Source organism: Arthrobacter sp. GW460-12-1-14-TSB2, from assembly GCF_059423525.1.
In genome coordinates this window covers 1-95,544 of sequence record NZ_JBWKYC010000013.1, presented here as the reverse complement: position 1 = coordinate 95,544, position 95,544 = coordinate 1, and the positions used below count along the sequence as shown (strand labels likewise).

91 protein-coding genes and 1 pseudogene are annotated in these 95,544 nt (G+C 66.3%); 60 read left to right on the top strand and 32 right to left on the bottom strand.

Features of this window, described 5'->3' with window-relative positions; translation table 11 throughout:
• Positions 1-166: 166 nt before the first annotated feature.
• Positions 167-1,357, top strand: coding sequence for an acyl-CoA dehydrogenase family protein (locus AC07YR_RS15755; RefSeq protein WP_436057164.1), 1,191 nt, complete (start codon positions 167-169; stop codon positions 1,355-1,357).
• 53 nt (positions 1,358-1,410) lie between these two features.
• On the opposite strand, the gene AC07YR_RS15750 is transcribed toward AC07YR_RS15755, so the two are convergent.
• Positions 1,411-1,953 (bottom strand): M23 family metallopeptidase, encoded by a 543-nt coding sequence (locus AC07YR_RS15750; RefSeq protein WP_436057165.1) that lies wholly within the window; start codon positions 1,951-1,953, stop codon positions 1,411-1,413.
• Positions 1,954-2,402: 449 nt separating this feature from the next.
• Between AC07YR_RS15750 and rpsB the strand changes: the two genes are divergently transcribed.
• The 6 genes from rpsB (at position 2,403) to AC07YR_RS15720 (ending at position 7,395) form a co-directional block, all read left to right on the top strand.
• Entirely contained in the window at positions 2,403-3,296 is an 894-nt protein-coding gene (rpsB, locus tag AC07YR_RS15745; RefSeq protein ID WP_436057166.1) for a 30S ribosomal protein S2, read from the top strand.
• Between the two features lie 128 nt (positions 3,297-3,424).
• A complete protein-coding gene (gene tsf, locus AC07YR_RS15740) occupies positions 3,425-4,261 on the top strand; it encodes a translation elongation factor Ts (RefSeq protein ID WP_055798576.1) in 837 nt (278 codons plus the stop codon).
• Between the two features lie 148 nt (positions 4,262-4,409).
• Positions 4,410-5,147 (top strand): UMP kinase, encoded by a 738-nt coding sequence (gene pyrH / locus AC07YR_RS15735; RefSeq protein WP_028272131.1) that lies wholly within the window; start codon positions 4,410-4,412, stop codon positions 5,145-5,147.
• A gap of 108 nt (positions 5,148-5,255) precedes the next feature.
• Complete coding sequence (frr, locus tag AC07YR_RS15730) at positions 5,256-5,813, top strand: ribosome recycling factor (protein ID WP_028272132.1); 558 nt, start codon at positions 5,256-5,258, stop codon at positions 5,811-5,813.
• Positions 5,813-6,733, top strand: a complete 921-nt coding sequence (locus tag AC07YR_RS15725) for a phosphatidate cytidylyltransferase (protein ID WP_028272133.1) — start codon at positions 5,813-5,815, stop codon at positions 6,731-6,733. The genes frr and AC07YR_RS15725 overlap by 1 nt, the downstream gene beginning before the upstream one ends.
• Before the next feature lie 77 nt (positions 6,734-6,810).
• Complete coding sequence (locus tag AC07YR_RS15720; RefSeq protein WP_055798573.1) at positions 6,811-7,395, top strand: DivIVA domain-containing protein; 585 nt, start codon at positions 6,811-6,813, stop codon at positions 7,393-7,395.
• A 77-nt stretch (positions 7,396-7,472) separates the two neighbouring features.
• Here the strand turns inward: AC07YR_RS15720 and AC07YR_RS15715 are convergent, their stop codons facing one another.
• The 4 genes from AC07YR_RS15715 to AC07YR_RS15700 all read right to left on the bottom strand — a co-directional run bounded on the left by AC07YR_RS15715 (position 7,473) and on the right by AC07YR_RS15700 (position 11,327).
• Positions 7,473-8,969, bottom strand: a complete 1,497-nt coding sequence (locus AC07YR_RS15715) for a sodium/solute symporter (RefSeq protein WP_494734516.1) — start codon at positions 8,967-8,969, stop codon at positions 7,473-7,475.
• A 7-nt stretch (positions 8,970-8,976) separates the two neighbouring features.
• Positions 8,977-9,327, bottom strand: a complete 351-nt coding sequence (locus AC07YR_RS15710; protein WP_055798567.1) for a DUF485 domain-containing protein — start codon at positions 9,325-9,327, stop codon at positions 8,977-8,979.
• Positions 9,324-10,043: a LytR/AlgR family response regulator transcription factor gene (locus AC07YR_RS15705; RefSeq protein ID WP_055798566.1), complete on the bottom strand. Its 720-nt coding sequence runs from the start codon at positions 10,041-10,043 to the stop codon at positions 9,324-9,326. The genes AC07YR_RS15710 and AC07YR_RS15705 overlap by 4 nt, the downstream gene beginning before the upstream one ends.
• Positions 10,044-10,109: 66 nt before the next feature.
• On the bottom strand, positions 10,110-11,327 hold the full coding sequence (locus tag AC07YR_RS15700) for a sensor histidine kinase (RefSeq protein ID WP_494734515.1): 1,218 nt from the start codon (positions 11,325-11,327) through the stop codon (positions 10,110-10,112).
• Between the two features lie 226 nt (positions 11,328-11,553).
• Here AC07YR_RS15700 and AC07YR_RS15695 point away from each other — a divergent pair, with 226 nt between their 5' ends.
• Together AC07YR_RS15695 and AC07YR_RS15690 are read left to right on the top strand one after the other, a co-directional pair.
• Positions 11,554-11,934, top strand: a complete 381-nt coding sequence (locus tag AC07YR_RS15695) for a DUF485 domain-containing protein (protein ID WP_028272139.1) — start codon at positions 11,554-11,556, stop codon at positions 11,932-11,934.
• Positions 11,931-13,547, top strand: coding sequence for a monocarboxylic acid transporter (locus tag AC07YR_RS15690; protein WP_494734514.1), 1,617 nt, complete (start codon positions 11,931-11,933; stop codon positions 13,545-13,547). The genes AC07YR_RS15695 and AC07YR_RS15690 overlap by 4 nt, the downstream gene beginning before the upstream one ends.
• A gap of 77 nt (positions 13,548-13,624) precedes the next feature.
• Here the strand turns inward: AC07YR_RS15690 and AC07YR_RS15685 are convergent, their stop codons facing one another.
• The gene (locus tag AC07YR_RS15685) at positions 13,625-14,461 is read right to left on the bottom strand and encodes a hypothetical protein (RefSeq protein WP_494734513.1); all 837 of its coding nucleotides are present in this window, start codon (positions 14,459-14,461) and stop codon (positions 13,625-13,627) included.
• Between the two features lie 138 nt (positions 14,462-14,599).
• The gene (locus tag AC07YR_RS15680) at positions 14,600-15,073 is read right to left on the bottom strand and encodes an Lrp/AsnC family transcriptional regulator (RefSeq protein ID WP_055798555.1); all 474 of its coding nucleotides are present in this window, start codon (positions 15,071-15,073) and stop codon (positions 14,600-14,602) included.
• Positions 15,074-15,269: 196 nt separating this feature from the next.
• On the opposite strand from AC07YR_RS15680, the gene pdhA reads away from it, so the two are divergent.
• Genes pdhA through AC07YR_RS15665 form a run of 3 tightly spaced genes read left to right on the top strand, consistent with a single transcriptional unit; the run spans position 15,270 to position 18,846 of the window.
• A complete protein-coding gene (pdhA, locus tag AC07YR_RS15675; RefSeq protein ID WP_055798552.1) occupies positions 15,270-16,448 on the top strand; it encodes a pyruvate dehydrogenase (acetyl-transferring) E1 component subunit alpha in 1,179 nt (392 codons plus the stop codon).
• Positions 16,448-17,458, top strand: a complete 1,011-nt coding sequence (locus tag AC07YR_RS15670) for an alpha-ketoacid dehydrogenase subunit beta (protein WP_055798549.1) — start codon at positions 16,448-16,450, stop codon at positions 17,456-17,458. Before pdhA ends, AC07YR_RS15670 begins: the two co-directional genes overlap by 1 nt.
• Positions 17,455-18,846 (top strand): dihydrolipoamide acetyltransferase family protein, encoded by a 1,392-nt coding sequence (locus AC07YR_RS15665; protein ID WP_494734512.1) that lies wholly within the window; start codon positions 17,455-17,457, stop codon positions 18,844-18,846. The genes AC07YR_RS15670 and AC07YR_RS15665 overlap by 4 nt, the downstream gene beginning before the upstream one ends.
• 73 nt (positions 18,847-18,919) lie before the next feature.
• On the opposite strand, the gene AC07YR_RS15660 is transcribed toward AC07YR_RS15665, so the two are convergent.
• Complete coding sequence (locus AC07YR_RS15660) at positions 18,920-19,588, bottom strand: SACE_7040 family transcriptional regulator (RefSeq protein WP_494734544.1); 669 nt, start codon at positions 19,586-19,588, stop codon at positions 18,920-18,922.
• A gap of 155 nt (positions 19,589-19,743) precedes the next feature.
• Between AC07YR_RS15660 and AC07YR_RS15655 the strand changes: the two genes are divergently transcribed.
• The 7 genes from AC07YR_RS15655 (at position 19,744) to AC07YR_RS15625 (ending at position 27,833) form a co-directional block, all read left to right on the top strand.
• A complete protein-coding gene (locus AC07YR_RS15655; protein ID WP_494734511.1) occupies positions 19,744-21,351 on the top strand; it encodes a carboxyl transferase domain-containing protein in 1,608 nt (535 codons plus the stop codon).
• Positions 21,352-21,356: 5 nt separating this feature from the next.
• Positions 21,357-23,612, top strand: a complete 2,256-nt coding sequence (locus AC07YR_RS15650) for an ATP-binding protein (RefSeq protein ID WP_494734510.1) — start codon at positions 21,357-21,359, stop codon at positions 23,610-23,612.
• 67 nt (positions 23,613-23,679) lie between these two features.
• Positions 23,680-24,843 (top strand): acyl-CoA dehydrogenase family protein, encoded by a 1,164-nt coding sequence (locus tag AC07YR_RS15645; RefSeq protein WP_494734509.1) that lies wholly within the window; start codon positions 23,680-23,682, stop codon positions 24,841-24,843.
• Between the two features lie 47 nt (positions 24,844-24,890).
• Entirely contained in the window at positions 24,891-25,691 is an 801-nt protein-coding gene (locus AC07YR_RS15640; protein WP_494734508.1) for a CoA transferase subunit A, read from the top strand.
• Positions 25,692-25,693: 2 nt separating this feature from the next.
• On the top strand, positions 25,694-26,461 hold the full coding sequence (locus AC07YR_RS15635; RefSeq protein WP_494734507.1) for a CoA transferase subunit B: 768 nt from the start codon (positions 25,694-25,696) through the stop codon (positions 26,459-26,461).
• Positions 26,458-26,997, top strand: a complete 540-nt coding sequence (locus AC07YR_RS15630; RefSeq protein WP_494734506.1) for a MaoC family dehydratase — start codon at positions 26,458-26,460, stop codon at positions 26,995-26,997. The genes AC07YR_RS15635 and AC07YR_RS15630 overlap by 4 nt, the downstream gene beginning before the upstream one ends.
• Positions 26,998-26,999: 2 nt before the next feature.
• Positions 27,000-27,833 carry an HpcH/HpaI aldolase/citrate lyase family protein gene (locus tag AC07YR_RS15625; RefSeq protein ID WP_055798523.1) on the top strand — a complete coding sequence of 278 codons (834 nt, stop codon included), beginning with the start codon at positions 27,000-27,002 and terminating at the stop codon, positions 27,831-27,833.
• Between the two features lie 93 nt (positions 27,834-27,926).
• Here the strand turns inward: AC07YR_RS15625 and AC07YR_RS15620 are convergent, their stop codons facing one another.
• From AC07YR_RS15620 to AC07YR_RS15605, 4 genes are all read right to left on the bottom strand, one after another.
• Positions 27,927-28,319 carry a universal stress protein gene (locus tag AC07YR_RS15620; RefSeq protein ID WP_055798520.1) on the bottom strand — a complete coding sequence of 131 codons (393 nt, stop codon included), beginning with the start codon at positions 28,317-28,319 and terminating at the stop codon, positions 27,927-27,929.
• 72 nt (positions 28,320-28,391) lie between these two features.
• Positions 28,392-29,930: a tripartite tricarboxylate transporter permease gene (locus tag AC07YR_RS15615; RefSeq protein WP_055798517.1), complete on the bottom strand. Its 1,539-nt coding sequence runs from the start codon at positions 29,928-29,930 to the stop codon at positions 28,392-28,394.
• Positions 29,930-30,442, bottom strand: coding sequence for a tripartite tricarboxylate transporter TctB family protein (locus AC07YR_RS15610; RefSeq protein ID WP_055798515.1), 513 nt, complete (start codon positions 30,440-30,442; stop codon positions 29,930-29,932). The genes AC07YR_RS15615 and AC07YR_RS15610 overlap by 1 nt, the downstream gene beginning before the upstream one ends.
• Entirely contained in the window at positions 30,439-31,446 is a 1,008-nt protein-coding gene (locus AC07YR_RS15605; protein WP_494734505.1) for a Bug family tripartite tricarboxylate transporter substrate binding protein, read from the bottom strand. Before AC07YR_RS15605 ends, AC07YR_RS15610 begins: the two co-directional genes overlap by 4 nt.
• Positions 31,447-31,713: 267 nt before the next feature.
• On the opposite strand from AC07YR_RS15605, the gene AC07YR_RS15600 reads away from it, so the two are divergent.
• Positions 31,714-33,336, top strand: coding sequence for a sensor histidine kinase (locus AC07YR_RS15600; RefSeq protein ID WP_494734543.1), 1,623 nt, complete (start codon positions 31,714-31,716; stop codon positions 33,334-33,336).
• The gene (locus AC07YR_RS15595) at positions 33,333-34,019 is read left to right on the top strand and encodes a response regulator (RefSeq protein ID WP_494734504.1); all 687 of its coding nucleotides are present in this window, start codon (positions 33,333-33,335) and stop codon (positions 34,017-34,019) included. Before AC07YR_RS15600 ends, AC07YR_RS15595 begins: the two co-directional genes overlap by 4 nt.
• Here the strand turns inward: AC07YR_RS15595 and AC07YR_RS15590 are convergent.
• A complete protein-coding gene (locus AC07YR_RS15590; protein WP_494734542.1) occupies positions 34,011-35,477 on the bottom strand; it encodes a lipase maturation factor family protein in 1,467 nt (488 codons plus the stop codon). The two genes, AC07YR_RS15595 and AC07YR_RS15590, sit on opposite strands and share 9 nt — an antisense overlap.
• 114 nt (positions 35,478-35,591) lie before the next feature.
• Between AC07YR_RS15590 and dxr the strand changes: the two genes are divergently transcribed.
• The 11 genes from dxr (at position 35,592) to AC07YR_RS15535 (ending at position 47,110) form a co-directional block, all read left to right on the top strand.
• Positions 35,592-36,776 carry a 1-deoxy-D-xylulose-5-phosphate reductoisomerase gene (gene dxr, locus AC07YR_RS15585; protein WP_494734503.1) on the top strand — a complete coding sequence of 395 codons (1,185 nt, stop codon included), beginning with the start codon at positions 35,592-35,594 and terminating at the stop codon, positions 36,774-36,776.
• Positions 36,777-36,794: 18 nt separating this feature from the next.
• Positions 36,795-38,126, top strand: coding sequence for a M50 family metallopeptidase (locus AC07YR_RS15580; protein WP_494734502.1), 1,332 nt, complete (start codon positions 36,795-36,797; stop codon positions 38,124-38,126).
• A 105-nt stretch (positions 38,127-38,231) separates the two neighbouring features.
• A complete protein-coding gene (locus AC07YR_RS15575; protein ID WP_494734501.1) occupies positions 38,232-38,906 on the top strand; it encodes a MarR family transcriptional regulator in 675 nt (224 codons plus the stop codon).
• Positions 38,903-39,496: a hypothetical protein gene (locus tag AC07YR_RS15570; RefSeq protein WP_494734500.1), complete on the top strand. Its 594-nt coding sequence runs from the start codon at positions 38,903-38,905 to the stop codon at positions 39,494-39,496. Before AC07YR_RS15575 ends, AC07YR_RS15570 begins: the two co-directional genes overlap by 4 nt.
• Positions 39,497-39,538: 42 nt before the next feature.
• Positions 39,539-39,832, top strand: a complete 294-nt coding sequence (locus AC07YR_RS15565; RefSeq protein ID WP_028272163.1) for a YciI family protein — start codon at positions 39,539-39,541, stop codon at positions 39,830-39,832.
• Positions 39,833-39,881: 49 nt separating this feature from the next.
• A complete protein-coding gene (gene ispG, locus AC07YR_RS15560) occupies positions 39,882-41,048 on the top strand; it encodes a flavodoxin-dependent (E)-4-hydroxy-3-methylbut-2-enyl-diphosphate synthase (RefSeq protein ID WP_028272164.1) in 1,167 nt (388 codons plus the stop codon).
• On the top strand, positions 41,011-41,898 hold the full coding sequence (locus tag AC07YR_RS15555) for a GNAT family N-acetyltransferase (RefSeq protein WP_494734541.1): 888 nt from the start codon (positions 41,011-41,013) through the stop codon (positions 41,896-41,898). Before ispG ends, AC07YR_RS15555 begins: the two co-directional genes overlap by 38 nt.
• 41 nt (positions 41,899-41,939) lie before the next feature.
• Positions 41,940-42,689, top strand: a complete 750-nt coding sequence (locus AC07YR_RS15550; protein ID WP_494734499.1) for a hypothetical protein — start codon at positions 41,940-41,942, stop codon at positions 42,687-42,689.
• 406 nt (positions 42,690-43,095) lie between these two features.
• A complete protein-coding gene (locus AC07YR_RS15545) occupies positions 43,096-44,907 on the top strand; it encodes a proline--tRNA ligase (protein WP_055798476.1) in 1,812 nt (603 codons plus the stop codon).
• Positions 44,908-44,924: 17 nt separating this feature from the next.
• Positions 44,925-45,719: a sulfite exporter TauE/SafE family protein gene (locus AC07YR_RS15540; protein WP_055798474.1), complete on the top strand. Its 795-nt coding sequence runs from the start codon at positions 44,925-44,927 to the stop codon at positions 45,717-45,719.
• 65 nt (positions 45,720-45,784) lie between these two features.
• The gene (locus AC07YR_RS15535) at positions 45,785-47,110 is read left to right on the top strand and encodes a pyridoxal phosphate-dependent decarboxylase family protein (RefSeq protein WP_494734498.1); all 1,326 of its coding nucleotides are present in this window, start codon (positions 45,785-45,787) and stop codon (positions 47,108-47,110) included.
• 27 nt (positions 47,111-47,137) lie between these two features.
• Here the strand turns inward: AC07YR_RS15535 and AC07YR_RS15530 are convergent, their stop codons facing one another.
• From AC07YR_RS15530 to AC07YR_RS15520, 3 genes are all read right to left on the bottom strand, one after another.
• Positions 47,138-48,145, bottom strand: coding sequence for an aminoglycoside phosphotransferase family protein (locus AC07YR_RS15530; RefSeq protein WP_055798467.1), 1,008 nt, complete (start codon positions 48,143-48,145; stop codon positions 47,138-47,140).
• 43 nt (positions 48,146-48,188) lie between these two features.
• Entirely contained in the window at positions 48,189-48,920 is a 732-nt protein-coding gene (locus AC07YR_RS15525; protein WP_055798464.1) for a VIT1/CCC1 transporter family protein, read from the bottom strand.
• 83 nt (positions 48,921-49,003) lie between these two features.
• A complete protein-coding gene (locus AC07YR_RS15520; protein ID WP_494734497.1) occupies positions 49,004-50,239 on the bottom strand; it encodes a ferritin-like domain-containing protein in 1,236 nt (411 codons plus the stop codon).
• Positions 50,240-50,326: 87 nt separating this feature from the next.
• Between AC07YR_RS15520 and rimP the strand changes: the two genes are divergently transcribed.
• The 5 genes from rimP (at position 50,327) to rbfA (ending at position 56,299) form a co-directional block, all read left to right on the top strand.
• On the top strand, positions 50,327-50,944 hold the full coding sequence (gene rimP, locus AC07YR_RS15515; RefSeq protein WP_436057187.1) for a ribosome maturation factor RimP: 618 nt from the start codon (positions 50,327-50,329) through the stop codon (positions 50,942-50,944).
• Entirely contained in the window at positions 50,944-51,924 is a 981-nt protein-coding gene (gene nusA, locus AC07YR_RS15510; protein ID WP_028272174.1) for a transcription termination factor NusA, read from the top strand. The genes rimP and nusA overlap by 1 nt, the downstream gene beginning before the upstream one ends.
• Before the next feature lie 217 nt (positions 51,925-52,141).
• A complete protein-coding gene (locus AC07YR_RS15505; RefSeq protein WP_055798455.1) occupies positions 52,142-52,483 on the top strand; it encodes a YlxR family protein in 342 nt (113 codons plus the stop codon).
• Between the two features lie 152 nt (positions 52,484-52,635).
• Complete coding sequence (infB, locus tag AC07YR_RS15500; RefSeq protein ID WP_055798451.1) at positions 52,636-55,542, top strand: translation initiation factor IF-2; 2,907 nt, start codon at positions 52,636-52,638, stop codon at positions 55,540-55,542.
• A gap of 247 nt (positions 55,543-55,789) precedes the next feature.
• Positions 55,790-56,299: a 30S ribosome-binding factor RbfA gene (gene rbfA / locus AC07YR_RS15495; protein WP_055798448.1), complete on the top strand. Its 510-nt coding sequence runs from the start codon at positions 55,790-55,792 to the stop codon at positions 56,297-56,299.
• A gap of 67 nt (positions 56,300-56,366) precedes the next feature.
• On the opposite strand, the gene AC07YR_RS15490 is transcribed toward rbfA, so the two are convergent.
• Positions 56,367-57,482 carry a ScyD/ScyE family protein gene (locus AC07YR_RS15490; RefSeq protein ID WP_494734496.1) on the bottom strand — a complete coding sequence of 372 codons (1,116 nt, stop codon included), beginning with the start codon at positions 57,480-57,482 and terminating at the stop codon, positions 56,367-56,369.
• 179 nt (positions 57,483-57,661) lie between these two features.
• Between AC07YR_RS15490 and AC07YR_RS15485 the strand changes: the two genes are divergently transcribed.
• From AC07YR_RS15485 to AC07YR_RS15475, 3 genes are all read left to right on the top strand, one after another.
• Positions 57,662-58,147 (top strand): nucleoside deaminase, encoded by a 486-nt coding sequence (locus AC07YR_RS15485; RefSeq protein ID WP_055798442.1) that lies wholly within the window; start codon positions 57,662-57,664, stop codon positions 58,145-58,147.
• Between the two features lie 83 nt (positions 58,148-58,230).
• Complete coding sequence (gene trxA, locus AC07YR_RS15480) at positions 58,231-58,704, top strand: thioredoxin (protein WP_055798439.1); 474 nt, start codon at positions 58,231-58,233, stop codon at positions 58,702-58,704.
• A gap of 94 nt (positions 58,705-58,798) precedes the next feature.
• A complete protein-coding gene (locus AC07YR_RS15475; protein ID WP_055798436.1) occupies positions 58,799-59,137 on the top strand; it encodes a CU044_2847 family protein in 339 nt (112 codons plus the stop codon).
• Between the two features lie 74 nt (positions 59,138-59,211).
• Here AC07YR_RS15475 and AC07YR_RS15470 read toward each other — a convergent pair whose 3' ends face one another.
• Positions 59,212-59,421 carry a hypothetical protein gene (locus AC07YR_RS15470; RefSeq protein ID WP_028272182.1) on the bottom strand — a complete coding sequence of 70 codons (210 nt, stop codon included), beginning with the start codon at positions 59,419-59,421 and terminating at the stop codon, positions 59,212-59,214.
• Between the two features lie 166 nt (positions 59,422-59,587).
• The gene (locus tag AC07YR_RS15465) at positions 59,588-60,742 is read right to left on the bottom strand and encodes a pyridoxal phosphate-dependent aminotransferase (protein WP_494734495.1); all 1,155 of its coding nucleotides are present in this window, start codon (positions 60,740-60,742) and stop codon (positions 59,588-59,590) included.
• Between the two features lie 130 nt (positions 60,743-60,872).
• On the opposite strand from AC07YR_RS15465, the gene truB reads away from it, so the two are divergent.
• From truB to AC07YR_RS15445, 4 genes are read left to right on the top strand one after another with little or no spacing between them, the layout of a single operon-like run.
• Positions 60,873-61,793, top strand: a complete 921-nt coding sequence (gene truB / locus AC07YR_RS15460; protein ID WP_494734494.1) for a tRNA pseudouridine(55) synthase TruB — start codon at positions 60,873-60,875, stop codon at positions 61,791-61,793.
• 1 nt (position 61,794) lies between these two features.
• On the top strand, positions 61,795-62,148 hold the full coding sequence (locus tag AC07YR_RS15455) for a hypothetical protein (protein WP_055798430.1): 354 nt from the start codon (positions 61,795-61,797) through the stop codon (positions 62,146-62,148).
• Between the two features lie 18 nt (positions 62,149-62,166).
• Complete coding sequence (locus tag AC07YR_RS15450; protein WP_494734493.1) at positions 62,167-62,643, top strand: hypothetical protein; 477 nt, start codon at positions 62,167-62,169, stop codon at positions 62,641-62,643.
• Between the two features lie 44 nt (positions 62,644-62,687).
• Complete coding sequence (locus AC07YR_RS15445; RefSeq protein WP_494734492.1) at positions 62,688-64,316, top strand: HNH endonuclease signature motif containing protein; 1,629 nt, start codon at positions 62,688-62,690, stop codon at positions 64,314-64,316.
• A 12-nt stretch (positions 64,317-64,328) separates the two neighbouring features.
• Here AC07YR_RS15445 and AC07YR_RS15440 read toward each other — a convergent pair whose 3' ends face one another.
• Positions 64,329-65,663 carry an FAD-binding oxidoreductase gene (locus AC07YR_RS15440; RefSeq protein WP_494734491.1) on the bottom strand — a complete coding sequence of 445 codons (1,335 nt, stop codon included), beginning with the start codon at positions 65,661-65,663 and terminating at the stop codon, positions 64,329-64,331.
• 190 nt (positions 65,664-65,853) lie between these two features.
• On the opposite strand from AC07YR_RS15440, the gene AC07YR_RS15435 reads away from it, so the two are divergent.
• The 5 genes and pseudogenes from AC07YR_RS15435 (at position 65,854) to AC07YR_RS15415 (ending at position 69,008) form a co-directional block, all read left to right on the top strand.
• Entirely contained in the window at positions 65,854-66,264 is a 411-nt protein-coding gene (locus tag AC07YR_RS15435; protein WP_494734490.1) for a TOBE domain-containing protein, read from the top strand.
• On the top strand, positions 66,261-67,073 hold the full coding sequence (gene modA / locus AC07YR_RS15430) for a molybdate ABC transporter substrate-binding protein (RefSeq protein ID WP_494734489.1): 813 nt from the start codon (positions 66,261-66,263) through the stop codon (positions 67,071-67,073). Before AC07YR_RS15435 ends, modA begins: the two co-directional genes overlap by 4 nt.
• A 7-nt stretch (positions 67,074-67,080) precedes the next feature.
• Entirely contained in the window at positions 67,081-67,935 is an 855-nt protein-coding gene (locus AC07YR_RS15425; RefSeq protein ID WP_494734488.1) for an ABC transporter permease, read from the top strand.
• A 47-nt stretch (positions 67,936-67,982) separates the two neighbouring features.
• Positions 67,983-68,363, top strand: a pseudogene (locus tag AC07YR_RS15420) (ATP-binding cassette domain-containing protein); the annotation flags it as partial.
• Between the two features lie 54 nt (positions 68,364-68,417).
• Positions 68,418-69,008, top strand: coding sequence for a TOBE domain-containing protein (locus tag AC07YR_RS15415; RefSeq protein WP_494734540.1), 591 nt, complete (start codon positions 68,418-68,420; stop codon positions 69,006-69,008).
• 29 nt (positions 69,009-69,037) lie between these two features.
• Here AC07YR_RS15415 and AC07YR_RS15410 read toward each other — a convergent pair whose 3' ends face one another.
• Complete coding sequence (locus AC07YR_RS15410; RefSeq protein ID WP_494734487.1) at positions 69,038-69,550, bottom strand: carboxymuconolactone decarboxylase family protein; 513 nt, start codon at positions 69,548-69,550, stop codon at positions 69,038-69,040.
• A gap of 260 nt (positions 69,551-69,810) precedes the next feature.
• On the opposite strand from AC07YR_RS15410, the gene AC07YR_RS15405 reads away from it, so the two are divergent.
• Positions 69,811-70,662, top strand: coding sequence for a S1 family peptidase (locus tag AC07YR_RS15405; protein WP_494734486.1), 852 nt, complete (start codon positions 69,811-69,813; stop codon positions 70,660-70,662).
• Positions 70,663-70,881: 219 nt separating this feature from the next.
• Complete coding sequence (gene clpB / locus AC07YR_RS15400; protein WP_494734485.1) at positions 70,882-73,548, top strand: ATP-dependent chaperone ClpB; 2,667 nt, start codon at positions 70,882-70,884, stop codon at positions 73,546-73,548.
• Positions 73,549-73,595: 47 nt separating this feature from the next.
• Here the strand turns inward: clpB and AC07YR_RS15395 are convergent, their stop codons facing one another.
• Positions 73,596-74,321: a septum formation family protein gene (locus tag AC07YR_RS15395; RefSeq protein ID WP_494734484.1), complete on the bottom strand. Its 726-nt coding sequence runs from the start codon at positions 74,319-74,321 to the stop codon at positions 73,596-73,598.
• Positions 74,322-74,614: 293 nt separating this feature from the next.
• Here AC07YR_RS15395 and AC07YR_RS15390 point away from each other — a divergent pair, with 293 nt between their 5' ends.
• Positions 74,615-74,848, top strand: coding sequence for a DUF3073 domain-containing protein (locus tag AC07YR_RS15390; protein WP_055802618.1), 234 nt, complete (start codon positions 74,615-74,617; stop codon positions 74,846-74,848).
• Between the two features lie 178 nt (positions 74,849-75,026).
• Here the strand turns inward: AC07YR_RS15390 and AC07YR_RS15385 are convergent, their stop codons facing one another.
• Complete coding sequence (locus AC07YR_RS15385) at positions 75,027-75,821, bottom strand: alpha/beta fold hydrolase (RefSeq protein ID WP_494734483.1); 795 nt, start codon at positions 75,819-75,821, stop codon at positions 75,027-75,029.
• 171 nt (positions 75,822-75,992) lie between these two features.
• Between AC07YR_RS15385 and AC07YR_RS15380 the strand changes: the two genes are divergently transcribed.
• Positions 75,993-76,835 carry a VOC family protein gene (locus AC07YR_RS15380; RefSeq protein ID WP_494734482.1) on the top strand — a complete coding sequence of 281 codons (843 nt, stop codon included), beginning with the start codon at positions 75,993-75,995 and terminating at the stop codon, positions 76,833-76,835.
• Between the two features lie 80 nt (positions 76,836-76,915).
• Here AC07YR_RS15380 and purM read toward each other — a convergent pair whose 3' ends face one another.
• The 5 genes from purM to uraD are packed head-to-tail and all read right to left on the bottom strand — an operon-like array spanning position 76,916 to position 81,004.
• A complete protein-coding gene (gene purM / locus AC07YR_RS15375) occupies positions 76,916-78,070 on the bottom strand; it encodes a phosphoribosylformylglycinamidine cyclo-ligase (protein WP_055802615.1) in 1,155 nt (384 codons plus the stop codon).
• On the bottom strand, positions 78,067-79,719 hold the full coding sequence (gene purF / locus AC07YR_RS15370; protein ID WP_055802612.1) for an amidophosphoribosyltransferase: 1,653 nt from the start codon (positions 79,717-79,719) through the stop codon (positions 78,067-78,069). The genes purM and purF overlap by 4 nt, the downstream gene beginning before the upstream one ends.
• 47 nt (positions 79,720-79,766) lie before the next feature.
• On the bottom strand, positions 79,767-80,117 hold the full coding sequence (locus AC07YR_RS15365) for a hypothetical protein (RefSeq protein WP_055802611.1): 351 nt from the start codon (positions 80,115-80,117) through the stop codon (positions 79,767-79,769).
• Positions 80,118-80,168: 51 nt separating this feature from the next.
• Entirely contained in the window at positions 80,169-80,510 is a 342-nt protein-coding gene (uraH, locus tag AC07YR_RS15360) for a hydroxyisourate hydrolase (RefSeq protein ID WP_494734481.1), read from the bottom strand.
• Positions 80,507-81,004, bottom strand: coding sequence for a 2-oxo-4-hydroxy-4-carboxy-5-ureidoimidazoline decarboxylase (gene uraD, locus AC07YR_RS15355; protein ID WP_436058869.1), 498 nt, complete (start codon positions 81,002-81,004; stop codon positions 80,507-80,509). Before uraD ends, uraH begins: the two co-directional genes overlap by 4 nt.
• A 283-nt stretch (positions 81,005-81,287) precedes the next feature.
• Here uraD and AC07YR_RS15350 point away from each other — a divergent pair, with 283 nt between their 5' ends.
• Positions 81,288-82,553 (top strand): GAF domain-containing sensor histidine kinase, encoded by a 1,266-nt coding sequence (locus AC07YR_RS15350; RefSeq protein WP_436058868.1) that lies wholly within the window; start codon positions 81,288-81,290, stop codon positions 82,551-82,553.
• Between the two features lie 73 nt (positions 82,554-82,626).
• Positions 82,627-85,083, top strand: coding sequence for an OpgC domain-containing protein (gene opgC / locus AC07YR_RS15345; RefSeq protein ID WP_494734480.1), 2,457 nt, complete (start codon positions 82,627-82,629; stop codon positions 85,081-85,083).
• A 95-nt stretch (positions 85,084-85,178) separates the two neighbouring features.
• On the opposite strand, the gene AC07YR_RS15340 is transcribed toward opgC, so the two are convergent.
• The 3 genes from AC07YR_RS15340 to AC07YR_RS15330 form a co-directional block, all read right to left on the bottom strand.
• Positions 85,179-85,997 (bottom strand): IclR family transcriptional regulator, encoded by an 819-nt coding sequence (locus tag AC07YR_RS15340; RefSeq protein ID WP_494734539.1) that lies wholly within the window; start codon positions 85,995-85,997, stop codon positions 85,179-85,181.
• Between the two features lie 77 nt (positions 85,998-86,074).
• Positions 86,075-87,331: an aminopeptidase P family protein gene (locus tag AC07YR_RS15335; RefSeq protein ID WP_494734479.1), complete on the bottom strand. Its 1,257-nt coding sequence runs from the start codon at positions 87,329-87,331 to the stop codon at positions 86,075-86,077.
• Between the two features lie 50 nt (positions 87,332-87,381).
• The gene (locus tag AC07YR_RS15330; RefSeq protein ID WP_494734478.1) at positions 87,382-88,785 is read right to left on the bottom strand and encodes an MFS transporter; all 1,404 of its coding nucleotides are present in this window, start codon (positions 88,783-88,785) and stop codon (positions 87,382-87,384) included.
• Positions 88,786-89,200: 415 nt separating this feature from the next.
• Between AC07YR_RS15330 and AC07YR_RS15325 the strand changes: the two genes are divergently transcribed.
• From AC07YR_RS15325 to AC07YR_RS15310, 4 genes are all read left to right on the top strand, one after another.
• On the top strand, positions 89,201-89,398 hold the full coding sequence (locus AC07YR_RS15325; protein WP_436059386.1) for a hypothetical protein: 198 nt from the start codon (positions 89,201-89,203) through the stop codon (positions 89,396-89,398).
• Positions 89,399-89,506: 108 nt separating this feature from the next.
• Positions 89,507-90,649, top strand: a complete 1,143-nt coding sequence (locus AC07YR_RS15320) for an S-(hydroxymethyl)mycothiol dehydrogenase (protein WP_494734477.1) — start codon at positions 89,507-89,509, stop codon at positions 90,647-90,649.
• Entirely contained in the window at positions 90,646-91,266 is a 621-nt protein-coding gene (locus tag AC07YR_RS15315; protein WP_494734476.1) for an MBL fold metallo-hydrolase, read from the top strand. Before AC07YR_RS15320 ends, AC07YR_RS15315 begins: the two co-directional genes overlap by 4 nt.
• Positions 91,263-93,644, top strand: coding sequence for an FdhF/YdeP family oxidoreductase (locus AC07YR_RS15310; protein WP_494734475.1), 2,382 nt, complete (start codon positions 91,263-91,265; stop codon positions 93,642-93,644). Before AC07YR_RS15315 ends, AC07YR_RS15310 begins: the two co-directional genes overlap by 4 nt.
• 5 nt (positions 93,645-93,649) lie before the next feature.
• On the opposite strand, the gene AC07YR_RS15305 is transcribed toward AC07YR_RS15310, so the two are convergent.
• A complete protein-coding gene (locus AC07YR_RS15305) occupies positions 93,650-95,041 on the bottom strand; it encodes an alpha-amylase family protein (protein ID WP_494734474.1) in 1,392 nt (463 codons plus the stop codon).
• 176 nt (positions 95,042-95,217) lie between these two features.
• On the opposite strand from AC07YR_RS15305, the gene AC07YR_RS15300 reads away from it, so the two are divergent.
• Complete coding sequence (locus AC07YR_RS15300) at positions 95,218-95,505, top strand: hypothetical protein (RefSeq protein WP_494734473.1); 288 nt, start codon at positions 95,218-95,220, stop codon at positions 95,503-95,505.
• The last annotated feature ends 39 nt before the right edge of the window (positions 95,506-95,544 follow it).

Genomic DNA, 95,544 nt, shown 5'->3' with positions numbered 1-95,544 from the left:
GCCGTGGGCGATGTTCAGACATCGTCCACGGCTCTTTTTGTTTGGCGTCCTGACCCGGCAGCGCTTGCCCGGCACCTCGGCCTGCGGTATGTTACTCGTGAGTAACTTAATCGCCGGCGCGACGTCCGCGCCTGTGGTCGCTGCTGATCACCCGTGAAGGAACAACATGTCCAAAGCTGCAATCGACATCAACAACCTGCCGTACGCCGACGGCGACTTCTTCGCGTTCGAGCAGTTGCTCAGCGGCAAGGAGCAGGACCGGCTGGCCGAAGTCCGGGAGTTCCTGGCCCGCGAGGTCAAGCCGATCGCCGTCGACTGCTGGAACCGGGCCGAGTTCCCGATGGACCTGATCCCCAAGCTGGCCGAGATCGACCTCGTCAGCCCCGTCCGGCGCCAGGGCTACTCCAACCTCTTCGCGGGTATCCTTCACGCAGAGGCCACGCGCGCGGACACCTCCATCGCCACCTTCCTGGGTGTGCACGACGGTCTCTTCACCGGCTCCATCGAGACCCTCGCTTCGCAGGAACAGCAGGAAGCCTGGCTGCCGGACATCTACTCGCTGAAGAAGATCGGAGCCTTCGGCCTGACCGAACCGCTGGGCGGTTCCGATGTTGCCGGCGGCACGCGCACCACCGCGCGCCGCGAGGGCGACAGCTGGATCCTCAACGGCGCCAAGCGCTGGATCGGCAATGCCACGTTCTCTGACTGGGTGGTCATCTACGCCCGCGACCTCGCGGACAACCAGGTCAAGGGCTTCCTCGTCGACACCAAGACCGAGGGCTACAGCGCCACCAAGATTGAAAACAAGATCTCGCTGCGCACCGTCCAGAACGCCGACATCACGCTCGAAAACGTCGTCGTGCCGGACTTCTTCAAGCTTGCCAACGCCAACAGCTTCCGCGACACCAACAAGGTCCTGAAGGTGACCCGCCTCGCCGTAGCCTGGCAGGCGGTCGGCCAGCAGCTCGCGGCCTTCGACGTCGCCCGGCGATACGCCGTTGAGCGCAGCCAGTTCGGCCGCCCGATCGCATCGTTCCAGCTGGTCCAGAACCAGCTCGTGCAGATCCTTGGCAACGCCGTCAGTTCCATGGGCATGATGGTCCGCCTCTCCCAGCTTGAAGACGCCGGCGAGGCGAGGGATGAGCAGTCGGCCTTGGCCAAGGCCTTCACTACGGCGCGAATGCGCGAAAGCGTGGCCATCGGCCGCAGCCTCCTCGGCGGCAACGGCATTGTCACGGACTTCGAGATGGCCAAGATCTTCTCCGACGCCGAAGCGATCTACTCCTACGAGGGCACGCATGAGATCAACACGCTGGTGACGGGGCGCGCGATCACGGGGATTTCGGCAATCGTGTAGCCGGCGCTGGTGGCCGATCGCGCGGCCGCCCGCCGCTGGTCCGTCGCGGCCCTTCATCCTGAGCCCCGTCCACCAACGGGAAGCAGGATGGAGGGCCGCAGGTCTGTCACCAGGGAGAGTGGATTGATGTACTCCTCGCCCCGCCGCACGCCCCAGTGAAGGCACGGCAGCGACGCACAGTGTCCCTGCACCACCCTCCCGACGACGTCCCCTTTCGACACGGCGGCGCCGGTCGCCAGGCTGCTTTCGACGGGCTCGAAACTGCTGCGCAGGCCGTTGCCGTGATCGATGGTGATCACGGGCCTGTCCACTACGATGCCCGCGAAGCTGACGGTTCCGGACTCCGGAGCGGTGACCGGGCCGCCGTCGGCCGCTGCCTGCAGGTCCACCCCGCGGTGCCCGCTCATCCACGGCTTGTCCGGGGGGTCGAACGCGCGGAGTACCGCCGGCCTGGGCGCCAGGGGCCAGTCCCAGCTGCCGGGGGCGGCGGCTGCGGCAGATGAGGCGGCTGCGCCGGGTGTGCCCGCCGCGCCGGCGGAGGGCGCGATGGCGGAAACGGCGAGCAGGACGGCGGCCGGGATGGCTCGGAATTTCATGACTCCAGCCTGTTATCCCGACACTGCGGCAGGAAGGGGTTTCCGTCGCTATGTGGACAACGCGGCGCCCCCGGAAATGGTCTGATTCAGTGGGGCCGCTGTAGTACACTTGACGGAGCAGTTTGCTGTGCCCTCAACGATGCCCGGCCGGCGGTTCATGCCACCTATTGGTCGCTTGGTCCTTCCGGCAGTTCTAGTCAGCACGTCTCATTCAGAGGTGTGGGGGAGCAGTGGCTGACTACGCGTATCCAGCCCTCCTCACAAGAAGCCGAAAACTTCCCGTGCGAAGGACTGTGCCTCCTGCGGTCCGTGCCATATGGAACGGATGGGAAGCGCAGTGGATGCCAGGAGCAGCGCCCGCCTGGGCGAAGCTATTCAACCGTCAACTATTGGCAGGGTAAGAGAGCCATGGGCTCTCTCATGAATGACCTGCCGGAAGGAGCGTCGGCATGCCCGTCGTAACTATGCGCCAGCTGCTTGACAGCGGCGTCCACTTTGGACACCAGACCCGTCGTTGGAACCCGAAGATGAAGCGATTCATCTTCACGGAGCGCAACGGCATCTACATCATTGACCTGCAGCAGTCACTGTCCTACATCGACCGTGCCTACGAGTTCGTGAAGGCCACCGTTGCACACGGCGGCACCGTTCTCTTCGTCGGCACCAAGAAGCAGGCTCAGGAATCCATCGCCGAGCAGGCTACCCGCGTTGGCCAGCCGTACGTCAACCAGCGTTGGCTTGGCGGTATGCTGACCAACTTCCAGACGGTCTCCAAGCGTATCCAGCGCATGAAGGAACTCGAAGAGATCGACTTCGACGACGTCGCCGGTTCCGCTTACACCAAGAAGGAACTGCTGCTCCTTCGCCGTGAACTCACCAAGCTGGAAACCAACCTTGGCGGTATCCGCAACCTGACCAAGGCACCGTCCGTGCTCTGGATCGTGGACACCAAGAAGGAACACCTCGCCGTTGACGAGGCCAAGAAGCTGAACATCCCGGTTGTTGCCATCCTGGACACCAACTGCGATCCGGACGAAGTCGACTTCCCGATCCCGGGCAACGATGACGCCATCCGCTCCGTCAACCTGCTGACCCGCGTTGTTGCCGACGCCGTTGCTGAGGGCCTGATCGCCCGCAACCAGCGTGCAACCGGCACCACGGAAGCACCGGAAGAGCCGCTGGCCGAGTGGGAGCGCGAGCTCCTCGAAGGCAGCAAGGCTGAAGAGGCTGCCGCTCCGGCCGCCGCAGAAGCTGCTGCTCCGGCAGCTGAAGAAGCTGCCGCTCCGGCTGCCGAGGAAGCCCCGGCCGCTGCCGAGGCTCCCGCCGCCGACGCGGACAAGTAAGACAAATAAATCCGGATTCCCGGTGCTGCCAGCAGCGCCGGAACTGCTGACAGGATGGCCGCTCACTCGGTGAGCTGCCGTCCTGTCAGTCCGTACACCACACAAAATTTCTAGACAGAGGGGTTCACATGGCGAACTACACTGCCGCTGATATCAAGGCTCTGCGTGAGCGCACTGGCGCCGGCATGATGGATGTCAAGAAGGCTCTTGACGAAGCCAACGGTGACGCCGAAAAGGCCATCGAGATCATCCGCATCAAGGGCCTGAAGGGCGCTACCAAGCGTGAAGGCCGCTCCACCGCAGAAGGCCTGGTTGCTGCCAAGGTCGACGGCGGCGTCGGCGTGATGATCGAAGTCAACTGCGAGACCGACTTCGTTGCGAAGGCTGACAAGTTCATCCAGCTCGCCGACAAGGTCCTGGCCGTTGCAGTCGAGTCCGGCGCTGCCGACCTCGAGACCCTGCTGGCCACCGAGGTTGACGGCAAGCCGCTGTCCGAGGTCGTCGTTGAAGAAGGCGCCGTTCTGGGCGAAAAGGTTGTTGTCCGTCGCATCTCCCGTATCGAGGGCGCAACGGTCGACGCTTACCTGCACAAGACCTCCAAGGACCTCCCGGCCCAGGTCGGCGTCCTGTTCGCTGTCGACGGTGAAGGCGAAGCCGCTGCCACCGCAGCCCACGACGTCGCCGTGCACGTCGCCGCGATGTCCCCGAACTACCTCTCCCGCGAGGATGTTCCGGCCGAGCTCGTCGAGTCCGAGCGTCGCATCGCCGAGGAGACGGCCAAGGCTGAAGGCAAGCCCGAGGCTGCAATGACCAAGATTGTGGAAGGCCGTGTCACGGGCTTCTACAAGGGCGAGGTCCTCCTCGACCAGGCATTCGCCAAGGATGCCAAGAAGTCTGTCGCGCAGGTCCTCGAAGAGGCCGGCGTCAAGGGCACCGCTTTCACGCGTTTCCGCGTCGGTTCCTAGTTAGACACGCAAAGGGGTGGTCACTTCGGTGGCCGCCCCTTTTGCATGCAACCGCTGCCTTAAGGGCTGCACCTATGGCCGGGGGGAATGACACCTTTGGCCATCCGGCACGATAACCTAGCTCAGAGCTCATTTACGGGAAGGCACCATGGAAACCGTCAACAATTCTGTCCAGTCAGAGAAGAGCCGGCGTCGCGTCCTCCTGAAACTCTCCGGCGAGGTCTTCGGCGGCGGAAAGCTGGGCGTGGACCCGGACACCGTCCGCGGAGTCGCCAAGCAGATCGCCGCAGCAGTACCCGACGTCGAGGTGGCCATCGTTGTGGGCGGCGGTAACTTCTTCCGCGGCGCCGAACTGTCCCAGAGCGGCATGGACCGGTCGCGCGCCGACTATATGGGCATGCTGGGTACCGTGATGAACTGCCTGGCCCTCCAGGACTTCCTGGAACAGGCCGGCGTCGAGACCCGCGTGCAGAGCGCCATCACCATGGGCCAGGTGGCTGAGGCATATATCCCGCGCCGCGCCATCCGCCACATGGAAAAGGGCCGCGTCGTGATTTTCGGCGCAGGTGCCGGACTGCCCTACTTTTCCACCGACACCGTGGCTGCCCAGCGTGCGCTGGAAGTGCATGCCGACGTCGTCCTGATGGCAAAAAGCGGAGTGGACGGCGTCTACACCGCCGACCCCAAGAAGGATCCGGGCGCCGAGAAACTGGACCGCCTTAGCTACGATGACGCACTGCGCCGTGACATCCGCGTGATGGACCAGACCGCCATGACCATGTGCAAGGACAACAACCTCACCATGGTGGTGTTCGGCATGGAAGGCGAAGGCAACGTGACCCGGGCGATCCGCGGAGAGCAGCTGGGCACCGTAGTCACCCCCTAGTAACAGCTAGGATGATTTGAGGAAGGCCGGCCCGCAGGGCGGGCCGCAAAGACGGAACGAACCGTGCATTCCGGCCAGCCGGAATGCACCAATTTCTGAGGAGAGACCGTGATCGAAGAGACCTTGCTCGAAGCCGGGGACAAGATGGACAAGGCAGTCGAGGTAGCCAAGGAAGACTTCGCCTCGATCCGGACCGGCCGCGCTACGCCAGGACTCTACAACCGGGTGCTGGTGGACTACTACGGTTCACCCACCCCGCTGCAGCAGCTGGCATCGTTCGCCGTTCCCGACGCGCGGACCATCCTGATCACCCCCTTCGACAAGACGGCCCTGCGCGACATCGAGCGGGCCCTCAGCGACTCCGAGGTGGGCGCAAACCCGTCCAACGACGGCAACGTCATCCGGATCACCATTCCGGAGCTGACCAAGGAACGCCGCAAGGAATACGTCAAGATCGTCAAAGCAAAGGGCGAGGACGCCAAGGTGTCCATCCGGAACATCCGCCGCAAGGCGAAGGAAACCCTGGACAAGCTGGTCAAGGACGGCGAAGCAGGCGAGGACGAGGGCGCGCGCGGCGAGAAGGAACTCGACGCCATGACCAAATCGCACGTTGACGGCATCGACGACCTGCTCAAGCGCAAGGAAGCCGAGCTGCTCGAGGTCTGATGGATCAGGCACAGCAGGCGCCCGGACCCAGGGTCCGGGCCCGGGGGAAGCAGCGCTCCAACCCAACGCCCAAGGCCGGCAGGAATCTTCCGGCCGCCACCGTGGTGGGTCTTGCAATGCTTTTCGCCGTATTGGGGGGTCTCCTGTTCCTGCCGCTCGGATTTGTGCTGGTCACCACCACCTTCGCGGTGTTCGGCGTCTGGGAGATCTTCCGTGCCCTTGAAGTAAGCGGAACCCGCCTGCCCATCGTTCCGGTGATGGTGGGCACGGTGGGTATGCCGCTGGCTGCCTATTTCGGCGGACTGGAGAGCCTGCTGTTTGCGCTGCTGGCCAGCAGTGTGGCGGTGCTGTTGTGGCGGACCATTGAGAGTGCCGCCGGATCAGCCCGCAGCATCTTTGCCGGCGTCTTTACGCTGGCCTGGGTGCCGTTCTTCATCAGCTTCGCGATCCTGCCGCTGCACGGGGTGGGAAGCGTGACACCGGTGGGTCTGTGGCCGGGCGGCGTGATTCCGGCCGGCGCGTGGCAGATCGCCACCATGCTCCTGCTGGTCGTTTCCAACGACACCTTCGGCTATCTTGTCGGGGCGTCCTTCGGGAAGCACCCCATGGCGCCCAAGATCAGCCCCAAGAAGTCGTGGGAAGGGTTCGCCGGATCCATCGCCGGCGCCATTGCCGTGGGTGTCCTGGCTTGCATTTTCCTGCTGGACAAGCCCTGGTGGGTTGGTGTGGTGCTGGCCGTGGGCATGGTGGCCGCGGCCACCATCGGCGACCTCTCCGAATCCATGGTCAAACGGGAACTCGGTATCAAGGACATGAGCAGCATCCTGCCCGGCCACGGCGGTGTGATGGACCGCCTGGACTCAATCGTCTTCGCCTCGCCGGCAGCGTTTATCCTGTTCACAGCTGTTTCGGGAGCCTGAGGCCTCCTGCCCGGCAACAGATCCGCACCTTAGACTGGTGCGGAGCAAAACAGCTGAACAGCACTGAAGGAAGCAAAGTGACAGTGGACATTCAACGGCAGATACCTGCGTCATTTGACCGCGTGCAGCGGAATGAATACGGCTACAACGCCAAGCAAGTGGACGAGTTCCTCCAGCGGGCGCGGGTTTCGTTCGAGAATGCAGGAGCAGCAGGCCGGGATGTCAAGAGCGCCGACGTCCGCGCCGTCTGCTTCGATCCTGTCAAGGGCGGCTACGCCGCGGCCGGCGTCGACGCGGCCCTGGACCGCCTGGAGGACGCCTTCGCACGGCGGGAGCGGGATGAGCTTATCGCGGCCCGCGGCGAGGAAGCCTGGCTTCGTGAAATTGGCAAGCTGTCCGGTCTGCTGCGGGGAAGGCTGCACCGTCGCGACGGCGAGCGGTTCCGCCGGCCCGCAGGCAGCCGGGGCCGGAGTTACAACACCGTGGACGTGGACAACCTGTGCCACGACCTCATCGGTTACCTCGAGTCGGACCAGCCGCTCAGCGTCGATAATGTCCGCCGCGCGGTCTTCCGGCAGGCCAAGGGCAAGGACGGTTACGAAGAAACCCAGGTGGACGCCTTCCTGGACCGCGTGGTCGAGCTTATGGCAGCCATCGACTGACCGTTTTGCGGCCGGTTTGTGACCGGCGGTCCGTGGCAGCCGTAGCCCTCCTGGCGGTCCTGTAGTCCTTTCGGTTTCTAGCGGTCGGAGGCTCCCTGCCGTTCAGTGGCCAGCGGGCGTTCCGGCGTGTGCAGCCTGGTCATCACCTTCGTGAGCGTCCTCGGCACGCGCCCCTTGGTGGCACGGGAGACAAGGACCATCACGGCGAACGCCGCCGGGACCGTCCAGGCTGCCGGCTGTGCAAGCCACTGCGGCATCGCGGCGCCGGACGCGGCCGGACCCGACAGGGCGCCCGCAACCAGGGCGCCGCCGCACAGGACGCCGCCAGTCACCATCCCGGCGATGGCTCCGGCGTCCGTGAGCCCGCGCCACCAGATCCCCAGCAGCAGGGCGGGGCAGATGGTTGAGGCCGTGAACGCGAACACGAGGCCCACGCTGCCCGCCAGGGCCAGGGAATCGGTCATAAACGCGAAGCCCAGCGGAACAGTCGCCGAAATCAGCGCGGCCAGGCGGAAGCCGCGGACGCTCCCGCCCAGGACGTCCTGGCTGATGACGCCTGCGAGCGAGACCACCAGCCCTGAGGTGGTGGACAGGAAGGCCGCGAACGCTCCCGCCACCACAAGTGCTGAGAGCATGTCCCCGGCCGGGCCGCCGATCAGCCGCCCGGGCAGGAGCAGGACCAGCGCATCGGACCGGCCGCCCAGGGCCAGGCCCGGGGCGAACATTCGCCCGAGCAGTCCGTAGGCGGTGGGAAAGAGATAGAACACGGAGAGCAGCCCCAGCACGATCAGGGTGGTGCGGCGGGCCGACTGCCCGTCAGGGTTGGTGTAGAACCGCACCAGGACGTGCGGCAGCCCCAGCGTGCCAAAGAGCAGCGCCACCAGCAGCGAGATGTTCTGGTAGGGCCCGGTGGGCGCCAGCCCGGTGGGGTTCGTGTTGGCTTCGGCCAGGGCCGGTGTCCCGTTGCCCGCCAGCACGAGGGCGATGAACACAATGGGCACCGCCAGGGCCGTGAGCTTCAGCCAGTACTGGAACGCCTGCACAAAAGTGATGGAGCGCATCCCGCCGGCCACCACCGTCAGGCACACCACTATGACTACCGCTACGGATCCCACCCAGGACGGAAGCCCGGTGGTGATGCGGATTGTCAGGGCTGCGCCGTGTAGTTGCGGCACGATGTACAGCCAGCCCACCACCACGACCACCAAGCTGGTGACCCGGCGGACTGCCCGTGAATCCAGCCGCACTTCGGTGAAATCCGGAATCGTGTAGGCCCCGGAGCGGCGGAGGGGAGCGGCAACAAAGAGCAGCAGCATCAGGTAACCCGCGGTGTAGCCGATGGGAAACCAGAGTGCGTCCGTGCCGGAGAGGAGGACCAGGCCGGCCACGCCCAGGAAACTCGCGGCAGAGAGGTATTCGCCGCCGATCGCCGAAGCATTCCACCATGGCCGGACCGTCCGCGATGCCACGTAGAAGTCGCCGGTGGTGCGTGAAATCCGCAATCCATAGAACCCGACGACGGCGGTGGCCACGGAAACGGCAACAAACGCCGCGATGCCGACCACCGGGTTCACTGCCGCGTCACCTGTCCTCCGCCAGGTCCCGGTATCGGGCCTCGTTGCGGGTTGCCGTCCGGATGAAAAGCCACGCGCTCAGCCCGATCACCGGATATATCCCGGCTCCGAGAAGGAGCCAGCCGAAGGGCAGGCCCGCGATCTTCGCTTCGGCAAGCCCGGGAACTAGTCCCAGCATGAGGGGAAACGCCAGCAGGATCAGTAGGAAGCCGGCGGCCACCACGAGGGACAGGCGCAGCTGGGAGCGGATCAGGGACCGGACGAACACCTGGCCCACATCGGATTCCTCGGCGGCCACACGCGAATCCATCACCGGCTTGGCCTCGGACCTGGGCGCCGTTACCTTGACGCGGGTCATGCCTGCGGCCGGATCCGGGTGGTTTCCAGTTTCTCCCGGACCGACGGCAGGTGGCGGCGGCTGATCGGCAGTTCGGCTCCTGCCACCGTGACTGTAGGCCGCGCTGCGGCAAGCTTCATGTGGCTTACGTGATTGAGCGCAATGAGGTAGGACCGGTGCGTGCGGAGGAAGCCGGCCTCTGCCCACTGCTGCTCCAGATCGGCCAGCGGGACGCGGATGAGATAGCTGGCTTCCGCCGTGTGCAGCCGGGCGTAGTCGCCCTGGGCCTGGACGTACGTGACGTCGTCGCGCCGGATCATCCGCGTGGTGCCGCCGAGGTCCACCGTGATCATCTCCGGCGGTGCTCCGCCGTCTTTCATGAGTTCGCTGATGCGGCCCACGGACCTTGCCAGGCGCTCGGCCCGTACGGGTTTCAGCAAGTAGTCGACGGCGGCGAGTTCGAAGGCTTCAAGCGCGCACTCCTCATCCGCCGTCACGAAGACGACGGCCGGGGGATTGCTGCTCCGGGAAATAGCGCGGGCAATGTCCAAGCCGGACAAGGCGGGCATGTGGATGTCCAAAAACACCGCGTCCACCGTCTCGGCGTCCAGGACCCGGAGTGCCTCGGCCCCGGACGATGCCCGGTGGATGGCTCCGATCCGGTCGTCCCGGCCCAGCAGGAATGCCAGTTCCTCGACGGCAGGCAGCTCGTCGTCGGCGACGAGGACGTTAATCATGGTTCTAGGTTAGCCCCGAGACGCCCATGCCCGCGTCAGGACCATGTTCGAAGGACACCAGCCCGCTCACGCGTCGTGGCTTGGCTGTGACTTGGGAACGCGCATGGTGATCAGTGTTCCCTCGCCGGGTGCCGTCTCGATGACCATGCCGTTGTCCTCGCCGTAGACCTGCCGGAGCCGGGCGTCCACGTTCCGCAGCCCCACATGGTCCCCGTCGCTGTGCCCGGCCAGCATGGACCGCAGCTGTTCGGGATCCATCCCCACGCCGTCGTCCTCGATGGTTACCTCCGCGAAGGCACCGGAATCGTTCGCAGCAATGGTGATGTGGCCCGGACCTTCCTTGGCCTCCAGGCCGTGCCGGACAGCGTTTTCGACCAGGGGCTGCAGGCTCAGGAACGGGATCACCGTGCTCAGCACCTCGGGTGCGATCCGCAGGCTCACCTGGACGCGGTCGCCGAACCGCGCGCGTTCCAGCAGCAGGTAACGGTCGATGCAGCGGAGCTCTTCGGCAAGGGTGGTGAAGTCCCCGTGGCGGCGAAAGGAGTAGCGGGTGAAGTCGGCAAATTCCACCACCAGTTCCCTGGCCCGGACGGGGTCGGTGTTGATGAACGACGCGATGGCGTTGAGGGAGTTGTAGATAAAGTGCGGGCTGATCTGGGCGCGGAGGGCGCGGACCTCGGCCTCCATCAGGAGGGTGCGTGAGGCGTCGAGCTCGGCGAGTTCGACCTGGGCCGCCACCCAGTCAGCCACTTCGCCCGTGGCCCTGACCAGGCCGGCCCCCGCGGACGGCGCAAAGGCCGCCACAACGCCCACCACGCGCGCGCCGGCCTTGATCGGGGCAATGACCACGGCACGTTCGATGTCGGGCGTGATCGGGCCGGAGGCGGTGTCGCCGGCGAGCATCTGCAGCTCGCCTGCCGGGATCACGGCCGTGTGGCCGCCGTCGAGCACCTTGGCGGCGAGTCCCATCAGGGATGGTTTCAGCTCTTCGGCGGCGCCGTCCCAGGCGAGCACCCCCGAGGTGTCGGTGATGGCCAGGGCGTCGCAGCCCAGGATGGTGCGAAGCTGCCGGCTCGCTTTCGCCGCGCCTGCAGGGTTCAGCCCCGTACGCAGGTGCTGGCCGGCCCGGGAAGCCGCGTGCAGGGTCTTGTAGGTGGCCCGTTCCGCGTCCGTGCCGAGCTCACGGAAGGACCGCAGGACTTTGAGGCCCACGCCGACGACGACGGCGATCGCCATGGCGATCACGGCGATCGCGGCGGCGGTGAACAACGGGGAGTCCGGCATGGGCCCAGCGTATCGCGGCACTCGCCGGGCCGCTGCCCGGAGCCCTTCGGACCCTGCTTGAGGCACCGTTGAGCGCAGCATCAGGACCGCTGAGCGACGGCCCTGCGGGCTTCTCTGGAATGTAAGCACCATCACGGGGCACAGTGATTGCAGTCACATTGGCTGGGACTGTCTGTGGGAGGCAGGGGCAGCAGGTGTGGACGGCAAGTCTCAATGAGGAGGAATGATGGGTAACGATGCCCCAACTCCGGACGCAGCGGCGTCCGTGGACTTCAAGCAAGTCCAGTCGACCAAGCAGTTCCAGGAACTGCGCAAGCGTCACCGCAGCTTTGTCTTTCCGATGGCCGTTGCGTTCCTGCTCTGGTATTTCGCATACGTCCTCCTGGCCGACTACGCGGTCGGCTTCATGTCCACGAAAGTCTGGGGCAACATCAACATCGGGCTGATCCTGGGCCTGCTGCAGTTCGTTTCCACGTTCGCCATCACCGGCTGGTACGTGAGCTACTCCAACCGGCGGCTCGATCCCATTGCGGCCGAAATCCGCCATGAAATCGAAGGCCACGAGTTCGACAAGGAAGGCAACAAAATCAGCGGGGTAACGAAATGACGCTTATGGTTCCCGCAGTAAACGTTGCGGATCTCAAGGACACCACCCTGCTGAACATGGGCATCTTCGGCCTGTTCGTGGCCATAACCATGGTCATCGTGATCAAGGCCAGCCGCAACAACAAGACGGCGGCAGACTACTACGCCGCCGGACGCTCCTTCACTGGGCCGCAGAACGGCACCGCCATCGCCGGCGACTACCTCTCGGCGGCCTCGTTTCTGGGGATCACCGGCGCCATCGCCATCAACGGCTACGACGGCTTTATGTACTCCATCGGCTTCCTGGTCGCCTGGCTGGTCGCCCTGCTCCTCGTCGCCGAACTGCTCCGCAACACCGGCAAGTTCACCATGGCCGATGTGCTCTCCTTCCGGCTCAAGCAGCGCCCGGTGCGCATCGCGGCAGCCATCTCCACCCTTGCGGTCTGCTTCTTCTACCTGCTGGCGCAGATGGCCGGAGCCGGCAGCCTGATCTCCTTGCTCCTCGGCATCAGCGACTGGGGCGGACAGGCCCTGGTGATCATCGTCGTCGGCGCCCTGATGATCATGTACGTACTGATCGGCGGCATGAAGGGCACCACCTGGGTGCAGATCATCAAGGCCATGCTGCTGATTGCCGGCGCCGCCGTGATGACCTTCTGGGTCCTCGCCATCTACGGCTTCAACCTCTCCGACCTGCTGGGCGGGGCGGTGGAAACCTCAGGCAACCCGAACATGCTCAACCCGGGCCTGCAGTATGGCAAGACCGAGACCTCCAAGCTTGACTTCATGTCCCTGGGCCTGGCGCTCGTGCTCGGCACCGCGGCCCTGCCCCACGTGCTGATGCGCTTCTACACGGTTCCCACCGCCAAGGAAGCCCGCAAGTCCGTGGTCTGGTCCATCTGGCTGATCGGCCTGTTCTACCTGTTCACCCTGGTCCTGGGGTACGGCGCCGCGGCACTGGTCGGCGCGGACACCATCAAGGGTGCCCCGGGCGGCGTAAACTCGGCCGCACCGCTGCTGGCGTTCCACCTCGGCGGGCCGCTGCTGCTCGGCTTCATCTCCGCGGTGGCCTTCGCCACCATCCTGGCCGTCGTCGCCGGACTTACCATCACCGCGGCGGCATCGTTCGCCCACGACATCTACGCCAGCGTTATCGCCAAGGGGAAGGCCGACGCCGACACCGAGGTCAAGGTGGCGCGGCGCACCGTGGTGGTCATCGGGCTTCTGGCTATTGCCGGCGGCATCTTCGCCAACGGCCAGAACGTGGCATTCCTTGTCGCGCTCGCCTTCGCGGTAGCCGCATCGGCCAACCTGCCCACCATCGTGTACTCGCTGTTCTGGCGTAAGTTCACCACCCAGGGCGCAATCTGGAGCATGTACGGCGGGCTGGGCTCGGCGATCATCCTGATTGCCCTGTCGCCGGTGGTCTCGGGTGCCAAGACGTCCATGATCCCGGGTGCCAACTTCGCGATCTTCCCGCTGAGCAACCCCGGCATCGTCTCCATCCCGCTCGCGTTCTTCCTGGGCTGGCTCGGTTCGGTGCTGGACAAGAAGCTGGAAGACACCACCAAGCAGGCCGAAATGGAAGTACGTTCCCTGACCGGCGTAGGCGCCGAGAAGGCCGTGGACCACTAGTCCCTGCCGGTTGACACGAAAAACAGGAGCTCCCGCCAAAACTGAGGGAGCTCCTGTTTTGTGTTTGAACCTTGGGATCAGGCCTTGGGCCGGAGCTTGATGTTGATCATCTTCATGTCCTTGTTGCCGTCGAAGCGGTAGGCCAGGTCCACTTCCTTGCCGTCGCAGCTAATGACCCCTGCGACGTCGGCAGCGTTATTGCCGTTTTCCGTGCTGACCTTGAGGTCGTTGTAGCTCGGTTTGCATGTACCGTCCAGCTTGAGGCTTTGGACGCCGGCGGCGAATTCTTCCTTCGAGAGCTTGTCCTGAAGGGCGGGGTCGAGGAAGTCGTCGTAGGCGGCGTCGGTGTCCCCGGCGATAACGAGCTTTGTAAAATCGTCCGCCAGCCCTTTGGCTTTCGCGGTGGAGCCACCCACGAGGTTAAGCAGCAGCGCCACTCCCACGACGGCGAGGAGCACGACTCCGCCCACGATGCCCAGGATGATCCACAGTTTCCTGCGGTTCCTGGCCGGCGGCTGCTGGCCCGGAGCGCCGTAAGGCCCGGGGACGGCAGGAGCGCCGTACGGGGAGCCTTCGTACTGCGGATGGCCGCCCTGCGGGGTTCCGTATTGCGGCTGCCCGGCAAGGGGATCCGTGGACGGCGGCGGTCCGTACTGCGGCTGCCCGTGCTGCGGCTGCCCGTAGTCGGGGGTTCCGTAGCGCGGAGTCCCGTAACGAGGAGCGGGCGGCTGCTGGCCGGAGGGTTCATACGGCGGAAGGGGCGGCTGCCCGGGGACTTCCGGTTGAGGGCCGCCTGGCTGAGGGGTGCCTTGTTGGGGTTCGGCGCGCGGCGGGACGGGAGGTGGCTGCTGCCGCCGACGGCCCACGCCGGGGCCCGGTTCGGCAGGCTGGTACGGTTCCTGAGGATTGCTCAAGATCAAGCCTTTCCGGCAGCCGGCCTGGCCACTGCCTGGTTGCACGGACCGTTCACGGCCGCGATTCATTCAACTGCACCCAGCCTATAACCCCGCGCCCTTAGCCCGGGCGCGTCACCGGCCCCGGGGCGCCTCACCTCACCCTTCGGCGTGGCCCCGCTCGAGCAGCGGCTGGACCCGGAAGGGGATCAGCTCTCCCATGGCGAGGGCGGTGTCCGTCCGGTCCACTCCTTCACAGGCCAGGATCTTGCCGTTGATCCGGAAGAGGTCCTCGGCGTCCAGTGCCACCACCCGCAGCAGGAGGTCGGCGGAACCTGTCAGCCCGTAGCCTTCCAGGATTTCCGGGATGCCGGCGAGGTCCACCGCCAACTGGCCCAGCTTCTGCTGCTGTACATGGACGGAGATGAACGCCATCAGCGGGTATCCCAGCGCCGCAGGATTGATGCGCCGTTCGAAGGACAGGAAGACGTGCTTCTTCTCCAGCTGGGCCAGCCGGGCCTGCACGGTGTTGCGCGAGAGCCCAAGCTTCTGCGCCAGGGCCACCACCGTCCGCTTCGGGTCCTTGGCGAGGGCGGAAAGGAGCCGGGTGTCGGTGCCATCCAAAGCTTGCATAATGCGCAAGATTAGCACGACAGATGCCACCGGGGCAGTGCATTCTGCTCAGTTTTATCCATGGTGGTTGTACCCAATGAGCATTGTGAGTATCGTCACAATTATCCGGGGCAACGGCGCCCGGGCGGCTGGCGTGCACGGGGATCACGAGTTCCCTGAGCGCCGGTGACACGACGTATGAAGGTTGCGTGCAACTGTGTTTACAGACGAGTTGGGTCAGGGCGGCAACGCCGCCGGTGGCCCGGACAACAGTGCAGGACATCACAGCGGGACGGGCGAGAGCCTGGTCCAACTCATCACTCCGGGGGGTGAACGCGTCAGTCATCCGCAGTACGACGCCTGGGTCCGGGAGGTCACTGATGAGCAGCTAGGTTCCCTTTATGAGGACATGGTGGTCATCCGGCGGATCGATACCGAAGCCACCGCCCTCCAGCGCCAGGGGGAGCTCGGCCTGTGGCCGCCGCTCCTGGGGCAGGAGGCCTCCCAGGTTGGCTCCGCGAGGGCGCTCCGCGACGATGACTTCGTGTTTTCCAGTTACCGCGAGAACGGTGTTGCTTACTGCCGCGGCGTGGACCTGGCCGACATCCTCAAGGTGTGGCGGGGCAATGCGTCGTCGGGCTGGGATCCGTACACCGTCAACATGGCCACTCCGCAGATCATCATCGGAGCCCAGACCCTTCATGCCACCGGCTACGCCATGGGCATCCAAAATGATGGCGCAGACTCCGTGGCCGTCACGTACTTCGGCGACGGCGCCACCAGCGAGGGGGACGTCAACGAGGCCATGGTCTTCGCCGCCAGCTTCCAGTCCCCGGTGATCTTCTTTTGCCAGAACAACCACTGGGCCATCTCCGAGCCGGTCCGCCTGCAGTCCCACATCAGGATCGCCGACCGTGCGGCAGGGTTCGGGATTCCGAGCGTCCAGGTTGATGGCAACGACGTGCTTGCGGTGATGGCGGCCACCCGCGAGGCAATCGAACGGGCCCGCCACGGCGGCGGCCCGACGTTCATCGAAGCGGTCACATACCGGATGGGTCCGCACACGACTGCCGACGATCCCACGCGGTACCGGGATGCCAACGAACTGGAAGACTGGGCGGCCAAGGACCCGATTGCCCGGGTCAAGGGCCTGCTGGAACGCAAGGGACTCCTCACGGAGCAGCTCGAGGCCCAGGTGGCTGCCAAGGCCGACGCCGTTGCCCGGGAGCTGCGGGCCGGTTGCATCAACATGCCGGATCCGCAGCCGCTGGACATCTTCAAGCACGTCTACAGCACCCCCAACTCCTGGCTGGACCGCCAGGAGGACCACTACTCCCGTTACCTGGCTTCCTTCGGCGATCCCGCGGGTGCCAACTCTGAAGAAGGTGCTCGCTGATGACCCAGATGACCTTTGCCCGGGCAATTAACTCCGGCCTCCGAAAGTCCCTCGAAAACGACCCCAAGGTCATCCTGATGGGCGAGGACATCGGCACCCTCGGCGGCGTCTTCCGCGTGACCGACGGTTTGCAGAAGGACTTCGGCAAGCACCGCGTGGTGGACACCCCGCTCGCCGAATCTGCCATCATGGGCACCGCCGTCGGCCTCGCCTACCGCGGCTACCGGCCAGTGGTGGAGATCCAGTTCGACGGGTTCATCTATCCGGCGTTCGACCAGATCGTGTCCCAAGTGGCCAAGATCCACTACCGCACGCAGGGCGACGTCAAGATGCCCATCACCGTGCGCGTTCCCTTTGGCGGCGGCATCGGATCCCCGGAACACCACTCCGAGTCGCCCGAGGCGTACTTCACCCACACGTCCGGCCTCCGCGTGGTCAGCGTTTCCAACCCGCAGGACGCACACACCATGATCCAGCAGGCCATTGCCTGCGACGATCCCGTGCTGTTCTTCGAGCCGAAGCGCCGCTATCACGACAAGGGCGAAGTCGATGAGTCGATCGATCCCGCCACTGCGCTGTCCATGGAGAAGGCCCGGGTGGTCGCCGAAGGCAAGGACGTCACGCTCGTCGCCTACGGTCCGCTGGTCAAGACTGCGAAGGACGCCGCCCTGGCCGCAGCGGACGAAGGCGTTTCGATTGAGGTCATCGACCTGCGCTCGCTGGCGCCGGTGGACTTCGCCACGCTGGAGGCCTCGGTGCGCAAGACGGGACGGCTCGTGATTACGCACGAGGCCGGGCAGTCCGGCGGGCTCGGTGCCGAAGTGGCCGCGAGCATCACCGAACGCTGCTTCTACCACCTCGAAGCCGCCCCGGTCCGGGTCACCGGCTTCGACGTCCCGTACCCGTATTCGAAACTTGAAATGCATCATCTTCCGGGTCTGGACAGAATCCTTGACGGTGTGGACCGTGCCCTGGGCCGTCCCAACTCCCTCAGCGGGCTGGAAGGATGAGCGCCGCCATGATCAAGGAATTCAGGCTCCCGGACCTCGGCGAGGGGCTGACGGAATCGGAAATCCTCAGCTGGAAAGTGGCTGTGGGCGATACCGTGGCGTTGAACCAGGTCATTGCTGAAGTGGAAACGGCCAAGGCCGTCGTCGAACTGCCGTCGCCGTTCGCCGGTGTGATCACCGCCCTCCACGAGCAGCCGGGAACCGTGGTGGAAGTAGGTAAGCCGATCGTTTCCTTCGAGGTTGAAGGTGACGACGGCGGGCCGTCCACCGGCGGCCCGGCTCCGGCCGGTCCCGGCAAGCGGGAACCCAACCTCGTTGGGTACGGCGCCGTCGTCGAAAGTTCCGGCCGTCCGGCACGGCGCGCACGTGCGTTCGCTGCGCCGGTGGCTGAACCGGTCGAAACCCGGGCTACGGCTGCGCCGGTGGTTGAGCCGGTCGAAACCCGGGCTACGGCTGCGCCGGTGGTTGAGCCGGTAGAAACCCGGGCCACGGCCGAACGTCCGCGGTCCACGCCGCCGGTTCGGAAGCTGGCGAAGGATCTTGGCGTTGAGCTCACGGCAGTGAGCGGCACCGGCGCGGGCGGGCTGATCACACGCGACGACGTGCGGAACTTCGTTGGCGGGGGAGACCTCCCCGCGGCTGCGCGGGCTCTGGCCGGAGCGGGTGAGGAAACCCGGACCGCGGGGGAGCGCGAAACGCGGACCCCGATCAAGGGGGTCCGCAAGCTGACGGCCGCGGCGATGGTGTCGAGTGCGTTCACGGCACCGCACGCCACGGAATTCCTGACTGTTGACGTCACACCCACCATGGAATTGCTGGCGCGGCTCAAGGCAAGCCGGGCTTTTGAGGGCTTCAAGCTGACACCGCTGACGCTCGTGGCCAAGGCATTGCTGATTGCCCTTCGCCGCCAGCCGTCGCTGAATTCGCGGTGGGACGAAGCGAACCAGGAGATCGTGCAGTTCAACTACGTGAACCTTGGCATCGCCGCGGCCACTCCCAGGGGACTGACCGTGCCGAACATCAAGGACGCCGACCGGCTGTCCCTGACTGAGCTGTCCACGGCGCTCACGGCGCTGACCGAGACCGCCCGCGCGGGCAAGACCAGCCCGGCCGAGCTCTCCGGCGGCACCATCTCCATCACGAACATCGGAGTTTTCGGCATCGATGCCGGCACGCCGATCCTCAACCCGGGCGAAGCGGCCATCCTCGCCATGGGCGCCGTGCGGAAGATGCCCTGGGAGTACCAGGATGAAGTGGCCCTCCGCCAGGTCATGACCCTGAGCCTGTCCTTCGACCACAGGCTGGTCGACGGCGAACAGGGGTCACGCTTCCTGGCGGACATCGGGGCGATCCTCGCGGACCCGGGCATGGTCCTGGCAATGGTTTAGCCAATCCACAAAAACTGCCGGCCGCGTCTTCCGAAAGGAAGCGGCGGCCGGCAGCTTTGATTTTCAGGCAGCGTCAGCTGAGCGGCTGAGGCGTCGCCGCCACCAGCAGGGCCGCGAGGGCCATGCTTTCCAGCAGGGGGCGGGCCGACTTGACCGCGACCCGCCGGCCGTGGCTGCGGACCGAATGCGGCGTCGAGTTGATGAGGCCGAAAGCCGCGTGCGCGCGCATCCGGAGTTCGGCGGTATCTGTGCCCGTGTGCAATGCCTGCAGCACCTCAACCCAGAGCTCCACGTAGTTGCGCTGCAGGGTGCGGACCTCGGCCTGGTCGTCGTCGGAGAGATTGCTGAAGTCGCGGTCCTGGACCCGGATGACGTCGGGATTGCTCAGGGCGAAGTCCACGTGGAATTGAACCAGGCGGGCCAGGGCCGCGGCGGGATCACCGGCATCTGCAACCACCCGGCGGCCGCCGTCCAGCAGTTCCTGGCTCACGCTGAGCAGCAGTGCCCCCAGGACCGCCTGCTTGCCCGCGAAATGGCGGTAGACGGCGGGACCGCTGACGCCTGCCGCGGCGCCCAGGTCCTCCAGCGAAACGCGGTTGAAGCCGTCTACGGCAAAAAGGGTGGCGGCGGAGGACAGCAGCGCCTGCCGCCGGCTTTCCTTGGCCTGGCTGCGCTGGGTTGTCTGGTTGCGTTGGGTCGCCTGGACCCGCTCGCCCGCCGGGCTGCCGGGACCGCGCTCGATGATCGGCACATTTCCTCCTTGGAACTGCAAATCCTAGCAATGCCGGCGAGTGTTGGACATCACAGTTAATAGAGACTAACCTAAATCTCAGTTATGCGGTACTAACCGAATCGCTCAGGACGGCCTTGTCGGCCGTCCCGGAACGGAAGCAGTCAATGGAGACAATCCCCAGCCTGGTGGACACCGGGAGCGCCGCCTACGCCGCGAACCGCGAGGCCCAGCTGGGGCTGGCCCGCGAGCTGAAGGAACGCCTCGCCACAGCAGCGCTCGGCGGTCCGGAGAAGTCCAGGGAACGCCATGTGGCCCGCGGCAAGCTGCTGCCCCGCGAACGCATCGACCAGCTGCTCGACGACGGCAGCCCCTTCCTTGAGATCGCGCCTCTCGCGGCGAACGGCATGTACAACGACGACTCGCCGGGGGCCGGTGTCATTGCGGGGATCGGACTTGTGCACGGCCGGCAGGTGCTGGTCATCTCCAACGACGCCACGGTCAAAGGCGGCACCTACTATCCGATGACCGTGAAGAAGCACCTCCGGGCGCAGGAAATCGCGCTGGAGAACCGGCTGCCCTGCATCTACCTCGTGGACTCGGGCGGAGCGTTCCTGCCCAAGCAGGATGAGGTCTTCCCGGACAAGGAGCACTTCGGCCGGATCTTCTTCAACCAGGCGAAGATGTCCGCGGCCAAAATCCCGCAGATCGCCTCCGTAATGGGCTCCTGCACGGCCGGCGGCGCCTACGTCCCGGCCATGAGCGACGAAACGGTAATTGTCCGCAACCAGGGCACCATTTTCCTGGGCGGCCCGCCGCTGGTGAAGGCAGCGATCGGCGAGATCGTCACGGCGGAGGAACTCGGCGGCGGCGACGTCCACTCAAAGATCTCCGGCGTCACCGACCATCTGGCCGAGAACGACGAGCACGCCCTCCAGATTGTCCGCGACATCGTCTCCACCCTGCCCCGGCCGGCCGCCCCCTCCTGGGACGTGGACACCGCCGTCGACCCCGTTGCTGACCCGACGGAGCTGTACGGCGCCGTTCCCACGGACGTCAACGCCCAGTACGACGTCCGCGAGGTCATTGCCCGGCTCGTGGACGGCAGCCGCTTCCACGAATTCAAGAAGAACTACGGCACCACCCTGGTCAGCGGTTTCGCCAAGCTGCACGGACACCCGGTGGGTGTCGTGGCCAACAACGGCGTGCTGTTCAGCGAGTCTTCGCTCAAGGGCGCTCACTTCATCGAGCTCTGCGACCAGCGCGGCATCCCGCTGATCTTCCTGCAGAACCTCTCCGGCTTCATGGTGGGCAAGGACTACGAGCAGGGCGGCATCGCCAAGAACGGCGCCAAGATGGTCACCGCTGTCGCCACTGCACGCGTGCCCAAGCTGACAGTGGTGATCGGCGGCTCCTTCGGCGCCGGCAACTACTCCATGTGCGGACGCGCCTACTCGCCGCGCTTCTTGTGGATGTGGCCCGCCAGCCGCATCTCCGTGATGGGCGGCAACCAGGCCTCCAGCGTGCTCGCCACAGTCAAACGTGACCAGTATGAGGCCCGCGGCGAGGAATGGTCAGCCGAGGACGAGGAAGCCTTCAAGGCCCCGATCAAGCAGCAGTACGAGGACCAGGGCAGCCCCTACTATTCCACCGCGCGCCTCTGGGATGACGGCGTAATCGACCCCGCGGACACCCGCACCGTCCTGGGACTGGCGCTTGACGTCGTCTCCCGCACCCCGCTGCCGGAGAGCTCCTTCGGCCTTTTCCGGATGTGACAGCCATGACTACTTCTGCAACTCCCCGGCAGCCGGCGCCCGCCGCGAAGCCGCTCTTCGGCACCGTGCTCGTCGCCAACCGCGGCGAGATCGCCTGCCGCGTGATCCGCACCCTGCGCGCGCTCGGCATCCGTTCGGTGGCCGTCTACAGCGACGCCGACGCCGGTGCCCGCCACGTGCGCGAAGCCGACGTCGCCGTGCGGATCGGCCCTGCCGCGGCAGCCGAGAGCTACCTGAAGATTGACGCGATCATCCAGGCGTGCCGCGAGACGGGCGCCGAAGCCGTGCACCCGGGCTACGGCTTCCTCAGCGAGAACGTCGACTTTGCCCGTGCCTTGGAAAAGGCGGGCATTACCTTCATCGGCCCCGGCGTTGAATCCCTCAACGTCATGGGCGACAAGATCCGGTCGAAGAACCACGTCGCCGGCTACAGCGTGCCCGTGGTTCCGGGCATTGCCGAACCCGGCATGACGGACGCGCAGTTGATCGAGGCCGCGGCCGGCGTCGGTTTTCCGCTGCTGATCAAGCCCTCCGCCGGGGGCGGCGGCAAGGGCATGCACATCGTCGAACGCGCCGAGGACCTGGAAGCGACCCTGGCCACCGCCCGCCGGGTGGCGGCGAGCGCCTTCGGCGACGACACCTTGTTCCTTGAGCGACTGGTGCTGACGCCCCGGCACATCGAGGTGCAGGTCCTCGCCGACAACCACGGGAACGTCATCCACCTCGGGGAGCGCGAGTGCTCCCTGCAGCGCCGCCACCAGAAGGTCATCGAGGAAGCCCCGTCCCCGCTGCTGGAGTCCCTCCCCGACGGGGCGGCTATCCGGGCCCGGATCGGCGAGGCTGCCTGCAACGCCGCGCGCAGCGTTAAGTACAGCGGCGCCGGCACTGTGGAATTCCTGGTTTCGGACAACGCCCCGGACGAGTTCTTCTTTATGGAGATGAACACCCGCCTGCAGGTCGAGCACCCGGTCACCGAGATGGTCACCGGCGTGGACCTCGTCGAATGGCAGGTCCGCATCGCCGCCGGCGAGGAACTCACGGTGACCCAGGCCGACGTCGTGCTTAACGGGCACTCCGTGGAGGCACGCGTCTACGCCGAAATCCCCGAGCGGAACTTCCTGCCGTCAACCGGGACAGTGCTCCAGTTCGACGAAGTTCCGGGCCCAAGGCAGCGTCCCGGCGCCCCCGCCCGCAACGAAGTCGAGACCGCAGGCGGCCGCGTGCGCGTCGATTCTGCTCTTGTTCAGGGCTTGGAGATCTCCTCCAGCTACGACCCCATGATTTCCAAGGTGATCGCCTGGGGCAACGACCGAACTGCCGCCCTGGACACCCTGGACGGGGCGCTCGCCGGGTACACCGCGCTCGGCATCGACACCAACGTCGAATACCTGCGCCTGCTCATCAACGACGCCGACGTCCGGGCCGGGCGCCTCGACACCGGGCTGATCGAGCGTAAGATGCCGGACTTCAGCTTCCGGCGCGTGGGCGACGCCGAACTTGTTGTCGCCGCCTTGTACGCCCTGGACCAAGCGGACGAACAGCTCCGGAGTGAACCTGTGGCTGGTCCGTGGCGGCGCCGCGACGGCTGGCGAATCGGTGCCGCGGCTCCGCGACGGATCAGCCTGGGAACCTCCGACGGCGGCGTCGCCACTGTGGAGGTGACCCGGCCGGCGGCGGGGGAAGCGGCCACTGTGCGCGTGAACGGAGGGCCGCAGCTCACGGCCCTCCTGCAATACTCTGGCCGTCAACTTCCGGTGCTCACCCTCGATGGCGAAGTCGGCAGGTATGAACTTGCACCCGTTCACACCGGCCCTCCCGCCCAGAGCTGGCTCGAGCCTGATCCCCGCGTCCTATCGGAACTCTTCCTCGGCAACGAGGGCTGGTCCTGCCGGCTCGAGGTGCTCACCCGCGAGGCCCGGCTGGTCCGGGTGCTGGCCGCGATCGAACGCGAGGAGGGCGCCGCCGACCCGGCGGTGCGCTCGCCGATGCCGGGCACAGTGGTATCGGTCTCCGTCAGCAACGGCGACACCGTGCAGGCCGGCCAGGTCCTGGTCTCGGTGGAGGCGATGAAGATGGAGCACCAGCTCGTGGCGCCGCTCGACGGCACAGTCCACATCAGCGTCAGGTCCGGAGACCTGGTCAAGGCAGACCAGGTCCTTGCCACGGTCCACCCCGCCACCGCGGCCGAACTGCCTACGGCGGAGAACGCAGCCGAGGACGCGGTGGAGGAATCCGTCATCGCCATGGGCGCCGCGGAATAGCACCCCCGCTTCAACGCCAAATACATCAAACAGACCCGATCCACAGTTCAGACAAGGAAGTCCCAACATGGCTGATTTTGAGCTCAGCGAGGAATACCAGGACCTCAGCAACACCGTCCGCGAATTCGCCGATGAAGTGGTGGCGCCGGTTTCCGCCAAACACGACGAGGAACACAGCTTCCCCTACGAAGTCGTGAAGCAGATGGCGGACATGGGGCTCTTCGGCCTCCCCTTCCCGGAAGAGTTCGGCGGCATGGGCGGTGACTACTTTGCCCTCGCACTGGCCCTGGAGCAGCTGGGGCGGGTGGACCAGTCCGTGGCCATCACGCTGGAAGCGGGAGTTTCACTGGGCGCCATGCCCGTGTACCGTTTCGGCACTGATGCCCAGAAGGAGGAATGGCTGCCGTCACTGGCGTCGGGCCAGGCGCTCGCCGGCTTCGGCCTGACGGAACCCGAAGCCGGCTCCGACGCGGGCGGAACCAAGACCACGGCCCGGCTCGAAGGCGGTGAGTGGATCATCAACGGCAACAAGGAGTTCATCACCAACTCCGGCACGGACATCACCAAGCTGGTCACCGTGACAGCTGTCACCGCGAAGCAGGAGCGCGGGGACGGCAGTATCAAGAAGGAAATCTCCACCATCCTGGTGCCCACCAGCACGCCCGGATTCAAAGCGGAGAAGGCGTACAACAAGGTGGGCTGGAACGCCTCCGATACCCACCCGCTGACGCTCAAGGACGTCCATGTGCCCGAGGCGAACCTCCTCGGCGAGCAGGGCCGCGGCTACGCCAACTTCCTGTCCATCCTGGACGAGGGCCGCATCGCCATCGCCGCCCTGGCCACGGGAGCAGCCCAGGGCTGCGTGGACCTGTCGGTGAAATACGCGAAGGAACGCAGCGCGTTCGGGCAGAACATCGGTAAGTACCAGGCCATCGCCTTCAAGATCGCCCGCATGGAAGCACGGGCCCACACGGCACGCCTGGCCTACTACGACGCCGCGGCAAGGATGCTTGCCGGGAAGCCGTTCAAGACGCAGGCGGCCATCGCTAAGATGGTCGCAGGCGAGGCAGCCATGGACAACGCGCGGGACGCCACCCAGGTGTTCGGCGGCTATGGCTTCATCAACGAATTCACCGTGGCGCGCCACTACCGCGACTCCAAGATCCTTGAGGTCGGCGAGGGCACCACGGAGGTCCAGCTGATGCTGATCGCCCGCGAACTCGGCCTTTAGCTTCCCGCCAGGGAGCAGCGCAGGGAGCAAACCAGGAAGGATCGACGATGATTGACAAGGTTGTTGCCAGTGCCGAGGCCGCGGTTGCCGATATCCCCGACGGCGCCTCGCTCGCCGTCGGCGGTTTTGGACTGTGCGGCATCCCGGTTGCCCTGATCGATGCCCTCCACCGGCACGGGACCACGGACCTGGAAACCGTCAGTAACAACTGCGGCGTCGACGACTGGGGGCTGGGCATCCTGCTGAAGGACGGCAGGATCCGCCGCACCGTCAGCTCCTATGTCGGGGAAAACAAGGAGTTCGCCCGCCAGTACCTCTCCGGCGAACTCGAGGTGGTGCTGACTCCGCAGGGAACGCTCGCGGAGAAACTGCGTGCCGGCGGCGCCGGCATCCCGGCGTTCTACACGCCGGCCGGCGTCGGAACCCAGGTGTCCGACGGCGGCCTGCCGCAGAAGTACGACGCCGACGGAAGCATCGCGATCGCCTCCGCGCCCAAGGAAGTCCGCACCTTCAACGGCGCCGACTATGTGCTGGAGGAGTCGCTCACCCCGGATTTCGGACTCGTCCACGCCTGGAAGGGCGACCGGCACGGAAACCTCGTATTCCACGCCACGGCCATGAACTTCAACCCGCTGTGCGCCATGGCCGGGCGGATCACCATCGCCGAAGTTGAGGAACTGGTGGAGCCGGGTGACCTGGATCCGGAGCATGTCCACGTTCCCGGCATCTTCGTCCAGCGGGTTGTCCTTGCACCGCAGGGCGAGAAGCGCATCGAAAAGCGGACCGTCGCAGTGTCCGCCGGCGCCCCCGGCGCACCAAAACAGGCAGCAGAGCAGGCAGGAGCATAGCCGTGGAATCGATCAACACGCCGGGCGCCCCGCCCCGCCCCGAAGCCGTCCGCCACGAATACCGGCCGCCCGCCGTCGGACATCCCGAGGGCACCAGCCCCGAAACGAAAGGCTGGACCCGCAACGAGCTCGCCGCCCGGGTGGCCCGCGAACTGCACAACGGGCAGTACGTCAATCTCGGCATCGGGATGCCCACGCTGATCCCCAACTACATTCCGGCGGGCATCGAAGTGGTCCTGCATTCGGAAAACGGCATTCTGGGCGTGGGGCCGTACCCCGCGGAGGACCAGGTGGACCCGGACCTGATCAACGCGGGCAAGGAAACCGTCACCGTGAACAAGGGGGCCGCCTTCTTCGACTCCGCAGCCTCCTTCGGCATGATCCGCGGCGGCCACGTGGATGTGGCCGTGCTCGGTGCCATGGAAGTGGCGCAGAACGGCGACCTGGCCAACTGGATGATTCCAGGCAAGATGGTCAAGGGCATGGGCGGCGCCATGGACCTGGTGTTCGGGGCCAAGAGGGTGATCGTGATGATGGAGCATGTGGACCGCAGCGGCAAGCCCAAGATCGTCCAGCAGTGCACCCTGCCGCTGACCGGCAAGGGGTGCGTGGACCGGATCATCACCGACCTCGCCGTGATCGACGTCGTCACCGAAGGCGGCTCCTCCCGCCTTGTGCTGCGGGAACTGGCCCCCAACGTGACGGCTGAGGAAGTCGCCGCGGCCACGGGGGCGGAACTCTTCGAAGAGGACCAGGAACTGACCGTATGACCAGTGCTGACGAGGTTTCGACGGGCTCAACTCCCGCCAGCCCACGCGTCGTCGAACAGCGGGGCCTCTACTTCGAGGAGCTGGAGGAAGGAGTGGTCTACGCCCACCGCCCGGGCCGGACGGTGACCGAGACGGACAACGTCATCTTCACCACCATGACCATGAACACCCAGGCCCTGCACCTTGACGCCGCCTGGAGCGCCGGGCAGCCGTTCGGGCAGCGGCTGATGAACTCGATGTTTACCCTTGCCACCGTGGTGGGGCAGTCCGTCCCGCAACTGACCCAGGGAACCATCATTGCGCAGCTGGGACTGACCGACGTCTCGTTCCCGCACCCGCTCTACCACGGCGACACCCTGTACACGGAGACGGTCATCACCGGCAAGCGCCTGTCCTCGTCGCGTCCGGGGCAGGGAATCGTGACCATGCAGCACACCGGCCGGAACCAGGACGGCGTGGTGGTGGCGCTGGCCTCGCGCAGCTGCCTGATGTGGACGCGCGAGGCGCATGAAGCCGCCGAAAAGAGGACAATCTAAGCATGACTTTCCTGATGGGTCCCGCCCTGCTCTTCTGCCCTGCCGACCGTCCCGAGCGCTACCAAAAGGCCGCAGAGCGTTCCGACGCCGTGATCGTGGACCTGGAAGACGCCGTCGCACCTGCCGACAAGCAGCGCGCCCGCGGCGCCATCCTCGCCCAGCTCGGCGCTACCGGCGACGTTCCGGAGCTGGATCCCAGCCGGACGATCATCCGGATCAACCCGGCCGGCACGGAGGAGTTCGAGAAGGACCTGCACTGCCTCAAGCACACCCCGTACCGGCATGTGATGCTCGCCAAGGCCGAAAACGCCGGCCAGCTCAAGGCGCTGGAGGGCTACAGCGTGATTGCGCTGTGCGAGACTGCCGCCGGAATTCTCAACGCCGCCGCCATCGCCGCTGAACCCAACGTGGTGGGCCTGATGTGGGGTGCCGAGGACCTGCTCGCATCGCTGGGCGGGACCTCCAGCAGGAACGACGACGGCGGGTACCGGGCAGTGGCGCTGCACGCCAGGTCCGCCGTGCTGCTCGCGGCGGGGGCCTTCGGCAAGGAGGCCATCGATGCGGTGTACGTCAACATTCCGGACCTTGACGGGCTGGCAGCCGAGTCCCGCGACGCCGTCGCCTCGGGATTCGGTTCCAAGGCCTGCATTCACCCCAGCCAGGTGGCCGTCGTCCGGGGAGCGTACGCACCCGCGGAGTCGGACGTTGCCGCGGCCAAAGAGCTCCTGAACGCTGCCGCGGCTGCCGGCACCGGCGTATTCCAGTTCAACGGAAAGATGATCGACGGCCCCATCCTGAAGCACGCGGAATCAACCCTGCGGCGGGCCGGCCGGTAGGAACGCCCTGCGAAGCGAAAGCCACAGGCCGGGAGTCGTTGGACTCCCGGCCTGTGGCTTTTCCCGGTGTGGCTTCCTGATCAGGCAGCAGTGCTAACCGGCCTTCACCGCCAGCACCGGGCAGTCCGCCTCGAGCAGTATCCGCTGGGACGTGCTGCCCAGGATCAGCTTGCCCACCGGGGTGCGGCGGCGCAGCCCGATCACAATCAGCTCGGCATTGTGCTCCTCCGCGGCGTCCAGTACCTCCGCGGCGGCATCATGGCCACGGACCGGCTGCTTGATCACGTGGTCAATGCCCTGCGTCGCGAGCCGGTCCTCGATGCTCTGGATCTCAGGTTCCTGTGCGTACCGGTTATCCACCAGCGCATCACCCTTGGAGGAGTTGATGACCAGCAGCCTGCTGTTGCTCTTCCGCGCCTCGGCGATGGCCTGGGCGAGCGCCGCTTCGCCCTCAGGTGTCGGGACGTATCCCACCACGATCGTCATGGTTGCTCCTTGTTCTGCTGAATGGTTTCTGCTGATTGCGGGTAGGGGGTCGGCAAAATGCCCGGCGGCTGTTCAGTCGCTGTAGTCGGCTGCGCCGGAATTGGCGGGAAGCAGCGAGCTGCGCCCCGGGCGGGCCTTGCGCCAGAGCCGCATCAGCAGCGGCCAGAGGAGGATGACCGCCACGATGACGTAGATCCCGACGGCGATCGGCTCGCTCCACAGCCCGGCCGGATTGCCGGCGCTGAGCTGGAGGGTCTTGCGGAGCTGCCCTTCGAGGCGCGGCCCCAGGATCACGCCCAGGATCAGCGGCAGCACGGGGAGTCCGAAGCGCCTCATCATGAAGCCCAGCGCACCAAGCACCAGCAGGATGACCAGGTCGAACGCCTGCAGGTTCACCGAGTAGGCGCCCAGCGTGGCGAAGAACAGGATCCCGGCGTAGAGGTACGGCCGCGGGAGCTGCAGGAGCTTCGCCCACAGCGGCGCCAGCGGAAGGTTGATGATCAGAAGCAGCAGGTTGCCGATGAAGAGGCTGGCAATCAGTGCCCAGACCAGCGGTCCCTGGCTCGCGAACAGCTGCGGACCGGGCTGGATACCGTAGGACGTGAATGCTGCCAGCATGACGGCGGCAGTCGCGTTGGTGGGCAGGCCCAGCGCCAGCATGGGGGTCAGCGTGCCTGCAGCCGCGGCGTTGTTGGCTGCTTCCGGCCCGGCAACACCTTCGATGGCGCCGTGGCCGAACTCCTCGGGGTGCTTGGAGAGCCTCTTCTCCGTGACGTAGGAGAGGAACGTGGGGATCTCGGCGCCACCCGCGGGGAGTGCCCCGAACGGGAAGCCGAATGCTGTACCGCGGAGCCAGGGCTTCCAGGACCGCTTCCAGTCCTGCTTGCCCATCCACGGGCGTCCCACCGGGATGACGTGCAGGGGAGTGCGGCGCAGGTGCGCGGCCACCCACAGGGCTTCTCCGACGGCGAAGATGGCCACGGCCACCACCACGATGTCCAGGCCGTCTGCCAAAAGCGGCATCCCGAAGGTAAGGCGTTGCTGGCCGGTGACCGAATCCATGCCCACCAGGCCGATCGCCAGGCCCAGGCCCAGGGCCGCGAATCCGCGCAACCGGGAGGAACCCAGCACGGCCGTGACGGCCAGCAGGGCGAGCACCATGATCGCGAAGTAGCTGGGTGAGCCCAGGCTGACGGCGAACTGGACCACGATCGGCGCGCAGACGGCGAGCAGCGTTGTACCGATGGTGCCGGCAACAAAGGAACCGATGGCGGCGGTAGCCAAAGCCTGGGCTGCCCTGCCGGCCTTTGCCATCTTGTTGCCTTCGATGGCGGTGACCACCGACGAAGACTCACCGGGAGTGTTGAGCAGGATGGAGGTGGTGGAACCGCCGTACATGCCGCCGTAGTAGATGCCGGCGAACATGATGAAGGCGCTGGTGGGCTCCAAGGCGTACGTGACCGGGAGCAGCAGGGCCACGGTCATCGCCGGGCCAAGGCCCGGGAGGACGCCGACGGCAGTGCCGAGGACCACGCCGATGACGGCGTAGAGGAAATTCATGGGGGTCAGCGCGGTGGCGAAACCATCCATGAGGGAGGAGAAGACGTCCATTAGAGAATCCCTTCCAGCAGGCCGGCGGGCAGTGCGATGCCGAGGCCCAGGAAAAAGCCGTAGAAGGTCAGGATGGACATGGCCAGAGAGATGAGGCCGTCACGGACGTAATGCCGTCCGCCGAGGGCCCACACGCTGCCCCAGAACAGCACGGTTCCGGAGATAACCCAGCCGGCCCAGTCGATCAGCAGGATGTTCGCGACGAAGGCGCCCACCAGGGGGAGTATCGTCTTCCAGTCCGCGGGGTGCGCCAGGTCAACGTCCTCGCCGCCTTCCGCCTCGCCCTTGCCGCCGCGCAGCACATTCACTGCAAGGAGTACGGCGCAGACGATGAGCAGGCCGGCCACGATGAAGGGGACCGTCTTGGGACCCACAGGGTCCGACTTGGAATAGGGCGTCGCCAGGCCGTTGGCGTCGAGGAAGACCATGACCCCGGCCGCCCCGAGCAGGAGGGCAACCCCCAGCTCGGAGCGGCCTTTGAGCCGTGAGGCCACCGTTGGTGAAGAGCTCACGCCAGGCCAAGCTTCGTGAGGACGTCCGCCACCCGCTTGTCCTGCTCCGTCAGGAAGGTCTTGAATTCATCACCGGTGACAAAGGCGTCGGTCCAGCTGTGCGTCTTCAGCGTCTCCTTCCAGGCCTCGGTGCCGTGCATCTTCTCGAGGGCTGCGATGAGGGTTGCTTTGTCGGCGTCGCTGATTCCCGGAGGGGCAACGATGCCGCGCCAGTTGGTGAACACCAGGTCGATGTTGGATTCCTTCAGGGTGGGGGCATCAACGCCGTCCAGCCGCTCCGCGCCGCTGGTGGCCAGCACGCGGACTTCGCCCGATTCAATCTGCTTGAGGTACTCACCGGCGCCGGAGGCCGCAAAGCCGAGCTTGTTGCCGAGGATGGCCGGGAGAAGGTCTCCGCCGCCGTCGTAGGAAACAAAGTTGACCTTGGTCGCGTCGATTCCCACTGCTCCCGCGAGCTGCATCGGCAGCAGGTGGTCGGGGCCGCCGGGGGAGGAGCCGCCGCCGACGGCGATGGCGCCGGGATCGGCCTTCCATGCCTTCACGAGGTCGTCGATGGTCTTGTACGGCGAGTCCTTGCTGACCATGATGGCGCCGGGCTCTTCAATGAGCTTGGCCAGCGGAGTGGTGTCCGTCAGCTTGGATGCGGACTTGTTGGTGTAGCTGGCGCCCACCACACCCAGGCCCATCAGCATGGTGAGGTCGCCGTTGCCCTTTTCGTTGACCACGCGGGCCAGGCCCACGGTTCCGCCGGCGCCGGCGAGGTTGAAGACTTCGGTGTTGGTGGCGATCTTCTCGTCGTCGAGAACCTTCGCGGCAGCACGGGCGGTGGTGTCGTAGCCGCCGCCAGGCGTGTTGGGGACGAGGATCTGCAGCCCGGTGACGGGGCCGGCGGCAGCGCTGGAGCTGCCGCTCGTCGAACTCTTGCCGGTGGCACCGCAACCGGTGGCCATCAGGGCGATGCCGGCGGCGACGGCGGCAATGCGCAATGCGCGGATCTGGCGCATGGTGTTCCTCTTCTCAGTAAAGTTCTTGGTCAAGCTGGTCAGCAAAACTGACTGTGCATCTGATGCTAGGTGCGGAAGTGAGCGGCATCACTCTTGTGTAAGCAGAGAAAGTTAAGTTCATTTCGTTCACGTTTCCGGCACTCAACCGGAGCTCCGGCCGGTCTCACGGAGGCGCGGGCCCGGCGTCCGCCCGGCAGGGTGCGTTGGGGTATAGTTCCGGTACCCCACCCACCAGAGGAAAGAACCACAGTGACTCGACGAAGAGGAATGTCCCTCGCCGGGCAATATCTGGGCCTCCAGCTGCTGATTGTCCTGGCCGTCCTCGTCGCCGTCGTCGCCATCTCCCTCGCCCAGTCCGCGGCCGCGTTTGAAAGGATCGAGGGGCGCCGCGCACTGTCCGCCGCTGAAGCGCTGGGCAGCAATCCCGCCGTCAGGGCTTTGCTTCCCTCGGCCGAACCGCGCGGCAGTGCGGCGCTGTCCGCCGTCGCCGAATCCGTCCGCACGGTCTCCGGGTCCGCGCAGGTGGCGCTCGCCCGGACGGACCGCACCGTCGTGGCGTCGTCGGACCCCGGACTTCTCGGCCGCCCGCTGGAACTTGGCCCGAGCAGGGTGATGGAAGGCCGTGCCTGGACGGGCGTGGTGGGCGGAACAGCCACCCCGGTCCTTTCGGCCCACGTGCCGGTCCTTGACGATTCCGGGAAAATGATCGGCATCGCGTCCATCAGCCGGAACTACCCGTCCACGTGGGAGCGGCTGGGGGATGCGGTGCCAAACCTGCTGACCTACCTGGGAGTGGCCAGCGTCCTGGGGGTTGCCGGCTCCCTGTTGCTGGCCCGCAGGGTCAAGCGGCAGACCCTTGGCATGGAGCCCAGCGAAATCTCCGGCCTGGTGGAGAACCGCGAGGCGATGCTGCACGGACTGAAGGAGGGAGTGGTGGCGCTGGACCTCCACGGACGGATCACCGTGGCCAACGACAGCGCCCGGGCGCTGCTGGGCCTGCCGGCGGACTGCGTGGGCAAGGACCTTGCCGGCCTGCCCGTTGAACCTGCGCTCAAGGAAGTGCTGACAGGTGAGCAGCCCGGGCAGGACCAGATGGTGCTGGTGGGGGAACGCCTGGTGGTGCTCAACCGGGTGCCCATCCGGTCCAAGGGCCGCGTGATGGGTTCGGTCGCCACCTTGCGCGACCGGACGGAGCTGTCATCCCTGGAACGCGAGCTCGGGGCAACGCGTACTGCGACGGACACGCTCCGGGCGCAGGCCCATGAGTTCGCCAACCAGCTGCACGTTATCTCGGGCCTGATCCAGATCGGCGAGTACGATTCCGTGGTGCAGTTCGTCAACGGCGTCACTGTGGACCGGACACGCCTCAACGACGACGTGACCAGCCGCATCCAGGACCCGGCGCTCGCCGCCCTGCTGATCGCCAAATCCAGCCTCGCAGCTGAGCGTGGTGTGCTATTGCAGCTGGATCCCGGTTCGGTGCTGGCGCCGGTGGGCGATGAGCTCTCCCGGGACCTGACCACCGTGGTGGGGAACCTCGTGGACAACGCGCTCGACGCCGTCACAGGAGTCACCGAGGGGTCCGTCCGGGTCCGCGTTGAGGACACTCCCGAGGAAGTGGTGGTGACGGTCCGGGACACCGGCCCCGGCATTGACGGGGCAGCGGCCGATGAGATCTTCCGGCAGGGGTTCAGCACCAAGAAGCCCGGCCCTGCCGGCGGCCGGGGCTTTGGCCTGGCGCTCTCGCGCGTAGTCTGCCGGCGGAGCGGCGGCGAACTTACGGTCGCCAACGACGGCGGGGCCGTCTTCACCGCGCGGCTGAAGCGGGCGCCGCTGACACGGACGCCTTTAAAAGGGATGCCGGCTAAGGGAAAGGTGACCCGGCCATGATCAACGTCCTGATCGTCGACGACGACTTTATGGTGGCCAAAGTCCACGCCGGGTTCATCCAGCGCACGCCGGGATTCGCCGTCGTCGGAGTTGCGCACACCGGAGCCCAGGCCATGGCGGAGACCGCCCGGCTGCAGCCTGACCTTGTCCTCCTGGACATCCACCTGCCCGACATCAACGGCCTGGACCTCATGGCCAGGCTGCGGGAAGCAGCGCCGGAACTGGACGTGCTGGTGATCAGCGCGGCCCGCGAGGTGGAGACCGTCCGCCGCGCCCTGCGCGGCGGCATTGTCCACTACCTGATCAAACCGTTTTCGCAGGCGGACCTGCAGGAACGGCTGGAGCACTACCGCAGCGCTTACCAGGGACTGGACCTGTCCAAGGACGTGGCCGAGCAATCGGACGTCAACCGGGTCTTCGGGCTGGAAAGCGCGGAACGTGCCGAACGGACGGAACCGCGCCTCCCCAAGGGCTGCAGCCCGGAGACCCTCAGCCGTGTGGTCGCGGTGCTGGAGTCCGCCGGGGCGGACTTTTCGGCCGCCGAAGTCGCGGACCTGCTGGGCACATCCCGGGTCAGCGCCCGCCGGTATCTCGAATACCTCCACGACGAGGCTCGGGTCGAGGTCCGCCTCAAATACGGCGCGGGCCGTCCCGAGCGCCGTTACGCACTCAAGTCACCGTGACCCCGGCGGGAGGGACAGTGGCGGAATGGCCTCGTAGAGCAGGGTCCTGATCCACCGCTGGCCCGTCTCGCGGTGTTCCGCCCGGCTTGCGAAGCGGTACAGGTAGCTGTGGACGCGCACCCAACGGGGGCGGGCGCCGTCGAACGGGTCCTTGCGCAGCAGCCGCAGGACAGCTCCGTCGGCTTCGAGCAGCTTCGCCAGGAAGGCGTAGAACCACTCCTCGTGGACGGTGCGCAGGGGCAGGAACCACATGAGCCAGTCCAGCCGGAGGTGGTACGGAGCCCACTGGTGCGGCAGCCGGCGGACGTCGCCGGGCTTCCCGCGGAAACCGTACTCGCGCCAGTCCGAGTCGTCGTCGGGCTCGTCGTCGAGCGTGCCTTCCACCACAATCTCGATCCGCAGTTTGGTCACCGTGCCGAATGCCCCGTAGGTGTTGACCAGCTGCCAGCGGTTGAAACTGGCGTTCATCAGCTGCCGGTGCTGGAGGAGGTTGCGGGCCGGCCAGTAGCTGAGTACCAGCAGGAGCACCGTTACGGCGAGCACGACGGCGAGCCACCACACAGGGGTCCGCGCACCGCCGTCGGCGGCACCGTAGGTGTGCCAGTCCAGCGGGATGACGGGGAGCACCGCGTGGGCGACCGGATCGCTCACTGCGGCGAAGGCCAGCAGGATTGCCATCCAGTTCAACCAGGCGAAGTTTCCGCTCGCCACGAGCCATAGCTGGGTGAAGATGACGATGCCCGCGGCGATGCCGGCCAGCGGTTGCGGGGCGAACAGGAAGAACGGAACCACCAATTGCGCGAAGTGGTTGCCCAGGACTTCCATCCGGTGCAGGGGCTTGGGGAGGAGGTGCGCCTGCCGGCTTAACGGACCCGGCATCGGCTGGGTCTCGTGGTGGTAATACAAGGCGGTCAGGTCGCGCCACTCGCTGCCTCCGCGGATCTTGATCATGCCGGCACCGAACTCGAGCCGGAACAGCAGCCACACCAGCAGGATCAGGATGGTCCGGGGCGGCGGCGTCTGGTCCGAGCCAAGGAAGGCCACCGTGAAGCCGGCCTCCAGGAGCAGCATCTCCCAGCCGAAACCGTAAAAAGTCTGGCCCACGTTGACGATCGACATGTACAGCAGCCACAGTGCCAGGAAGGCGATCATCGGCAGCCAGGGCGGTCCCAGCTGCGGAAGTCCCAGAATGAGCGTGGCCGAAACCGCCATGCCGCACCAGCAGACAAGCCGCAGCAAGCGGTCCGAGTAGCGCCACAGGAACAGGCTGGGCCGGCGCCGGCGCCGGAAGCTGTCCAGGTAGTCGGGGACCGGGAGCAGGCCGCGTTCACCGAGCAGCGCCGGGAACTGGTTGCGGCAGGAGAGGAACGCCACAAAGAAGATCGTCGCGACGCCGCGCTGCAGCACCTGCCGGGCAAACTCATACTCCGGCGCGTCGAACCATGCGGCCCACTCCACGATGTTCACGTTACGCCTGCGGCGCATGGCGTCAATGTCCCCGTTTACCTGCCCCGCCGCGCATGCCACCGGCAGGCCCGCCGGCGGGACCCATACGTGCGGGATACTTAACGGATGCAGCCACGCAGAATCGTTCTCCTCGGATCCACCGGTTCCATCGGCACCCAGGCGATTGACGTCGTCGACGGCGCCCCGCACCTTTTCGAGGTTGTGGCACTAAGCGCCGGCGGCGGGAACCTGGACCTCCTTGCCCGCCAGGCCGTCCATACGAAGGCCAGGGCCGTGGGTACGGCCAGTGGCGATGCGGCCGCCTTGCAGGAACTGATTGACGACGCCGCCCGCGCAGCCGGCGTTACCGGCTACCGGCCGGAGATCATCACCGGCCCGGACGCCTCCACCAGGATTGCGGAGATCGAGGCGGACGTGGTGCTCAACGGCATCACCGGCTCGATCGGCCTGGCGCCAACCCTGGCGGCCCTGAAATCCGGTGCCACGCTGGCGCTCGCCAACAAGGAGTCGCTGATCGTCGGTGGCGCCCTCGTGAAGGCTGCCGCACGGGAAGGCCAGATCGTCCCGGTCGATTCCGAGCATTCGGCGATCGCGCAGTGCCTGCGGTCCGGGACAGCCGACGAGGTGGACCGGCTCATCCTGACGGCCTCCGGCGGACCCTTCCGCGGCAGGACCCGCGGGGAACTCCACAGCGTCTCGCCGCAGGATGCCCTCGCGCACCCCACCTGGGACATGGGCCTGATGGTCACCACCAACTCCGCCAGCCTGGTGAACAAGGGCCTTGAAGTGATCGAGGCGCACCTGCTGTTCGATATCCCGCTGGACCGCATCGACGTGGTGGTGCACCCGCAGTCCGTGGTCCATTCCATGGTGCAGTTCGTGGACGGCTCCATCATCGCCCAGGCTTCGCCGCCGGACATGCGCCTGCCCATCGCCCTTGGACTCGGCTGGCCGGACCGGGTCCCGAAGGCGGCCGCGCCGTGCGACTGGACCCAGGCAACCAGCTGGACGTTCGAACCGCTGGACACAGAGGCGTTCCCCGCTGTTGGCCTGGCCAAGGACGCCGCCAAACAGGGGAGCACCTACCCTGCCGTGTTCAACGCCGCCAACGAAGAGGCCGTGATGGCGTTCCACTCCGGCCGGATCCGGTTTACCGACATTGTGGATACCATCGAAGCGGTGCTCAGCGAACACCCAGGATCCTCCGGGCTGACAGTTGAGTCCGTACTGGATGCTGAAGCGTGGGCACGAGCGCGCACCCACGAACGTTTAGCAGTGAGCAGTCTCTAGGAAGCAGCAGATCTCAGCATGAGTCCCGTCATTCTCTTTATCCTCGGTGTCGTCTTTGTGGCGATCGGCATCGCAGTCTCCATCGCGCTGCACGAGGTGGGCCACCTCGTTCCGGCCAAGCTGTTCAAGGTGCGGGTCACCAAGTACATGATCGGCTTCGGCCCCACCCTGTGGTCCAAGCGCAAGGGGGAGACCGAGTACGGCATCAAGGCGATCCCGCTGGGCGGCTACGTGTCCATGATCGGCATGTATCCGCCGAACAGGGACGACGGCACGGTGCGTCCCTCCAGCACCGGCATGTTCCAGACCCTTGCCACCGAAGCGCGTTCCATGGCCCACGAGGAAGTGGGGCCCGGCGATGAGAAGCGGGTTTTCTACCGGCTGCCGGTGTGGAAGAAGGTCATCGTGATGCTCGGCGGCCCTGCCATGAACCTGCTGATCGGCGTGGCGCTGACGGCCGTGCTGTTGATGGGCTTTGGGATCAGCACCCCCACCACCACCATCGCGGACGTCTCCAAATGCCAGGTCAAGGCCGGGGAAACCGTGGATCCGGATTCCGCCGACTGCAAGCTCACTCCCGCAGCTGCGGCGCAGCTCAAGCCCAACGACACCATTACCTCGTTCGACGGCAAGGCGGTGACCAGCTGGGAGGAACTCACCGGGTGGATCCGCGCCTCCGCGGGACGGGAAGTCAGCATCACGGTGGTACGCGACGGTTCGCCCGTCACCACTACCGTGACCCCCGTGCTCTCGGCGCGGCCGGTCGTCGGCGCGGACGGGCGGCAGGCCACTGATTCGAACGGGACCCTGCAGTACCAGGAAGTCGGTTTCCTGGGGATCGGTGCCCAGACCGCCCTGGTGGCCCAGCCGGCGTCGTCCGTGCTGCCCATGGCGGGGGAAAACATCCAGCAGGTGGCCGGCGTCGTCCTTAATCTCCCCGCACGGGTGGTGGGCGTCGCCAAGGCGGCCTTCAGCGAAGAGCCCCGCGATCCCAACGGGCCCATCAGCGTTGTTGGTGTGGGCCGCGTGGCCGGTGAAGTTGCCGCCATGGAGCAGGTGCCGCTGCAGTCCAGGCTGGCCGCCCTGGTGGGATTGCTGGCCGGACTGAACTTCGCGCTCGCGGTCTTCAACCTGGTCCCGCTGCTGCCGCTGGACGGCGGCCACGTTGCCGGCGCCCTGTATGAGGGAGCCCGACGGCGGCTGGCCAAGCTGTTCGGCCGGCCGGACCCTGGAGCGTTCGATATCGCCAAACTCCTGCCCGTGACGTACGTAGTGGCTGCGCTGCTGATGGGTATGAGTGCCCTCCTGATTTACGCGGACATCGTCAAGCCCGTCAACCTGTTTGGCTAATCAGCTCATTCCGACTTGGATCCGATAATCACCTCTTTTTGACTGATATTTATAAATCAGCCGAAAATGATTGATGTTTGGAAATCAGTCGATTATGTTTGCGATATGTACGTACTCACCATCGACCAGCGCGGGAGCACCGGCGACAGGGACCGAGTGCCCGGCCTGCTGGCCGAGCTACACCGGAAGTCCACCGCCGGCCGGTTCGAACGCTCCGTCGGCGACGAAGTCCAGGGTGTGGTGGAAAAGCCTGCTGAAGTGCTGGACATCGCCCTTCATTGCCTGCGTAGCGGCCAGTGGTACGTGGGAATCGGAGTGGGTGCTGTTGACCTCCCGTTGCCGGCCAGTCCGCGGGAAGGATCCGGTGCGGCGTTCGTCGCTGCCCGGCTGGCAGTGGAAAAAGCCAAGTCCGCCGCCGCCCATGTGCCGTTGTCCGTGGTCCCCGGAGGACTGCGCCGCGGCGGTGCGGCGCCCCCGGAGGCCGCAGCCGGCATCAGGGCGTGCGCGAACGCCGAGGCAGTCCTCCGCCTGATTGGCCGGCTGGTGCAGGACCGCACGGAGGCCCAGTGGAAAGTGGTCGACACCCTCCGCGGACTGCAGCAGGACACGTCAGTCAGGCACGGCAGTCAGAAGCTCGCGGCAGCGAAACTCGGAATCACGGAGCAGTCGGTGAGCCGCGCCGTCCTGAGGTCCGGCTGGCAGGAAGAATGGGCGGCGAGGCCCGCCGCAGAGATGCTCCTTGGCGTGGCCCATGACGCAGTGCTGGAAGGAAACAGGTGAACGCTCTCTGGATTACCCTCGCCCTGCTGACGGCTGGTTTCGCCGGGTGGCCTGTCACCGCGCTGGTGTTCCGGCTGGCCCGGACCATCGACGACAAAGCGGACGCGGCCAAGGCGGCCGCAGACCGCGCCGCCCGGGAACGTGCCGCCGACGACGCTGCCAATGACCCCGCCGCCGATGTCACGGTGGACCGGGCAGCCGCGGGCCGTGCATCGGCGGACCGTGAACCATTGGACCGCGCAGCCGCGGGCCGTGCAGCCGTCGACGGCGAGATCACCGTTGCCGCCGACGTAGCCGAAGGCGGGGCCGGAAAGGTGCCCGCAGCGGCATCCGCTCCGCCGGCGCCAACCACGCGGATCCTGCGCGGCGGAGCCATCATCGGCGTCCTGGAACGGCTGGCGGTGTGCCTGGCCATCCTGACGGGGCAGCCCGTGGCGATCGCCTACGTGGTGGCCATCAAGGGCCTGGGGCGCTTCGCGGAACTGAAGGAGACCCCTGTGGCCGCAGAGCGGTTCATCATCGGAACGCTGTCATCCATGCTGTGGGCCGCCGGAGTCGCCGCCCTCGCCAAGATCCTCTTCCTGAGCTGAACCGGATACGTACTCCGGCGGGCAGGGCGATAGGGTATCCGTATGACTGTTTTTGCTGTTGAGTACGTATACGCCGCCGAGTCCACCGAAGCACGGAACGCCGCCCGTCCGGCACACCGGGAATGGACCGCCGCCCTTGCCGGTGAAGGCGCACTCCTGGCCAGCGGGCCTTACGGCGATGGAGCCGGTGCCCTGCTGATCTTCAAGGCCGCCGACGAAAACGCGCTGAACGGGATCCTCAAGCAGGATCCTTTCGCTGCGGCCCAGGTCATCGCGGGCACGCGCACCACCGAATGGAACCCGGTGACCGGCCTCCTGGCCGAGCACGCCGCCTAGCCCGCCGGAACCACCCACCATCGATACCTCGACCTAAATAGGAGTCCACGTGACCTCGGTCAGCCTGGGAATGCCGTCAGCACCGCCCCCCGTCCTCGCACCGCGCAGGAAAACCCGCCAGATCAAGGTGGGCTCGGTGGGCGTCGGCTCGGATTCGCCCATCAGCGTGCAGTCGATGACCACCACGCCCACCACGGACATCAACGCCACGCTGCAGCAGATTGCTGAGCTGACGGCCTCGGGCTGCGACATCGTGCGCGTCGCCTGCCCGTCCGCGGACGACGCCGAGGCGCTTCCGATCATCGCGCGGAAGTCCCAGATCCCCGTCATCGCGGACATCCACTTCCAGCCCAAGTACGTCTTCGCTGCCATTGAAGCGGGCTGTGCCGCGGTGCGCGTCAACCCAGGGAACATCCGCAAGTTCGATGACCAGGTCAAGGAAATCGCCAGGGCCGCCAAGGACCACGGCACGTCCATCCGGATCGGCGTCAACGCCGGATCGCTGGAGCCCGGAATCCTCAAGAAGTACGGCAAGGCAACCCCCGAGGCTTTGGTGGAGTCAGCTGTCTGGGAAGCCTCGCTGTTTGAGGAGCACGGCTTCCACGACTTCAAGATCTCCGTCAAACACAACGACCCCGTGATCATGGTTGCCGCGTACGAGATGCTGGCCGAGCAGGGCGACTGGCCCCTGCACCTGGGCGTCACCGAGGCCGGCCCGGCCTTCCAGGGCACCATCAAGTCCGCCACGGCCTTCGGTGCCCTCCTGTCCCGGGGAATCGGCGACACCATCCGCGTTTCCCTGTCGGCTCCTCCGGTCGAGGAAATCAAGGTGGGAAACCAGATCCTGCAGTCGCTGAACCTGCGTCCCCGCAAGCTCGAAATTGTCTCGTGCCCGTCCTGCGGCCGGGCCCAGGTGGATGTGTACACGCTGGCCGAGCAGGTCACGGCCGGCCTGGAAGGGATGGAGATCCCGCTGCGTGTTGCCGTGATGGGCTGCGTCGTCAACGGACCGGGCGAGGCACGCGAAGCTGACCTGGGCGTGGCCTCGGGCAACGGCAAGGGACAGATTTTTGTGAAGGGCGAGGTCATCAAGACTGTCCCCGAGAGTGAAATTGTTGAGACACTGATCGAAGAGGCCATGCGAATCGCTGAAGAGATGGGGGAGGCCGATGGCGAAGATGCTGTCAAGGGTAGCCCCGTGGTTAGCGTCTCGTAGGGAGACCGCAGGATCCGGCATCTCAATCCGGGTCCTGTCCGGTCCGGACACTGCCATGCTGCGGGAGCTGGCCAGGACGGACGTTGTAGCCAACGTCTTCATCCTGTCCCACCTGGCGGCAACGGGAACGGCCGCGCCCACCACGGGCGGGGCCAGCATCTTTGGAGTGTTCGACGGCGACACCCTGGTGGGCGCGTGCTGGGCCGGGGCAAACCTCGTTCCCGTACAGCTGGACCCGGAACTTGCCGGGCTGGTGGCCGAGCATGCGCAACGCTCCGGCCGCCGGTTCGCCTCCATCTTCGGCCCCGCCGATACGGTCCTGGCCATGCACGAACAACTGGAGCAGCTGGGGCAGTTGGCCCACGAGGTCCGTGCGGACCAGCCGCTGATGACCATCGCCGGGCCGCCCGCCGTGCCCGCGAACACGGAGCTGGGTGTCGGCCAGCTCGCCGACTTCGACAGGATCCTGCCCGCCTGCGCCGCCATGTTCGAAGAAGAAGTGGGATATTCTCCGTTCCTGGGCGGCCGCGAGTTCTACAGCAGGCGCGTGGAAGGCCTCATCAGGCAGGGCCATTCCCTTGTTCACCTCGATGAGGACGGCCAGGTCATGTTCAAGGCCGAACTCGGCGCCGTCACCCCTGAGGTGACCCAGGTCCAGGGCGTCTGGATGAACCCCTCCTTCCGCGGCCTCGGACTCAGTGCCGGCTACATGGCCGCCGTTGTCATGCTGGCGCAGAAGCTCGCGCCCGTCACCAGCCTGTATGTCAACGACTACAACGCCCGGGCGAGGGCCACCTACGAGCGGGTGGGCTTCCACCAGGTGGGCACGTTCGCTACAGTTCTGTTCTAGCTGGCCGCAACCGGCCGGCGTTCGAACTTATTGGGGGATAAATGAATACGTCCGTTGTGCGCTTTTTCGGGGCCTCTGCCCTCCTGGTGCTTGGCCTGTCCGCCTGCAGCGGTCCAGCCGCCCCTGCCGACGCAGGGGCTTCCCCGGCAACGTCCGCCGCATCTGACACCCCCAGCCCCACGCCGACGGAAGCTGCCTTCACCATGCTGACGTCCGACGAACTCGCGGAGATCGCCGGAGCCGTGAAGGACTCAGACAGTGTGGCACTCTCCGTGCTGCCTGCGGAGAAGGTCTCGCAGGCGCTGGAACAGATGATGTCCCTCATGACCGAGGTGCAGGTGGAGCCGGCCGAGTGCAATTCCATCGCCACCGGAACTGCAATCAAGCCGGACAGCAACACCACCATGGCGGTGGGTGCCTCCACCTCTTCAACGGCAGAACTCACCCAGACGCTCTCGCTGGTGTCAGGCGTGGAGAAGGAACAACTGGACCAGACGCTTGCCCGGCGCAGCAGCGAGATCGCAGACTGCAGCAGCATCAGCATGAACATCAAGGGAATGTCCATGACAGCCGAGACCATCCGGCTTGACAGCGGCGCCGCCACCGACGGTGCGATTGCCATGCAAACGGACGTCACCCTGCCTACAGGTGGCATCCAGAGCACCGTGATGGCCTTCGCGGTCAAAGGCGGAGTCCTGATTTCGGCGCAGGCGACAGGCTCCGGCGTGACGTCGTCCGACCTTGCCGCTGCGGAAGCCATGCTGGACCAGGCTGCCGCGCTTATCGACTAGCCGGGCGGCCTCCAGGGAGCATGCGGTAACACAGAGTCAACTGCCGAAAACTGCGTGACGACTCTTGTAATGGTGCCGTGAATCACATAGGTTCTTCCTAGCCGCGCCGATGGGGTGCGTGCGGTCTCAGGGGGAAATCAGCAGATGGCACTGGACGTTGACCTTCCCAGCAGGCACGCCTAGCGCTTCCTCCGGACTTCTGGGTCCGACGGGCCGTAAGAGCCACGCCAAAACAGGATGACCAGCCGGCAACGGCCAGGGGCTTCCTTTCAGTTCTGGCGTGGCTCTTCTCCGTCCCCGGCGGCCGGGAACCCGGCACCCGCCGCGCCACGGTAGATTAGTACCCAGACGAATTTGCCCAGCCCGTCATCTGAACAGGCACCTCCCAAGAAACGGATTCCTACCCGTGGTCCTTCGACTATCCAAGCTTTTCCTGCGCACCCTGCGCGAAGATCCCGCCGATGCCGAGGTGGCGAGCCACCGGCTCCTGGTCCGAGCCGGGTACATCCGCAGGGCAGCGCCGGGCATCTACACCTGGCTGCCGCTTGGCCTGAGCGTGCTGCGGAAAGTGGAGAAGATCATCCGCGAGGAAATGACCGCGATCGGCGCCCAGGAAGTCCATTTCCCGGCTCTCCTGCCCAAGGAGCCCTACGAGGCCACCAACCGGTGGACCGAGTACGGCGAGGGCATCTTCCGGCTCAAGGACCGCAAGGGCGGCGACTACCTCCTGGCCCCCACGCACGAGGAAATGTTCACCCTGCTGGTCAAGGACCTGTACTCCTCGTACAAGGATCTTCCGCTGAGCATCTACCAGATCCAGAACAAGTACCGCGATGAGGCCCGGCCGCGTGCCGGCCTGCTGCGCGGCCGCGAGTTCATCATGAAGGACTCCTACTCGTTCGACGTCGACGACGCCGGCCTGGACGCGAGCTACAACGCGCACCGCGCCGCCTACCTGAAGATCTTCGAGCGCCTCGGCCTCGAGGTGGTTCCGGTGGCTGCTACTGCAGGTGCCATGGGCGGCTCCCGGAGCGAGGAGTTCCTGCACCCGACCGAGATCGGCGAAGACACGTTCGTGCGGTCCGCCGGCGGCTATGCGGCCAACGTGGAGGCAGTGACCACCGTGGTGCCCGCGGACATCGACTTCACCAACGCGCCTGCCGCCGAGATCCGGGACACCCCGAACACTCCCACCATCGACACGCTCGTGGACGCAGCCAACGAGCTGGTTCCCCGCGGGGAGAACGACGGCGGCGCCTGGACGGCCGCTGACACGCTGAAGAACGTCGTCCTCGCCATCACCCTGCCCACCGGCGAGCGGCAGATCGTCGTCATCGGCGTGCCCGGTGACCGCGGCGTGGACCTGAAGCGGGTTGAGGCCAACATCGGCGCCTACCTGCCGGTCGCCGGCGAGATCACCGTGGAGGCCGCCGGCGAGGAAGACCTTGCCCGCAACCCCCTGATCGTCCGCGGCTACCTGGGCCCCGGCATGTCACTGAGCGCACCGCTCCTCGGACTCGAAGGTGCCGCCAAGCTCCTGTACCTGGTGGATCCCCGCGTTGTCAGCGGCACCGCCTGGGTCACCGGAGCCAACATGGCCGGAAAGCATGTCTTCGGCCTCGTGGCCGGCCGGGACTTCGGCTGGGACGGCGTGATCGAGTGCACCGAAGTGCGCGCCGGTGACGAGGCGCCGGACGGATCCGGTCCCCTGGAGACCGCCCGCGGCATTGAGATGGGCCACATCTTCCAGCTCGGCCGCAAGTACGCCGAGGCCCTTGAACTGAAGGTCCTGGACCAGAACGGCAAGCAGGTAGTGGTCACCATGGGGTCCTACGGCGTCGGCGTTACCCGTGCTGTCGCGGCCCTGGCCGAGTCCAACCACGATGCCAAGGGCCTGGTCTGGCCCCGCGCAGTGGCTCCCGCCGATGTCCACGTCGTGGCTGTGGGCCGGGGCGAGGAAATCTTCGCGGCGGCCGAGAAGCTCTCACTCGAGCTCGAAGCCGCAGGCCTCGAGGTCATCTACGACGACCGCCCCAAGGTGTCCCCGGGCGTCAAGTTCGGCGATGCGGAGCTCGTTGGCGTGCCCACGATCCTGGCCGTTGGCCGCGGGCTGGCGGACGGCGTCGTGGAAATCAAGGACCGCCGCAGCGGCGAGGCGGAGAACGTGGCCGTGGAGAAGGCTGTTGACTATGTGGTCAACGCCGTCCGCAGCAAGTAACCCGCTCGGCTGAAGGAGTGATCTCGGGATTCGAGTCGCTGGAGCCCGCCACGCTGATCCTCATCATCGTGGCGGGCTTCGCCGCAGGGTGGATTGACGCAGTGGTGGGCGGCGGGGGACTGATCCAGCTCCCGGCGCTGCTGCTGGTGCCGGGCATCAGCCCGGTCCAGGCTCTTGCCACCAACAAGATGGGTTCCATTTTCGGGACCACCACCAGTGCCGTGACGTACTACCGGCGGGTCAGGCCGGACCTGCGGACCGCCATACCCATGGCCGTCATTGCGCTGGCCGGGAGCTTCGGCGGCGCAGTGCTGGCCGCCACCCTGCCTGCGAGCGTCTTCAAACCCATAATCGTGGCGGCGCTGGTCGCCGTCGCTCTGTTTACGGCGTTCAAGCCCAACATCGGCGACCTGACTTCGCTCCGCCACGACGGCCGGACCCACTATGTGGTGGCCTGCCTCATCGGAGCGGCCATCGGGTTCTACGACGGGCTGATCGGACCAGGGACGGGTTCGTTCCTGATCATCGCCCTGGTATCCGCGATGGGTTATGCGTTCCTCGAAGCCAGTGCCAAGGCAAAGATCGTGAACATGGCCACCAATGCCGGCGCCCTGATCTTCTTCCTGCCGCACGGCTCACTGCTCTGGGGCGTGGGGCTGGTGCTTGGGCTCGCCAACATGGCGGGCGGCTACCTCGGGGCGCGGACCGCGGTGAAGCAGGGCAGCACCTTCATCCGTAACGTTTTCCTCGCCGTCGTCGGCGCCCTCATCCTCAAACTCGGCTACGACATCTGGCAGGACACCTTCGCCTAGCAGGCGGGCCGAAGGGAATGCGAAAGACCCTCCCGGCCGGGAGGGCGGGGGCGTAGCATGCTCCTATGTCAACAGGGGACGAGCCCTTCCGGGACGCCTTGGACGCAGCAGCCGGGCACGCCCGTGAATGGCTGGCAAGCCAGCAGACCCGCCGTGTAGGGCCCCGGGCCACGGCAGGGGAGCTGGAGGCCGTCTTCGGCGGTCCGATGCCCCAGGCCGGCATGCCGGCGGGCGAAGTGATCGACTATCTCGCGGCCGAGGCGGAACCGGGCCTGATGGCAATGCCGTCGGGCCGTTTTTTCGGCTGGGTTATCGGCGGCACCGTGCCCGCCGCCCTGGCGGCGGACTGGCTGGTCAGCGCCTGGGACCAGAACTCCTTCCTACGTGCTGCCACGCCCGCCACGGCGGCCCTCGAGGCAGCAGCCGGGCGGTGGTTCCTGGAGCTGCTGGGCTTGCCGGAAACGGCCGACGTCGGTTTCGTCACCGGCGCGACCATGGCCAACTTCGCCGGCCTGTCCGCCGCCCGCTGGCGCGTCCTGGAGAGGGCCGGCTGGGACGTGAACACCGGTGGCCTCGCCGGCGCACCGGCACTCCGTTGCATAGTCGGCCAGGAACGCCACGACTCGATCGATCTCGCCTTGCGGTACCTCGGCCTGGGCCGCCCCATCGTGGTGCCATCGGACCCGCAGGGCCGCATGGATCCGGCAGAGCTGGACTGCGCCCTGGACCGTGCCCTGGCCAAGGCATCGGACGAAACCGGGGGATCAGCTGCTGCGCCGCCGGTTGTGTGCCTGCAGGCCGGGAACGTGCATTCCGGCGCGTTCGATCCGTTCCTCCAAGCGATCACCGTCGCGAAAGCACATGGCGCCTGGGTGCACGTTGACGGGGCTTTCGGACTCTGGGCGGCTGCGGTGCCGGAACTTGCCGCCCTGACCGCTGGCCTCCACCTTGCTGACTCGTGGGCAACCGATGCGCACAAGACACTAAACGTGCCCTACGACTGCGGCATCGTGGCTGTACGGGACACGGAGGCGCTCGAGGCCGCCATGAGCGTCAACCCCAGTTACATCATCCGGGATGGCGTTGCGGCGCAGGTACGCAATCTGGCGAGCCGCGCTGCGCAGTTGGCGGAGCAACTGTCGGTGCTGGACGGCGTGGAAGTACTCAACGACGTCGTCTACACCCAGGTCTCCCTGGCCTTCGGCGATGACGCGACCACGCGGGCCGTGACGGCCCGGATCATCGGTGACGGGCTGGTGCGGATGTCCGGTTCCCACTGGCGGGGGCGGGAGGTCCTGCGTCTTTCGGTGAGCAACTGGACAACGGACGACGCCGACGTCGAGGCGGCCGTCGAAGCGGTGCGGAAAGCCCTGGCAGCAGTTCGCGGCTAGGCCCGGCCGCTTGCTTTCCAGCCAGCTTCACTCAGGCCCTGCTTCACCCGGTGCCGGGAGGTCATGCGCAGCGGGCAATCCGTCGAGGGTGCGTCCGGCCAGCGTGCTGGCCACCCAGAGGGAACGGGCCAGGTCGCCGCCATGGTGGGGGCGCGAGGCATAGGATAGGGCGTTTTCAACTTCGCGGGCGAGGCTCCACTGCCGGGCCGCCTCGGCATCCAGCCCCGCCGCGTTGCTGAAGTCCCTGCATCTCTCCAGCAGTCCCCGCCGGGGATCAGACCGGGAGAGGTCCCGGATGCGGTTCCACAGGAGCGGGGCCACCGAGAACTCGGCTTCGCCGATCATTGGCTGCGGGTCGATTGCCGCAAAACCGCCCTGCGGCCGGGCCAGGATGTTCAGGTAATGGAAGTCCGTGTTGACCAGGACGTCGGTCCCGGCACGGCGGCCCACCGCTCCGCGCGTCTGGCAAACTTCCAGGGCAGCCTCCAGCAGCCAGCGCGGAAATGGCCTGCCGAGCTGCTCCCAGTCCGCCGGAAGATCATCACTCCACTGCTCGGCGCGGGCTGCCACGTGGTCGAATTCGTGCCACTCCGGGCGATGGTCCGGCCTCAGGCTCAACTGCCGTGTCAGCCCGCCCCAGACGCCTACGGCCGTATCGAGCGGAACGTCCTGGAGGGAGCGGCAAGCGTCGAGCCTTTCCAGCAGCATGGAACACGTCCCGGCGTCGGACTCCAGGAGCCGCACCGCACCGTGGCCGTCCCAGAGCCGGAGGGCGAAACGCTCCACCCGGGCTTCGTCGTGCGGGTAGGCAACCTTGAGGACTGCAGGAACGCCCTTGCGGGTTACCGGGACAACCACGGCTCCATGGCCGTTCCATGGCAGCTCACCGGGCGCCAGATCCACCTCAAGGTCCCACCGCTCCAGGCGTCCGCGAATCAGCCTCTGGAGGGAACCCAGCCAGGCACGTCCGCCGCTTGTCCTGCCGTACCGGCGGCTCAGGTCAGGCGGGATGGGGACATCTGCGGGTGCTTTCATCGGATCCAGCGTAACTGCCGGCCCGCCGGCAGGACGCGGAAGGTCAGGCGACCACGCCGCTGGCACCCAGCAGGTTGCCGATCCCGAAGGTCGCGATGAGTGCCAGGGCACCGCCGAGCACCACCCTGAACGCAGCCTTCGACTTCGAGCCTCCGCCGATCCATGCTCCGAGGGCTCCGGTCAGTGCCAGGGCCACCAGCACTGCCACGAAGGTCAGGGGGACCCGGATCTCCTCCGGGGGCAGCAGGATTGCCAGCATGGGCAGGATCGCTCCGATCAGGAACGCTATGGCTGACGCGAAGGCCGCGTGCCACGGGCTGACGATGTCGGTCTCATCGATGTGGAGTTCGGCGGAAAGATGCGCGCCAAGGGCGTCGTGGGCGGTGAGTTCCTCAGCCACCGTGCGGGCAGTGGCGGCGCTGAGGCCCTTGCCCTGGTAGATGGCGGCGAGCTCCTCGAGCTCCTCCTCGGGCTGCTCAGCCAGTTCGCGTCTTTCCTTCTCGATGAGCGCCTGCTGGCTGTCCTTCTGGCTGCTGACGGACACGTACTCGCCCAGCGCCATCGAAATGGCACCACCCACGACGCCGGCCGCACCGGCGATCAGGATAGGGCCGGAATCCGTGGTGACGCCTGCCACGCCCACCACGATTGCCGCGACGGACACGATGCCGTCGTTGGCACCCAGAACTCCGGCGCGCAGCCAGTTCAGCCGATGGGCGATGTCGTTGTGGTGCGGTTCGTTTTCATGCTGTGTTGCTGCTCCCGCGATGTCCATGGGTATAGCAAACCATCGGCTACCGCCGCCTGCCAGTAATACAAGGCTAAGAAAGGTAAGCCACGCCAAGGGCGAGGCAGGGTCTATCCGGCGTCCGACGGCGCCGGCGAAGCCCCCGGCGCGGTCGATTCCTGCGACGGGCTGTCCTGCGGGAGCTCCGGAAGCTGCGCAGTATCCACCACGATGCCCGGCAGGGGACCGGGGTCGGAGCCCCACAACACGGCGCGGTTGGCAGCTGCCAGAAGGCCCGAAATGGCCCATTGCCGGGTGCTCCCGCCGCTCAACGCGACCAGGTCCCCGTATACCGGGAGGGTTCCTGCTTCAAGGCTGCCCAGACCGGCGGCAGGGGCAGCGAGGAACGACGGGCCGAGGGTGTACCCCGCCTCCCGCGGCGGAATGTCCACGCACAGGGCGCGGCTGAGGGCTTCGGCTTCGGCAAGGACCGACTCATGCCGTGCCAGCAGCTGTGACGCCGAGCCGGCGGCCGCTCCGTCGAGGCGGGCAAGCGCCACTTGGTAGCCGTAGACCGTTTCGGCCTCCGTCTTGACAGTCATCGCCAGGGCTGTTGCCGGGGTGGCCGATCCTTCAGCCGGTCCGGACTCGGTGGTGGCCGGCGGGCAGGAACCGTCCGCTGCCGCCGATGCGGTAACCGATGCTGTTGCCGATGCTGTTGCCGATGTGGTTGCCGATGACGCGGCTGTCGGCGCGGCTGACGGCGCGACTTGGGGCGGCGCGGCCGGAGACGCGGGCGCCGCGGGGGCGGCTTCCCCCAACGCAGGTGCAAGTGAGGATGCCTGAAGAACCTGGGCGGTACCGACGGCGGCAAGCAGCCGTGCCATCCCGCCGTCGGAAGCTGCCGCATCTTCGAGGCGCCGGCTTCCGCTGGCGGACAACGCGGCGACGAGGGCGGCGGGGGAGTCCGTTCCCTCGGCCTGCGCCGTCGCGGAAGCGGTTGCTGATCCGGATGCGGAGGCGGCACCCGTGGCCGACGCGGACGGCTTCGGATCAGGGCCGGTCAGCGCTCTCGCCTGGGTTGTCAGCAAAGTCACAGTGCGCAGCAGGGCCTGGCGCTCGGCACCGGAAAAGGAGTCAGCCATTCTTCTGCCGGCCAGGCGCAGCTGCATCGTTTCGGCAAGCGCAGCCGCCCGTGCCCGTTCGGAAAACGCGGGTTCCGGCACCTCCTGCGGAGGGCCCGGAGTCAGCGCCAGCCCCAGGCTGATGACCAGGACCGCCAACGACGCCAGGATGCCGTACCGGAAATAGCGGGCCGGCCGTGGTTTTTCCTTGGTGTCGTCTTTCACAACAGACCATGTTGTCATGCCCGGCAGCAAGCGAGTGCACCACGGCGCCCATAAAATGGCTACGCTAGTACACACAACATCATCTAGCGGGAGGCGGCCGGCATCGTGAGTAATGCAGAAGCCACGACTTCATCAGACCGGACCGGGACGGGCAAGACTGAGGCCGAATCCGTGCACAACCCGGAAGCCGAGCGCGTCCGGGCGCTGCTGGAACCCTCGGTCCAGGCAAACCGGCTTTACTTGGAGGACGTATCCATTCAGGTTGCCGGTGCAAACCGTGTGGTCCACGTAGTAGTGGACCTGCCGCAGGAAGAGACCGGCGGAGTAAGCCTTGACGTTATTGCGGAGATTTCCAAGGAACTCTCCGGCATCCTGGACAGCGACCCCAGCTACGACAGCCGCCCCTACGACCTCGAGGTTTCCTCGCCCGGCGTGGGACGGCCACTGACCGAACCGCGCCACTGGCACCGTGCCCGCGGCCGCATGGTCAAGGTGAATGTCATCCAGGGCGAAAACCTGACCGGCAGGATCCAGGCCGTTGATGACGACGGCGTGACGCTGATTCCGGAGATCGCTGCCAAGAAGGGCATGAAGCCCAAGCAGGGCGAGCCGGAGAAGATTCCTTTCGACAGGATCCGCAATGGAAAAGTCGAGATAGAGTTCAGCCACCTCGATGAGGTCGGTCTGGAAGATGAACACAATGGACCTTCTGAGGAGGCCTGATGGATATTGACATGAGCGCACTGAGACTTCTGGAGCGTGAGCGTGAAATCCCGCTGGACCTCCTGATTCCCACCATCGAGCAGGCACTGCTGGTGGCGTACCACAAGTCTCCGGGAGCCTTCGAGAAGGCCCGCGCAGAGCTGGACCGCAAGAGCGGCCACGTGACCATCTGGGCCACCGAAATCGACGACGACGGCGCCCCCATCGGGGAGTTCGAGGACACTCCGGCCGGGTTTGGCCGCATCGCTGCCAGCACGGCACGCCAGATCATCCTGCAGCGGTTGCGCGACGTTGAGGACGACAACGTCCTGGGCGAGTTCAAGGGCCGCGAAGGCGAGCTTGTTGCCGGCACCATCCAGCAGGGCAACAACCCGCACATGATCCAGGTGAACCTCGGAACCGTAGAGGCGCTGCTGCCTCCGCCCGAGCAGGTGCCCGGCGAGAAGTACATCCACGGCAACAGGCTTCGCGCTTTCGTGATCGACGTGCACCGCGGCACCAAGGGTCCGTCCATCACGTTGTCCCGTTCGCACCCCGGACTGGTCCGGAAACTTTTCGAACTGGAAGTTCCGGAGATCGCCGACCGTTCCGTGGAGATCGTGGCACTCGCCCGCGAAGCCGGTCACCGCACCAAGATCGCCGTCAAGGCCAACATCCCCGGCATCAATGCCAAGGGTGCCTGCATCGGTGAAATGGGTTCGCGTGTCCGTGCCGTCATGACCGAGCTCAACGACGAAAAGATCGACATCGTTGACTTCAGCGAGGATCCGGCCAGTTTCATTGCCAGCGCGTTGTCTCCGTCGAGGGTGAATTCCGTCACCATCACGGATGAAGCGACGCGCTCCGCCCGTGTTGTGGTGCCGGACTACCAGCTGTCGCTTGCCATCGGCAAGGAGGGCCAGAACGCCCGCCTGGCCGCCAAGCTCACCGGCTGGCGGATCGACATCGTCTCCGACGCCGCGGTTCAGCGCGAAAACTAGTCCGCCGTGGCGGACGGCCCCTCGGACTGTCCCGTCCCGTTTCGACCCGTCGTTTCGGGGCCGGGGCACCTGAGGGGCTAGAATAGACATTGACCGTGCCTTATGGCCGGTATCCGTGCGCCTTGAGCGTGCCCGCAGAATCTGCGTTTCTTAGGAGCGCAGCCCCAAGCGGGCGGGTTCGGGGCGGCAGATTTGTAAGGGCAGGAAGATACTCACCGTGGCGCACACGCAACACCTTGAGGATCAGCCGCAGCGTACCTGCATCGGATGCCGGAAGAAGGGTCCGCGGTCTGAGTTACTCCGGCTCGTCGCCGAAGGCAGCGGTTCCACCGCTGTTGTGGTGGACGAACGACGCCGGATGGCTGGCCGGGGTGCTTGGCTGCACTCCAGCGAAACGTGCCTGGCGCTGGCTATCAAGCGGCGTGCGTTCGGACGTGCCCTCCCGGGCACCACCGGAACTGCCGCCGTCGAACGCCGGATAACGGCAGGCACGCAAGCCGTGGACACTCCGGTGGCCGCAGCAACAACCGTCCAACCTGAAAGCGGGTCAGAAAACTGATGGAAACCCGATGAGTTCCCAGCGATGAGTGCGCAACGATGACAACTTTGTTGCGCTCTGCAATGGACCTTTCAGCTGCACTCGCGGCGGAGGTCCGCAGTAAGAAGTAGACGGTTCGTGCCTGGCTCGGTGCGGACCGAGACAGGAGAAATGTGGCCAAGGTCCGCGTACATGAGCTTGCTAAAGAGCTCGGTATTACTTCCAAAGATGCAGTAACCAAACTGCAGGAACTGGGCGAATTCGTTCGCTCCGCCTCTTCCACCATTGAGGCCCCCGTTGTGAGGAAACTCCGCAACGCCTACCCCGCCGCCGGCGCTTCGAAGTCCGAAGCTCCCGCTGCAGCGCCCAAGGCGCCCGCAAGCCCCTCGGCTTCCCGTCCGGCCCCCGCGCCGGGCCCGGCAGCTCCCAAGGCTCCGGAACCCAAGGCTGAAGCTCCGGCAGCAGCCCCGGCCCCGTCTGCGCCCGCTCCGGCAGCAGCCCCTGCCCCCGCGGCCCCGGCTGCAGCAGCAGCTGCGCCGGCAGCCCCGGCGGCACCGTCCACCGGTGCAAAGCCCGGCGCACGCCCGGCCCCCAAGGCTGAAGCTCCTGCAGCCCCGTCCCGCTCCGGCGGACAGGGCAGTTCGGCACCCCGTCCGGGCGGCCCCCGCCCCGGCAACAACCCCTTCGCCACGTCCCAGGGCATGCCCCGGGGCCGCGGCGGCGACAACGAACGTCCGCCGCGTCCGGGCAACAACCCCTTCGCTCCTTCCCAGGGCATGCCCCGTCCGGGCGGAAGCCGCACCGAGGGCGAACGCCCCGGCGGCCCCCGTCCGGCAGCCGGCGCAGGAGGACCCCGTCCGGGTGCTCCGCGTCCCGGCGGCACCCAGGGTGCACGTCCCGGCGCTCCGCGTCCGGCCGGTGCTCCCGGTGCACGTCCCGGTGCAGGCGGCGGAAACCGTCCTACTCCGGGCATGATGCCTAACCGCACCGAACGTCCCGCACCCGCTGGTGCAGGCCGTCCCGGCGGCGGTGGACGCGGTCCCGGACGCCCGGGCGGCGCACCGGGTACCGGTGGCGCTCCCGGTGCCGGTGGCGGTGCTCCGGCCGGCGGTGGCTTTGGCAAGGGCGGCCGCGGTCGCGGTGGCACCCAGGGTGCCTTCGGTAAGGGCGGCGCAGGCCGTGGCAAGCAGCGCAAGTCGAAGCGTGCCAAGCGTCAGGAACTCGAGCAGATGAGTGCTCCGTCGCTGGGTGGCGTAAGCGTGCCCCGCGGCGACGGCAACACCGTTGTCCGGCTCCGTCGCGGCTCGTCCATCACGGACTTTGCCGACAAGATCGAGGCGAACCCCGCTGCACTGGTGACCGTGCTCTTCCACCTCGGCGAAATGGCCACGGCCACGCAGTCCCTGGATGAAGAGACCTTCGCCCTGCTCGGCGAGGAGCTTGGCTACAAGCTCCAGGTCGTGTCCCCGGAGGACGAGGAGCGCGAGCTGCTCTCCGGTTTCGACATCGACTTCGACGCGGAGCTGGAAGCCGAAGGCGACGAGGAACTCGAGGCACGTCCTCCTGTTGTCACCGTCATGGGTCACGTTGACCACGGTAAGACCCGCCTGCTGGATGCCATCCGTAACTCCGACGTTGTCGCGGGTGAACACGGCGGCATCACGCAGCACATCGGTGCTTACCAGATCACCACGGCGCACGAAGGTCTCGACCGCAAGATCACCTTCATCGATACTCCGGGCCACGAGGCGTTCACCGCCATGCGTGCCCGTGGTGCGAAGGTCACCGACATCGCCATCCTGGTGGTCGCAGCGGACGACGGCGTTATGCCGCAGACCGTTGAAGCCCTCAACCACGCGCAGGCAGCCAACGTGCCGATCGTCGTGGCCGTGAACAAGATCGACAAGGAAGGCGCCAACCCGGACAAGGTCCGCGGCCAGCTGACCGAGTACGGACTGGTTCCCGAGGAATACGGTGGCGACACCATGTTCGTCGAGGTCTCTGCCCGCCAGAACCTCAACATCGACGAGCTGCTCGAGGCCGTCCTGCTCACCGCAGACGCAGCCCTGGACATGCGCGCCAACCCGAACAAGGACGCCCGCGGTATTGCGATCGAAGCCAACCTGGACAAGGGCCGCGGTGCGGTTGCCACCGTCCTGGTCCAGTCCGGTACGCTGCACGTCGGCGACACTATCGTGGCAGGCACGGCCCACGGCCGCGTCCGTGCGATGTTCGACGACGACGGCAGCGTCCTGACAGAGGCCGGCCCGTCCCGCCCCGTGCAGGTGCTGGGTCTGTCCAACGTCCCGCGTGCAGGCGACACCTTCTTCGTGACCGCTGACGAGCGCACCGCCCGCCAGATCGCTGAGAAGCGTGAAGCAGCCGACCGCAACGCAGCCCTGGCCAAGCGCCGCAAGCGCATCAGCCTGGAAGACTTCGACCAGGCCGTCGCCGAAGGCAAGATCGACACCCTCAACCTCATCCTCAAGGGTGACGTGTCCGGTGCCGTGGAAGCCCTCGAAGACGCGCTGCTCAAGATCGACGTCGGCGAAGGTGTCCAGCTCCGCGTTATCCACCGCGGTGTCGGTGCGATCACGCAGAACGACGTCAACCTGGCAACTGTCGACAGCGCCGTCATCATCGGCTTCAACGTCAAGCCCGCCGAGCGTGTTGCCGAACTGGCAGACCGCGAAGGCGTGGACATGCGCTTCTACTCCGTCATCTACGCAGCAATCGATGACATCGAGCTGGCCCTCAAGGGCATGCTCAAGCCGGAGTACGAAGAGGTCCAGCTTGGCACCGCCGAGGTCCGCGAAGTGTTCCGTTCCTCCAAGTTCGGCAACATTGCCGGTTCCATCGTTCGCTCGGGTGTTATCCGACGCAACACGAAGGCCCGCATCAGCCGCGACGGCAAGATCATCGGCGACAACCTCACCGTTGAGACGCTCAAGCGCTTCAAGGACGACGCAACCGAGGTCCGCACGGACTTCGAGTGTGGTATCGGTCTTGGCTCGTTCAACGACATCACCGAGGGCGACATCATCGAGACCTTCGAGATGCGCGAGAAGCCGCGCGTCTAAGGTGTCCTAGCGTTACAGGTGCGGGGTCGTTGGATTCTTTCCGGCGGCCCCGCCCCTTCGCCGGACGGTATTCGATCTTCGATCGCAAACCGCCCGGCTCCGGTAGGCCCGATGCCACTCCCGGGCCGCCGGAAAAAATCCAACGCGGGTCCGTCGTAGACTCGCCTTAGGTGCGTGGCAATTAACCGAACCTTTTGTACGCAAGCCGCTAACGCGCCGTCGTACATCCAAATATTTAGGAGTGGAAATGGCTGATCCGGCACGCGCTGCCAAGTTGGCGCAGCGGATTAAGGTTGTTGTTGCAGAGGCTTTGGGCCGGAAGGTCAAGGATCCGCGGCTTGAAGGTATTACTGTTACCGACGCCCGCGTGACCAATGACCTGCAACACGCCACGATCTACTACACCGTGTTCGGGGACCAGGTGGTGCAGGCTGATGCTGCCAAGGGCCTGGAGAAGGCCAAGGGCGTTCTCCGGCAGGAAGTGGGCCGCAACATCACGGTCCGGCTGACTCCCACCCTCGAATTCGTGGCTGACCAGATTCCGGTCAACGCCTCCAACCTCGAAGAACTGCTCCGCGCCGCCAAGAAGCGGGACGCCGAGGTTGCCGCCCTGGCTGCCAGCGCCAAGCACGCCGGCGACGCCGATCCTTACAAGAGCGACATTCCTGAGGATGTCGAAATCGACGAGGACGACTTCGACGAAGAGGACGAAGACCTCATCGACGACGAAGAAATCAACGAAGACGGCAACAAGTAGCACGTCGCAGGCATGAGTGTGGCCGGACCCGGAAGGGTCCGGCCACTTTTTTGCCCAAGGAGTGGCGTCAGTGGCGGGCGTGCCTGTCAAGGTCAAGGGAAACCAGTTTGCCGTCGGGTGCCTGGTTCGGCGCGGGGAGGGCATCAGTGGTCGCGTAAAGCGTGGAATCCCCGATGGTGACGTCAGCGGTGAGCTTGCCTGTCAGGACTGTCCGCTGTCCTTCGTCGCCGTTGATCCTCAGCACGCCGTCGCCGAACAGCGACGCGACGTAGATGTCGCCGTCGTCGTCAAGTGCCAGTCCGGTGGGGGAGAGCACTTCGTCAGCGAACAGCCTGACCCTGCCGTTGTCCGGGTTGACCTTATAGACGGACCCGCGTGCGCCCAGCCGCGGATCTTCCGGTCCGCCGGGGAGCGTGGTGACGTAGAGCCAACCGTCGGAACCTACCGCCACGTCCGTGGGCACTGGTTCAAATGCATAGGTCCGTCCCACAACGCAGTCCGGCAGCTGCAGTGTCGCCGCAACGTCGGCAGTGATCCGGTATGGCTGGGGCGGGAGGAGGGCGACGGTTTCGGTGTCACCTGAACGGAGGTCCACGGAAACCACGCTGTTGGCTCCCGCATCTGCCACGTAGGCCGTGCGGCCGGACAGGGCAATCGAGTATGGATGGGAATCCACGTCGCCTGTGTACGAGGCAGGCGGCATGTCGGCGGGCAGCTGGGCGGCGCACTCATCCGGCAGGTTGCGGAAGCCGTAGCGGGTGTCGCCGTCGGCGTTTTCTTCCGACTCCAGGGAAGCGAAGTCCCCGATGGTCCACTGCGTACCATCGTCGCTGATGGCCCTGATGTGGCCTGCCAGTGGCCTGTCGTCCATCGGGCCGGCGCCCTGGCTTTCCAGGAGATACAGTGTGGACCGGCGCTCCGCGGTGCCCGCCACGTCCCAATCAGGAGCCGAATAGACGGTGGACTTGCTGCCGTCGGCCAGAACCCTCGTCAGGCGGCCGGCGAATTCCTCGCTGACGATCACCGAGCCGTCCTGGTCAGCGTTGACGTGCAGGGGACCCACGAGTCCGCTCGCAAGGACTACGGGTGTTTGCTCCGCTGGCGCGGCACTGGCCGAAGCTGCGGGGGCCAGGAGCACGGCGATAGCTGCCGCGGACGCAAGCACCCGACGTTGATTTCTCATGGTTCTCTCCAATGCCCTTTGATGAATATCAAGAGCCTTGAGACCACGGATTGGCTACCGTAAGAACGGCTGCCCCCACTGCCCATATTGTAATTCCCGGTCGTCGGCATCGTCGATGGTCACGCAAACTGCCGGGCCCGGCGCACCGGAACTACGGGCCGGCTGGCTATGATCGGAGCATGGATGCCCAACCTTCAGCCGCCGCTATCCAGGACTTCCTGGGCCAGGCCATCAACCTCGCCGTTCAGAATGTGGCCGACGGCGGCGGACCGTTCGGTGCGCTGGTGGTCACCGAGGACGGAAAACGCCATTTTGGCGTCAACAGGGTAACGCGGGATAACGACCCCACCGCACATGCCGAAGTTGTGGCCATCCGCACCGCTGCGGCAGAATCCGCCAATTTCGACCTCAGCGGAGCTGTGCTCTACGCAAGCTGCGAACCCTGTCCGTTGTGCCTGGCGGCCGCGTTGTGGGCGCGGATCGGTCGTGTGTATTTTGCCGCGGACAGGCACGGCGCCGCGGCTGCCGGGTTCGACGACGCCCTGTTCTACGAATATTTTGACGGCACCCGCCCGGAACTCATGCCGGTCAGCCAAACCGATATCCCGACGTCGAACGTCCCCTTTGACGCGTGGCGGGACAACCCGGACCGCACGGAATACTGACCTCCGCCTCGGGGTTCCGGCCTGCCGGACCGGCGGGACCTTCGACTCTATCCGGCAATGGTTGGCAGGCGTCCGATTAAGCCATGACCTCAGGTGCGGCCGGAAGGCAGCGCGGAGCAGTGGAACCGCGACTTATCAGGTGCCCCGGCTGCGGGAAGACGAACAGGATCCCGGCAGCTGCTCCCGGCCGTCCGCGCTGCGGCAACTGCCGCCACGACCTGCCGTGGATTGTCGACGCCGGAGATGCTGACTTCAAGCACATCGCCGAGCAGTCCACCGTGCCTGCCCTGATCGACTTCTGGGCCGAGTGGTGCGGCCCCTGCAAGTTGGTCAGCCCGGTCCTGGACCAGCTGGCAACGGAGAAGGCAGGTCGGATCAAACTGGTCAAAGTCGACGTGGACAAGGCCCCCGGGCTCTCTGCGAGGTTTGCAGTCCAGGCCATCCCCACGCTGATGGTGATTGTCAGCGGAATGGTGATTGCCCGGCAGGCGGGAGCCGCGCCGGCGCCGGCCTTGCGGACCTGGCTGGAGCACGCGCTGTCCTCCACTCTGAGCTGAGCACCACTCCGGCCTCGGCCCCAGTCGTTTTCAGCAATCTGCAGCACATTCCCGGCACAAGTAATCGGCATATGGAGTGCATACGGAGGAAGCCATGACAGAGATACTGCGCTACGAAGTCGGATCCGGCATGGTCCTGGTCGAAGCAGAGGAGAGCAGCTTCGGGGTGGAACACCCCTCGCGGGACGACCAGGGGATCCAGGACACCGGGCGCAGGCTAGAAGATGCCCTCGCGGCCATCCGGCCGGCAGCAAGAGCCGCCGCGGACGTCCTGGGGGACCTGGCGCCGAAGCATCTGGAACTTCAGTTCGGCGTGAAATTGGCTGGCACAGCAGGGGCCATCATCGCGAGGAATGTTGCCGAGGCCCATTTCATCGTCAGGATGTCATGGTCGCCCGAGCAGGCGCCGCCCGAGGAAGAGATCGAGTACTAGAGGCTCAGCCGTGAGGTGCACTGCGCTATGTCCGCCGCACCGCCATGTTCGCCGCACCGGGTTGGTTCGCGGCACTATGTCCGCGACCGGCGGCCGCCGCGCGCCCCCAGCCCGCCGAGAAGCGGCGATCCCATGCCCAACAGGAAGCCGAAGTCGTACCAATTGCCGGCCCTCGCGTTGTTGTAGAAGGGGAACTCAGCCCACGCGCCGAAAACGTGCGCGATGAGCACGATCCACGCCGTAAAACCGTTCCAGAAGCCCCACAGCAGGTCTTGCCACCACATGATGTTCCTCTCCGGTGCCGCCCCTCTGGTCAGGTTAAGGCGCGGGCGGCTTTCGCACTAGGGACTCTTTGCCCCACCTGGGAGTTGTTCCCCCGCCGTGCGGGGCGCCCCGAGAACGTGCGGGGCGGCCCCAGAACCTGGGGCGGCAGTCCCGGGGCGTGTGGCGTCAGTCGCGGGACGGCAAACGGCCAAGGCCTTCCACGAGTTCAGCTTGGACGCCGCAGAGTGCAATCCGGATCCAGCCTTCGCCGATGGAACCGAAGGCCGTGCCAGGCGCGAAAGAAACCCCGGCATCAGCGAGGAACTTACGGACCCAGGTTCGCACTTCGCCGCCGCTGACGTGGGAAACATCGGCCCAAAGGTAGAACGCCCCCTGCGCCGAAAGGAAGGGAATGCCCTTGGACGCCAGCACTGCCGAAGCTGCGTCCCGGTTGGCCCGGTAGTGGGCATGGGCATGGCTGACGTAGTCCTGCGGCCCCTCAAGTGCGGCGAGCGCGGCGGACTGGGACGGTGAGGCGACGCACGAAACGATCGACTCCATCACATTGTTCATCTTCCGCTCCAGCCCCGGCGGGCAAATCAGCGCGCCGATCCGCAGCCCTGTCAGTCCATAGGTCTTGGAAAGCGTCAAGGAAGTGAAGACCCTTGCCTCCCCGGGGACGTCGCTGTCGAACCGGGCGGGGCTGACGTGGGGGACGTCGTAGGTGAATGCCTCGTAGCATTCGTCGGAGATGATCCACAGGTCGTGGCGCCGGGCCAGTTCGACGAGGCCGCGGGTGAGGTCGCCGCCCAGCACCGCGCCCAGCGGATTGGACGGCGAGTTTAGGATCAGCACTTTGGTCTGCGGCGTGATGAGGGCTTCGATGTCCTCGATCCGGGGCTGGAAGTCGTGCTCGGGGTATAGCGGGTACCGTACAGGCACTGCGTGCAGCAGTTGGCTGGTCATGGCGAAGGTGGGGTAGCCCGGATTGGGGATCAGGATTTCGTCGCCGGGGGAGAGCAGCAGGCTCATGGCGAAGTGGAGGCCCTGCTGGGCGCCGTCCACGACGTAGACCCGTCCGGACCCGACCTCGACGCCGTTGTGTTCACGGAACCTCGCTGCGAAGGCCTCTCGGAGGGCAGGGATTCCGGCATTCGGCGTGTAATTGGTCTCGTCGCGGTCCAGGCATGCCATTCCGGCCTCAAGGACATGGCGGGGGACGGCGAAGCCTGGTTCGCCGATGCTCAGCACGATGGCTCCCGGGGTGGCCCAGGCTGCTTCGGTGATCTCGCGGATCTGGTTGACGGGAAAGTCGCGGACATGGGCGGCAAGCTCGGGCATGTCTGCCATCCTAACCGCCCGCCGTCGGGCCGCCGCGGGACCCGGCCGCCCGCCGTCGGGCCGCCGCGGGACCCGGCCGCCCGCCGTCGTGCGAAATGGGAGCGCCGTGGGCGCGGATATACTGGGAGGCGTGCTTTCTGGACTGGTAATAGTTGACAAGCCGCAAGGATGGACCAGCCACGATGTGGTTGGACGGATGCGGCGGCTGGCCGGTACCCGGAAAGTGGGGCATGCCGGAACGCTGGATCCGATGGCCACGGGTGTGCTGGTTCTTGGGATCAACAAGGCCACGCGGCTTCTGACGTACATCGTGGGCACGTCCAAGACGTATACAGCCACCATCCGTCTCGGCGAATCCACAGTGACGGACGACGCCGAAGGCGAGGTGGTCAGCAGCCGATCTGCCGCTGCGGTCACCGAAGAAGCCATCCGGGCCGGCGTCGCAGCACTCACCGGCGAGATCCAGCAGGTCCCCAGCAGCGTGAGCGCCATCAAAGTCAACGGCGAACGCGCGTACGCCCGCGTCCGGTCCGGCGAAGACGTGAAGCTTGCTGCACGGCCCGTAACCATCCACCGGTTCGATGTCCATTCGCTCCGCCCCGAGCGCGACGGCGAAGTCCTTGACGTGGACGTCACGGTGGAGTGCTCGTCCGGAACATATATCCGGGCCCTGGCACGCGACCTTGGCGAGGCGCTGGGAACAGGAGGCCACCTGACGGCGCTTCGGCGGACCCAGGTTGGCCCCTACACGCTGGACCAGGCCCGGACGCTCGAGCAGCTGGCGGAGGAACTGGAAGTTCTGGAGATGTCCCAGTCGGCGCGGGCGCTCATGCCGAACCGGGAGCTCAGCGATGATGAAGCCACTGAAATCTCCTTCGGCCGGCGCATAGCCGCGGGCGCGGCAGCCGGAACCCCGGAGGCTGCTACCGCAGACAGTCCCGCCGCAGCGTTCGCGCCCGACGGCTCGCTCGTTGCCCTGCTGGCCGACGCCGGTGGCTATGCCAAGCCTGTGCTCGTTTTTGCCCCCAGCAACGAACAGCCGGGCAAATAGCATGGACGCGTACTTTTACATCATTCTGGCCGTCGGACTGCTCTCCACGATCATCTGCGCCGTGGCGGGGATCATGAATAAAGCCCCGAACGACGCCACCATCCTGTCCGTGGCCGCCGTCGAACTGGCACTGCTGGTTTACCTCGTCGGCTCCATCGTCCGCGTTTCGTCGGGAGAACAGATAGCCGGGGAATCATGGGAATTCTGGGGCTATCTGATCACCGCCCTGATCCTGCCCGTTGGCGCCGTGTACTGGTCCATCCTGGAACGCACCCGGTGGAGCAACTTTGTCCTGGCTGCCGTGGGCGTCACCGCCCTTGTCATGGCCGCCCGCATGAACCAGATCTGGTACTGAGTGGAAGAAGCACAAGAAGTGACTCCGCAAACCCCCGTCAACAAGACCGACGCGGCGCCGAAGGCCCTGTCCAAGGACACCCGGAACACCGGGCCCGGGCGGCTGCTGATCGCTGTCTACGCAGTTTTCGCCATCTCTGCCACGGCCCGGGCCGGCTATCAGATTCTCACCAAGTTCTCCGAGGCTCCGCTCGCATACCTGCTCTCGGCGTTAGCGGCACTCGTTTACGTCGTCGCCACGGTCTCCCTGGCGAGGCCCGGCAGGACGTGGTTCAAAGTGTCAGTGGCCGCCGTTCTCGTGGAACTCGTGGGCGTGGTGGTGGTCGGGGCGCTGAGCATCTTCGACTCCGTCAACTTCCCGCACGAAACGGTCTGGTCGCTTTTCGGCCGCGGCTACGCGTTTATCCCGCTGCTGCTTCCCATTCTTGGACTTGCGTGGCTGTACCGGCGCCGCCCGTCAGTAAGTTCACCGTCAGCAGGGTCACAGTCGTCCTGACTCGGCGGCCCTAAATTGTCGTAGGTCGCTGGCAGAGTTGTCCCATGGAGGTCTTGGGGGAACTCGCTGCAGGAGGGGCGTTGCGGTGGGCGGCATTGCCCGCCGCCGGTTCTGCTGTTCGGCTCTCTTCCGGTCCGGGCCTGCGCAGTGTCCCCGCCGGTCTGCAGCCTTCTCAGGCGTTGGCGTCCGACGGCGGCGGGTCCGGTGATCTTCCCCGGAGCCTTGCGCTGCTCAAACGTGCCAGTTCGACGGCGGTCGAGGACGCCGGGGTGATGGGCTTCCGGGAGGCTGCTGACTTCGCGGCGAACGTTGAGGACATCGCCCGGACCCTGGAATATCTGCAGGTGGTCGCCGCCGGGGCTGTGGACCGGACCCGCCGCCTGGCCTCGGCTGCTGCGGGTTCTGCGAGGTCCGGCTCGGGTGCTGCGGTTGCCTGGACCACCGGATGGGGTAACGAGACTGCCGTGCACGGGCCCATCGGCTGGGCCACCAGCCCGGCGGATGAGGACCACGTTGCCAAGACGGCAGTGCGTAACGAAGCTCCGGACCCCGCCGAACCGGACCCGGCCGATGACGGGTGCCGGAACACCACCGAGTTCCTCCGGGCCCGGTTGCGGATCGGTGCCGGCGAAGCCCGCCGCCGGCTGGCGCTGGCCGAGGCGGTGCTGCCCAGGACCGGGACCACCGGGCACCCCCAACCGGCGGAACGGCCCGAACTCGCCGAGGCCGTGGCGTCCGGGTCCGTGGGCTCCCGGTCCGCGACCATCGTTACGCTGGCGTTGGACCGGGTCCGCCACCACGCCGCCGAAGACACCACAGCCAGGATGGAACACGCCCTGACCCGCACCGCGACGGAACAGGACACCGACTTCGTCGCCCGGGTCGCCCGGCAGTGGACGGACGCGATCGACCAGGACGGCACCGAACCCACCGAAACCGAACTCCGGCACCGGCAGGGTGTGTTCCTCCGCCAGCCCCGCCGCGGACTCCAGCGGATGGAAATCCTCGCCACCACGGAGCAAACCGAACACCTGCTCACCGCGATGAACACGGCCACCAACCCCCGCACCCAACCAGGCGAGCAGGACCTGGACCAGCGCACCCGCCCGCAGCAGCTCCTCGATGGCCTTGTCGGCGCCTGCAAAGCAGGCTTGGCCGCCGGGGCGCTCCCTGCCGCGGGCGGGCTCCGGCCCCAGGTCATGGTGACCATCGACTACCGCGACCTGCTCGACAAACTCGAACAGGGCATCCCGGGCACGGGCTCGTTCACGTTCACCGGCCCCGTCACCGCCGCCACCGTCCGCAAAATCGCCTGCGACGCGGACATCATCCCCGTCCTGCTCGGCAGCCAGGGGCGGATCCTGGACATCGGCCGGACCACAAGGGTGTTCCCGCCGCACATCCGCAAAGCCCTCACCGCCCGCGACCAGGGCTGCGCCTTCCCGGGCTGCACCATCCCCGCACCCTGGTGCGAAGCCCACCACATCTCTTACTGGTCACACGGCGGAACCACCAGCACAGACAACGGCGCCCTGCTCTGCAGCCATCACCACCACCTGATCCACAAGGAACAATGGCAGATCCACGTCAAAACCGGGATCCCCTGGTTCATCCCGCCACCCCACATCGACCCACAACAGGTCCCGCGAAGAAACAACTACTTCAGATGCTGAAAATTGCACGCCCTACTCCGGGGCGGGCGGGATGTTCTGGTTGCCGCGGAACACGTTGTCCGGATCGAATTCCCGTTTCACCCGGGACATCCTGTCGAAGTTTTCATCCCCGAATGCGGCGCGGACCCGGGCCTGGCCTTCGTCGCCGATGAAGTTCAACCACACCCCGCCGGTGGCGTAGGGCGCAATGTCGTGGCGGAAATCCTTCACCCATGCCTTGGCTTCGTCACCCTCCTGCGGTGTCTCGCCCAGGCCGAACGGGTGGCTGACCCAGCTCGCGTTGCGGTTCAGCAGCGGCGTGGCCGCCGCGGCCGGTCCGCCCACCGCGCCTCCCCAGTGTGCAATCAGCTGCTGGGAGTGCTGGCCGGGCAGCTTGCGCGCCGAATCGATAACGATGTCCAGGGCGTCGTCGGAAAGTTCGTTGTGGTAGTCGGCGCTCCAGTAGTTGTACAGGCCTGGAGGGTCATCCAGGGAGCATTGGAAGTCGGCGTAATTGGTGTCCTCCACCAGATCCACCGCCGGGTTGAGCGCCCGGTACGGCCTGGCCCGCTCAGCGCCTTCACCGGCATCGCCCGCGTAGATGTACACCACGCCAACGGCCATCTTTCCCACCATCTCCGGTGGCATGAACGGCTCGGGCGGAGCGGTGAAATAGAGCAGGGTTGCGCATTCCTCGTTGGGCGCGGCGAGGGCAAGCTCCCGGTATCCGCGGCTGACTTCGGTGGCAGCCTCCCCGGGCCAGATCATCAGGCCGGCGTGTACTTTCGGACCGAGTTCGTGCAGTCCGAACGTGAAGGATGTGGCCACGCCGAAGTTTCCGCCCCCGCCGTGCAGGGCCCAGAACAGTTCGGGGTTCTCGCTGGCGCTGGCAGTCACCAGTTCGCCGGCGGCGGTGACCAGGTCCACCGAAATCAGATGGTCGCAGGCAAAACCGAAGGCCCGTTCCAGCCAGCCGGAGCCGCCGCCCAGAGTGAAGCCGGCCAGCCCTGTGGTGGAAACACGCCCTCCGGTCAGGGCGAGGCCGTATTCCTGCGTAGCCCGGTCAAACTCGCCGCAGGTGAGGCCGGCGCCGGCCGTGACGGTGCGGTTCTCCGGATCCACACTGACCGATTTCATGGGACGCACGTCCACCACCAGGCCGCCGTCGTTCATCGACATCCCGGCCACGGAGTGCCCGCCTGCGCGGACAGCCACGGCCAGCTCGTTGTCGCGTGCATGCTTCAACGCCTCAGCCACCTCGCCGGGGGTTCCGCATTGGGCGATCACGGCCGGGCGACGGTCGATCATCGCGTTGAAGAGTTTCCGGGATTCGTCGTAGTCCGGACTGTCAGGCCTGATCCATTTCATGGCAACGCTCCTTGGCGCCGGCGGCTCCGCCCCCACGAAAAATCGTACTGCCGCTGCTGGCTGCGGGGCTATGGTTCACGCCAGCCAATGCCTTCGGCAAGGATCGCCGGCTTGAGGGACAAAACCCCTGGCGTCAGTATCTGCGGGCAAATATGGACTCATTATCCGCAAATGAGGTTATTCTGAACAAATGCCAACCATTCGAATCGCAGAAGCGGCAAGGTTCCTGGGCGTCAGCGACGACACCGTCCGCCGCTGGACCGAGAACGGGAGCCTCACCCCGGTGAAGGACGACTCGGGCCGCCTGGCCGTTGACGGGTTCGAGCTTGCCACCCTGGCCCGCGACCAGGCCCAGCTTCCGGAGGATCCCACCAGGGTGGGCAGTTCGGCCCGCAACCGGTTCGTCGGCCTGGTCACCGGAATCACTGCGGACAGGGTTATGGCCCAGGTCGAACTGCAGTGCGGGCCGTTCCGGGTGGTGTCGCTGATGAGCAGCGAAGCCGTGCGGGAGCTGGGTCTGGAGCTCGGGTCCATTGCCACGGCTGTCGTCAAGGCCACCACGGTGATCATTGAAACGCCACAGGGAAAGAGCATCGTGTGAAGTCCTGGAATCCGCGCACCACCGCGCTGCTGGCGGCCACCGCGCTTACCTTCGGGCTGGCTGCCTGCGCTCCGTCAGCGTCAACGTCGGCCGGCACTGCGGGTGCCGGATCCTCGGAGACGGCCGGGCAGCTCTCCGGGACCCTTACCGTTTTCGCCGCGGCCTCGCTCAAGGCCACCTTCACCAAGCTCGCCAGCGACTTTGAAGCAAAGAACCCCGGAACCAAGGTGACGCTCAGCTTCGGCGGCTCCTCGGACCTGGCCACGCAGATCTCCCAAGGTGCGCCCGCTGACGTCTTTGCCTCAGCGGACACCAGGAACATGGCCAAGCTTACCGACGCCGGACTCCTCGAGGGGGCGGAAACGAACTTCGCCACTAACGTCCTGCAGATCGCCGTCCCACGCTCCAACCCGGCGTCGATCGCGTCCTTCGCCGACCTCGCCAAGCCGGGAGTCAAGGTGGTTGTCTGCGCCAGCCAGGTCCCGTGCGGGGCAGCATCGGACGCCGTGGAAAAGGCCGCCGGCGTCACCCTGTCGCCGGTCAGCGAGGAATCGTCAGTCACGGACGTGCTGGGCAAAGTGACCTCCGGTGAAGCCGACGCCGGCCTGGTGTACGTCACGGACGTGAAGGGCGCTGGCGACAAGGTCAAGGGCATCCCCTTCCCGGAAGCCGGCAAGGCCGTCAATACGTATCCCATCGCCACAGTAGGCTCGAGCCGGAACAAGGAACTTGCCGCCGCGTTCATCGCCCTGGTGACCGGTGCCGAAGGCAGTAAGACCCTCGCCGACGCCGGTTTCGGAGCACCGTAAGGAGACCATGGACCTAGGACGGGGAAGCGGGTACCACGGAGTCCCGCGCTGGGTCTACGCCATCGCCGCGGCGGGCGGGGTGTTCGTGCTCCTGCCGCTGGCGGCCATGGCCGCCCGCGTCAATTGGCCGCAGTTCATACCGCTGGTCACGTCGGAATCCTCCCTGACGGCTCTTGGACTCAGCCTGCGGACCTCGGCGGCGAGCACTGCGCTGTGCATTGTTTTTGGCGTGCCGCTGGCCCTTGTCCTGGCACGTTCGAGCTTCCCCGGCCAGCGCCTGTTGCGCGCCTTTGTGCTGCTGCCGCTGGTGCTGCCGCCGGTGGTAGGCGGCATCGCCCTCCTGTACACCTTCGGCCGCCAAGGCCTGCTGGGCCGGAGCCTTGAGGCTGCCGGGATCCAGATTGCCTTTTCGACGACGGCGGTGGTGCTTGCCCAGACCTTCGTGGCCCTGCCGTTCCTGGTGGTCAGCCTGGAAGGCGCGCTTCGCACCGCCGGCGGTCGGTACGAGGCAGTGGCCGCCACCCTCGGCGCCCGGCCCACCACCGTCCTGCGGCGTGTTACCGTGCCGCTGGTGCTGCCCGGCCTGGCGTCCGGGGCCGTGCTGTCCTTCGCGCGGAGCCTGGGCGAATTCGGTGCCACGCTCACCTTCGCCGGGAGCCTGCAGGGGGTGACCCGGACCTTGCCGCTGGAAATCTACCTGCAGCGGGAAACGGACGCCGATGCCGCCGTCGCGCTTTCCCTTGTCCTGGTGGCCGTGGCCGTGACGGTGGTGGGGCTGACGTATCGGCGCCCCGGCCAACAGGACCAGCGCAGTGTCCCGGCGGGCGGCACGGCAAGCGGACGAATGGACGGCGCCCGGTGAGCTTTCGCATGCAGGCAACCGTGCGCGCCCGCGGGTTCGACGTCGGCCTCAGCCTCGCGCCGGGCGAAACAGTCGCGGTCATGGGCCCCAACGGCGCCGGCAAATCCACCCTCCTCAGCGTCGTCGCCGGACTGCTGCGGCCCGATTCCGGCCAGTCCGTCATCGACGGAAAAGTGCTGTTCGACCTCGACGGCGGCGCCAGTGTTTGGACCGCACCGCACCACCGCCGCACGGCACTCCTCGCGCAGGAGCCGCTGCTGTTCCCGCACCTCAGCGCCCTGGAAAACGTGGCCTTCGGACCCCGCAGCGCCGGAACGGCCAGGAAGGCGGCCCGGGAGGCGGCCCGTGAATGGCTGGCCGCGGTGGGTGCCGGGGACCTCGAGGCCCGGCGGCCAATGGAACTCTCCGGCGGACAGGCCCAGCGTGTGGCGGTGGCCCGGGCCCTTGCGGCCAACCCTGAAGTGCTGCTACTGGACGAGCCCATGGCGGCATTGGACATCCACGCGGCGCCGCTGCTCCGCAGGCTGCTGAAGAAGGTCCTGGCCGGGCGGCGCGCCATCATCATCACCCACGACGTCCTTGACGCCCTGATGCTGGCCGACCGGGTGATCATCCTCGAACGGGGCAAAATTGCCGAGGAAGGGCCCACCAGGCAGGTCCTGCAGCGGCCCCGAAGCCGGTTTGCCGCCGGGCTGGCGGGGCTGAACCTCATTCCCGGAACCATCACCGCCACCGGCATCCGGACAACAGAGGGTCTTGAAGTGGCCGGCCACCAGGACGAGGACCTCCTCCCGATTGGACCAGGCGAGCCAAACATGGCCGGGCAGCCCGGCGTAGCTGCCTTCCCGCCGTCGGCCGTCTCCGTCTTCCTGAGCGACGCGCACGGCAGTCCCCGGAACTCATTCCCCGTCACAGTCACCGACCTGGAACAACACGGCGACCAGATCCGGGTCCGGGCAGGCGGGATGTCCGCGGACATCACCCCGGCTGCCTCGGCTGACCTGGGGCTTGCGCCGGGAATGACCGTCTACTTCGTGATCAAGGCGACCGCGGTGGCCGTCTACCCTGCCTAGCATCAGCCTCTTTGGTCAGCCCTGCCCGGTCAGCCCCGCGCGGCGAGATCCTCCTTGGCCTCAGGCCGCACGGGGTGCTGGCTGGTGATGGATACGCGGTTGAAGGCGTTCATCGTAATCACCAGCCAGCTCACCGCTGAGTATTCGGCCGCGTTCAGGTGCTGCCGGGCGTAGGCATCCTCCCGTTCACGGGTGTGGGCATCGGGCAGGGTGGTGATGGACTCCGCCAGCGCCAGGGCCGCGCGTTCCTGCTCCGTGAACAGCGCAGTGTCCCGCCAGGCGGCCAGCACCGCAAGCCGCTGGGTGGTTTCACCCTTTTTGACGGCATCGGCAACGTGCATGTTCAGGCAGTAGGCGCAGCCGTTGATCTGCGAGATGCGGACGTTCAGCAGCTCGGTCAGGGCCCTGCTGATGCCGGCTTCATCGGCAGCCTCGCGTGCTTTCAGGCCGAGACCGTTCAGCGCCCGCCAGACGGCCGGGTTCTCCTTGTCGATGAAGATGTGCTGGGCGGTGGGGGTGCTGGCGTCCTGGGTGTGCTCCATGGCTCCCACAATACCCACCGCGGTATGACTGCTTTTGTCATCTTCGTGACATGCTGGCAAATGCATTGTAGTGTCGTTACCGGACCGTCTGCCCGCCTCGCGGTGGGCGGCGGTCCACCAGAGAAGTCTCTGTGTGGAAGGTCACTGCGATGCGCCTGCCACGCCAGCCGGAGGGCGGTTCCTTGGGGGAACCGCCCTCCTGCGTGTCCGGGCCGGCTGTTGCGTGAGGGCTAACTTTTCCGGGGCGCGAGTCCTACCATATGAAAATGCGTTGCCGCCTGAAGGCCCGGGTTCTCCGCGCTTTGCGTGTGACGGCTGCCGCTGCACTTCTCATATCCCTGACGTCGCTGCCGGCGTCGGGGGCGCCGGCGTCCGGTGCGCTTACGTCGCTGCCGGTTTCCGGTGCGCTCCCGGCGCCCGGTGCGCCGGACCCGGGCCTCGTCGGACCCTCGCGCGGCGGGACGGACATTGCCGGCGGCGAGACGGTTTCCATCGACGAGGCACCCTTCGCGGTGCAGATCGCCTACGACACCGCCGGCACCAGGGTGGCGTGCACGGGCAGTCAGATTTCAGCCAACTGGGTGATTACGGCCAGGCACTGCGACTCCGCGAGCCTTCGTTCCGTCCGGCTCGACACGCCGTACCTCGGTGCCGGGGGTGTGGTCCGGACAATCGCGGCCCGCTACCCGTCGCCAGTGGGCGACGTACTGCTGCTCAAGCTCTCCACCCCGCATCCCGCAATCTATGCCGGCCTGTCCCGGACCTTCCCGGCGGCGGGATCGCCTGCGCGCGTATTCGGCTGGGGTGACGAGACTGAGGGCGCCGGCGCCATGTCCGTCCAGGTCAAGGCTGCCGGAGTGGAGGTGTCGGGGCAGGGTTCGGACGCTTTTGGCGGCTTGTCCGTGCGGACGCAGTCGCGGACAGGGCACCCGCTGGCGGGGGACTCCGGCGGACCCCTCATCGTCGGCGGAAGACTGGTGGGCGTGCTGTCGACGTCGAGCGTTCTGCCTGGCGGCCTGCCGTCCAGTTTCACCGGCTTCTACAACGACCACGCTGCCGTCTCCCGGCATCTGGGCTGGATTACGCTCGTCACCGGCGTCGGCGCCGACTAGCCGCCGATCATCCGGTGGCACAGCGTCGGTGGCGCAGGGTCGGTGGCGCTTTGGCCACGCCGGGAGCGCTGCCGGGGCGCTGCGTTCGGGGGCGGGGGCCGATCGCCCCTAGACAGCCATTTCGCCGTCGGCAAACATGGACCTTGAGGCCACGTCCGGCAAAGTTGAGTCATGTACACTCAACTTTAAGAGTTGATCTATCCCCGAAAGGAGCTCTCTTTGGACGCCAAGTTCACCACCAAGAGCCAGGAGGCTCTTTCGGCAGCAGCCATGAACGCCTCCACGGCAGGAAATCCCCAGGTTGAGCCGGCCCACCTGCTCAAGGCGCTGATGGACCAGCGCGAGGGCGTCGCCGTCGCGCTCCTCCGCGCCACCGGCGCCGATCCGGATGCCGTCAGCGTCCAGGCAAGTACCGCCATCAAGGCATTGCCGGCGTCGTCCGGCACCTCGGTGCAGCAGGCCCAGCTGTCCCGCACCGCCCTGCAGGCCATCAAGAACGCCCAGAATGAGGCCGACAAACTGGGGGACACCTTCGTTTCCACCGAGCACCTGCTGCTGGGGCTCTCCGCCGGCAGTGACGCCGTCGGGAAGCTAATGCGCGACGCCGGTGCCTCCCACGAGGCCCTGCTCGCCGCCCTGCCGGGTGTCCGAGGGGACCGCAAGGTCACCAACGCGGACCCGGAGAACACCTTCCAGGCGCTGGAGAAGTTCGGCACGGACCTCACCGCGATCGCCCGCTCCGGAAAGCTGGACCCGGTGATCGGCCGTGACGCCGAGATCCGCCGCATCATCCAGGTACTGAGCCGACGCACCAAGAACAACCCGGTGATCATCGGCGAGCCGGGTGTCGGCAAGACCGCCGTGGTCGAGGGGCTGGCCCAGCGGATCGTCGCCAACGACGTGCCGGAAAGCCTGCGCGGCAAGACCCTGATTGCCCTGGATCTCGCCTCGATGGTGGCCGGGGCCAAGTACCGCGGCGAGTTCGAGGAGCGGCTGAAGGCCGTCCTGGAGGAGATCAAGAGCTCCGAAGGGCAGATCGTCACCTTCATCGACGAACTCCACACCGTGGTGGGTGCAGGCGCCTCCGGGGACAGTTCCATGGACGCCGGCAACATGCTCAAGCCCATGCTGGCCCGCGGTGAGCTGCGCCTGATTGGCGCCACCACGCTGGACGAATACCGCGAAAACATCGAGAAGGACCCCGCCCTGGAGCGCCGCTTCCAGCAGGTGTTTGTGGGCGAGCCGAGCGTGGACGACACCATCGGCATCCTCCGCGGCCTGAAGGAACGCTACGAAGCCCATCACAAGGTGTCCATCGCGGACTCCGCCCTGGTGGCTGCCGCGACGCTCTCCAACCGCTACATTTCGGGCCGTCAGCTGCCGGACAAGGCGATCGACCTCGTGGATGAGGCGGCCTCCCGGCTGCGCATGGAGATTGATTCCGCACCGGAGGAGATCGACCAGCTGCGGCGCCAGGTGGACCGGCTGACCATGGAGGAACTGGCCCTCGCCAACGAGAAGGATGCCGCGTCCGTGGAACGCCTGGCCGCGCTGCGGGCGGACATGGCGGACAAGAAGGAAGCCCTGTCCGCGCTGAACGCCCGCTGGGAAGCTGAGAAGGCCGGACTCAACCACGTCGGTGACCTCAGGGCCCGGATCGACGAGCTTCGTTCGGCTGCGGAGAAGTACCAGCGCGAAGGAGACCTCGCAGCGGCCTCCCGCATCCTGTACGGCGAACTTCCCGCACTGGAGCGCGAGCTGTCCGCCGCGGCCGAGGCTGAGTCAGCCCGGGTGGCAGGCGGCGGTGCGAAGCAGGAGCTCATGGTGGCCGATGAAGTCACGGCGGGTGACATTGCCGAGGTGATTTCCGCCTGGACCGGCATTCCGGCCGGGCGCATGCTGCAGGGCGAGAGCCAGAAGCTGCTGCACATGGAGGAGGAGCTCGGCAGGCGGCTGATCGGCCAGAAGAAGGCCGTCACCGCGGTGTCGGACGCCGTTCGCCGTGCGCGCGCCGGCATCAGCGACCCCAACCGGCCCACCGGTTCGTTCCTGTTCCTGGGTCCCACCGGCGTAGGCAAGACCGAGCTGGCGAAGGCCCTGGCGGACTTCCTGTTCGATGACGAACGCGCCATGGTGCGGATCGACATGTCCGAGTACGGGGAGAAGCACTCCGTGGCACGGTTGGTCGGCGCCCCTCCCGGCTACGTGGGCTACGAGGAAGGCGGCCAGCTGACTGAAGCCGTCCGCCGTCGTCCTTATTCCGTGGTGCTGCTGGACGAAGTGGAGAAGGCCCACCCCGAGGTGTTCGACATCCTCCTGCAGGTGCTCGACGACGGCCGCCTCACCGACGGCCAGGGCCGCACCGTGGACTTCCGCAACGTGATCCTGGTGCTGACCTCCAACCTGGGCAGCCAGTTCCTGGTGGACCAGACCCTGGATGCCAACGCCAAGCGCAGTGCCGTGATGGCCACCGTGCACGCGTCCTTCAAGCCGGAATTCCTGAACCGGCTGGACGAAGTGGTGCTGTTTGACGCGCTGGACGTCGAGGAGCTGGCCCGGATCGTGGAACTCCAGGTGGCCGAACTCGGCAAGCGGCTGCGTGACCGCCGCCTTGAGCTGGAAGTCACCGAGGGTGCCCGCGCCTGGCTGGCCATGACGGGCTTCGATCCCGCTTACGGCGCCCGGCCGCTGCGCCGGCTGGTGCAGCGCGAAATCGGCGACAGGCTGGCCAAGGCCATCCTCGCCGGCGACATCGCCGACGGGGACACTGTGCTGGTGGACACCGCGGCCGACGTCGACGAGCTCACCATCGCGAGCCTGGAGCGCCAGGACCGCGATGGCGGTGCCCTCGCCGGCAGCGGGCTGTCCGTGCGGCGGAAGGGCTAGGGGAGCGTTAGGGCGGGCCGGCTGGCTGACTGGCTGCGGGGGTAGTCCTAGGGGATGAGGGATTCCATGATGATGTTGCCCTTGTCCGCGGTGACATAGCAGTCCACCCGCCGGTCGCCCTGCTCCCAGCTGGTGTCGCTCGGGTATGCGTTGCGCTGCATGAGGACGTAGTTGGCCACGGCGTCGGTGAGTCCGGCGTCCTGGCAGATCTCGCGGCCCTTCTCGCGCAATGCGGCAATGCCAGGGTAGGAGTCCGATTCCGGGAAACGGTACACGGCAACCAGCTGCGCCGAGTGGCCGGTGGTACACGCCACCACCCGTGACTCCGTGGCTTCCGGATCGAAGTTCTCGAAGCAGTCGCCCAACTGGTAGTCCAGCGCGCTCACGCCATCCTGCGGAAGCTCGCCACGGGTCGGCTGCGCGGACGGTGATGTTGACTCCGACACAGCCGGGGCAGGGGGCTGGTTGGCGGCTTGCTCATTGCCGCTCGCGATCAGGGTGGCCAGCCACCACGTGAACAGGCCCAGCAGCACCAGTCCGGCCACCACGAAGCCGACCTTGAACAGGGTTTGCCGTGGCTCGCCCGATTCCGGGGCCGGCTTGACGTCCGTGACGTCTGTGTTCTCTGTGTCGTCTGTTACGTCGAAGGCGGGCGGCAGGACGGGGAGGCTGCTGGTTGGCGGCCGGGAAGGTGGCGGGGGAACGACCGGTGGCATTCCGGCGCGCGGGGATGTCTCTTGGTTCCCTGTGTCCGTTCCGTTCTGGTCATTCACGTGAAGATTCACCCTTCCCGGCGTCGCAATCCTTGGCTTTTTCCTTGGATGAGGGCAGCCGATGGGCCGCCCGGCTGGAGTCGCCCCAAACGACTCTACCGAAGAAAATCTGCGGACCGGAGACGGTCCGGACCTGCGCAAACGTGGCGAGTGTTCTCCTGGGGCCCGTTCCGGGGCGCAGTTACCGCTGAAAGCATGTAATCTAGGTGTACGACAAATTGACCAAACATTCCGGGGCCTCACTAACGCCAATGGTGACCACCTCCGGTCCGAGTACAAAAGGGGGTCACGCCATGGGGCGCGGCCGTCAAAAGGCAAAAGCTACCAAGCAGGCTCGGGATATTAAGTACTATTCCCCGAACACCGACTACTCTGCGCTTCAGCGTGAGCTCAAGAGCACTGAGGGTCGTGCACCGAGCCGTTTCTCGAGTGAGCCGGTCGAACCGGATTATTCGGCTTATGTGGATAAGTACGCGGATGATTTGGAAGAAGACGACGACGAGGTTGACACCCGTCGAATCGGTTAGTTGTCGCCCACTGAACCTGCCGTAAGGCACTCAGTGGCGTGCCGCCGTCGTACCATTCACCACAGTGATCCGTACGGCTCTTCGGCTCTTCTTTTCCAGCACCCCGGGTGCTGACCTCAGATATTGGGCCCGTCAGGCCACGCCGGTTTCCGGTGTGCCCTGACGGGCCTTTCTGTTGTCACCCCGGGACGTCACCCGGGAGCGTTTTCGCCCGCCGTATCGGCATCAGTGTCCGGGGCGCGCCGGTGGCGGCCAGGAAAGCAAGGATGAGGCGGTTGAGGGCTTCCGGCTGTTCCAGGGGAAGCCCGTGCGAGGCCGCCGGAATCACCGCCAATTGGCCATTTGGCAGGGCCTCGTACAGGGAAACCGTGTGCGGCAGGGTGACGAGATCGTCGTCGCCCACCACGACGAGCACCGGCATGCTGATCCGGGCGATGTCGGCCGTCGTCAGAGTGGGCTCCGAAGCGAACATCCGGAAACTCTTGTTCATGACAACTTCCAGATGCTCAGGCCCGTCCGGGGACCGCGCCATATAGGCTGTGCCAAGTTCCTGCGGCACGGCGGAGCCGGGGTCCATCTCGACGGGGAGGGTGCCCTCGAAGTTGTAGTTTGCGCCCACCACCACGAGTTTCCGGACCAGGTCCGGGCGGCGAAGAGCAACCAGCAGTGCAATGATGCCGCCGTCGCTCCACCCGACAAGGTGGGCCGGCCCGCCCACCACTTTCCCAAGCACGCCGATCGTCTCGTCCGCCATGTCCGCGTAATGGAAGTCTGCCTCCGTGTCCGCGGTATAGCCGTGACCGCGCCGGTCGAAGGCCAGGACGCGGAAACCATTGGACAGCCCCGGACCTATGCTGTTGAGCAGATCGTCGCTGTTGCCCAGGCCGCCGTGGAGCAGCAGGAGCGGCTCCCCGTTGCCTCCGCGGTCCTCCACCCAGGTGGGGTGCCCGTTAATGTCCACGCGGCTGGCCATGGCTCACTCCGTTCCGGCGGTCCTTCGGCGGCGGTGAACCGTCGTTGCCGCCATAGTCCTCCGCCGGGCCGCTTGTTGTCAGTGCCGGAGCCCCGTACTAGGTTGATCGTGGGCTGTCCCGCTGCCGGGCCGGCGCGGTTTCGAATATTAGGGTCGAAGGGAAATGATTTCATGACCGGTCGCACCACCTTCAACGCGGGCGAGATCTGCTGGACGGACCTGCAGACCAAGGATGTGGAGGCCGCAAAGGCTTTCTATGCCGCCGTGTTCGGCTGGCGCTATGAGGACTTGCCCACTCCGGACGGGCGAAGCTACTCCAAGGCCTTTTTGGGCGACGACCTCATCACGGTCATTGCCCCCCAGAACCCCCAGCAGGAGTCCTCCGGCACGGCCGCGCAGTGGAACATCTACTTTGCTGTCGCTGATGCCGGAGCCATCGTGGAGGAAACGCCGCACGCCGGCGGCGCGGTGGAGTTCGGCCCCGAGGAGGTGGAGGACACCGGCGTCATGGTGTTCCTGGCGCCACCCGGCGGCGGCACCACCGGCGTGTGGCAGCCGGGAACGCATACCGGCACCGCAAGGTACAACGAGTCCGGGGCCCTTGCCTGGGCGGAACTGCTGACTCCCGAACCGCAGGCCGCCGTCGCCTTCTTCCAGCAGCTGTTCGGGCACGAGGTCACCGAATACCCGCAGGACGACGGCGGAACGTACACCACGCTGATGGTGGACGGGGCGGAGGTGGCCGGGATCGCGCCGCTCCCGCTGGAGGACGAGGAAGATGACGAGGGGGCGGCCACGGGAGCCGACCCGGAATCCGACACGGAAGACGTCCTTCAGGCTGGCTGGCAGGTCTACTTCGGCGTCGACAGCATCACGGAGGCGGTGGCCGCTGCGGTGGCCGCTGGAGCCGTCATCCTGGTCGAACCGGCAGGTGACGGTGACGACGAGGACGCCGGCAGGGTCGCCACGCTGAGCGACCCGCAGGGCGGAATATTCAGCCTGCTGGAGGTTTAAACAGATCGAGTGCTCCGCAACCGCCGTTATGGACCTGCTAAACGGCGGTTGCGGAGCACTCGATGAGAGTTTAGGAACCCTTAGGCGTAGGCGTTCACCAGTCGGACTGCGCCGCCGTCAACACCCTTGGCACCCTGGACGTAGTCCGGGCCGGTCTTCACGATGGAGTCCGAGTTCTCTTCGACGGTGCCCATGATCCAGGACGGCAGGCCGCGGTCGTTGAGGCGGTTCACGGCGGCGTCCGCAGCCTCGGGGGAGACGATTGCCACCATGCCCACGCCCAGGTTCAGGGTGCGCTCGAGGTCCGCCAGCGGGACGTTGCCCAGTTCCGAGACCAGCTTGAAGATGGCGGGAAGTTCCCACGTGGCGCGGTCCACCGTGGCGATGAGGCCCTGCGGGAGGACGCGGGCCAGGTTGGCTGCGAGGCCGCCGCCGGTGACATGGCTGAAGCCGTGGACAGCCTTGCCGGCCGCGGATCCGTTCACGGGGAACGTGCGGGCCAGGTCCAGGCAGTCGGCTGCGTAGACGCGGGTGGGTTCGAGCAGTTCCTCGCCCAGCGTGCGTCCGAGTTCGGAGACCTGGCGGTCCAGTGCCCAGCCGGCGTGGTTGATGACGCGGCGGACCAGGGAGTAGCCGTTGGAGTGCAGTCCGGAAGAGGCCATGCCGATCACAACGTCCCCCGCGCGGACGCGGTCCGGGCCCAGCAGATCGGAGGCTTCAACAACACCGGTGGCGGCACCGGCGACGTCGTACTCGTGCTCACCCAGCAGGCCAGGGTGCTCCGCGGTTTCGCCACCCACTAAGGCAGTGCCGGCCACGGAGCAGGCTGCTGCGATGCCGCGGACGATGTCCGCAATGCGCTCGGGGACAACCTTGCCGCAGGCGATGTAGTCGGTCATGTAAAGCGGCTCGGCACCCACCACCACGATGTCGTCCACCACCATGCCCACGAGGTCGAAGCCGATGGTGTCATGGATGTCCATGGCCTGGGCGATCGCCACCTTGGTGCCCACACCGTCCGTGGACGTGGCAAGCAGCGGCCGCTTGTAGGTGAGGAGCTTCGAAACGTCGTAGAGGCCGGCAAAGCCGCCCACTCCGCCGATCACCGAGGAATTGTGGGTTGCCTTGACGGCGTCCTTCATCAGTTCAACAGCGCGGTCTCCCGCTTCGACGTCAACACCGGCGGAGGCGTACGTGATGCCGGCGTTCTGGGCGGAGGAAGATGCGGAAGTCATACGGACTCTTTCTTGTCAGCGGTCAGACGATCGGCGTCGGTCAGCAGGTTCTCGAACTCGGCATCCGGTCCCGGGTCGCAGCCCGTGGCGCCGGGTTTGCCGGCCGGATCCTCGTCGGAATCCACGGCTACGGCGGTGGATTCCGGGGCGCTGGCGGCCGATCCTGCGGCAGGAAGGCCGCCGAGGTCCGTGCGCTCCAGCAGGTTCTTGCCGAGCTTGTCCGCGCCGGGCAGCTCGATGGGGTACTTGCCGGTGAAGCAGGCGGTGCAGAGACGCTCGCGCGGCTGACGCGTAGCGTCGATCATGCCGTCTTCGGAAATGTAGGCCAGCGAGTCGGCGCCGATGGCCTGGGAGATTTCCTCGATGGTGGCGCCGTTGGCGATCAGCTCAGCGCGGGACGCGAAGTCGATGCCGTAGAAGCAGGGCCACTGCACGGGCGGGGAGGAGATTTTCACATGCACCGAGGCGGCACCGGCTTCGCGGAGCATCCGGACGATGGCTCGCTGGGTGTTGCCGCGGACGATCGAGTCATCCACTACAACAACACGCTTGCCGCGGATCACGGACTCGAGGGCGTTGAGCTTGAGCCGGATGCCCAGCTGGCGCAGCGTCTGCGAGGGCTGGATGAACGTGCGGCCCACGTAGGAGTTCTTGACGAAACCGTGCGCGAAGGGAATGCCGGATTCCTCGGCGTAGCCCACGGCAGCCGGGGTGCCGGACTCCGGGACCGGGATGACGATGTCCGCTTCCTGGGTGTTTTCGCGGGCCAGCTGGCGGCCCATCTCCACGCGGGATTCGTAGACGGAGCGTCCCGCGATGGCGGCGTCCGGACGGGCGAGGTACACGTACTCGAAAACGCAACCCGCCGGCGTCGGCTCCGCAAAGCGCTGGGACCGCACGCCGTCCTCGTCGATGGCGATGAATTCGCCGGGTTCGATTTCGCGGATGAAGCTCGCGCCCACAGTCGCCAGGGCCGACTGTTCGGAGGCGACAACCCAGCCGCGCTCCAGCCGGCCGAGGACCAGCGGGCGGATGCCGTAGGTGTCCCGCGCCGCATAGAGGGTGCCTTCGTCCATAAAGACGAAGCAGAAGCCGCCCTTGATCTTGGGCAGCAGCTCAATGGCTGTCTGTTCGAGGGACTTGCCCTCTTCGCCCTCCAGCAGTGCCGTGACCAGGGCGGTGTCCGAGGTGTTGCCCTGCTTCATTTCGCCGCTCAGCTGGCCGCCGGTGCGGTCGTTGATCATGGCGTTGAGCTCGGCAGTGTTGGTGAGGTTGCCGTTGTGGGCCAGTGCCACGGTGCCCGTGGCGGTAGCGCCAAGCGTGGGCTGGGCATTGGCCCAGTGGCTGGCGCCGGTCGTGGAATAGCGGCAGTGGCCGACGGCCAGGTGCCCGGTCAGGGTGTTCAGCGTGGTCTCGTCGAAGACCTGGGATACGAGGCCCATGTCCTTGTAGACGTTAATCCGCTTGCCGTCGCTGGTTGCTATGCCAGCCGACTCCTGACCGCGGTGCTGCAATGCATACAGCCCGTAATAGGTGAGTTTTGCTACTTCTTCACCTGGTGCCCAGACCCCGAAGACGCCACAAGCGTCCTGAGGGCCTTTTTCGCCAGGGAGAAGATCATGAGAAAGTTTTCCATCGCCGCGTGCCACTGGTCGATTATCTCACGTGATGGGGTAGGACTTTCCCGGCCGCCCGATTATGACTGACGGCCAGCCTGGGTGCCGCTGTCCCCGCCGTCGTCCGGTTCGCTGCCGGCGTCGGTCTCCGGGACGGCTTCGACGACGGCGTGTTCGGCGCGGCGGACGCTGAGCCGGTCCAGCAGGAGGGCAACAATGGCGCCCAGAATCACTCCGCCGGCGCCGAAAAGGACCATAAAGAAACCGAAGACGGAGCTGGGTTCGTAGCTCGGGTCCCCGGGCAGCGCAAACGCGATGACTGCCGCAACGATGATGCCCACGAGTCCGCCGAGTATGAGGAACGGCACGTATTTGGGTGCCCGGCGCACGGTGATTTCGCGCCGTTCGGCGGGGGTGTCTTCAGAAGCCATGCCATCTAGCCTACTGCCCGGGGTTGAATGGGTCGGCCGCCCCGGCGTCGTCTAGCTGCCGCGGTACGTCGAGTAGGCGAACGGGCTCAGGAGCAGCGGCACGTGGTAGTGCTCGCCGGCGTCGGACACGGTGAACACCAGATCCACCTCCGGGAAGAACGTGGCCGTGCCCAGGTCCTCGTAGTAGGCGCCCGTGGCAAAGTTGAGCCGGTACGTCCCGGCCGGCAGGAGCTCCGGACCAAGGTCCTTCGCCCTGCCGTCGGCATCCGTGGTGCCCGAAGCAACGAGGTTCCAGTCGCCGCCGTCGCGCGCGTAAAGTACGACGGCGACGCCGGCAGCCGGGCGCCCGGCCCCGGTGTCCAGGATGTGGGTGGTCACCTGTGAAACGGTCATTCGCTGATCACTCCTTCGAGCCGGAGCAGGGCGATTTCGCGCAGCTGCTGGGCCACTATGGCGTCTTCTTCTTCGGCAGTGTGGTTGAGGCGCTCGTGCAGTGCCGCCAGGATTTCCGGAGCGGTCCGCCCGGCCGCGCGGATCAGGAACACCCTGCCGAACTTTTCCTCGTAGGCACGGTTGCCTTCGGCGAGTGCCGTCGTGATTTGCCGGTCCGCGGGATCCACGCCTGCCTGTTCCGAGCGGGACATGGAGGCCTCCGTGGTGGAAGCCGTGGGCCGTTCCCCGATCCGCGGGTGGTGGGCCATGGCGGCTTCCACCTCGTCCGGCGTAAACGGGTCGGCGGCGTTGCGGGCGAAGTCCAGCAGGGCCTCGCTGCTGGCGAACGGGCGTGCGTCCGCGATCTGGTCCACCCAGCGCCGGACGTCGATGCAGGGGCGAAGTGCCGCGGTGACTTCCGCGCGGTCCGCCCCGTTGAATACGGCAAGCTGCATGCTTGTTCATCCCTCGTGCAAATGCTGGCATCCATGGCGTCGGCTATGCGGACAAGGGGCTGCCCCGATGCAAAAGCCGCCGCGGCCCGTTTCTCGCCGCAGCATTACTTCTACATTCCGCATCATGGAACTGTTATTTCAGCATGCGTAATAGTCAACCCGAAATTTGCGCTTGGTGTCAAGAGACTACAGCACCCCGGTTGGCGGCATTCCGCTCCGATAGACTCCTGCTGGGGGGACTGCGGCGCTTGGCCGGCTGTCCTTATTGGTGGGAAGGACTCCAGTGGCTCAAGCAGATGGGCACAGCCTTGTTAGCGCTGACCTTGAACGGCGCTCCGTGCTGGGCGAATACGGACTATTGCCGCGGGATCCGGCCTCCGCCGAGGACGACATCGCCAGCGCCAGCGCCACCGCCGCGCGGGCCCTGAACTTCCTGGTGGACCTTGCCGCGAAGCTTTGCGGCGTCCCCTTTAGCGTCGTCAACATTATCGCTCCCGGGCAGCAGGTCCAGCTTGCGGCCGCGGGCCTGGCGCCCGGACTGTGCGCACGGGAGGACTCGATGTGCGCCATGGTTTTCCAGCACGGCGGCACCACCGTGGTGCCAGACGCTTCCGCCGATCCGAGATTTGCGGACAACCCGTTTGTGACCGGCGAAATTGCGAATGTCCGGTTCTACGCCTCCTCGCCGCTGCAGACCAGTTCCGGCTTCGCGCTGGGCTCGCTGTGCGTTTTCTCCGACGCGCCGGCCACCATCTCTGCAGAGCAGATCGCCATGCTGGACGTCCTGGCGGCACAGGTGGTGGAAGTGCTGGAACTACAGCACCGCACGCTGCAGCTCCAGCATGCCCTGGAGGAACTCGGGCGCAGCAACCGCAAACTGGCGGAGTTCGCCGGACGCGTCAGCCATGACCTTCGCATCCCTCTCACTACAATCCTTGGCTACGTGGAACTGAGTGAAGACGACGACGACATCCGCCCGGACAGCCCGGCGGCAGGCTATCTGCAGCGCATCGGGGGCAGCGGGCGGCGGATGCTCGCCATGCTGGACGACGTCCTCAGCTACTCCCAGGTGGGCGGAATGCTGCGTCCCCGGCCGGTTTCCCTGCAAAGGGCAGTGGCCGAGGCAGTGAGCGACCTGGGCGACGGATTCGGCGCCGGCGCCTCGCTGGAATGCGAGGATGCTGAAGTGGTGGCTGATCCGGCGCAACTCAGGACGCTGCTGCAGAACCTCCTGGGCAATGCATCCAACTACCGCCGCCCCGGTCAGAGCCTCAAGGTCCGGGTTGATGCCGTGGCCGATGACCGCGGCGTCGTCGTGCGTGTGGCGGACAACGGCAAAGGTGTCGGAGCCGCCGACCGCGAACGGGTCCTTGAACCGCTGGTCCGGCTGCATCGCCCCGGCGACGCCCCGGGTTCGGGCCTGGGGCTCGCCACCTGCGTGCGGATCGTCCATTCACACGGCGGAGAACTCTCCCTCGCGGAAACGCCCGGCGGCGGGACGACTGTTTCGGCGCTCTTCCCGAAAGGCGGCCGGGATCAGTCCGCTTAAAGCCTTCCTCAGGGCCTCCCTTCTGTTGCTCGCACTGGTGCTCTTTCTGCCCGCGGGTGCCGCGCATGCTGCCGTGGCAGCGCCAGCCGGAAGTACAGCGCAAGCCGGAAGTACAGCGCAAGCTGGCGTCCCGGCGTCGAACACTGCCGCGGGGGAGGACCTCGGGGCCGCGCCCGGAAAGCCCCTCCTTGGTGCGGTGCTGGAATGGGGCGAGGACGATGCCGCCGGTTTCGCTGCGCGGCTGCAGGCCACTCCTGCGGTCCTCGGGCACGATGCTTCCTTTCCCATCAAAGCCGCGGAAAAGGCCTACCTGCGGGAGTTCCTGGCCCAAAGTGCATCCTCCGGCGCCCACGCCCTGCTGACCGTGAACCCCACGGTGTCCCTGACGGACGTCAACGCGGCCGCCGCCGGTGACTTTGCCGGGCAGCTCGAGGAACTCGCGCAGGGTTTCCCCGGAAAGCTGCTGATCCGTTTCGCCCCGGACATGAACTCCAGCTGGGTGTCCTGGGGCCAGCAGCCGGGGGCCTACGTTCCGGCGTACCGGGCCGTGGCCCAGGCGTTCGCAGCCGAATCCAACGTGGTCATGGTGTGGCAGCCCTTCCAGGGGCGGGACTATCCGTTCACCAGGAACCGCAGCGCCCCGGCGCCCGGCACCGCCGGGTTCGCCGTTCTGGACACGAATTCCGACGGCGTCTGGAACGGCTCGGATGCACCCTACGCGCCGTACTACCCGGGCGACGACGTCGTTGACTGGGCCGGCCTGACGGCACTCCATGACGACACCGGCGGGGGAGCCGCCGTCAATACGCTGTCAAAGGACGGGGAGCTTGCGGCCCTGTTGGATGGGACGGCCCAGGGGGCCGCGTCCGCCGGGGATGCGCCGGCCGACACCGGCGATTCCGACTTCTACGAGTCCTACGCCGTGCAGCGGGAAAAGCCGCTGCTGCTTCAGACTGCCGCTTACTACAGCCCGTCGGCGGGCGGCCCCTCGGAAAACGACATCAAGACCGGCTGGTGGAAACAGGTGCTGGGCGACGCCGGGCAGGGGAAACTGGACCGGATTGCCGCCGTCGTCTGGGACGAAAAAACGGACGTGGGGGACGCCGGCAACACCATCATTGACTGGCGCCTGACGCGGAATGCGGACGTGGCGGCGGCCGCCGGCGCAGCCGTCAAGGAGTCCACGCTCACCACCGGGCCGGTCACCGCCACGGTGCAGGGGCTGGGCGGGTCATCAGGCAACACGCTGGCCGGTGTTCCTGCGGCGATCATGGCGGCCACACTGCTGGCGGCCGCGGTCCTGCTGTGGCTGGTGCCGGTCCGCCTGCGCACGGCCGCGAACTGGGCGTACTCGGACAAGTCCTCGCGGGATGCCCGGGTGGACCTGATGCGCGGCGTGGCCATCCTGTTCGTGGTGGTGAACCACGTGGGGATGACCTCGTTCTTCCAGCTGCTGACGCAGGAAACCATCGGCTTTGTGTCCGGTGCAGAGCTGTTCGTGCTGCTCTCCGGGCTTGTGCTGGGCATGGTCTACGGGCCCAAGGCCCAGGACAACATCGGCCTGGTGGCGGAAAAGACCGGCCGGCGGGCCGGCAAGCTGTACGTTACGGCGCTGGCGGTTGTGGTCCTGGTGTTCCTGCTCAGCCTCATCCCGGCCTTCAACTCCGAAGTGCTCACCACGTTCACGGACCAGGGGACCGGCGGTGCCGGCAGGTCGGGAGCGGGCAGGACCTATGACCTCTACACCGGCATGCAGGGCCTTCTCCAGTTTCCCGTGTCCGGGGCTGTCATCCCGGCAGTGCTGCTCCTGCAGTTCGGCCCGTGGCAGTTCAACGTGATGGGACTCTATGTGATCATGCTGCTGGTCAGCCCGCTGATCCTGCTGGCGCTGGCCCGCGGCAAGGTGCTCTGGGTTCTGCTGGGCACCACCGCCTTGTACGTTGCCGGGACGGTGTTCCGCTTCCGGCTCCTGCCGTCACAGTTCGAGGATTCCTTCCCGCTGCTGGTGTGGCAGGTCCTGTTTGTGCTGGGGCTGGTGGGCGGCTACCACCGTCGGAGGATTGTGGCCTGGCTGTCCGGCCATCGCTGGGTGGTGGGTGTCTGCGCGGCCATCACGGTTGCCTTCGCACTGATGTCGTGGGGCAACCCGTACCTGGCCAACGAGTTCGATGTCCGGCTCGCGCTGACGTCGGATGCGGGCTACCGTGCCGTGTACGACCAGTTCTTCGGGCGGACCTACCTCGAGCCCGGGCGGCTCCTCAACGTCCTCACCCTGCTGGTGACGGCCTATGCGCTCCTCACGGCTTACTGGAAGCCGATTGAACGCGCTGTTGGCTGGCTGCTGATCCCGCTGGGGCAGGCCACCCTGTACGTCTTCATCATGCACGTGGTGCTCATCGCGGTGGTAGCGAACATTCCGGCCCTGCAGCAGGGGAACATCTGGCTCAACACCGCCGCCTACGCCCTGATCGTGGCGCTGCTCTGGGTGATGGTCCGGACCAGGTTCCTGTTCCGCATCATCCCCACCTGACGCTCTCTCACTTTCCGTCGCTTTATCCGGGACGCTCTGTCACTCGGGAGAGAGCGTCGGGGAGAAACCCGCAGGAAGTGAGAGAGCGTCCGGGGTCAGCGTGCGGGCGCGGCGCCGCCGAGTCGGGCTGTGACCCGGTCCGCGGCAGCCTTGCAGGACTCGCCGAGGCGCTGCAGTGTGTCCGGGGAAACCCGGAAGCGTGGCGCCGGGATGAGGACCGCCGCCACGATGTCGCCGCGGTGGTCGAAGACGGGGGCGGCCAGGCCCACCTCGTCCAGGGATGACTCGCCGTAGTTAGTGGCCCAGCCGCGCCGGGCGACGTCGCCCAGCCGGATCAGGTACGCCTCGAGGCTGGTTTCGTCCAGGCCTGGATGGGCTATTTCGCCGCTGCGGAGCAATACCCGCACGCGCTCGGCCGGCTCGGCGGCAAGGAAGACCTGCACGGAAGCGCTGAGTGCGTCCTTGTACCGTGCGCCCAACGGGGTGGTGTGCTTGATCTGGTGGTGGCTGGCGATCTGCTCCACGCACATCGACTCGGACCCGTTCCACACCATGAGCGCGCTCGTTTCGCCGGTCTGCTCCGTGAGTTCGCGCAGGACGGGGTAGGCCACGCGGCGCTCTTCGAGTTCGGCCAGCAGCGGTCCGGCGACGGCGATCAGGCCCAGGCCCAGGCGGAACCTGCGGGTCTCCGGATCGCGTTCCACCAGGTGTTCCTGTTCGAACGTGGCCAGAATGCGGGAGACGGTGCTTTTGTGCAGGCCGACGCGGTTTGCTATCTCGGTGACGCCGAGCAGCGGCTCGTCAGCGGTAAAACTCCGCAGCACGGCGATGGCGTTGACGATGACCGACGTGCCCTTGGTGTCGCCGTTGGTGCTGGTTTCAGGAGTTTCTTCAGAGGTCATGGTGTCCACCATCATTCCGTATGAGAGCCCGAAAGCGGCGCCACGGATGACGTGGCGCCGCTTTCGGGCGGTGGCAAATGCGGCAGGTGCTATGCCCCGATGATGTTGTATTCCGGACCGAACGGGAACTTGGTGATGTTCTCCGCGCCGTCTTCGCCGACCACCAGGATGTCGTGCTCGCGGTAGCCGCCGGCGCCCGGCTGGCCGTCCAGGACGGTGATCATCGGCTCCATGGAAACCACCATGCCCGGTTCCAGCACGGTGTCGATGTCCTCGCGGAGCTCCAGACCTGCTTCGCGGCCGTAGTAGTGGCTGAGGACGCCGAAGGAGTGCCCGTAGCCGAAGGTGCGGTTGGCCAGGAGGCCGTAGCCGACGTAGATCTCGTTCAGTTCAGCGGCGATGTCCTTGCAGACGGCGCCGGGCTTGATGAGTTCGAGTCCGCGCTTGTGGACTTCCACGTTGATGTTCCACAGTTCCAGCGAGCGGGCGTCCGGTTCGCCGTAGAACAGGGTGCGCTCCAGCGCCGTGTAGTAGCCCGAGGTCATCGGGAAGCAGTTCAGCGACAGGATGTCGTGTTCCTGGATCTTGCGGGTGGTGGCCCAGTTGTGCGCGCCATCGGTGTTGATGCCGGACTGGAACCACACCCAGGTGTCGCGGATTTCCGAATCCGGGAAGGTCCGGGCAATCTCGTGGACCATGGCTTCGGTGCCGATCAGGGCGACCTCGTACTCGGTGATGCCGGCCGTGATGGCGTTGCGGATGGCCTCGCCGCCGAGGTCTCCGATGCGTGCACCGTGCTTGATGACCTCGATCTCCTCTGCGGACTTGATCATCCGCTGGCGCATCGCAGCCTGGGCAACGTCCACCAGGGTGGCCGATGCGAAGGCTGCCTGGATCTTGTTGCGGTTATCCAGCGGCAGCGAGTCGTCCTCGACGCCGAGCCGGCGGGGGTTGATGCCGCGGGTGCGCAGCACTTCCTGGATGGCGAAGATGTAGTTGTCGCGGCGCCAGTCCGTGTAGACGATGTTGTCGCCGAAGCTGCGGCGCCAGGGCATGCCGGCGTCGATGTTGGCGGTGACGGTGACGGTGTCGTCCTTGGTGACAACCATGGCGTAGGAGCGGCCGAAGGTGGTGAAAAGGAAATCGGAGTAGTACTTGATGGAGTGGTAGCTGGTCAGGACAACGGCGTCCAGATCCTTTTCCACCATGATGCGGCGCAGACCGGCGACGCGACGCTCGAACTCAGTGTCGGAGAAGGTGAGCTTGACCTTGTCGCCGTTCTTGAGGACTTTGAGTCGCTCCAGTTCGGCGACGGACGTTGCGTTCTCGGATGTTGTGGTGGTCATTGTGGTGGTGCCTTTCTGTGGTGCAGTTACTTTGAGGTGGGAGGAAGTCTTTATTCGTGGCGCAGCGGTTCTTTGCAGGTTTCCCTGGAGAGCGCGACGGCGATCAGGGAGATGACTGCCGCTGCGACGAGGTACCAGGCCGGCGCGAGATCGCTGGCGGTGGCGGCGATCAGGAGCGTTGCCATAAACGGGGCTGTGCCGCCGAAGAGCGCGTTGGAGAGGTTGAAGCTGACCGCGAAGCCGCTGTAGCGGACACGGGTGGGGAACATTTCTGCCAGGAAGCTGGGGAGCGTCCCGTCGTTGAGCGTGAGCATGGCGCCCAGCAGGATCTGGACCAGGACAATTACAAGGAAGTTCCCGGTTCCCAGAAGCGCGAACGCGGGCACCGTCAGCAGGATGAAGCTCACGGACGCGGCAATGAGTACCTTCTTGCGTCCGTAACGGTCCGACAGCATTCCCGTCAGGAAGATGAAACCGATGTATGTCACCAGTGCGACGGTGGTGGCCAGGAATGATTCGGTCTCGCCGAGGCCCAGCTCCGAGGACAGGTAGGTGGGCATGTAGCTGAGGATCACATAGAAGCCGACGGCGTTCAGCAGCACCGCTCCGACGGCCTGCAGCAGCTGCCGCCAGTGGTTCCGGAACAGGCTTGAAACGGGTGCCTTCACAGCATCGTCCTCCGCGGCCATTTCGCGGAATACGGGGGTGTCTTCCAGCTTGGTCCGGATGTAGCGTCCGATCAGGCCCATCGGGGCGGCCAGCAGGAACGGCAGGCGCCAACCCCAGCTTTGCATCGCATCGGAACTGAGCAGTACGGTCAGCAGGCCCGCCAGCAGGGAACCAAGCAGCAAGCCTGCCGCGGTGCTCGCGGGAACCACCGCGGCGTAGAGGCCGCGCTTGTTGGCGGGGGCGTACTCGACGAGGAAGGCCGACGCTCCGGCGTACTCGCCTGAGGCTGAGAAGCCCTGGACCACCCGGATGACCAAAAGCAGGATCGGAGCCCAGATGCCGATTGTGTTGTAGCCCGGAATGAGGGCTATGCAGAACGTCGCACCGGACATGATCAGGATGGACAGGGAGAGGGCCGTGCGCCGGCCCACCTTGTCTCCGATATGGCCCCAGACGAACCCGCCGAGCGGGCGCACCAGGAATGAAATCGCGAACAGGGCGAAGGTCAGCAGAAGCCCGGTCTGGGGATCTGATTCAGGGAAAAAGACAGTGGCGATCGTGACGGCCAGGTAGCCGTAAACGGCGTAGTCGAACCATTCAACGAAGTTGCCGATGAAGCTGGCCGCGATGACTCTGCGGCGCGTGTCCTTGCTGACACCGTCGTCAGCAGGTTGGAAATTCTGGCCGCTCAACGTACTGCGGCCGGCGCGGTGGCCGTCATGCACGCCATCCTGCTCCGCGCCACGTTCCCCCGCAAGAGCGGGAGAGGAAGTTTCGTTACTCATGTATCCACCAAGGTGTTTGGGGTTGCATTCAGCGCAACGCTGTTGCATCAGATTAGGCGTGACATGCACCACAGTCAATACCTTCGTGCCTCACGGTCTTGAACTTTGCGCATGAAATGGCCACCAGGGGGCGGTGTGAAAGCCGCGTTGGTGAAAACATGTTGCACTGAAAGCGGCGCGGTTGCAGAAAATTAGATACGGTTCGAAGGTTCGACGCGTTGGTGCCAGGTAGCACTGCGGCGATCTGTTGACACCCCGTGTGGCGGCTGTCATATTTTTCTAGTACGCGCTATGTGCATCGTGTTGTGTAATACGCAATTCAGCGGAACTGACTCCGTGGTGTTCAGGCCGGCTTCCCGATCCAAGGGGTGGCGTTCCACGCTGGCTCCCACGACGAACAAGGAGACTTTGCAGAATGACGGAGAACTCCTGCGTCTTGTTCCGGATGCCCGGGACGTTAGACCCCGCAGTCCACCGGGGCGGCGTAATCTTCGTCGGTCCAGTCGCGATCGGCGGGGCACTGCTCTACCGTCTGAAGATCCGGCACCGGACGGGCATCCTTGCAGGGCATGCGGCAGCGCCGTCCGCACGCAGGAAGCAGCGCACACCGTAGTGCGGGTCGTCCTGCACGAAGATTTGGAACCGCAACGAGTCAGCTAGATTGGCAACGGGTGCCGTTGCCAACGAGTCCTCCCGGGCTCAGGAAAGGAACACACGAATCATGGTTCACAAAGTAAAAGCCGTCATCGCCAAGGAAAAGAATGCTCCGGTCTCGGTGGAGACCATCCTGGTGCCGGATCCCGGCCCGGGCGAGGCGCTGGTGGACATCCTCACCTGCGGCGTTTGCCACACGGACCTGCACTACAAGCAGGGCGGAATCACCGACGATTTCCCCATCCTGCTGGGCCACGAGGCCACCGGTGTGGTCAGCGCCGTCGGACCGGACGTCACCGAAGTGGCCCCCGGCGACCGCGTGATCCTGAACTGGCGTGCGGTGTGCGGCGAATGCCGCGCCTGTGCCAAAGGCCAGCCGCAGTACTGCTTCAACACGCACAACGCAACGCAGAAGATGACGCTTGAGGACGGCACGGAGCTCTCGCCCGCGCTCGGCATCGGCGCCTTCGCGGAGAAGACGCTCGTCGCCGCCGGGCAGTGCACCAAGGTTGACGACGACGCCGATCCCGCCGCCGTCGGACTCCTCGGCTGCGGTGTGATGGCAGGAATTGGCGCCGCCATCAACACCGGCGAGGTCAAGCGCGGCGAATCCGTCGCCGTCATCGGCTGCGGCGGCGTGGGCATCGCGGCGATCGCGGGCGCAAAGCTGGCCGGTGCCACCACCATCATCGCGGTGGACATCGACGCCAACAAGGTGGAAATGGCCAAGTCCCTGGGCGCCACGCACGGCGTGGACTCCAGTAAGGAAGATCCCATCGAAGCCATCAGGGCACTCACGGGCGGCAACGGCGCCGACGTCGTGATTGAAGCGGTGGGCCGCCCCGAAACGTACAAGCAGGCCTTCTACGCGCGCGACCTCGCCGGCCGCGTGGTGCTGGTGGGTGTTCCGACGCCGGACATGAAGCTTGAGCTCCCCCTGCTGGACGTCTTTGGCCGCGGCGGATCCCTGAAGTCCTCGTGGTACGGCGACTGCCTGCCCTCCCGTGACTTCCCCATGCTGGTTCAGCATTACAAGCTGGGAAACCTGGACCTGGACGCGTTCGTCACCGAACGCATCACCATCGACCAGGTGGAGGAGGCGTTCGCCAAGATGCACGAGGGCAAGGTGCTGCGGTCCGTGGTGGAAATCCACCCGGGCGCTGAAACCGTCACCGCCGCTCAGACCGCCCCGGAAGCGGCGTCCGTATGAGCGTCACCATCGAGAACCTGGTCACCTCGGGCACGTTTTCGCTCGACGGCGGCACCTGGGACGTGGACAATAACGTCTGGATCGTGGGGAACGAGGACGAATGCGTGATCATCGACTCCCCGCACGACGCCGAAGCGATCATCAACCAGGTCCGCGGCCGTAAGGTCCTGGCCATCCTGCTGACGCACGCGCACAACGACCACATCGGTGCGGCGCGTGCCGTGGCCGAGGCCGTGGACGCACCGGTCTACCTCCACCCGGACGACCTGGTGCTGTGGGAGCAGGTCTATCCCGACGTCAAGCCGGACCGCTACCTCGCGGACGGCGACGTCTTCCCGGTGGGCGGGGCCACCCTGCGTGCCCTGCACACCCCGGGCCACTCGCCGGGCTCCACCTGCTTCCACCTCGAGGACGAAGGAACGGTGTTCACCGGGGACACGCTGTTCAACGGCGGCCCGGGTGCCACGGGCCGGTCCTACAGCGACTACCCCACCATCCTCGACTCCATCAGGCAGCGGCTGCTGACGTTGCCTGCCGGCACGGTGGTCCGCACCGGCCACGGGGACAGCACCACCATTGCGGCGGAGCGCGAGACGCTGGCCAAGGTAAGCCAGTGAAACCCCTCAAGTTCGGGCGGCAGCCCGCACCGGTCGAGGACATCAACGAGGACAACCTCGAAGTCCACGCACCAAAAAAGGAAGCTGCCGGCGTCAAGGCCGTGATGGTGGCGCTGGAGCGCGCCGTGGCGCAGGCCGGGGTGTCGCGTACGGCCCATTCGCTGTTGCGCTTGAACCAGCGCGGCGGCTTCGACTGCCCCGGCTGCGCCTGGCCGGAATCGGACAAGAAACGCAAGACGGCTGAATTCTGTGAGAACGGTGCCAAAGCGGTGGCCGAGGAGAACACCCTCAGGACAGTGGGCGCCGAGTTCTGGGCCAGGCATTCCATCGCCGAGCTGTCGGGCAAGACAGAGTACTGGCTGGGCAACCAGGGCAGGCTCAGCGAGCCGGTAGTGATCCGCGAAGGCGAAACCCACTATTCACCGATCTCCTGGGTGGAGGCCTTCGAACTGATCGGCGAGCACATCCGGGCCAGCACCCCGGACCGCTGCGTCTTCTACACCTCCGGGCGCACCGCGAATGAGACGGCATTCATGTACCAGCTGTTCGCGCGGGCACTGGGCACCAACAACCTGCCGGACTGCTCGAACATGTGCCACGAGTCCTCAGGTTCGGCGCTGAACCCGACCATCGGCATCGGCAAGGGCACCGTGTCGCTGGACGACATCCACGACTCGGAGCTCATCTTCGTGGTCGGCCAGAACCCGGGCACCAACCATCCCCGGATGCTCTCGGCGCTGAAGGAATGCAAGGACAACGGCGGCAAGGTGGTGGCGGTGAACCCGCTGCCGGAGGCCGGCCTGTTCAACTTCAAGGACCCCCAGACCATCGCCGGGGTCGTCGGCGGCGGCACCCCCCTGGCCGACGAGTACCTCCAGATCAAGGTGGGCGGGGACCTTGCGCTGTTCCAGGCACTGGGCCACCTGCTCCTGCAGGAGGAAGAGCGGAACCCCGGCACCGTCGTCGACCGTTCCTTCATCGACGCGCAGACGGACGGCTTCGACGCGTACCGCGACGCCCGCCGGGAGCTGGACTGGGCGGAGACGGAGAAAGCGACAGGCCTGGCCCGGACGCAGATCGAGGACGTCGCCGGGATGCTGATCCGGTCCAAGGCCACGATCTTCTGCTGGGCCCTCGGCGTCACGCAGCAGCCCCACTCGGTGGACACCATCAAGGAAATGGTCAACGTCCTGCTCCTGCAGGGTAACTTCGGCAAGCCCGGCGCCGGAGCCTGCCCGGTCCGCGGACACTCCAACGTCCAGGGCGACCGGACCATGGGCATCTGGGAGAAACCCAAGGAGTGGCTGCTCGCAGCACTGGACAGCGAGTTCGGCATCCAGTCCCCGCGGCACCACGGGTACGACGCCGTCGAGTCGATGGAAGCCTTTGAACGCGACGAGGTGGACGTTTTCGTCTCCATGGGCGGCAACTTCTCCCTGGCCTGCTCCGACACGGAGACACTGGAAGCGGGCATGCAGCGGATCGGCCTGACCGTCCACATCTCCACCAAACCGAACAGGTCCCACGTGGTCCACGGCCGCACGTCCCTGATCCTGCCCACGCTGGGCCGGACCGACAAGGACGACAAGCACCCGGGAGGTGCGCAGTTCCTGTCCGTGGAGGACTCCATGTCCGTGGTGCACTCGACGCAGGGCAGGCTCCACCCGGTGTCCGAACACATGCTCGCCGAACCGGTGATCGTGGCACGGATGGCCGAGGCCACCTTCGGCGAAGGCCATTCCGTGGACTGGAAGGCCATGGCTGAGGACTACGACGTCATTCGGGACCACATCTCGCGGGTGCTGCCCGGATTCGAAGACTTCAACGCCAGGGTCCGGACCAAAAACGGTTTCGTGCTGCCCAACCCGCCGCGCGACACCCGGTCCTTCAAGACGGACATCGGCCGCGGACGCTTCACGGTCAGCCCGCTGGAATACCTGACCCCGCCGGAGGGCCACCTGGTTCTCCAGACCATCCGCAGCCACGACCAGTACAACACCACGTTCTACGGCCTCGATGACCGGTACCGGGGAATTTCGGATGGCCGGCGCGTGATTCTGGTGCACCCGGAGGACCTGGCGGAACTCGGTTTCCAGGACCGGGACCTGGTGGACGTGGTCAGCACCTTCCGTGGCCACGACCGGCAGGCGGACAAGTTCCGGCTGGTGGCCTACCCGACCGCGAAGGGCTGCGCTGCCGCGTACTTCCCCGAGGCCAACGCGCTGGTCCACAAGGAGAACGTGGCCAGGGAATCCAACACCCCCGGCTTCAAGGCCATGTTCGTCCGCTTCGTGCCGCACCTGGCGGAAGGCGGAGCGCAGCTGACTGAAGGCATGCCGGAAACCGCGGCGTTGGCTGGTCAGGCGTCGGCCAGCTAGGGCTGCTAGCTGCTTCCCAGCACCGCCCACCCGTAACCGGGCAGGCCCACGGCGTCGCGTTCCTGATGCTGGCGGGCCTGTCCGGCCAGCAGGGTGCCTGATCCTGGCGGCACGGGCAGGTCCGCCGGCGTGCCGGAAAGGTTCAGCGCGACTGTCAGCGCACCGCCGCCGCCTGCACCGCCGTCGCCCGCACCGCCGTCGTCCCTGACTTGGTAGACGAGGTGCTCGTTGCTGAGCGTCAGCACAGTGGTGCGGGCCCGGTGCAGCCAGGCGTGCCGCCGTCGGAGGCTGATCAGTTCCTGGTGCAGGTGGTAAACGGGCCAGCCGGCCGCTGCCAGGTCCGCGGGGCCGGCGGGGAATGCCGGACGGACCGCGTCATCGCCGCCGGCGCGGTCCTCCTTGACGCCGCGGAAGGCCTGCTCGTCGCCGTAGTAGATGCTGGGCGTCCCGCCCACGGTCAGCAGGACGGCAAGTGCAAGGGCCAGCTGATCCGGGTTCTCCAGCTTGCTGGCCAGCCGGGTGACGTCGTGATTGCCCACGAACGTGAGCGGCACAAAGCTGTCCAGGAACCCGTTGTGGCGCTCGAGGGCGGACGCGAGTTCGTAGAAGTTGGCATCGTTGAGGGAACTCCAGACGGCCTTCCACAACTCGTATTGGGTGACCGAATCCAGGGTGCTCCGCTCCACCTCATCGGCGAAGTCGCCGTGGATGTACTCGCCCACGAAGTAGGCCTCCGGATGGTCGCGGCGCACCTCAGCCAGCACCGGTGCCCAGAACGACGCCGGCACGGCGTACGCTGCGTCAAGCCGCCACCCGTCCGCCCCGCGGCCCAGCCAGTGCTTCATCACGTCAGTGACCAGGGCGGCGACCCCGGGTTCGTAGTGGTTGAGGGCCACCAAATGGTGGTGGCCCTCGAAATCGTCGTAGCCGGGCTCGGTCCCCGGCGTCCACCCGGAGTCCGGCCACTGAAGGCGGAACCACGAGGCGGCGGGAGCGTGGGGGCCTTCCGCGAGCACGCGTTGGAACGGCCCGAAGCTGCGGCCCACGTGGTTGAAGACGCCGTCGAGCAGGACCTTCAGTCCGCGGGCGTGGCACTGGGTAATGACTTCGTCGAAGTCCGCGTCGTCACCCAGCCGGGGATCGACGCGGAAGTAGTCGGTGGTGTCGTAGCCGTGGGTTTCCGAGGCGAAGACCGGTCCCAACGCAAGGCCGGAAGCTCCCAGTTCCACGACGTAGTCGAGCCAGGGGACCAGCTGGCCCAGCCGGTGGACCACGGGCTGGGCCTCTGCTCCGCCCGCTGGGCCGGCGCCTATGTCGGCAGTAGGCTCCGCGCCGACAAATCCGATGGGATAGACCTGCCACCAGATAGCGTGTTGGACCCAGTCCGGCTCCGTCATGGCGATCCACCTTTCGTCGGTACCCCAACATACTCCGTCGCCCTCGTTCGGTGTCCCGGCAGGGTCTTGAGCAAATCCTTGCACAGCCTTGAGCCGACGCTGAGCCACCTTCGCCACACTCGAAGGGAAGGGTCGAGTAAGAGTCAGTCTGCGCACCGGGGATGGTGAAGGTCCGCATGGAAAGAATTCAAAGCGGGGAGAAACTGCTGGGCGAAGCCCTGGCGCGCGCCGCCGTCGGGCTGGTGCAGCAGGCGCCCGGCTACAAGAAACGGGCCGTCCACTACCTGAAGCACGCCTGGAAGGTCTATGCCCTATCCAGGGCCCTGGCCAAGGCGCTCGAAGACTCCCGGGAGGCCTCCAGCTGGCCCGGCGACCGGCTCCAGGTGGGCACGCACATGTCCAGGAGGGTGGAACTGATCACCCGCCGCCTGAAGCGTGAAACCGACGTCTACGCAGCAGGCTAGGACCTCGGCCCCGCCAGCCCGGGCCGCCCACCCCCGGCC

What these genes read in the sequence shown, in the direction of transcription:
- AC07YR_RS15580 (WP_494734502.1), top strand. Translation starts at nt 36,795, where the DNA reads ATGAGTCCCGTCATTCTCTTTATCCTCGGTGTCGTCTTTGTGGCGATC.
- AC07YR_RS15465 (WP_494734495.1), bottom strand. Translation starts at nt 60,742, where the DNA reads ATGCCCGAGCTTGCCGCCCATGTCCGCGACTTTCCCGTCAACCAGATC.
- AC07YR_RS15620 (WP_055798520.1), bottom strand. Translation starts at nt 28,319, where the DNA reads ATGACGATCGTGGTGGGATACGTCCCGACACCTGAGGGCGAAGCGGCG.
- AC07YR_RS15385 (WP_494734483.1), bottom strand. Translation starts at nt 75,821, where the DNA reads ATGGCCAGCCGCGTGGACATTAACGGGCACCCCACCTGGGTGGAGGAC.
- AC07YR_RS15365 (WP_055802611.1), bottom strand. Translation starts at nt 80,117, where the DNA reads ATGGCTTCTGAAGACACCCCCGCCGAACGGCGCGAAATCACCGTGCGC.
- rbfA (WP_055798448.1), top strand. Translation starts at nt 55,790, where the DNA reads ATGGCTGATCCGGCACGCGCTGCCAAGTTGGCGCAGCGGATTAAGGTT.
- AC07YR_RS15655 (WP_494734511.1), top strand. Translation starts at nt 19,744, where the DNA reads ATGGAGACAATCCCCAGCCTGGTGGACACCGGGAGCGCCGCCTACGCC.
- AC07YR_RS15340 (WP_494734539.1), bottom strand. Translation starts at nt 85,997, where the DNA reads ATGGTGGACACCATGACCTCTGAAGAAACTCCTGAAACCAGCACCAAC.
- AC07YR_RS15525 (WP_055798464.1), bottom strand. Translation starts at nt 48,920, where the DNA reads ATGGACATCGCGGGAGCAGCAACACAGCATGAAAACGAACCGCACCAC.
- AC07YR_RS15415 (WP_494734540.1), top strand. Translation starts at nt 68,418, where the DNA reads ATGGCGGCATTGGACATCCACGCGGCGCCGCTGCTCCGCAGGCTGCTG.
- AC07YR_RS15380 (WP_494734482.1), top strand. Translation starts at nt 75,993, where the DNA reads ATGACCGGTCGCACCACCTTCAACGCGGGCGAGATCTGCTGGACGGAC.
- AC07YR_RS15320 (WP_494734477.1), top strand. Translation starts at nt 89,507, where the DNA reads ATGGTTCACAAAGTAAAAGCCGTCATCGCCAAGGAAAAGAATGCTCCG.
- AC07YR_RS15325 (WP_436059386.1), top strand. Translation starts at nt 89,201, where the DNA reads ATGACGGAGAACTCCTGCGTCTTGTTCCGGATGCCCGGGACGTTAGAC.
- AC07YR_RS15435 (WP_494734490.1), top strand. Translation starts at nt 65,854, where the DNA reads ATGCCAACCATTCGAATCGCAGAAGCGGCAAGGTTCCTGGGCGTCAGC.
- AC07YR_RS15445 (WP_494734492.1), top strand. Translation starts at nt 62,688, where the DNA reads ATGGAGGTCTTGGGGGAACTCGCTGCAGGAGGGGCGTTGCGGTGGGCG.
- tsf (WP_055798576.1), top strand. Translation starts at nt 3,425, where the DNA reads ATGGCGAACTACACTGCCGCTGATATCAAGGCTCTGCGTGAGCGCACT.
- AC07YR_RS15640 (WP_494734508.1), top strand. Translation starts at nt 24,891, where the DNA reads ATGATTGACAAGGTTGTTGCCAGTGCCGAGGCCGCGGTTGCCGATATC.
- AC07YR_RS15725 (WP_028272133.1), top strand. Translation starts at nt 5,813, where the DNA reads ATGGATCAGGCACAGCAGGCGCCCGGACCCAGGGTCCGGGCCCGGGGG.
- AC07YR_RS15680 (WP_055798555.1), bottom strand. Translation starts at nt 15,073, where the DNA reads ATGCAAGCTTTGGATGGCACCGACACCCGGCTCCTTTCCGCCCTCGCC.
- AC07YR_RS15335 (WP_494734479.1), bottom strand. Translation starts at nt 87,331, where the DNA reads ATGACCACCACAACATCCGAGAACGCAACGTCCGTCGCCGAACTGGAG.
- AC07YR_RS15665 (WP_494734512.1), top strand. Translation starts at nt 17,455, where the DNA reads ATGAGCGCCGCCATGATCAAGGAATTCAGGCTCCCGGACCTCGGCGAG.
- AC07YR_RS15410 (WP_494734487.1), bottom strand. Translation starts at nt 69,550, where the DNA reads ATGGAGCACACCCAGGACGCCAGCACCCCCACCGCCCAGCACATCTTC.
- AC07YR_RS15405 (WP_494734486.1), top strand. Translation starts at nt 69,811, where the DNA reads ATGAAAATGCGTTGCCGCCTGAAGGCCCGGGTTCTCCGCGCTTTGCGT.
- purM (WP_055802615.1), bottom strand. Translation starts at nt 78,070, where the DNA reads ATGACTTCCGCATCTTCCTCCGCCCAGAACGCCGGCATCACGTACGCC.
- AC07YR_RS15565 (WP_028272163.1), top strand. Translation starts at nt 39,539, where the DNA reads ATGACTGTTTTTGCTGTTGAGTACGTATACGCCGCCGAGTCCACCGAA.
- AC07YR_RS15645 (WP_494734509.1), top strand. Translation starts at nt 23,680, where the DNA reads ATGGCTGATTTTGAGCTCAGCGAGGAATACCAGGACCTCAGCAACACC.
- AC07YR_RS15650 (WP_494734510.1), top strand. Translation starts at nt 21,357, where the DNA reads ATGACTACTTCTGCAACTCCCCGGCAGCCGGCGCCCGCCGCGAAGCCG.
- AC07YR_RS15530 (WP_055798467.1), bottom strand. Translation starts at nt 48,145, where the DNA reads ATGAAAGCACCCGCAGATGTCCCCATCCCGCCTGACCTGAGCCGCCGG.
- AC07YR_RS15600 (WP_494734543.1), top strand. Translation starts at nt 31,714, where the DNA reads ATGTCCCTCGCCGGGCAATATCTGGGCCTCCAGCTGCTGATTGTCCTG.
- AC07YR_RS15535 (WP_494734498.1), top strand. Translation starts at nt 45,785, where the DNA reads ATGTCAACAGGGGACGAGCCCTTCCGGGACGCCTTGGACGCAGCAGCC.
- AC07YR_RS15550 (WP_494734499.1), top strand. Translation starts at nt 41,940, where the DNA reads ATGAATACGTCCGTTGTGCGCTTTTTCGGGGCCTCTGCCCTCCTGGTG.
- AC07YR_RS15690 (WP_494734514.1), top strand. Translation starts at nt 11,931, where the DNA reads ATGACGCTTATGGTTCCCGCAGTAAACGTTGCGGATCTCAAGGACACC.
- AC07YR_RS15475 (WP_055798436.1), top strand. Translation starts at nt 58,799, where the DNA reads ATGACAGAGATACTGCGCTACGAAGTCGGATCCGGCATGGTCCTGGTC.
- AC07YR_RS15390 (WP_055802618.1), top strand. Translation starts at nt 74,615, where the DNA reads ATGGGGCGCGGCCGTCAAAAGGCAAAAGCTACCAAGCAGGCTCGGGAT.
- AC07YR_RS15710 (WP_055798567.1), bottom strand. Translation starts at nt 9,327, where the DNA reads ATGACCCGCGTCAAGGTAACGGCGCCCAGGTCCGAGGCCAAGCCGGTG.
- AC07YR_RS15305 (WP_494734474.1), bottom strand. Translation starts at nt 95,041, where the DNA reads ATGACGGAGCCGGACTGGGTCCAACACGCTATCTGGTGGCAGGTCTAT.
- AC07YR_RS15490 (WP_494734496.1), bottom strand. Translation starts at nt 57,482, where the DNA reads ATGAGAAATCAACGTCGGGTGCTTGCGTCCGCGGCAGCTATCGCCGTG.
- AC07YR_RS15300 (WP_494734473.1), top strand. Translation starts at nt 95,218, where the DNA reads ATGGAAAGAATTCAAAGCGGGGAGAAACTGCTGGGCGAAGCCCTGGCG.
- AC07YR_RS15485 (WP_055798442.1), top strand. Translation starts at nt 57,662, where the DNA reads ATGGATGCCCAACCTTCAGCCGCCGCTATCCAGGACTTCCTGGGCCAG.
- dxr (WP_494734503.1), top strand. Translation starts at nt 35,592, where the DNA reads ATGCAGCCACGCAGAATCGTTCTCCTCGGATCCACCGGTTCCATCGGC.
- pyrH (WP_028272131.1), top strand. Translation starts at nt 4,410, where the DNA reads ATGGAAACCGTCAACAATTCTGTCCAGTCAGAGAAGAGCCGGCGTCGC.
- AC07YR_RS15625 (WP_055798523.1), top strand. Translation starts at nt 27,000, where the DNA reads ATGACTTTCCTGATGGGTCCCGCCCTGCTCTTCTGCCCTGCCGACCGT.
- AC07YR_RS15595 (WP_494734504.1), top strand. Translation starts at nt 33,333, where the DNA reads ATGATCAACGTCCTGATCGTCGACGACGACTTTATGGTGGCCAAAGTC.
- AC07YR_RS15615 (WP_055798517.1), bottom strand. Translation starts at nt 29,930, where the DNA reads ATGGACGTCTTCTCCTCCCTCATGGATGGTTTCGCCACCGCGCTGACC.
- AC07YR_RS15700 (WP_494734515.1), bottom strand. Translation starts at nt 11,327, where the DNA reads ATGCCGGACTCCCCGTTGTTCACCGCCGCCGCGATCGCCGTGATCGCC.
- AC07YR_RS15315 (WP_494734476.1), top strand. Translation starts at nt 90,646, where the DNA reads ATGAGCGTCACCATCGAGAACCTGGTCACCTCGGGCACGTTTTCGCTC.
- AC07YR_RS15555 (WP_494734541.1), top strand. Translation starts at nt 41,011, where the DNA reads ATGCTGTCAAGGGTAGCCCCGTGGTTAGCGTCTCGTAGGGAGACCGCA.
- AC07YR_RS15330 (WP_494734478.1), bottom strand. Translation starts at nt 88,785, where the DNA reads ATGAGTAACGAAACTTCCTCTCCCGCTCTTGCGGGGGAACGTGGCGCG.
- AC07YR_RS15470 (WP_028272182.1), bottom strand. Translation starts at nt 59,421, where the DNA reads ATGTGGTGGCAAGACCTGCTGTGGGGCTTCTGGAACGGTTTTACGGCG.
- AC07YR_RS15755 (WP_436057164.1), top strand. Translation starts at nt 167, where the DNA reads ATGTCCAAAGCTGCAATCGACATCAACAACCTGCCGTACGCCGACGGC.
- AC07YR_RS15630 (WP_494734506.1), top strand. Translation starts at nt 26,458, where the DNA reads ATGACCAGTGCTGACGAGGTTTCGACGGGCTCAACTCCCGCCAGCCCA.
- rpsB (WP_436057166.1), top strand. Translation starts at nt 2,403, where the DNA reads ATGCCCGTCGTAACTATGCGCCAGCTGCTTGACAGCGGCGTCCACTTT.
- AC07YR_RS15705 (WP_055798566.1), bottom strand. Translation starts at nt 10,043, where the DNA reads ATGATTAACGTCCTCGTCGCCGACGACGAGCTGCCTGCCGTCGAGGAA.
- AC07YR_RS15520 (WP_494734497.1), bottom strand. Translation starts at nt 50,239, where the DNA reads ATGACAACATGGTCTGTTGTGAAAGACGACACCAAGGAAAAACCACGG.
- AC07YR_RS15425 (WP_494734488.1), top strand. Translation starts at nt 67,081, where the DNA reads ATGGACCTAGGACGGGGAAGCGGGTACCACGGAGTCCCGCGCTGGGTC.
- uraD (WP_436058869.1), bottom strand. Translation starts at nt 81,004, where the DNA reads ATGCAGCTTGCCGTATTCAACGGGGCGGACCGCGCGGAAGTCACCGCG.
- AC07YR_RS15695 (WP_028272139.1), top strand. Translation starts at nt 11,554, where the DNA reads ATGGGTAACGATGCCCCAACTCCGGACGCAGCGGCGTCCGTGGACTTC.
- AC07YR_RS15440 (WP_494734491.1), bottom strand. Translation starts at nt 65,663, where the DNA reads ATGAAATGGATCAGGCCTGACAGTCCGGACTACGACGAATCCCGGAAA.
- uraH (WP_494734481.1), bottom strand. Translation starts at nt 80,510, where the DNA reads ATGACCGTTTCACAGGTGACCACCCACATCCTGGACACCGGGGCCGGG.
- trxA (WP_055798439.1), top strand. Translation starts at nt 58,231, where the DNA reads ATGACCTCAGGTGCGGCCGGAAGGCAGCGCGGAGCAGTGGAACCGCGA.
- nusA (WP_028272174.1), top strand. Translation starts at nt 50,944, where the DNA reads ATGGATATTGACATGAGCGCACTGAGACTTCTGGAGCGTGAGCGTGAA.
- AC07YR_RS15670 (WP_055798549.1), top strand. Translation starts at nt 16,448, where the DNA reads ATGACCCAGATGACCTTTGCCCGGGCAATTAACTCCGGCCTCCGAAAG.
- AC07YR_RS15455 (WP_055798430.1), top strand. Translation starts at nt 61,795, where the DNA reads ATGGACGCGTACTTTTACATCATTCTGGCCGTCGGACTGCTCTCCACG.
- AC07YR_RS15750 (WP_436057165.1), bottom strand. Translation starts at nt 1,953, where the DNA reads ATGAAATTCCGAGCCATCCCGGCCGCCGTCCTGCTCGCCGTTTCCGCC.
- AC07YR_RS15575 (WP_494734501.1), top strand. Translation starts at nt 38,232, where the DNA reads ATGTACGTACTCACCATCGACCAGCGCGGGAGCACCGGCGACAGGGAC.
- AC07YR_RS15605 (WP_494734505.1), bottom strand. Translation starts at nt 31,446, where the DNA reads ATGCGCCAGATCCGCGCATTGCGCATTGCCGCCGTCGCCGCCGGCATC.